This window comes from Flavobacterium sp. DSR3-2 (assembly GCF_049896525.1).
GTDB lineage: Bacteria > Bacteroidota > Bacteroidia > Flavobacteriales > Flavobacteriaceae > Flavobacterium.
Map to the genome: position 1 here is coordinate 230,686 of NZ_JAFCUM010000002.1, position 115,343 is coordinate 346,028.

General features: G+C 34.1%; 95 protein-coding genes, 3 tRNA genes and 3 pseudogenes (2 of these 101 only partly in view). 53 read left to right on the forward strand and 48 right to left on the reverse strand.

Going from position 1 to position 115,343, the window contains the following annotated elements; all coding sequences use genetic code 11:
- The 5 genes from purT to ACP7AV_RS04580 all read right to left on the reverse strand — a co-directional run.
- Positions 1-26 carry the start of a formate-dependent phosphoribosylglycinamide formyltransferase gene (gene purT, locus ACP7AV_RS04560; protein WP_426091108.1) on the reverse strand. The gene continues 1,165 nt to the left of window position 1, outside the view, so 26 of the gene's 1,191 nt are visible here — the first part of the coding sequence; the start codon lies at positions 24-26; the stop codon falls past the left edge of the window.
- A 31-nt stretch (positions 27-57) separates the two neighbouring features.
- Positions 58-414: a bleomycin resistance protein gene (locus ACP7AV_RS04565; protein WP_426090938.1), complete on the reverse strand. Its 357-nt coding sequence runs from the start codon at positions 412-414 to the stop codon at positions 58-60.
- Positions 415-663: 249 nt separating this feature from the next.
- Positions 664-2,187 (reverse strand): hypothetical protein, encoded by a 1,524-nt coding sequence (locus ACP7AV_RS04570; RefSeq protein WP_426090940.1) that lies wholly within the window; start codon positions 2,185-2,187, stop codon positions 664-666.
- Between the two features lie 417 nt (positions 2,188-2,604).
- Positions 2,605-3,792, reverse strand: a complete 1,188-nt coding sequence (locus tag ACP7AV_RS04575) for a pyridoxal phosphate-dependent aminotransferase (protein WP_426090941.1) — start codon at positions 3,790-3,792, stop codon at positions 2,605-2,607.
- A gap of 93 nt (positions 3,793-3,885) precedes the next feature.
- Positions 3,886-4,980: a fatty acid desaturase family protein gene (locus ACP7AV_RS04580; protein WP_426064226.1), complete on the reverse strand. Its 1,095-nt coding sequence runs from the start codon at positions 4,978-4,980 to the stop codon at positions 3,886-3,888.
- A 105-nt stretch (positions 4,981-5,085) separates the two neighbouring features.
- Here ACP7AV_RS04580 and rsmG point away from each other — a divergent pair, with 105 nt between their 5' ends.
- On the forward strand, positions 5,086-5,715 hold the full coding sequence (rsmG, locus tag ACP7AV_RS04585) for a 16S rRNA (guanine(527)-N(7))-methyltransferase RsmG (RefSeq protein WP_426090942.1): 630 nt from the start codon (positions 5,086-5,088) through the stop codon (positions 5,713-5,715).
- A 121-nt stretch (positions 5,716-5,836) separates the two neighbouring features.
- On the opposite strand, the gene pruA is transcribed toward rsmG, so the two are convergent.
- The 3 genes from pruA to ACP7AV_RS04600 form a co-directional block, all read right to left on the reverse strand.
- Positions 5,837-7,465 (reverse strand): L-glutamate gamma-semialdehyde dehydrogenase, encoded by a 1,629-nt coding sequence (pruA, locus tag ACP7AV_RS04590; RefSeq protein ID WP_426090943.1) that lies wholly within the window; start codon positions 7,463-7,465, stop codon positions 5,837-5,839.
- A 323-nt stretch (positions 7,466-7,788) separates the two neighbouring features.
- On the reverse strand, positions 7,789-8,175 hold the full coding sequence (gene apaG / locus ACP7AV_RS04595) for a Co2+/Mg2+ efflux protein ApaG (RefSeq protein ID WP_091202696.1): 387 nt from the start codon (positions 8,173-8,175) through the stop codon (positions 7,789-7,791).
- Between the two features lie 79 nt (positions 8,176-8,254).
- The gene (locus ACP7AV_RS04600) at positions 8,255-9,520 is read right to left on the reverse strand and encodes a DUF5103 domain-containing protein (RefSeq protein WP_426090944.1); all 1,266 of its coding nucleotides are present in this window, start codon (positions 9,518-9,520) and stop codon (positions 8,255-8,257) included.
- 233 nt (positions 9,521-9,753) lie between these two features.
- On the opposite strand from ACP7AV_RS04600, the pseudogene ACP7AV_RS04605 reads away from it, so the two are divergent.
- Both ACP7AV_RS04605 and ACP7AV_RS04610 read left to right on the forward strand, forming a co-directional pair.
- Positions 9,754-10,793, forward strand: a pseudogene (locus tag ACP7AV_RS04605) (M16 family metallopeptidase); the annotation flags it as partial.
- Positions 10,794-11,723: 930 nt separating this feature from the next.
- On the forward strand, positions 11,724-12,497 hold the full coding sequence (locus ACP7AV_RS04610) for a M16 family metallopeptidase (protein ID WP_426091109.1): 774 nt from the start codon (positions 11,724-11,726) through the stop codon (positions 12,495-12,497).
- 63 nt (positions 12,498-12,560) lie between these two features.
- On the opposite strand, the gene ACP7AV_RS04615 is transcribed toward ACP7AV_RS04610, so the two are convergent.
- From ACP7AV_RS04615 to ACP7AV_RS04665, 11 genes are all read right to left on the reverse strand, one after another.
- Positions 12,561-13,394, reverse strand: a complete 834-nt coding sequence (locus ACP7AV_RS04615) for a class I SAM-dependent methyltransferase (protein ID WP_426090945.1) — start codon at positions 13,392-13,394, stop codon at positions 12,561-12,563.
- Between the two features lie 91 nt (positions 13,395-13,485).
- Positions 13,486-13,860 carry a GxxExxY protein gene (locus tag ACP7AV_RS04620; protein WP_426090946.1) on the reverse strand — a complete coding sequence of 125 codons (375 nt, stop codon included), beginning with the start codon at positions 13,858-13,860 and terminating at the stop codon, positions 13,486-13,488.
- A 42-nt stretch (positions 13,861-13,902) separates the two neighbouring features.
- Positions 13,903-14,721: a type I methionyl aminopeptidase gene (gene map / locus ACP7AV_RS04625; RefSeq protein WP_426064219.1), complete on the reverse strand. Its 819-nt coding sequence runs from the start codon at positions 14,719-14,721 to the stop codon at positions 13,903-13,905.
- Positions 14,722-14,764: 43 nt separating this feature from the next.
- Positions 14,765-16,153, reverse strand: coding sequence for a TolC family protein (locus ACP7AV_RS04630; RefSeq protein ID WP_426090948.1), 1,389 nt, complete (start codon positions 16,151-16,153; stop codon positions 14,765-14,767).
- Positions 16,153-17,499, reverse strand: a complete 1,347-nt coding sequence (locus tag ACP7AV_RS04635) for an HlyD family secretion protein (RefSeq protein ID WP_426090949.1) — start codon at positions 17,497-17,499, stop codon at positions 16,153-16,155. The genes ACP7AV_RS04630 and ACP7AV_RS04635 overlap by 1 nt, the downstream gene beginning before the upstream one ends.
- A gap of 2 nt (positions 17,500-17,501) precedes the next feature.
- Positions 17,502-19,163, reverse strand: coding sequence for a peptidase domain-containing ABC transporter (locus ACP7AV_RS04640; protein WP_426064216.1), 1,662 nt, complete (start codon positions 19,161-19,163; stop codon positions 17,502-17,504).
- Positions 19,164-19,180: 17 nt separating this feature from the next.
- Positions 19,181-19,852: a TetR/AcrR family transcriptional regulator gene (locus ACP7AV_RS04645; protein WP_426090950.1), complete on the reverse strand. Its 672-nt coding sequence runs from the start codon at positions 19,850-19,852 to the stop codon at positions 19,181-19,183.
- 357 nt (positions 19,853-20,209) lie between these two features.
- Positions 20,210-20,848, reverse strand: coding sequence for a leucine-rich repeat domain-containing protein (locus ACP7AV_RS04650; RefSeq protein WP_426090951.1), 639 nt, complete (start codon positions 20,846-20,848; stop codon positions 20,210-20,212).
- A 226-nt stretch (positions 20,849-21,074) separates the two neighbouring features.
- Positions 21,075-22,592: a 2,3-bisphosphoglycerate-independent phosphoglycerate mutase gene (gene gpmI, locus ACP7AV_RS04655; protein ID WP_426090953.1), complete on the reverse strand. Its 1,518-nt coding sequence runs from the start codon at positions 22,590-22,592 to the stop codon at positions 21,075-21,077.
- A gap of 140 nt (positions 22,593-22,732) precedes the next feature.
- Complete coding sequence (locus ACP7AV_RS04660) at positions 22,733-25,150, reverse strand: DUF5916 domain-containing protein (protein WP_426090955.1); 2,418 nt, start codon at positions 25,148-25,150, stop codon at positions 22,733-22,735.
- A gap of 139 nt (positions 25,151-25,289) precedes the next feature.
- Complete coding sequence (locus ACP7AV_RS04665) at positions 25,290-27,683, reverse strand: DUF5916 domain-containing protein (RefSeq protein ID WP_426090956.1); 2,394 nt, start codon at positions 27,681-27,683, stop codon at positions 25,290-25,292.
- A 189-nt stretch (positions 27,684-27,872) separates the two neighbouring features.
- On the opposite strand from ACP7AV_RS04665, the gene ACP7AV_RS04670 reads away from it, so the two are divergent.
- A complete protein-coding gene (locus ACP7AV_RS04670; RefSeq protein ID WP_426090957.1) occupies positions 27,873-28,613 on the forward strand; it encodes a murein L,D-transpeptidase catalytic domain family protein in 741 nt (246 codons plus the stop codon).
- On the opposite strand, the gene ACP7AV_RS04675 is transcribed toward ACP7AV_RS04670, so the two are convergent.
- Positions 28,602-30,191 carry a L,D-transpeptidase family protein gene (locus ACP7AV_RS04675; RefSeq protein ID WP_426090958.1) on the reverse strand — a complete coding sequence of 530 codons (1,590 nt, stop codon included), beginning with the start codon at positions 30,189-30,191 and terminating at the stop codon, positions 28,602-28,604. The genes ACP7AV_RS04670 and ACP7AV_RS04675 overlap by 12 nt on opposite strands.
- A gap of 189 nt (positions 30,192-30,380) precedes the next feature.
- On the reverse strand, positions 30,381-30,626 hold the full coding sequence (locus tag ACP7AV_RS04680) for a hypothetical protein (RefSeq protein WP_426090959.1): 246 nt from the start codon (positions 30,624-30,626) through the stop codon (positions 30,381-30,383).
- 172 nt (positions 30,627-30,798) lie between these two features.
- Between ACP7AV_RS04680 and ACP7AV_RS04685 the strand changes: the two genes are divergently transcribed.
- Both ACP7AV_RS04685 and ACP7AV_RS04690 read left to right on the forward strand, forming a co-directional pair.
- Positions 30,799-30,871, forward strand: a tRNA-Gly gene (locus ACP7AV_RS04685).
- Positions 30,872-30,916: 45 nt separating this feature from the next.
- A tRNA-Gly gene (locus ACP7AV_RS04690) sits at positions 30,917-30,992 on the forward strand.
- Positions 30,993-31,150: 158 nt separating this feature from the next.
- Here ACP7AV_RS04690 and pepE read toward each other — a convergent pair.
- Positions 31,151-31,858 carry a dipeptidase PepE gene (gene pepE / locus ACP7AV_RS04695; RefSeq protein ID WP_426090960.1) on the reverse strand — a complete coding sequence of 236 codons (708 nt, stop codon included), beginning with the start codon at positions 31,856-31,858 and terminating at the stop codon, positions 31,151-31,153.
- 142 nt (positions 31,859-32,000) lie between these two features.
- Here pepE and ACP7AV_RS04700 point away from each other — a divergent pair, with 142 nt between their 5' ends.
- From ACP7AV_RS04700 to ACP7AV_RS04735, 8 genes are all read left to right on the forward strand, one after another.
- Positions 32,001-32,759 carry a hypothetical protein gene (locus tag ACP7AV_RS04700; protein ID WP_426090961.1) on the forward strand — a complete coding sequence of 253 codons (759 nt, stop codon included), beginning with the start codon at positions 32,001-32,003 and terminating at the stop codon, positions 32,757-32,759.
- A complete protein-coding gene (locus tag ACP7AV_RS04705) occupies positions 32,749-33,477 on the forward strand; it encodes a hypothetical protein (RefSeq protein ID WP_426090962.1) in 729 nt (242 codons plus the stop codon). The genes ACP7AV_RS04700 and ACP7AV_RS04705 overlap by 11 nt, the downstream gene beginning before the upstream one ends.
- On the forward strand, positions 33,464-34,225 hold the full coding sequence (locus ACP7AV_RS04710) for a hypothetical protein (protein ID WP_426090963.1): 762 nt from the start codon (positions 33,464-33,466) through the stop codon (positions 34,223-34,225). Before ACP7AV_RS04705 ends, ACP7AV_RS04710 begins: the two co-directional genes overlap by 14 nt.
- A 34-nt stretch (positions 34,226-34,259) precedes the next feature.
- Positions 34,260-35,015, forward strand: coding sequence for a hypothetical protein (locus ACP7AV_RS04715; RefSeq protein WP_426090964.1), 756 nt, complete (start codon positions 34,260-34,262; stop codon positions 35,013-35,015).
- Entirely contained in the window at positions 35,012-35,515 is a 504-nt protein-coding gene (locus tag ACP7AV_RS04720) for a DUF6702 family protein (protein WP_426090966.1), read from the forward strand. The genes ACP7AV_RS04715 and ACP7AV_RS04720 overlap by 4 nt, the downstream gene beginning before the upstream one ends.
- A gap of 64 nt (positions 35,516-35,579) precedes the next feature.
- Entirely contained in the window at positions 35,580-37,823 is a 2,244-nt protein-coding gene (locus ACP7AV_RS04725; protein ID WP_426090967.1) for a M1 family metallopeptidase, read from the forward strand.
- A 112-nt stretch (positions 37,824-37,935) separates the two neighbouring features.
- Complete coding sequence (locus ACP7AV_RS04730) at positions 37,936-38,337, forward strand: Sec-independent protein translocase subunit TatA/TatB (protein WP_426090968.1); 402 nt, start codon at positions 37,936-37,938, stop codon at positions 38,335-38,337.
- Positions 38,337-38,912 carry a phosphatase PAP2 family protein gene (locus tag ACP7AV_RS04735; protein ID WP_426090969.1) on the forward strand — a complete coding sequence of 192 codons (576 nt, stop codon included), beginning with the start codon at positions 38,337-38,339 and terminating at the stop codon, positions 38,910-38,912. Before ACP7AV_RS04730 ends, ACP7AV_RS04735 begins: the two co-directional genes overlap by 1 nt.
- A 115-nt stretch (positions 38,913-39,027) precedes the next feature.
- Here the strand turns inward: ACP7AV_RS04735 and ACP7AV_RS04740 are convergent, their stop codons facing one another.
- A complete protein-coding gene (locus ACP7AV_RS04740; protein ID WP_426090970.1) occupies positions 39,028-39,669 on the reverse strand; it encodes an O-methyltransferase in 642 nt (213 codons plus the stop codon).
- Between the two features lie 82 nt (positions 39,670-39,751).
- Here ACP7AV_RS04740 and rlmN point away from each other — a divergent pair, with 82 nt between their 5' ends.
- From rlmN to ACP7AV_RS04765, 5 genes are all read left to right on the forward strand, one after another.
- Positions 39,752-40,795 carry a 23S rRNA (adenine(2503)-C(2))-methyltransferase RlmN gene (gene rlmN / locus ACP7AV_RS04745; protein ID WP_426090971.1) on the forward strand — a complete coding sequence of 348 codons (1,044 nt, stop codon included), beginning with the start codon at positions 39,752-39,754 and terminating at the stop codon, positions 40,793-40,795.
- A 208-nt stretch (positions 40,796-41,003) separates the two neighbouring features.
- Positions 41,004-41,981 (forward strand): polyprenyl synthetase family protein, encoded by a 978-nt coding sequence (locus ACP7AV_RS04750; protein WP_426090972.1) that lies wholly within the window; start codon positions 41,004-41,006, stop codon positions 41,979-41,981.
- A gap of 214 nt (positions 41,982-42,195) precedes the next feature.
- Positions 42,196-42,756 carry an RNA polymerase sigma factor gene (locus tag ACP7AV_RS04755; protein WP_426090973.1) on the forward strand — a complete coding sequence of 187 codons (561 nt, stop codon included), beginning with the start codon at positions 42,196-42,198 and terminating at the stop codon, positions 42,754-42,756.
- Positions 42,737-43,462, forward strand: coding sequence for a hypothetical protein (locus ACP7AV_RS04760; RefSeq protein ID WP_426090974.1), 726 nt, complete (start codon positions 42,737-42,739; stop codon positions 43,460-43,462). The genes ACP7AV_RS04755 and ACP7AV_RS04760 overlap by 20 nt, the downstream gene beginning before the upstream one ends.
- A gap of 34 nt (positions 43,463-43,496) precedes the next feature.
- On the forward strand, positions 43,497-45,092 hold the full coding sequence (locus ACP7AV_RS04765) for a coiled-coil domain-containing protein (RefSeq protein WP_426090975.1): 1,596 nt from the start codon (positions 43,497-43,499) through the stop codon (positions 45,090-45,092).
- 904 nt (positions 45,093-45,996) lie between these two features.
- On the opposite strand, the gene ACP7AV_RS04770 is transcribed toward ACP7AV_RS04765, so the two are convergent.
- Together ACP7AV_RS04770 and ACP7AV_RS04775 are read right to left on the reverse strand one after the other, a co-directional pair.
- Positions 45,997-47,064 carry an ATP-binding response regulator gene (locus ACP7AV_RS04770; protein WP_426090976.1) on the reverse strand — a complete coding sequence of 356 codons (1,068 nt, stop codon included), beginning with the start codon at positions 47,062-47,064 and terminating at the stop codon, positions 45,997-45,999.
- A 7-nt stretch (positions 47,065-47,071) separates the two neighbouring features.
- The gene (locus tag ACP7AV_RS04775; protein ID WP_426090977.1) at positions 47,072-49,039 is read right to left on the reverse strand and encodes a PAS domain S-box protein; all 1,968 of its coding nucleotides are present in this window, start codon (positions 49,037-49,039) and stop codon (positions 47,072-47,074) included.
- Positions 49,040-49,711: 672 nt separating this feature from the next.
- Here ACP7AV_RS04775 and ACP7AV_RS04780 point away from each other — a divergent pair.
- The gene (locus tag ACP7AV_RS04780; protein ID WP_426064189.1) at positions 49,712-50,491 is read left to right on the forward strand and encodes a response regulator transcription factor; all 780 of its coding nucleotides are present in this window, start codon (positions 49,712-49,714) and stop codon (positions 50,489-50,491) included.
- Positions 50,492-52,118: 1,627 nt separating this feature from the next.
- Here the strand turns inward: ACP7AV_RS04780 and ACP7AV_RS04785 are convergent.
- Entirely contained in the window at positions 52,119-55,334 is a 3,216-nt protein-coding gene (locus tag ACP7AV_RS04785; RefSeq protein WP_426090978.1) for a PAS domain S-box protein, read from the reverse strand.
- Positions 55,335-55,979: 645 nt separating this feature from the next.
- Here ACP7AV_RS04785 and dnaG point away from each other — a divergent pair.
- Positions 55,980-57,962 (forward strand): DNA primase, encoded by a 1,983-nt coding sequence (dnaG, locus tag ACP7AV_RS04790; RefSeq protein ID WP_426090979.1) that lies wholly within the window; start codon positions 55,980-55,982, stop codon positions 57,960-57,962.
- 157 nt (positions 57,963-58,119) lie between these two features.
- On the opposite strand, the gene ACP7AV_RS04795 is transcribed toward dnaG, so the two are convergent.
- Together ACP7AV_RS04795 and nadE are read right to left on the reverse strand one after the other, a co-directional pair.
- Positions 58,120-58,749, reverse strand: coding sequence for a LuxR C-terminal-related transcriptional regulator (locus tag ACP7AV_RS04795; RefSeq protein WP_426064186.1), 630 nt, complete (start codon positions 58,747-58,749; stop codon positions 58,120-58,122).
- Between the two features lie 97 nt (positions 58,750-58,846).
- The gene (nadE, locus tag ACP7AV_RS04800; protein WP_426090980.1) at positions 58,847-59,644 is read right to left on the reverse strand and encodes an NAD(+) synthase; all 798 of its coding nucleotides are present in this window, start codon (positions 59,642-59,644) and stop codon (positions 58,847-58,849) included.
- Positions 59,645-59,744: 100 nt separating this feature from the next.
- On the opposite strand from nadE, the gene gldB reads away from it, so the two are divergent.
- Together gldB and gldC are read left to right on the forward strand one after the other, a co-directional pair.
- Entirely contained in the window at positions 59,745-60,701 is a 957-nt protein-coding gene (gene gldB / locus ACP7AV_RS04805) for a gliding motility lipoprotein GldB (protein ID WP_426090981.1), read from the forward strand.
- Positions 60,701-61,036 (forward strand): gliding motility protein GldC, encoded by a 336-nt coding sequence (gldC, locus tag ACP7AV_RS04810; protein ID WP_426064183.1) that lies wholly within the window; start codon positions 60,701-60,703, stop codon positions 61,034-61,036. The genes gldB and gldC overlap by 1 nt, the downstream gene beginning before the upstream one ends.
- 80 nt (positions 61,037-61,116) lie before the next feature.
- Here gldC and yihA read toward each other — a convergent pair whose 3' ends face one another.
- Positions 61,117-61,737, reverse strand: a complete 621-nt coding sequence (yihA, locus tag ACP7AV_RS04815) for a ribosome biogenesis GTP-binding protein YihA/YsxC (protein ID WP_426064182.1) — start codon at positions 61,735-61,737, stop codon at positions 61,117-61,119.
- A gap of 31 nt (positions 61,738-61,768) precedes the next feature.
- Positions 61,769-62,542 carry an alpha/beta fold hydrolase gene (locus tag ACP7AV_RS04820; RefSeq protein WP_426064181.1) on the reverse strand — a complete coding sequence of 258 codons (774 nt, stop codon included), beginning with the start codon at positions 62,540-62,542 and terminating at the stop codon, positions 61,769-61,771.
- A 382-nt stretch (positions 62,543-62,924) separates the two neighbouring features.
- On the opposite strand from ACP7AV_RS04820, the gene mraZ reads away from it, so the two are divergent.
- The 16 genes from mraZ to ACP7AV_RS04900 all read left to right on the forward strand — a co-directional run bounded on the left by mraZ (position 62,925) and on the right by ACP7AV_RS04900 (position 80,740).
- Positions 62,925-63,398, forward strand: a complete 474-nt coding sequence (gene mraZ, locus ACP7AV_RS04825) for a division/cell wall cluster transcriptional repressor MraZ (RefSeq protein ID WP_426090982.1) — start codon at positions 62,925-62,927, stop codon at positions 63,396-63,398.
- Complete coding sequence (gene rsmH / locus ACP7AV_RS04830) at positions 63,373-64,281, forward strand: 16S rRNA (cytosine(1402)-N(4))-methyltransferase RsmH (RefSeq protein WP_426090983.1); 909 nt, start codon at positions 63,373-63,375, stop codon at positions 64,279-64,281. Before mraZ ends, rsmH begins: the two co-directional genes overlap by 26 nt.
- Positions 64,282-64,389: 108 nt before the next feature.
- A complete protein-coding gene (locus ACP7AV_RS04835; RefSeq protein WP_426064178.1) occupies positions 64,390-64,737 on the forward strand; it encodes an FtsL-like putative cell division protein in 348 nt (115 codons plus the stop codon).
- A complete protein-coding gene (locus ACP7AV_RS04840; RefSeq protein WP_426090984.1) occupies positions 64,728-66,731 on the forward strand; it encodes a penicillin-binding protein in 2,004 nt (667 codons plus the stop codon). The genes ACP7AV_RS04835 and ACP7AV_RS04840 overlap by 10 nt, the downstream gene beginning before the upstream one ends.
- Positions 66,728-68,191 carry a UDP-N-acetylmuramoyl-L-alanyl-D-glutamate--2,6-diaminopimelate ligase gene (locus ACP7AV_RS04845; RefSeq protein WP_426090985.1) on the forward strand — a complete coding sequence of 488 codons (1,464 nt, stop codon included), beginning with the start codon at positions 66,728-66,730 and terminating at the stop codon, positions 68,189-68,191. Before ACP7AV_RS04840 ends, ACP7AV_RS04845 begins: the two co-directional genes overlap by 4 nt.
- Before the next feature lie 6 nt (positions 68,192-68,197).
- Complete coding sequence (mraY, locus tag ACP7AV_RS04850) at positions 68,198-69,427, forward strand: phospho-N-acetylmuramoyl-pentapeptide-transferase (protein WP_426090986.1); 1,230 nt, start codon at positions 68,198-68,200, stop codon at positions 69,425-69,427.
- A 1-nt stretch (position 69,428) separates the two neighbouring features.
- Positions 69,429-70,760 (forward strand): UDP-N-acetylmuramoyl-L-alanine--D-glutamate ligase, encoded by a 1,332-nt coding sequence (murD, locus tag ACP7AV_RS04855; protein WP_426090987.1) that lies wholly within the window; start codon positions 69,429-69,431, stop codon positions 70,758-70,760.
- A 73-nt stretch (positions 70,761-70,833) separates the two neighbouring features.
- Positions 70,834-72,120, forward strand: a complete 1,287-nt coding sequence (locus ACP7AV_RS04860) for an FtsW/RodA/SpoVE family cell cycle protein (protein ID WP_426090988.1) — start codon at positions 70,834-70,836, stop codon at positions 72,118-72,120.
- A gap of 50 nt (positions 72,121-72,170) precedes the next feature.
- The gene (gene murG / locus ACP7AV_RS04865) at positions 72,171-73,262 is read left to right on the forward strand and encodes an undecaprenyldiphospho-muramoylpentapeptide beta-N-acetylglucosaminyltransferase (protein ID WP_426090989.1); all 1,092 of its coding nucleotides are present in this window, start codon (positions 72,171-72,173) and stop codon (positions 73,260-73,262) included.
- Between the two features lie 209 nt (positions 73,263-73,471).
- Complete coding sequence (murC, locus tag ACP7AV_RS04870; RefSeq protein ID WP_426090990.1) at positions 73,472-74,821, forward strand: UDP-N-acetylmuramate--L-alanine ligase; 1,350 nt, start codon at positions 73,472-73,474, stop codon at positions 74,819-74,821.
- Positions 74,808-75,530 carry a cell division protein FtsQ/DivIB gene (locus ACP7AV_RS04875; protein ID WP_426090991.1) on the forward strand — a complete coding sequence of 241 codons (723 nt, stop codon included), beginning with the start codon at positions 74,808-74,810 and terminating at the stop codon, positions 75,528-75,530. Before murC ends, ACP7AV_RS04875 begins: the two co-directional genes overlap by 14 nt.
- 6 nt (positions 75,531-75,536) lie before the next feature.
- The gene (gene ftsA, locus ACP7AV_RS04880; protein ID WP_426090992.1) at positions 75,537-76,916 is read left to right on the forward strand and encodes a cell division protein FtsA; all 1,380 of its coding nucleotides are present in this window, start codon (positions 75,537-75,539) and stop codon (positions 76,914-76,916) included.
- A 56-nt stretch (positions 76,917-76,972) separates the two neighbouring features.
- On the forward strand, positions 76,973-78,910 hold the full coding sequence (ftsZ, locus tag ACP7AV_RS04885; protein ID WP_426090993.1) for a cell division protein FtsZ: 1,938 nt from the start codon (positions 76,973-76,975) through the stop codon (positions 78,908-78,910).
- Between the two features lie 355 nt (positions 78,911-79,265).
- Entirely contained in the window at positions 79,266-79,715 is a 450-nt protein-coding gene (locus tag ACP7AV_RS04890) for a GatB/YqeY domain-containing protein (protein ID WP_426090994.1), read from the forward strand.
- 67 nt (positions 79,716-79,782) lie between these two features.
- A tRNA-Arg gene (locus tag ACP7AV_RS04895) sits at positions 79,783-79,856 on the forward strand.
- A gap of 83 nt (positions 79,857-79,939) precedes the next feature.
- Positions 79,940-80,740, forward strand: a complete 801-nt coding sequence (locus ACP7AV_RS04900; protein ID WP_426090995.1) for a zinc-dependent peptidase — start codon at positions 79,940-79,942, stop codon at positions 80,738-80,740.
- A gap of 35 nt (positions 80,741-80,775) precedes the next feature.
- On the opposite strand, the gene rpe is transcribed toward ACP7AV_RS04900, so the two are convergent.
- From rpe to ACP7AV_RS04925, 5 genes are all read right to left on the reverse strand, one after another.
- Entirely contained in the window at positions 80,776-81,438 is a 663-nt protein-coding gene (gene rpe, locus ACP7AV_RS04905) for a ribulose-phosphate 3-epimerase (RefSeq protein WP_426090996.1), read from the reverse strand.
- Positions 81,439-81,970: 532 nt separating this feature from the next.
- On the reverse strand, positions 81,971-82,834 hold the full coding sequence (locus ACP7AV_RS04910) for a sigma-70 family RNA polymerase sigma factor (RefSeq protein ID WP_007137700.1): 864 nt from the start codon (positions 82,832-82,834) through the stop codon (positions 81,971-81,973).
- A gap of 164 nt (positions 82,835-82,998) precedes the next feature.
- Positions 82,999-85,134: a polyribonucleotide nucleotidyltransferase gene (locus tag ACP7AV_RS04915; protein ID WP_426064164.1), complete on the reverse strand. Its 2,136-nt coding sequence runs from the start codon at positions 85,132-85,134 to the stop codon at positions 82,999-83,001.
- A 235-nt stretch (positions 85,135-85,369) separates the two neighbouring features.
- Positions 85,370-85,636, reverse strand: a complete 267-nt coding sequence (gene rpsO, locus ACP7AV_RS04920) for a 30S ribosomal protein S15 (RefSeq protein WP_091202563.1) — start codon at positions 85,634-85,636, stop codon at positions 85,370-85,372.
- Between the two features lie 112 nt (positions 85,637-85,748).
- Positions 85,749-86,204, reverse strand: a complete 456-nt coding sequence (locus ACP7AV_RS04925; protein WP_426090997.1) for a GAF domain-containing protein — start codon at positions 86,202-86,204, stop codon at positions 85,749-85,751.
- Between the two features lie 75 nt (positions 86,205-86,279).
- On the opposite strand from ACP7AV_RS04925, the gene xrtF reads away from it, so the two are divergent.
- The 5 genes from xrtF (at position 86,280) to ACP7AV_RS04950 (ending at position 90,440) form a co-directional block, all read left to right on the forward strand.
- Positions 86,280-86,816 carry an exosortase family protein XrtF gene (gene xrtF, locus ACP7AV_RS04930; protein WP_426090998.1) on the forward strand — a complete coding sequence of 179 codons (537 nt, stop codon included), beginning with the start codon at positions 86,280-86,282 and terminating at the stop codon, positions 86,814-86,816.
- Complete coding sequence (locus ACP7AV_RS04935) at positions 86,806-87,249, forward strand: exosortase F system-associated membrane protein (protein ID WP_426064161.1); 444 nt, start codon at positions 86,806-86,808, stop codon at positions 87,247-87,249. Before xrtF ends, ACP7AV_RS04935 begins: the two co-directional genes overlap by 11 nt.
- Before the next feature lie 58 nt (positions 87,250-87,307).
- Positions 87,308-88,138, forward strand: coding sequence for a restriction endonuclease (locus tag ACP7AV_RS04940; protein WP_426090999.1), 831 nt, complete (start codon positions 87,308-87,310; stop codon positions 88,136-88,138).
- 43 nt (positions 88,139-88,181) lie between these two features.
- The gene (locus ACP7AV_RS04945; RefSeq protein WP_426091000.1) at positions 88,182-89,537 is read left to right on the forward strand and encodes an MBL fold metallo-hydrolase RNA specificity domain-containing protein; all 1,356 of its coding nucleotides are present in this window, start codon (positions 88,182-88,184) and stop codon (positions 89,535-89,537) included.
- Positions 89,538-89,759: 222 nt separating this feature from the next.
- Complete coding sequence (locus tag ACP7AV_RS04950) at positions 89,760-90,440, forward strand: DedA family protein (protein WP_426064158.1); 681 nt, start codon at positions 89,760-89,762, stop codon at positions 90,438-90,440.
- Positions 90,441-90,510: 70 nt separating this feature from the next.
- Here ACP7AV_RS04950 and groL read toward each other — a convergent pair whose 3' ends face one another.
- The 12 genes and pseudogenes from groL to ACP7AV_RS05010 form a co-directional block, all read right to left on the reverse strand.
- Positions 90,511-92,139: a chaperonin GroEL gene (gene groL, locus ACP7AV_RS04955; protein ID WP_091202549.1), complete on the reverse strand. Its 1,629-nt coding sequence runs from the start codon at positions 92,137-92,139 to the stop codon at positions 90,511-90,513.
- 136 nt (positions 92,140-92,275) lie between these two features.
- Positions 92,276-92,551, reverse strand: coding sequence for a co-chaperone GroES (locus tag ACP7AV_RS04960; protein WP_426064157.1), 276 nt, complete (start codon positions 92,549-92,551; stop codon positions 92,276-92,278).
- A 135-nt stretch (positions 92,552-92,686) separates the two neighbouring features.
- Positions 92,687-93,031 (reverse strand): preprotein translocase subunit SecG, encoded by a 345-nt coding sequence (gene secG, locus ACP7AV_RS04965; protein WP_426064156.1) that lies wholly within the window; start codon positions 93,029-93,031, stop codon positions 92,687-92,689.
- Positions 93,032-93,034: 3 nt separating this feature from the next.
- Complete coding sequence (locus tag ACP7AV_RS04970; protein WP_426091001.1) at positions 93,035-93,886, reverse strand: tetratricopeptide repeat protein; 852 nt, start codon at positions 93,884-93,886, stop codon at positions 93,035-93,037.
- Between the two features lie 28 nt (positions 93,887-93,914).
- On the reverse strand, positions 93,915-94,418 hold the full coding sequence (locus tag ACP7AV_RS04975) for an LptE family protein (RefSeq protein ID WP_091202539.1): 504 nt from the start codon (positions 94,416-94,418) through the stop codon (positions 93,915-93,917).
- A gap of 100 nt (positions 94,419-94,518) precedes the next feature.
- Positions 94,519-95,775, reverse strand: a complete 1,257-nt coding sequence (locus ACP7AV_RS04980) for a sigma-54 interaction domain-containing protein (RefSeq protein WP_426091002.1) — start codon at positions 95,773-95,775, stop codon at positions 94,519-94,521.
- 56 nt (positions 95,776-95,831) lie between these two features.
- Positions 95,832-96,206, reverse strand: a complete 375-nt coding sequence (locus ACP7AV_RS04985; protein WP_426091003.1) for a GxxExxY protein — start codon at positions 96,204-96,206, stop codon at positions 95,832-95,834.
- 86 nt (positions 96,207-96,292) lie between these two features.
- The gene (gene miaB / locus ACP7AV_RS04990; RefSeq protein WP_426091004.1) at positions 96,293-97,738 is read right to left on the reverse strand and encodes a tRNA (N6-isopentenyl adenosine(37)-C2)-methylthiotransferase MiaB; all 1,446 of its coding nucleotides are present in this window, start codon (positions 97,736-97,738) and stop codon (positions 96,293-96,295) included.
- 526 nt (positions 97,739-98,264) lie between these two features.
- Positions 98,265-98,675 (reverse strand): hypothetical protein, encoded by a 411-nt coding sequence (locus ACP7AV_RS04995; RefSeq protein ID WP_426091005.1) that lies wholly within the window; start codon positions 98,673-98,675, stop codon positions 98,265-98,267.
- Positions 98,676-98,698: 23 nt separating this feature from the next.
- Positions 98,699-99,430: an MIP/aquaporin family protein gene (locus ACP7AV_RS05000; RefSeq protein WP_426091006.1), complete on the reverse strand. Its 732-nt coding sequence runs from the start codon at positions 99,428-99,430 to the stop codon at positions 98,699-98,701.
- A gap of 18 nt (positions 99,431-99,448) precedes the next feature.
- A pseudogene (gene glpK / locus ACP7AV_RS05005) lies at positions 99,449-100,946 on the reverse strand (glycerol kinase GlpK).
- A 24-nt stretch (positions 100,947-100,970) separates the two neighbouring features.
- Positions 100,971-102,554 (reverse strand): annotated as a pseudogene (locus tag ACP7AV_RS05010) (FAD-dependent oxidoreductase).
- Positions 102,555-102,697: 143 nt separating this feature from the next.
- Here ACP7AV_RS05010 and ACP7AV_RS05015 point away from each other — a divergent pair.
- The 8 genes from ACP7AV_RS05015 to ACP7AV_RS05050 all read left to right on the forward strand — a co-directional run bounded on the left by ACP7AV_RS05015 (position 102,698) and on the right by ACP7AV_RS05050 (position 113,432).
- Positions 102,698-103,462, forward strand: coding sequence for a DeoR/GlpR family DNA-binding transcription regulator (locus tag ACP7AV_RS05015; RefSeq protein WP_426091007.1), 765 nt, complete (start codon positions 102,698-102,700; stop codon positions 103,460-103,462).
- 239 nt (positions 103,463-103,701) lie between these two features.
- Positions 103,702-106,230 (forward strand): type I DNA topoisomerase, encoded by a 2,529-nt coding sequence (gene topA, locus ACP7AV_RS05020; RefSeq protein WP_426091008.1) that lies wholly within the window; start codon positions 103,702-103,704, stop codon positions 106,228-106,230.
- Between the two features lie 3 nt (positions 106,231-106,233).
- The gene (locus ACP7AV_RS05025; RefSeq protein WP_426091009.1) at positions 106,234-107,385 is read left to right on the forward strand and encodes a formimidoylglutamase; all 1,152 of its coding nucleotides are present in this window, start codon (positions 106,234-106,236) and stop codon (positions 107,383-107,385) included.
- Between the two features lie 271 nt (positions 107,386-107,656).
- Entirely contained in the window at positions 107,657-109,060 is a 1,404-nt protein-coding gene (gene gldK, locus ACP7AV_RS05030; protein ID WP_426064145.1) for a gliding motility lipoprotein GldK, read from the forward strand.
- Positions 109,061-109,104: 44 nt separating this feature from the next.
- Positions 109,105-109,752, forward strand: a complete 648-nt coding sequence (gene gldL / locus ACP7AV_RS05035) for a gliding motility protein GldL (RefSeq protein ID WP_426064144.1) — start codon at positions 109,105-109,107, stop codon at positions 109,750-109,752.
- A 45-nt stretch (positions 109,753-109,797) separates the two neighbouring features.
- Positions 109,798-111,342 (forward strand): gliding motility protein GldM, encoded by a 1,545-nt coding sequence (gldM, locus tag ACP7AV_RS05040; RefSeq protein WP_426091010.1) that lies wholly within the window; start codon positions 109,798-109,800, stop codon positions 111,340-111,342.
- Positions 111,343-111,389: 47 nt separating this feature from the next.
- A complete protein-coding gene (gldN, locus tag ACP7AV_RS05045) occupies positions 111,390-112,280 on the forward strand; it encodes a gliding motility protein GldN (RefSeq protein WP_426064230.1) in 891 nt (296 codons plus the stop codon).
- Positions 112,281-112,379: 99 nt separating this feature from the next.
- Entirely contained in the window at positions 112,380-113,432 is a 1,053-nt protein-coding gene (locus ACP7AV_RS05050) for an NAD(P)/FAD-dependent oxidoreductase (RefSeq protein ID WP_426091011.1), read from the forward strand.
- Between the two features lie 2 nt (positions 113,433-113,434).
- On the opposite strand, the gene ACP7AV_RS05055 is transcribed toward ACP7AV_RS05050, so the two are convergent.
- Complete coding sequence (locus ACP7AV_RS05055) at positions 113,435-113,818, reverse strand: DUF983 domain-containing protein (RefSeq protein WP_426091012.1); 384 nt, start codon at positions 113,816-113,818, stop codon at positions 113,435-113,437.
- 86 nt (positions 113,819-113,904) lie between these two features.
- Here ACP7AV_RS05055 and ACP7AV_RS05060 point away from each other — a divergent pair, with 86 nt between their 5' ends.
- Positions 113,905-115,343: the 5' portion of an ATP-binding cassette domain-containing protein gene (locus ACP7AV_RS05060; protein WP_426091013.1), read on the forward strand. The gene runs 469 nt beyond the window's last position; the window shows 1,439 of its 1,908 coding nt (coding positions 1-1,439); the start codon lies at positions 113,905-113,907; the stop codon falls past the right edge of the window.

Below are 115,343 nucleotides of genomic sequence, written 5' to 3' on the forward strand. Positions count from 1 at the left end.
TGAAGTCTTAATTGGAATGTAAAAATACTAAATTGCTTTTTTATCACTGCAGATTTGCTATAAACTTTGCCCGAAAGTCAGCAGATTGTGATCCGGATCCAATATCGAAAATTCTTTTTGGCCCCACGGTTTGATTTCCAAAGGGCCATTGGGATGAATGGCAACGCCATTGTTCAAGAAGTTTTTATATACGGTTTCAATATCCTGCACCCGAATGTAAACTCCTGAGTAATTTTCAACAGAATCAAGGGTAGCAAACTCAAAAAAATGAATTTCAATATTGTCTTTTTGCACCATCAAATACCCGTCAAAGTCGGCGTTGCCCCATTCCTGAAATCCTAATTGGGTGATATAGAAATCCCGTGTAATCGCTTTGTTGCGCATGGGTAACTTTGGGTTGATGGCGGTGAGCATGATGGTTTGGGTTGCGTGTGAATGTAAGAAATTGTTTTTGGAATAATGTTAAGAGATTGTAGCAAGTTTATCTCAATTTTAAATATTTATTTTCTCTAATTGTCTTTTTTCATAAATATTTCAAGTAATATGACACGCTTTGCATGAATGGGATCGAATTACAAACACTTTTCTTTTCATTCAGCACAAATTTTTTTAAAAGCATCGACCTCCAATATACCACTTTTCTCATTGATATAGGCATACTTTTTATTCTTCACTTTCTATTGTATTAATTAATGATTCAGTGTCAGCGTTATCGTTTACATTCTTAATCGCCTCTTTTGCATTTTTCAGGGGGTAAATCGGAGATTCTCTGACCCCAATCCTTCTTCCTCCTTCATCAAAATTCCAAAACTCAATAATATCGATCCCTCTTTTTCTAGGCTCCATAAATAAAGAAAAATCTAATGTGTAAGCTTCATATCTTCCCGGTCTACCAGAGGCGGCAGATGTATCAGGTTCAATTACGTGAATTAATTTTCCATCCATTAATTGGAGAATAAATTCGTGAGCTTCTTGTTCTTGTTGAGCTTCTTCTTGAGAAATAAGAAAACTAGTTCTTTTCTTGTCTGATATGCAGAACAATAGTAGGTTTCTAAATACTCTTTCTATTGCTTGAGCATCGGAGCTTACATCTGTCCTCAGATTTTGTAATTTATTTCTGTATGAAAAGCTACTAGCTGCTTTCCATACATTTGTGGGTGTTAGATGTCTTAATTGACCAGATGAAACGGCTATATCAATTGCATTTATGAAAATTGTCAAGAAGTCCCTTGGGACACCACCAGAAGCAATTACTAATTTTTCAAATGCCTGTTGATTGAATAGCTCTGTAGTAGCATCTAATATCCCAACTTTTTGTCCCAAAGAGTTTAATAAATTAGCTAAAAACTCAGTTGGAGATGTTAAATCTTCCAAGGTTCTATCTAAATTGATTTGTTCGATATCTTGTTCAAGAACAACACCGATGGTTTGCCCATCATTTCTAACCAAATTTGTACGATGACGTACTGTACCAACTTTTAAGTAGAAGTCAGTACCTCTAACTAAGCGATGTAAATAATCTAATACATCTGGTTGTCTTTCTTTTTTTAGTAAATAAAAATCATCAAGAAGTATATAAGCGGCGTCTAATTTAATTCTCTTTATTTCATCAATGAGAGATTTTTTGAAGTCGCTTATATATCGTTCCAATGTATCAAGTTTGTTTTCTTCAAACTCACTTAATATTCCTTTTGAATTAGTTCTTCCATAATTAGCCTCTAGACCTTTTGAATTACCTTTTCCACTATAACTGGTCAATTGGGTTTCTTCTTGTTTTACTTTTCTATGTTCTGCCTGGTCTAATAATTTTCTTAGTAATTCGATGTTCTTTTGAATGCTTGTTTTCTTAAATATTAACTTTCTCCACCATTGTTTTGCTGAAGGAGTGTTTTCCATTATTGATAGAAGTAACCTAATTAAAACATCTGGATATCCTAATCTTTTTATTTCATCCGTTTCGATATAAATATTTAAGGAATTCTTTTCATTATTTACGCTGTTTTTAAAATGCACCAACAAACATGATTTCCCAGAGCCTCTTCGTCCAAAAATAATTTGGTGTTGTTTAGCTTTTAATCGATCTAGGTGGTCAGCAACATCAATATAAATAGGGTCTTGATTAGGTCTAACTCTGAATGAATCTTTAATTAGATTTTTTAAATTCGTTACTTTTTTGTCATTTAACATTGATGTCATTTTTAAAAGTTACCTACATGCATATACCACTCGTAAAGTTGTTCCAATTTCCCTACAATCGAGTGACTTTGTATAACATAATGGCGTTTGATTTATTTCCCTAAAAGTATAAAATTAATATTACAAATTTATAAATTTTTATTATTTAATAATTGATTTTAAAGATTTTAGAAAATTATGAGCTATTCGTACAGGATTAGGATTAATAGGATTTTAGCACGGTTTGCGTGAGGGAGTGCAGCGGAAATCCTTTATATTTTTTCTTTAAAAATATAAAGATTGTAGCGAAAAGCCCGACCCTTGTGGTCACGCCCAAATACTAAAAAGCCCCAAGAAAATCTTGAGGCTTTGTTTATATACTGGAAGTTGGATTTTTGACGTTCCAACTTTCGACTTTAAGACTTTTGACTATAGCGCCACCGCTTCTTTAATTCGGCGTAAGGCTTCAATTAGCAATTCTTCGCTGGTTGCGTAAGAAAAACGGATACAGTCTGGGTTACCAAATGCGTCACCGGTTACGGTTGCTACATTAGCTTCGCCCAAAAGATACATAGAAAAATCATTGGCATCCTTGATAAACGTTCCTCTTAATGTTTTTCTGAAGAAAGAAGAAACGTCTGGGAATACATAAAAAGCACCTTCTGGGACGTTAATTTTTACTCCTGGAATATCTTTTAGCAATCCAACGACTAAATCTCTACGGCTATGGAAAGCGTCTACCATGTGTTTTAGAACACTTGGATCAGCATCTACTGCGGTAATGGTAGCACGTTGTGCAATACTATTGGCACCACTTGTTACTTGACCTTGAATTTTTGTACACGCTTTAGCGATGAATTCTGGTGCGCCAATATATCCAATTCTCCAACCTGTCATAGCGAAAGCCTTGGCAACTCCATTTACGGTAATAGTTCTTTCTAACATTCCTGGGATAGATGCGATGCTGCAAAAAGTTCCAGAGAAATTAATGTGTTCGTAGATTTCGTCAGCAACAACATATACGTGTGGGTGTTTTTCCAACACTTTGGCAAGAGCCGTTAATTCTTCTCTGTTGTACACCGATCCGCTTGGGTTACAAGGTGAACTGAACCACATCATTTTTGTTTTTGGTGTGATCGCTGCTTCTAATTGTTCTGGTGTGATTTTGAAATCAGTTTCGACAGAAGTTGGAACTTCTACAGGAATCCCACCTGATAATTTTACAATTTCGAAATACGAAACCCAGTAAGGAGCCGGTAAAATTACTTCGTCACCATCGTTTAACATTACTTGAGCTATGTTGTATAACGATTGTTTTGCTCCTGTTGATACTACAATTTGAGAGGGTTTATACTCTAAATCATTGTCTCTTTTGAATTTTCTGCAAATGGCTTCTTTTAATTCTAAATATCCTTCTACCGGAGAATAAGTACTGTAATTTTCGTCAATCGCCTTTTTAGCTGCTTCTTTTATAAAATCAGGTGTATTAAAGTCCGGTTCTCCTAAACTCAAACTGATGATGTCTTTTCCTTGTGATTTTAATTCTCTGGCTAAAGCCGCCATTGCTAATGTTTGAGAGGTAGATAAATTATTTATTCTATCGGATAATGGATTCATTTTAATAGGTTGTAGTTAGTTTTTTATTTGAGTAGAGATGCCTGCAGAGATGCACCGCAGTGCATCTTTTCTAAACGTTGTGCTTTTTAATGATTATGTAAGTTCTGGTTTCATTCCCAACTCTTTCAAATGTTTGAAATGGGCAATAACAGCGCTTCGCATTGTTTTGTATTCGTAATACGGCAAGTTGCATTCTTGAGCGGTTTCTTTTACGATACTGGCAATTTTACCATAATGTACGTGGCTGATATTTGGGAAAATATGGTGTTCAATTTGGTGATTCAATCCGCCGGTGTACCAGTTTACGATTTTGTTTTTTGGAGCAAAATTCGTTGTTGTGAACAATTGGTGAATGGCCCAAGTATTGTCCATTTCGCCTAATTCATTTGGAGATGGATTCGTAGTTTCTTCAACAACGTGCGCTAACTGGAACACAACACTTAGAATTAGACCAGCTGTATAATGCATCACGAAGAAACCGATAAGAACTTTCCACCACGTAATTCCAATAACGATTGGTAACACGATCCAGATAGAAACGTAAATTATTTTAGTGATGATTAGAGTCGTCCAAAGTGTTTTTGGGCTTTTTGCTTCTCCGTAAGATAATTTTCTTTTCAAGTAGCTTCTCATCTGTTTAAAGTCAGTTGTGATAGCCCAATTGAACGTTAACAATCCGTATAAGAATACCGAATAATATTGCTGAAAACGGTGAAAGTTATACCATTTGGCATCTTTTGTAAAACGAATCACGCGTCCGGCATCTAAATCCTCATCATGACCCGGAATGTTTGTATAAGTATGATGTAAAACATTATGTTGCACTTGCCAGTTGTATACATTTCCTGCCAAAACATAAATAGTTCCACCCATGAATTTGTTGACCCAAGTTTTATTAGAATAGGAGCCATGATTTCCATCATGCATCACATTCATTCCTACTCCTGCCATTCCAATTCCCATAACTATTGTCAACAGAAGATGTGCCCAAAATGGCATGCCAAGTGTTAGAATTAAAAAGTAAGGCGCCAGGAAAACCGAAAAGAGAATCATAGTTTTTACATATAGTTTCCAGTTGCCTGTTTTTTGTATGTTGTTTTCTTTAAAGTAGTTGTTAACCCGTGAGTTAAGTGTTCTAAAGAACTTTAAGCTATCTTGCTTAGCAAATGTTGGAGCATTATTATTCATATGTATTTAATAAAGTTCAAAGGTAATTATTATAAATTTTTGGATATACAAATTTGACATAAATATTTTAACTCTAAAGTATTACTTTTGTTAAAAAATTAATAGATGGACGAGATTCTTAAGTATTTTCCTAATTTAACTGATATTCAGAAAGAACAGTTCGAAAAACTGAATTTTTTATACCACGATTGGAATGAAAAAATCAATGTTATTTCGAGAAAAGATATTGATGCCTTGTACATCAAACATATTTTGCATTCATTGGGAATAGCCAAAATAATAAACTTTGAACCCGGAACGTATGTTCTGGATGTAGGCACTGGTGGAGGATTTCCTGGAATTCCATTGGCGATTCTTTTTCCGGAAACCCGTTTTTATTTGATTGATGTTATTGCCAAAAAGATAAAAGTGGTCCAGGCTGTTGCCGAAGGATTGGAATTGAAAAATGTAAAAGCGGAGCAAATGCGTGCTGAAAATGTAAAAGGAGATTTCGATTTTATCGTGAGTCGTGCCGTAACGAATATGCCGGATTTTGTTTCTTGGGTGAAAACCAAAATCAAAAAAAACAACAAACACGAATTGAAAAACGGAATTCTTTATTTAAAAGGAGGCGATTTAACCGAAGAATTAAAGGATTTTCCGAAAGCTACTGAATACAATCTTGCTGACTTTTTTGAAGATGAATTCTTTGAAACTAAGAAAGTGGTACATGTGCCATTGAAGTTTACGAGTTAGGTTATTACTTCGTTCCTCACAATGACAGTAATAAAACAAAACCGAGAGAAATTCAAATCAATTGAATTTCTCTCGGTTTTTTACATAATTAAATGAGGTTGCTTAGTTCCTCACAATGACTTTATTCTCCCAAAAACGCGTATCTGTAATCTACTGGAGTGATAAAAGTTTCTTTGATCGTTCTTGGCGAAGCCCAACGCAATAAATTCAATGCTGAACCTGCTTTATCATTCGTTCCAGATGCTCTTGCACCACCAAAAGGTTGCATTCCTACAACGGCTCCTGTTGGTTTGTCATTGATATAGAAATTCCCGGCTGCATTTTGCAATTTGGTAGTTGCCTGCTCAATTGCATAACGGTCTTGACTAAAAACAGCACCTGTCAAAGCATATTCTGAAGTCGTGTCAACTAGTTCCAAAGTTTCTTCCCATTTATCGTCTTCATAAACGAAAATCGTCATTACAGGTCCAAATAATTCCGTTTCCATTGTGGTGTAATGTGGGTTTGTCGTAACAATTATTGTTGGTTCAATAAAATAACCAACCGATTTGTCGTAATTACCTCCAACGATTATTTCAGCATCAGTATCTTTTTTGGCTTGGTCAATAAAACTAGCCAATTTGTCAAAAGATCCTTCATGAATCACTGCAGTAATAAAGTTACCAAAATCTTCCGGAGAACCCATTTTCATGGATTTGGTGTCGGTGATAAGTTGTTCTTTTACAGCTGGCCACAAAGTTCTAGGAACGTAAGACCTAGAAGCTGCTGAACATTTTTGACCTTGAAATTCAAATGCACCGCGAACAATTCCTGTTGCCACTTGTTTTGGATTTGAACTTGAGTGCGCAATGATAAAGTCTTTTCCTCCAGTTTCTCCTACAATTCTTGGGTAGGTTTTGTAATGATGAATATTAGTCCCAATTTTTGCCCAAATATCTTTGAATACATGAGTTGAACCTGTAAAGTGAATTCCTGCGAAATCACGGCTTGCCAAAACAGTGTCGGTAATCATCAAAGCATCTCCAAAAACTACGTTGATAACGCCATCAGGAACACCAGCTTCTTTAAATACTTCAATAATGATTTGTGCAGAGAAAACTTGGCTGTCGCTTGGTTTCCAGATCACAACATTACCCATCATTGCAGCACTTGCGGGAAGATTTCCGGCAATGGCAGTAAAGTTAAATGGAGTAATCGCGTATACAAAACCTTCAAGAGGTCTGTATTCTAAGCGGTTCCACATATCTGAATTTGAACTAGGCTGATCACCGTAAATTTGCGTCATGAATTCTACATTGAAACGTAAGAAATCAATAAATTCACAAGAAGCATCAATTTCTGCCTGATGTATGTTTTTAGATTGTGCAATCATAGTTGCAGCATTTATTCTCGCTCTGTAAGGACCAGCAATAAGTTCAGCTGCTTTCAGGAAAATAGCTGCTCTTTGTTCCCAAGCCATATTTGCCCACGCTGTTTTAGCTTCTAATGCGTTTGCAATTGCTTGCTCAACATGTACTTTTTCGGCTAAATGATAGGTTCCTACGACGTGTTTGTGATCGTGAGGAGCAGTCATATTTTTTGTGTTTCCAGTTCTAATTTCTTCGCTTCCAATATATAATGGCACGTCGATTTTAGAATTCCACATTTTTGTGTAAGCTGCTTGTACAGCTGCTTTTTCTGGTGAATTTGGTGCATAACCTTTTACTGGTTCGTTTACCGCTTTTGGTACATGAAAAAATCCTTTTAACATATTTGTAAAATTATAAAATTAGAAATCCTTGTAATGTCTGTTTTAATAAGTCACAAAAGTACGAAGGATTGTTTGAAAAAAGACATTTTTTGCTGTAAACTAAAAGTAACAACTTTTGATTATTGTGTATTAAGTCAGATAGAAATGGTAAAATTGATGCGGTCTCTTTGTATTTTTTCTTGTGAAATAAGAGCGATTTTAGGAGCTTTTGTTTTACTTATAAAAAAATAAAAGGATGACGAAGACTTTAAATTAATTGCTTCGGCTATTGGTACTTTCAATTACGGGTGCTGGATGAGCTACTGAAAAAAATGATGGGATTTTTAATTCAGAGCAAAAGGAGCGCATAATCTGAAAGTAGGAACTATCACTTTGAAATTTTTTGTGGAGGTAAAATTGATCATGTTGAAATACCCTTTCATTGCGCCATACGGTGAAGAAAGTAAACAGCCAGAACTGTATGTATGCAATTCACCAGGTTTTAAAACTGGTTTTTTTCCAATTACACCTTCGCCATCAACAATTTCGATTTCATTTAAAGAATCAAAAATTTCCCAATGGCGGGAAATCAACTGAACAGAATCCTTACTGTGATTTTCGATTGTGATTACGTAACTAAAGGCAAAATGGATCTTGTAGTTTTTGAAGTAAGTACCCTCAAAACTAGTCAATACTGAAATTTTTATACCTCTTGTTATTTGAGAAACCATGTAAAATGGATGAAATGTGATTATTATTGACAAATTTACAAAAAAATGGTATCTTTTTGTTAAAAGTCAAAAAAGTTTTTTAGTTAATTATATTTACGGAACTCGCCATTCCTTTGCCCACAACTCTGTCGTATCGGTCAATGCTTTCTCTATAATAAACTAGAATGGTATACTCATTTTCTGTTTGGTAGAAATTGCCGTCTATTGCATTTTCCTGATCAATGACTCCTTGGTCATCCGCTATGGTGTATTGAAAATTTGTAAATCCTTGTTTAATTAAAATGGCTTTCTCATAAATTCCCTTTTTAGAATTGTAATCCATTTTAAATTCAGGACTTAAGTTGTAATTATTAAACATTCCAGTGACATAAATGTTTTTGTTCAATCGGAAACTGGGTGCCGAAAGGCTGAAATATACCCAGGCATAATCCGCTTCGATCTCGCTCTTCGTTACATTTAAATTATTGATAACAAAACCGCCATTTACATCTTGAGTGAATGAGTAAGGCTGGTTTGCTCTTGCATCACTGGTAAACAGAAATGACCCATAAATGGGCGTATTAGAATCGATTCGGGCTACATTGTTGCTTGCGGATCGTATGTCTTTGTTTTCAAAAAATAGAAATTCGTTTCCCGCCCAAAACTGAGTTTCGCTATCGTATTTGTAAATTAAATCATTGCCAATGGTGTATTGAGGCGCAATGTTTTTTAGAGCTGTTTTCCATTGCCCGTTTTGAAGCGCAAGCACTTTGACGTTTCGCAGCGGATTTTGGAACGTAATTGTATTTGATTTGATACTGAAATCCAAATTTTGTTTTGCTTCAATATTGCTTACTGTTCGCGCTCTTTTCACCTGAATGGGAACCGTAACCAAATCTTCATAGATAATAAATTTTCTGGAAAACACTACTTCTTTGTTTTCGTCCAATACTTTAATCATGTAATTTCCGCTGATCTTTAATTGTTGCGTAAACTGATTTGGAATCGCTAATTTGTAATGAGAGTAGATTTGCAAAGTGTTGAATGAATTGGTGTAATCCTGAATTCTTTGATTGTCAAAACCTTCCAGGTATTCATTTTTAGGGATTGCTGTTGGGTTCCAGTTGTAATCGCAATGAATTATTTCGTAATAATAATTGGCTTCATTGCCAAAAAGATCATCAAATTCTAATTGAAATCCTTCTCCTAATTTTAAAAATGGAATTATATTTTGGTTATTCTGAATAAAAGAAATAGTCTTAATGTGGTACGGAGGGGCGATTTCTTTTTCTGCTTGCGCAAAAGAAAAACAGGAAAAAAATACACTGAGAATAAGAAAAGCTATTTTGAGAAAAGGTTTCGTCATTGTCTAGAACTTATGATTGGGTAAATATAACAATTACCTTTTGTTTTTGGTAAATGATGTGTTTTTAGGTCACTATTTTTTTTGTGCGTAATATCTGTTAATTTTATCTTAATCCAAGTTATTTTTAATTGCTAACTAGCTAGTTTTACTTTAAATAAACAAACCTTATGAAAAAAATCAACAAATTAGTATTTGGCGTTTTGCTTTTTCCATTAGCGGCTTTTGCCCAACAAATGGATTATTCAAAAGCCATTCCTTTTGATCCGAGCGTGAAGACTGGAAAATTGGAAAATGGATTAACCTATTACATCAAGAAAAATGCCAAACCGGAAAACAAAGTAGATTTGCGCTTAGTCGTCAATGCGGGATCTATTTTAGAAACTGATGACCAACAAGGATTAGCGCATTTTATGGAGCACATATGTTTTAATGGAACCAAGCGCTTTCAAAAAACCAATTGGTTGATTATTTACAGAGTATCGGTGTAAAGTTTGGACAACATTTAAATGCCTACACCAGTTTTGATGAAACAGTTTATTTTTTACCAATTCCATCAGACAATCCTGAAAAATTGGAAAAAGGATTTCAAATTATTGAAGATTGGGCTTTTAATACGGTTTTGACTCCGGAAGAAATCGACAAAGAAAGAGGAGTTGTTCTGGAAGAATATAGGTTAGGTTTAGGAGCCGGAAAAAGAATGCAGGCACGTTATATTTCTAAAATGATGCATGAATCTCATTATGCGGAGCGTTTGCCAATTGGTCAAAGAGAAATTTTAGAAAAATTCAAACACCAGTCGTTAATTAATTTTTACAAGGATTGGTACCGTCCAAATTTGATGAGCGTAATTGTCGTAGGTGATATTGATGTTGATGCCATGGAGCAGAAGATTATTTCTCATTTTTCAGGGTATAAAAATCCAGCTAATGAAAAACCTAGAAAATTTTATGACGTTCCTAATCATAAGGAAACTTTTGTAGCTGTTGAAAGTGATAAAGAAGCATCAAGCGCTCAAGTACAATTGATGTACAAAGATTACGGCGCTCCAAAACCAGTAGTGAATGTTGGTGATTTTAAGAATTATATTGTTGAGGGATTATTCTCAACGTTGTTAAATACGCGATTGGGTGAATTGACTAACTCAGCGACACCGCCATTTACTTATGGATATTCGTATTACGGAGGAACTTTTGCCCGAAATAAAAAAGCATATCAATCTTTGGCGATGTCTCAGGAAGATAAACAATTAAGCGCTTTAAAAGTGTTGGTGACTGAAAATGAAAGAGCTAAGAAATTTGGATTTACTCAAGGAGAATTAGATCGTTCTAAATCAGAATTTCTTGCTGCTATTGAAAAAGCGTACAATGACAGAGATAAAACCAACTCCGTGAATTTTGTTGGAGAATACCAATCTAATTTCTTGGAAAAAGAGCCCGTTCCCGGAATCGAATGGACGTATCAAACGATGAAACAATTGATGCCTTTGATTGATTTGAAGGATGTAAACAATTTGATTAAGGATTATGTTAAAGAGGATAACCGTGTTGTTATTCTTACTGGTCCTGAAAAAGAAGGTTTGAAAAAAGTTACGGAACAACAGGTTCTTGATGCTTTGAAAATTAATACAGATGATCTTAAGCCCTATGAAGATGCAGTCGTCGCTACAAGTTTAATACGAAATGAGATTAAACCGGGTACAATTGTTACGCGTGAAAGTAATGCTAAAATTGGAACGAAAACGTTAGTATTGTCCAATGGTGTAAAGGTAACGTATAAAAATACAGATTTCAAAAATGATGAGATTCTTTTTGAAGCAGTGAGTCTTGGTGGAACTAATTTATATACTAACGAGGATATGAAAAAAGTTCAATTTGCTAATGGAGCCTTGGCAGAAGCCGGATTCTCAGGATTAAAATTGAATGATATCAATAAATTTATGACGGGTAAAATTGCACGAGTAAGTCCATATATTGGTAGTGCTACCGAAGGTTTAAGAGGGAATGCCACTCCCAAGGATTTAGAGTATTTGTTCCAAATGACGTATGCGTACTTCACGGATTTAAACTATGATCCTGAAGCTTTTGAAGGCTTTAAACAAAAGCAGTCTAGTTTCTTTAAGAATATGGCTTCGCAACCACAAAACTATTTTCAACAAGAGTTTTATACTTATCTGAATAAAGAAAATCCAAGATTCAACGGAATTATGCCGACGGATCAGTCGTGGGCTGCAACAGATTACAAGTTAGCCTACACTAAATACAAAGAGCGTTTTGCCAACGCTGCTGATTTTGAGTTTTATTTCGTTGGAAACATTGACGATAAAATTATGGAAGCATATGCCGTAAAATATTTAGCATCTTTGGCTACTACTAATAAAAAAGAGAAAGCAGTAGATTTAGGATATAGAATGCTAAAAGGAGATTTGAAAAAAGTGGTTAATAAAGGAACAGATCCTAAAAGTAATGTAACTATTATGTATTATGGAGATGCAAAATATTCTGCTAAAGATGCCATGACAATGCAGGCACTTGGCGAAGTATTGACCATAAAATTGATTGAACAATTGCGTGAAAACGAAAGTGGAGTATATGGCGTGTCCGCAAGAGGAAGTTGGAATAAAATTCCAAATGGTTCATATAGTTTCAATATTGGTTTTCCATGTGGACCGGATAATGCTGAAAAATTAACAGCCTCCGCTTTAAAAGAACTTCAAAACATCATCGATAATGGACCGGATGAAAAAGATGTGGCTAAATTCAAAGAAGGGGAACTGGCTGATTTCAGAAAAGACAGCAAAGAAAACAGATACTGGTTGTCTAACTTTACAAGATCTTACATCAATGGAAACAGTCCTGAAGAGGTTTTGAAATTTGAGGAAGCTGTAAATGCAGTTAATGCAAAAGATATTCAGAACATTGCCAAAAAATATCTTACCAAAGATAAAGTAATTGGAATGTTGATGCCAGAAAAAAAATAAACCAATTTAGTTATAAACTAAAAACCTGCTAAAATTAACTTTAGCAGGTTTTTTTATGGTGAATTACTTAAAACAAATCGGGATAATTTCCCCTTTGGCCAAGCAATATTTTTTTACTAATTCGGGTGCAATTTTATCAGTGTAATCTTCTTCAATTACTTTGAAACCGATACTTCGTAATTTATCAAAATAATCACGGCCATAAATCCGAACGTGATCGTATTGACCAAAGATTTTAGCACGTTCTTTTTGATCCGTAATGGTGTCATCAGCAAAAGTTGTTGCTCTGGACAAATCCTGTGGAATTTGTAAAATTGCCATTCCACCGGGCTTCAAAACGCGATACAATTCCTGCATGGCTTTTGTGTCATCCGGAATGTGTTCTAAAACATGGTTACAAAGAATAACATCATATTGATTATCCTCAAAAGGCAAATTACAAATGTCCGCTTTCACATCTGCTAACGGTGAAAATAAATCGGTTGTCGTGTAATCGAGATTTTTTTGGTTTCGAAACAATTTATAAAACGCTTGTTCCGGTGCAAAATGCAAAACTTTTAATGCTGAATTTGTTTCAGCATCTCTTAACTTTATTCTTTTAATATTTGCAACCGAAGAACCTGAAACGAGTTCAGGTTGAAAAAAATCAGTTTCTTTATTTAGATACAACCACAGTAAGCGGTGTCTTTCCAGAGAGAGTGTACTTGGCGAAAGCACATTATTTCGCTGTGTTCCGTAACCGTATGGCAAAAACATTTTGAAACTTTTACCGTCAATAGGATCAGTGAATGTTGTTCCTTTTAAGGCAAATGCAAGAACTGGTCGCGCTACATAACTTAAACGAATAAGTATTGGCCGCGGAATGGTATTGAGTATAAGTTTAAAGAGTTTTTTCACAGTCAATTGATATATTTAAACACGAATTTCACTAATTTTCACAAATAAATCAGTTGTGAAAAATATGAATTTTATTAATTTTAGATTGTTATTAAAGAATTATTCTTTGATATTTGAGGCTGTCTTCACCAAAATTAACTAATAATCCTAGTTTGTTTTGGGAAGCTGCCAGATAATTTAAAGTTTGTTTTATTTCACCACTCGTTAAACTTTGAATTGCTTTTATTTCTAAAATAATTTCATTAAAAGCGACAAAATCTGCAAAATAATAACTTGGTAAAATGGTGTCTTTGTACGATATTTTATATTTGGATTCTCTGTTGTAAGGAATTTCATTTTTCTTTAATTCATATTCTAAAGCATCTCCATATACATTCTCGTTATGACCTTTGCCAAGAATTTTGTGAACTTCCATACACAATCCTATAATTTTGTATGTTTCTTCTTTTAAATAAAATTCCGCCATTTTTTTGAAAATTTAATCTGTGTAAATCTGTGGAATCTGTGTTTAAATTATAAAAGGTTTTTGTCTAAACTCATCTTCTTCAGTACTCACAATTCCCAACGCTTTATAAACATAAGCAAACGTGGATAAAATTTCCGGTTTTCCATCGATAATAGCAACGTCATGTTCAAAATGGGCACTTGGTTTTCCGTCAGCAGTCGTGATTGTCCAGCCGTCCTTGTGTTGCTTGATGTTTCGGGTACCCATATTAATCATTGGTTCAATCGCGACAACCATTCCTTCTACAAAAAGTTTTCCTCTGCCTTTTTTGCCATAATTAGGCATTTCAGGATCTTCATGCATTTTTTGGCCCAAGCCGTGACCCACTAATTCACGAACCACACCATAACCATGCGATTCGGTATATTTTTGAATTGCGTTTCCAACATCTTCTACGCGGTTTCCTAATTTGAATTCGCGGATGCCAACGTACAAGCTATCTTTGGTTACCTGCAATAATTTTTTAGTTTCAGGAGAGACTTCACCTATCTCGAAAGAATACGCGTGATCGCCGTGATATCCATTTTTGTATGCGCCACAATCTACTGAAATTACATCACCACTTTTTAAAGGTGTGTTGTTCGGAATCCCATGAACTACTTGCGCATTTGGACTCATGCATAGTGAATTTGGGAAACCATATAATCCAAGAAAACTTGGTTCAGCTCCATGATCACGAATGAATGTTTCGGCTAATTTGTCCAGATATAACGTTGTGACTCCTTCTTTGATCTCAGAAGCAATCATTCCTAATGTTTTGGATACGATCAATGCACTTTCGCGCATTAATTCTATTTCTTCTCGTGATTTTACAATAATCATAATTTCGAATTTTCAGTTTGCAAAAGTACAATTTTATAATTATTTAATCCGGATTGGCCATTATTTTAAAAAGCTCTGAATTTGAAATGTAAAAGCGGTTTTCCAAAGCAATCTTCGAAAGTTGCGCAATTACTAAATTATTCTCACGGGTATTTATTAAAAACAGTGAACTTTCACCAAAAGAAAATAATCTTTCTTCTGAATTTAACATCGTGCGATTATCCTGAACCAAACTTTTTATGAGCTCTTTTTGTCTTAACAAGGATTCAATTTCCATTTTTTGGGCATTGATTTTATTGGTCAACTGTACTTTTTCTAAGTCCAATGTAAATTCGGTTTCCTGTACTTTGTATTTCGCCAATTTCAAACTTCCGCGTTCTTTTCGAAGAAATAAAGGAAAATAAAAATCCAATCCGATTTTATAATCCTCAAATTGATAATTATCAAGATAGCTAGGTTCTGAAATATAGGAGTAACCCACATCAATTTTAGGTAAAAGCATGTTAGCCTTGAGTTTTCTCTCTACATTTAGCATGTCAATCTTGCTTTGCAACGCATTTATTTTTGGATGATTGGTGATGGAGAAATCCGTATTCAGTAAATCATTGGTTTTTAAACTTTCCTGAATCGTGAATTCCAATTGAATTTCGGGAATTAATTCATCGGATAATTCAAGCGGAATGTTGTTTTCCAACCAAAGAAAATTAGCGAGTTCTAATTTGGCTTTAGCCAATTTAAGCTTTGAATCTTCTAAATTTAATATGCGGTTTTTTACAATAATTCCCGCTTCAACACTGTCTATCGCAGGTTTGTCTCCTTGTTTAATTAACGATTGAATTCCTTTCAATCTTACTTGCGCATTTTTGTTATATTCCTCATATAATTGCACTTCATTGAAGTTTTTCTTCCAATTAAAATATGCTAACGAAGCATCATACAACACTACAATAGCCTGCAATTTTCGTTCTGCCTGACTCAACTGAATTTGCATTTTTGCTTTTCGTACATCCGCCATCCTCTGATTGATAAATAAACCTTGTCCAAGCGGAACAGTTACACCCAGCGAAGTTAAGCCTTGATTGGGAAGCGTATTTTGGGGATTCAAATACACACCTTCACTATTATCAAAGCCCGCTTTAATCTCGATTCCATACCAAGTTGGAATTTTGAAACTGCTGTTCAAAATAGAATAATATTCGGTGTCTTTAAATTGTTTTTTGCTGAAATCGACTTCAATTTTTGGATCAAATCCACCGCGAGCCATCATCAAATTAGCTTGTGCTTTATTGATTTCTAAGTTGGCATTCTTCACCAGTGGATGGTATTTTTTTACATAACCCAAAAACTCGGTGTAAGTGAATTCTTTTGAGTTAATATCTTGAGCTGACGCAACGAACCCAAAAAATAAAAACGCTAAAAATAGGTGTTTCATTATTTCTTTTCTTTTGTGGTTTTGGTCGTTGGTTTGTAATAATTTGGAGGGAATCCGTTCAATGTTCTCCAAATTTCAAACCAAACAGGTACATTATGCAGCAAGGCAATAGTTTGCGCTCCTGCTCCTATACTTAATTGTTTCGGCCATTTATCTTCGTTTTTATCGGGAGCAATTAATACCCGGTATTTGCCATTTTCACTAATGAAGTTTTCAATAGCAACAATTTCACCGCCAAAGGTTCCATAAGACATGTTGGGCCATCCTGAAAATACAATGGTGGGCCATCCATCAAACCAAACCCGTACTTTTTCGCCCTTGCTTAGCAGTGGCAAATCTATTGGGTTTACAAAAGTTTCAACGGCTATGTCATATTGTGAAGGCATTATGGTTGCAATTGGCGTTCCTTCTTTGATAGTTTCTCCTAAACCAGATTGTATAGCCCTATTAATATAGCCATTTTGCGATGCTTTGATGTAATACATGCCGTTTCGAATGCTGTAATTGGCATATTGATTTTCGAGTTTATTTACCTGCGCATCAGTATCGTACTGACTGCTGAGTGCTGTAAATTTGTCACTATTGGCCTTAGAGACTTTCTCAGCATATTCCGCGCTTAGTCTGTTTATTTCAACTTTTGCGTTTATAAGCTCGTTTTTACTGGTTAAATATTTATTTTCCTGCGTGATAATTTTAGCTTCCACTTCTTGTAATTTCAGCCTTTTTTCTTCAATATCAGTCAAAGGTTTTAACCCTTCTTTATTCAGCTGGACGGAGCGATTGTATTGTGTATTGGCTATTTTTAATTGGGTTTTCACGGCTACCAAATCCATGCTGTCACTTTCAATTTTTAAGCGAGATTGCTTGATTTTATTTTGTGCTTGTTCCTGTTTCAAGACTTTTTCTCTTTCAATGGCTTCTATTTGACCTGAAAGTGTAGTTACTTTTGAGCTATATGATTGTAATGATTGTTTCTTGGCATCTATTTGATTTTTTGTATTTTGAATTAAATTTGGATCCATGTAATCTTCTTTTATCTCTGAAAGGAATACAATTGTATCGCCTTTCTTGACAAAATCACCTTCTTGAACATACCATTTTTCTAAGCGTCCAGAAATCACACTTTGAATAGATTGCGGTCTTTGGTCTGGTTTTAATGTAGTGACGCTTCCGGATCCTGAAATGTTTTGTGTCCAAGGCAGAAACAATGCTGTTACAGCTATAATTGATACAACTGCGATAATTTTATTTAAAATTTTATAATGGGGCCTGTTTGTCAAGTTTTTTACCGTAGCAAAACGATCTAATGGCTGCAGTTTTGTTCTATTATCAGATATGTTTAGCATGACTAATTATTTTTTAAATCCAGTTGAATAGCTCCATTTTGCATGGTGATAATGCGATTGCATTTGGTTTTCCAATATGGATTTTTTGAGGAAACGATTATCGTCCAGTTGTTTTTATCGGAAGTAAGGAAATCAATAATTTCATTAGCAACTTTAATGTCCATCATGTCCGTTGGGTCTTCATAAAAAAGCACTTTTGGTTTGTGTAATATACTTCTGGCCAGAAGTACTTTTTCAGCGTCAGAAGAAGTTAATTGTTTACCTTCTGGAAAAATGTGAGTATCGAGACCCTTTGAGAGTGTTTTAACAAAGCTGGAAAGTTGGACGCCCTCAATAGCCCATTTTAGATTTTCATTGCTTACGGAGTTGCTATTAAAGGTAATGTTTTCTAATAGTGTTCCTTCAAATGGTGTTTCACCGTGTATAACACCGCCAATTTGTGAACGATATTGTTTCAAGTTAATTTTTCTAAAGGTATCGTCATTTATGTAAAAAGTACCGGACGTAGGTTGTAATAAACCAGATAATATTCGGATTAGCGTTGTTTTTCCAGAGCCATTTGGTCCCTCAATTGCTATCTTTTCTCCTTGTTCAATTTTTAATGACAAATTACTCAATATTTCTTTGTTTGAATGGGGAAATTTAAAAGTAAGATTTTCTATTTCTAATGAAATATTAGCGTAACAAATATCGCTGTCGAATGCTGTTTCTTCATCTAATTCGAGATCAGTTACTTGTCCTATTTTTTCGATAGAAGTTAGGACGTCATAAAATGTTTCCAGTCCAACAATTATTTTTTCGACTGAATTGATGACCAATAAAATAATAATTTCTGCTGCTACAAATTGTCCTATGTTCATTTGCTGTGATAGGACCAAAAAACCACCGATAGATAATAAACTCCCGGTAATCAATATTTTAAAAATAATTAACTGGCTAAATTGCCTTTTGATTACGTTAAAATGTTTTTCTCGATAATTTAAGTAATCACTTACTATATCATTGTTTTTTTGCAAGCCAAAATTGTAATGAAGGTCATTTTTAAAACTGTAATTATTTCGAGCTAATTCTTGTAGCCAACCCGCAACTTTATATTTGAATTTTGATTCTTTTAAGCTGGTTTCCAGTCCTGATCTATAGGAAAATTTGAATATAAAATACAAAAGGAAAAACAGTAAAACACCAAATACAATAAAGTAAGGGTGGTACAAGGATAGTAAAATTACTCCAAAAACAATTTGTAACAACGCCGCTGAAAAATCAGTTAATAGTTTAGAAGTTCCTTTTTGAATGGTCATCGTGTCAAAAAAGCGGTTGGCTAATTCTGGCGGATACGAATTGTACAATTGATCCATTTTTATTTTTGGCAATCGGGCCGCAAATTCAAATGAGGAACGGACGAATATTTTTTGTTGCAAATTTTCGGTAATTCTTAGTTGCATTAAAGATAAAATCCCAACTAATGCCACACCAAAAATTACTAAAATAATTAAAACTATCCAGGAAGCACTTACTCTTCCGGATTGAATAAAGTTGGTGATTGCCTGAATTCCCAGCGGCAAAGACAAGCTTATTAATCCTGCAAAAATTGCGTAAAAAAATATTTGATAGACATCTTTTCTATCTAATGCAAGTAGTTTATAAAAACGATTTAAAGGAGTCATAATAGCTGTGATTTGTTTTATCGTAAGACATTTTTAATAAGATTCAGGTAAAAGTGGGTGGTGGTAACGGATTCATTACAATCGGTTATGGTTTTTAAATGCTCCTTGAGGAAATGTTGGTGTAAGCTACCCTCAACTATTGTTGAAACTAGTGATTTTGCGAAGGGATAACTTGGATTGACCTCGTTTACAATTGCCACAATGCGATTGATTACCCTTTTGTAAATTAAAAAAAAACCCTCCTTGTTTTCCTGATCTATCTCTTTTGTCTGAAATGTTTTCGTGAATTCCGCAATAATAATATTATTTAAAATGGCTTCATTGATATGCTCCGTATCGGTGTCATCTGTAACTTTTTCAGTTACGATGGTTATTGCTTTGTTCAGTTTTTCAACTGGATCTGTTATATTTGTTGTAGCAAAAAGAAGTTTGTATTCCATCCAACTCCAATACCACGAGGATAAATAAATTAACAATTTATGTTTATTTTCAAAATATCGATAGATGGAGCTTTCATTGGAACCAATTTTTTCACCCAATTTTTTGAATGTGAAATTATCAAATCCAATTTCGTCAATTAAAATAATTCCTTGTTCGATGATTTTTTTGCCCAAAGGAGATGTTTCTGGATTCTTAACGTATATTTTTTCGTTGACTTGTATCTTTACGTTAGCTAGTATGGTATTCATAATCGATGATGTTTGTATAATTGTTTCAGCAATGCGGTGTTTAAAAAAGCCTTTCGTTAAATAAAATATAATTATGAAGTCTCATACTGTAAAGATTAAAATTAGTGGATTGAAGACTAATAAATTTCTTGTAAAAAGCACCGCAGAAGAAACAAAACGGTTAAAGATACTACTGCAAAATCAGAATAAAAGTGATCCTTTGAACGTACCTCTTTTGTATCTCTTTAGTTTGCGACTGATAAACAACAACATTAAAATTAAAATGAACGTGATTGGGTTTTATTTTAAAACAAATCAGATACGATAAATAATTAAGTTTTGCTACTACCAAAAAATTTACTTTTCTTATTTTGTTTTTTACAGTTTGATTCTAAATCCAAAATTCAAATTTTCTTCAGAACGATTTGGAACTATGATTTTGTTATAACGCATATCTAAGAACTGTAAATGCTCTAATTGTTTGATTTCTTTTGGAATCTCATTGAATTGATTGTTATTTAAATATAAAAATTCTAGATTTTTCAAACTACCAATAGTATTTGGTACACTATTTAAATTGTCATTTTCTAAATGCAATATTCGCAAAGAAGGCATTTTGCTCATTATTTTGATGTTTGCCTCTAAATTTAAATTCTTTTCATCATTTAAAAACAGTTCTTCTAAGCTTCTTAACTTCCAAAAATCTTCTGGTAATACTGAAAAATCATTTCCACTTAATTCTAATATTTTAAGTTTTGATAAAAGGATTATCTCCTTTGGAAGTTCCTTTAAGTGATCGTTTTTCAAACTTAGGTATTCAAGATTAATAAATTTTGACCAACTAATACCGTCTAGTTTTAATGTTTGATTACTCAAGTTCAGTCGAAATACTTTATCCGGATCCTTTAATGCTAGTTCAATATTTGTAAACTCCTTTTTGATATCATTTGAATTAGATATTTGCCCAAAGCTCAAATGGGCAATAAGAATAACGGCGATAGTGTATATAATTTTCATTTTATTATATTTAGTCGGTTTTTTGTTACTATTAAGGCAGTGTTAACAACGATTATTTAAGATTCACTCGATCGCTAGTGTCACGAATCCAGCCTGTTGTTACAAAACCTACATATTAATTGCGAATATAATAGTAATACTATTGACAATAATGGTATTTAACTTTTATTTATAAAAAAAGCTACTCGTGTTAAGAGTAGCTCTTTGTTAAATATATATAAATAGGTTATAGTAAAGAATGACAAGTCATTGCTTCGGGTTTTTCTATTCCCATTAATTCCAAGATAGTTGGAGCAATATCACCAAGAACTCCATCATGAATGATCCTTAAATCTTTATCCACTAAAATAATTGGGACAGGATTTGTAGTATGCGCGGTATTTGGACTTCCGTCAGGATTAATCATCGTCTCACAGTTTCCGTGATCGGCAATTACGATGGTTGTATAATTGTGGGCTAATGCTGTCGTGATTACACTTTCTACGCATTTATCAACGGCTTCACATGCTTTTATCGCTGCACTCATAATCCCGGTATGTCCTACCATATCGCCGTTAGCAAAATTCAGGCAAACAAAATCCACTTCTTCTTTTTCCAATTCAGGAATCAAAGCAACAGTCAATTCAGAAGCGCTCATTTCAGGCTGCAAATCATAAGTGGCAACCTTTGGAGAGTTTTTCAAAATACGGCTTTCGCCAATAAAAGGCCGTTCTCTTCCACCGGAAAAGAAGAAAGTCACGTGAGGATATTTCTCCGTTTCGGCAATACGAATTTGCTTTTTGTGAGCTTTCTCCAAAACCTCACCAAGCGTTTCCGTGATATTATCTTTATTATAAACGACTTTTACGTTTTTGTACGTTTCGTCATAATTGGTTAGTGTAACATAATACAAATTGAGTTTGTGCATGTTTTGTTCATGACAATCCATTTGAGTCAATACTTCCGTTAATTCTCTTCCTCTGTCCGTTCTGAAATTAAAGAAAATAACCACGTCATCTTCTTCAATTGTGGCTAATGGTTGGTCATATTCATCGACCATAACCATTGGGTGAATGAATTCATCGGTTACATTTACTTCATAACTTTCTTCGATGTTAGCGACTGCATTTCTTGAATGTGTTCCAATTCCGTTTACCAATAAATCGTAGGCGAGTTTTACTCTTTCCCAGCGTCTGTCACGATCCATTGCATAATAACGTCCCACAACCGAAGCTAGTTTTACGGTTGTATTAACGATATAATCCTGTAAATCCTGAATGTAATGTTTGCCGGATTTTGGGTCTACGTCACGACCATCAGTAAACGCGTGAACGAAAACTTTTTGTAATCCGTGTTGTTGCGTCGCGTCAATCAAGCCACGTAAGTGAGAAGTATGAGAGTGTACGCCACCATCTGAAACCAGACCTAAAAAGTGTACTTTTTTATTGTTTATTCGGGCATACGTAAAGGCATCAACTAAAACTTGCTCCTTGGCTAAAGTATCGTGTGCAACAGCAAGATTAATTTTGGCTAAATCCTGATATACAATTCTTCCGGCACCTAGATTCATATGACCTACTTCACTGTTTCCCATTTGGCCGTCAGGAAGTCCAACATTTAAACCATCTGTTCGAAGTTGAGCACTTGGATAATTTCTATAGAGACTATTGATAAATGGGACGTTGGCATTGTCAATTGCTGATACCTTAGGGTCAGGAGATTTTCCCCAACCGTCCAAAATCATAAGAATTACTTTTTTGTTCATTGTACTTTATTTTAAACAAAGGTAAAGTATTTCTAAAAATGTTCGAATGAATGGAAATCACTATTATACATTCAGCGGTGATCCACAACAAAAAATGATTATTTTGTTGCGGATAGTTATCTTTTTTATAGTTAATGCATTTAGAATTTATTCTTAACCTGATTGTAATCTATAAAATATCGCACACTTATCGAGAAAACATGACTCAAGGCATCGTTATTCAGTAAATTGGTGATATTTTCAGTAAATTTTTTATTGATGTTTCGGTCAAAACCGCCTGAATTATTTCGATATAAAACTGAAACTTGACTTCCCGGCGCGAACCACCAAGAGTAAGACAAATCAGCATTCCAGGAATAAAAACTCGAGTTTTTGTTGTCTGTGTATCCCGCAAAATCAGCCAGTCTTCCGTTTTGTAATAATGATAAAGCGTTTTTATTTTCGGCATACGACCAGTATTGACGTAAAGCAATATTAAATGTCATTTGACTGTTCAGTGAATACTTCCCGGAAAGCGCATTGGAATACGTAATTACATTTCTATTCGCAAAAATTATAGTATTTGGCGTAGCTGAATTGAGGTCATCATTAATGCTGTCAATGTAGCCTTTATTATTGTTTTGTCTAAAAAAGTTGAAGTTATAGTTCAATGATAATTTATCATTAAAACGATATCTTGGACCCACAGAAAAACCATAGGAATTTCTTCCAGCCTCATCAAAAACAGCGTAAGATGGATTAAAATCAAAAGCGAAACTATTGTTGTAATTGGTTGAAATGTATATAAATCCGCCAATCTTTGTAGGTTTTATAACGTATCTGTCAGTGGTTCTCGGTTCATAATAATCATAAGTTTCGATAGGGTTAACATCAAAGCCTATTCCTAAATAATGATTTTTTTTAGTATTCGAATTAATCTGGAAGTTTATATTGCCGGACTGTAACTTACCGGTTTCTTTTTGAAATTGCGAATACGTGTTTATTCGGGCATTAAAGGAGTTAAAATACTTCGTTGGATTAAGGATTCGATAACTGCCGTTACCATATAGACTGTAATAGTTAGTCTCAAAGTTGATTCCTAAATCATTGTTGTCAAAATCTTTGGTTGTGATGTCAGCTCCCACACCATAACGGAATTTGCCACTGGTTTCGGAGAAATTCAATTGGGAATTAATTCCTTTTTTATCTTCTGCACGATTGATGTAACTGTATTTGAAATCACCCGCAAGGTTGTAAGTGTTTTTCTTGGTATTCAAATCCCAGACTAATGCCGTCACATTTCCATCTCTAAAACTCCCGTTTCTGGTAACATTTGTGTTTACAAATGCAACGGAGGAATTTTTGCGAAAGCGCTGGTCTAGTACCAAAACATTGTAGTTTGCCAGTGGTTCCACTACTTCTTTTCGTATTTCTTGTGTATTAATATTTTGAAATGATGCGAAAGTTTTTTCGGTAACAGCATTCAGAATTCCTATTCCCAACCCATTTTTAGTTCTGCCAGAAACTTTAAAAGCATTGATAAGGTTGACACTTGCTGGATTGTCAATAATTTTTTCATTGGCACCAGCGGTTGGATAATTGGTTGGGTTTCCCCCAATTCGTCTCGAGTATACTAAATTACCTTTACTAAACAAATCAGTTCCTTCCGTGAAAAAAGGTCTGTTTTCATTAAATTGTTGTTCAAATGGACCTAAATTTAGGATTTGATCATCGTATTTTGTTTGTCCAAAATCAGGAATTAAAATCATATCCAGAGTAAAAGCGTCATTTATTCCATACTTTAAATCCAGTCCGCCTTTAAGCGTTCCGTATGTTTTTTGTCTCGCGTCAGCATTTACATAAAAAGAAGAATATGGTAAAAGAAAAAGTCGGGTAGGTGGTTTTATGTTTTCAATTCCTTCCAAAACTCCGGTTTGTTGGGTGAAAGTTCCTAGTTTAGAATCAATGAAATTCCAAGTGTATTTATGACGGTCTCGTCTTATTTCTCTGAAAAAATTAAGTCCCCAAGTTTGTTTGTTTTCTCCAGAAAAACGCAGTGCAGCATACGGAATCCGCATTTCTACCACCCAACCTTTATCCGTAATAACAGCTTTGCTTTTCCAAACTGCGTCCCATGAATAATCCTCGCCATTAGTATCAGTAGTGATACAATCGGCCTGACCGTCAGCAGCATTTACAAAAAACTGAAAATCTTGCTGTCCGTCATTGAACCCATTAATAAAAACACCAAAAACGTCTGAAGTACCAAAATTATCCCGTTGCGTAATTTCTCTTAAGATTTTTTTAGGATTGTCATCGAGCATCAGCGCTCCGATGTAGATCGCGTCATTATCGTATAATACCCTAATTTCAGTTTTTTTATTTTCAGGAATTGTTTTGCCGTTATCAGGTTCAAACATAATGAAATCTGAAGCTACTGCCGCAGATTGCCAAATCGTTTCATCTAAGTTTCCATCAACTTCAATTTTTTCTGAAATGAATTTGGTTTGTAATGTTTTTTTTTGGCTGTAACCGATAAAAGACAGTAATAAACAACAAAAGAGGAAGTGATTTTTCATGAAACGATTGATTGATTGGTGATTGATGCTAAATTATAAAAACCAAAATAGTTTCACAGGCAGCAATCACCAGTCCACTGAATAGTTTGAATGAATAGACTCCATTTTCAATGATATGTTACAGTTTGATTTAAAAAAATTAAAATTTATTTTTTACTGAATTGTAATCAATAAAATAGCGAATGCTTACAGAAAGCACGTTAGTAAGGTCACTACTGAAGATGTTTTTAAGATTTTTGGACAAATCTTTTTCTACTACGCTGGCTCTTTCTAAACCATAATTACGGTACAAAATAGATATTTCGCTTCCGGGAGCAAACCACCATGAATACGATAAATCGAAGTTCCAGGAATTAAAATTCCTATCTTTATTTTGTGCGTAAGTGCTGTTTGGGGTCAGATAACCGCTGTCTTGTAAAGTGAAAAACTCATGGTTTTTAGAATACGACCAATAATACCGTATGGTTAGATTGATGGTCATTTTGTTGTTGAGAGCATATTTCCCAGTAAAATCATGCTGAGCAGTTTCTCTGGTACGTTCGGCAAAAAAGATTTCGGTTTTGTCAGTATCAACCCAGCCACGATCGTTAGTTTTGTTAAAATATTCCAATACATAAGTAAGAGAAAATCTGTCATTAAATCTGTATTTTGGACTTATGTACAACCCATAAACGTTTCTGTCTTTCTCATTAGATATTGTTACTGACGGTTGCAGAACGATGGTGAAAGGATTATTGTCATTGGAAGTGAAATTTACAACTGCAAAAACTTTTTGTGGCAAAAACACATATTTACCATATTCACGGGGTTCGTAAAAATCATATGTTTTGAATGGTGAAAATTCAACAACAAACTCTAAAGCGTCGTTACTTAAAGTTCTTGCTTTAATTTCTGTGCCAAAAGCTCCGGTTTGTAATTTTCCAGAGGTGTTGTCCATTTCAAAATTAATATATTGATTGATCCTGAAAGTATTAAAAAGTTTCGTTGGATTTACAATTCTGTAGCTTCCATTGGCATAAGCATTATGATAATTGGAATAAAAATTGATTCCCAAATCATTAATATCATAATTTTCTGAAACATATTTTCCGGAAAACCCATAACGATATTTCCCACTCGTTTTTGCAAAACCTATTTCGGTTTTAAAACCATCGTAATCTTCAATTGCGTTGATAACGCTGTATTTGAAATCTCCATACAAATTATAGGTATTTTGTTTTGTGTTTAAATCAAATAACAAAGCAGAGGAATTTGCATCTCTGAAATCGCTATTTCGGGTGGTATTTGCATTTACAAAAGAAACAGATGAGTTTTGGTTGAAACGCTGATCCAAAACAAACATATTATAATTAGTCAATGGTTCAATTACTTCTTTTCTAATTTCTCCTGTGTCATTATTTTTTATAGTAGCCTTTGTTTTTTCAGTAACGGCATTCAGGAATCCAATTCCTAATCCTTTCTCAGTACGACCTGATATTTTTATGGCATTCAGTAAATCTACGGTACTTGGATAATTAATGGTTTCTTCTTCATTGGCAAGGAGTAATTCAGTAGTGGAACCGCCACCAATTCTTCGAGAATAAAACAATCCTCCTTTGCTAAATAAATCAGTTCCTTCAGTAAAAAAAGGTCTGTTTTCTTCTAATTGTTGCTCGAAAGGTTCTAAATATAATATTGCATTATCAAATTTTGTCTGTCCAAAATCAGGAACCAAAATTGCATCTAATGTAAAGGAATCGTTGATGCCGTATTTTATATCCAACCCAGCTTTTAAAGTAATACCTGAACCAATATCACTTTGTTGGTAGTAAGCAGAGGAATACGGAATCAAGAAAAGTCGAGTTGGAGTTTGTATATTTTCAATTCCTTGAAGAATTCCTGCTTGTGGAATTACCGCCCCAATTTTAGTATCAATCCTATTCCACGTATATTTTTGCACATCCCGCTTAATTTCGCGCATAAAGTTTAATCCCCAATTTTGTTTGTCAGCTTTTGAAAAACGTAAAGCAGCGTAAGGAATTTTCATTTCCACAACCCAACCCAATTCGGTGATCGCAACTTCACTATCCCAAATGGCATCCCAAGTAAAATCTTCATAATCCTCGGTCGCTAAACAATCCATTTGTACACCTGCGGCACTCACGAAAAATCTAAAATCCTGTTGGCCATCATTAAAACCATTGATGTAAACGGAGAAATGATCCGAAACCCCAAAAACATCTCTGTTAGTTATTTCTTTCTGAATTTTGCCGGGTTCGTTATCATACAGCATTGCCGATATGTAAATAGCATCATTGTCATAGAGCACTTTTACTTCTGTTTTTTTATCATTGTTTATGGGTTTTCCATTATCAGGTTCAAACATGATAAAATCTGAAGCAATTGAAGCCGATTCCCAGATTTTCTCATTGATCTTTCCGTCGATTGTAATGTTTTCTATGATGGATTTTGCTTGAAGTGTCTTTTTTTGACCAAAGGTGTTAATACTGCAAATAATTAAAAAAAGTAATGATAAATAAATACGTTTTGACATGAATTATTGTTGTATGTGGGCAAAAATAACAAAAATAGTAGATAATGTATTTTTATTTTCTTGCGTTTAAACAATTTTTTTCACTATATTTTGTTATATTAAGATTAAAGTTTTTATAATTTTTGTTTTTACGGTGCTATTATGTGTAGGTTTGCCACCGAGAAATAAAGTTTAACTTAAAAAGAATCAATGATATATAAAATATTTCCTGCTGTTTTGTTTTTGCTGTTTTCATTTTCTACTAGCAAACCAAATTCTTCTGAACCAAAAAACAGTAAATCTGCAACACACGCAGAAGTAATTACTTCTGGAAAATTAATGGCCTCAAGTATAGATGCAAAGGTTGAAATGGTTTACAGCAGCTTACATTCCGACAAATTTGCGTTACCAAAACTAGAAAGTTTTGCTGTTGCCTTGAAAGGATATTATTCTTTGAAAGAAAAAGGATTGATTAAGAAAGACATTTTAACTTTGGTCGATTTTAGTTTATCATCTAATACCAAAAGACTTTGGGTAATTGATTTAACTACGGGAAATGTATTGTTTCACTCTCTTGTTGCTCATGGAAGAAATACAGGCGAAGAATTCGCTAATAATTTTTCAAATGCAGCTGAATCTTTTAAAAGCAGTTTAGGATTTTATGCTACAGGTGAAATTTACAATGGCAAACACGGCACGTCACTTCGTTTAGATGGTTTAGAAAAAGGAGTAAATGACAATGCAAGAGCAAGAGGTGTAGTAATGCACGCGGCTGATTATGTTTCTAATTCGTTTATCAAAAATAACCACAGATTAGGAAGAAGCCAAGGCTGTCCTGCTGTTCCTACTGAATTATCCAAAGAGATTATCAGCGTTATAAAAGACAAATCATGTTTCTTTGTTTATCATCCTTCAAGAGTTTCTAATTTTGGAGCAAAATCAATTTCGTAATTTATCGTACAAAGCAGCATCAAGATTGTAAATGTCATCTCTGAAAATCAATTTATTGTTTTCGCTCCAAGCGGTCCAATACAATAAGTATAATGCGATTTCTTTTCGGATGTTAACAAATTTTGTTCTCTCGTTTTGTAACGTCTCTGTAATTTTTGCCAAATTCCAATTGACTTTGTCATCTAATATATATTCTGTTAATTCTAATGGATTGTCTACTCTTACGCAGCCAGAACTTAATGAACGGTCTATTTTGTCAAAATAATCCCTGTGATTCGTATCGTGTAAATAAACCGAAAAACGATTTGGAAAAATAATTTTTACCATGCCCAACGAATTGAAAGTACCCGGGCTTTGCACGTAGCGATACGTTATAGCTTGAGACGATTGCCATTCATCAGGACTTACAATTCTTCCATTACTATCGTAAACTTTAATATTTGATTGAGTCAAGTAGTTTCGGCTTTTTAGAATAGCAGGAATTACATCTTCTCTCAGGATGGTTGGCGGAACCGTCCAAGTTGGGTTAAAAACGACTTGTGTCAATTTAGAACTCAATACCGGTGTTTTTCTTTTTGCTCTTCCCACGATGACTCTGTGCGTTCTCAACGTATCGTTGTTGTTAACCAGTGTCAACTTGTAATCAGGAATATTAATGATTAAGTATTCCTTTCCCATTTGTTTTGGATACCATTTCCAGCGTTCCAGATTTACGAGAATTTGTTGTTTTCGTTGGTTTTTAGAAAAATTGAGAGATGCAATTGTTCCTGCTCCAATTTTTGCATCTGCGGCTAAACCGTGCCGACTTTGAAATTTTTTTAAGGCATTTACCGTTTCTTCATCGTAAATCGGGGAAAGGCTGTCTTTAGGTTGCAATTCTTTCCAATAAATTAATCTCTTCTTGATGGCAATTAGGGAAGGATTGGTGTCATTAGTCGTTATTATTTTTGTAAATTTTATCGGCTTGAAATCATCTTTTGGAAAAGTATTAATTTGTCGAAGTGCTTTTTTTAATCTTTTGTAAACAATATGATTGGGTTTCAGTTGTTCTATTGTGTAAGCCAAAGAATCGGTTTGAAGTAATAGGGCAACAGTTGCATTTAAGTCAATATAGTTTTCTTTCAAATCCCAGTTTTTGTATAATTTTCGGGGATTTAGTCTTCCATTAGTAAGATGTGAGATGTATTTTTGCAAACAGGAGGTCAATAAAATATCATATTTTACAATGTCTAAAGAGTCTAAAGTTGTTGCTCTTTTTTCAAAATCATATAATGTTTTTAGGTTGTAATCCTCCGGATTGAGTCCCTCTTCACTTGATTTGAGAAGCTCGGCTAAAACTATTTTCCTCTTTTTTTCTGATTGCCAAACCGTTCTGTAATTTGTGGAGCTATAAAAATCCTTTAGCACTTTGTTGTGCGACGAAATTACAACAGCAGAATCAATGTTAGTTGGTTTTCCTTCCGGTTGCACACGAGGTTTTACAATCTCTTTTTTCAAGATTACCTCACTTTTTAGTCCTTCTTTCTTGCAGCTTATAAAGATGCACAGTAACACAATCAGAAATAAATTATTCATCATTTATAGCTTTAAACATGACAATATGTTTCTCGACTCCTTGTATTTCAAAAGGCAGTCCTTTTGTTTGGTATTCCATTTTTGCACAAAAACAAATGGATTCCTTTGTGATATTGAGCCAGATTAAATCTGGTTTTTGTTTACTGTATTATTTTTCAGCATAAATAATCAGTTTTTCGCCGAAATTTTTTTTTAATGCTGTTTCAAAACGGATATTCCATGAATTTGTAATTGTTTTTCAATGGTAAACGAATCATTTTTTGATTCAAATAAGGAAATCACTTCCAAGAGATTGTCGGAGCCATAAAGTCCAGAATGAACGGTAGTTTTTAAAGTATTGCTATCAAAACGATAACTTTCTATGAGTTTTTCAGCCCAAAGAACAACATGTAGTGCCGGAAATGTCTTCAAAGCAATTATTTGTTTGATGTTTTTCATTGTTTTGTAAAAATATTTTTTGGGTATTATAAAGGTATAATATTTTCATATTAAATTCTTTATGATTTGTATCTCCTTAAATAAAAGAAACTCTGGGAGTGTGTTTGCGACTTTTTAAGAAAAAAACTTGCATTGAAGTAAACTTATTAATTATATTTGCACCGTTGTTAATGCGAAAGTAGCTCAGTTGGTAGAGCTCCAGCCTTCCAAGCTGGTTGTCGCGAGTTCGAGCCTCGTCTTTCGCTCTAAGTTTCAAGTTTTATTTTGAGATTTTATTTTATTGTTATAATGCGAAAGTAGCTCAGTTGGTAGAGCTCCAGCCTTCCAAGCTGGTTGTCGCGAGTTCGAGCCTCGTCTTTCGCTCCAAAAACCTCAAACTTTTGTTTGAGGTTTTTTATTTTAAGGTTGTGCGAGTCCCGAAGATTTGAAATATCCGCTTAAGAGATTGATATGGGAAGTCTCGGCTTTAACTCTTCAAAGCCGAAACTTAATTGTTTCGGCTTTTTTTATTTAATTTTTCAACATTACTTTATAAAGTTCAAATCAGTTCCCGTTTCTAATTCTTCAATTTCTTGATTTTGTCTAAAGAGTCTGGCGGTAAGATTGCCTTTCAAAATGATTTTATCTCCTTTTACGTCAAGCCAACTGCCTTCTCTCAAACCTAAAACCGGAACAGTATTAAAAGCATGATATTCCATAATTCGGGTTTCTCTGGTTTCGCCCATGTGTTTGGAACTGGTGTCGGGGTCTAAATAATGAGGATTTAAATTGAAAGGAATTAATCCCAGAGTTTTAAAACTTGGCGGATAAACAATGGGCATGTCGTTAGTAGTTTGCATTGTAAGTCCACAAATATTGCTTCCTGCGCTTGTTCCTAAATAAGGAGTGCCGTTTTTCACAACTTCCGAAAGGATTTCCATAACATTGTTCTTATGTAATTGCAATACGAGTACAAATGTGTTTCCGCCGCCCGTGAAAATTCCTTCTGCATTTTTTATTGCTTGTACGGCATCCTCAAATTCATGAATTCCGATTACTTTTTTATTTATTTTGGCGAAAGCTAAGCTTACCATTGTGGTATATTCCTCATGCGAAATACCGCCAGGTCTAGCGTAAGGAATAAAAAGAATCGTATTGCAGTTTTGAAAATGCAATTGCAATTCTGGTAATAAATACTCCAGATAATTCTCGTTTGCAAGTGTAGAGGTACTTGCGATTAGTATATTTTTCATTTTTGGTGGATAATTTGTGCAAAGGTATTAAATCGGTCTTTTTTATTTCAAATTTTTAATTAACATTTTTTTACCAACCCATTAATAATTAATTTGGAATGCATTAAGATACTTTTACGAGGTGTCAATAATGACTGTTTGAATGATGATTAGAATTGTGTATTTATTTTTGGCTTTTGCTGCGACGAACGTTCTGTCGCAAGAGGCCCCCCGAACGCAATTATACGGAAAAGTGACTGCTGATGTTTCGGTTTTGGAAGGTATTTATGTCATAAATAAAAAAACACAGAAGGCTTCTGTTACAAATCAAGAAGGTAATTTCTCAATTCAGGCAGCAGTGGGTGATACGTTGCTGTTTTCGGCATCGCAATTCAAGGAAACTAAGTTACTTTTGACTCAAGATCATTTTGCTCAAGGAATTCTGTATGTAAAAGTGACACCTTTAATGAATCAATTGCGTGAGGTGATTGTTCGAAATGGGATTAACGGCGTTTCATTAGGAATTGTTCCCAAAGGACAAAAAATATATACTCCAGCAGAACGAAAGTTGTATACTGCCACTCACCTCAATGCTAGTGCTAATGTGGGTAGCATGATGGGAGGATCTATTTCCGCAGATCCATTATTGAATTGGTTTTCGGGAAGAACGAAAATGTTGAAAAAAGAACTTGAAGTCGAGAAGAAAGAATCCTATTTGAGACAATTAGAGAATCTGTTTGCCACGGATTATTTTGTGAGTACATTAAAAATACCGGCGGAGTATGTCAAAGGATTTCAATACTATAGCATCGAAAATGAACGCTTTGTCACTGTTTTAAAATCTAAAAACGTTACAATGACTACTTTTTTGATAGTAGAATTAGCAACAAAGTATAAAGAAATAATTGCCAGTGAAAATTAAATATACGCTACAGTTTATAATCCTTTTATTGGTTCAAGTTACTTTTGGGCAGACCAATATCATAAAGGAAATTCGAGGAAAAATCACCGCAGATTCTGTTGCAGTGGATCGCATTACTATTGTAAATGTGTCAACAGAAAAAACAACGGTTTCAGATGTTAATGGCTTTTTTACAATTCCCGTAAAAGAAGGCGATGTTCTGGTTTTCACAGCCGTTAATTTAGAAGGTCTTCGCAGGAAAATTAACAAACAGGATATGCTGCAGGAAGTTATTTCGGTTTTGATGATTTCTAAAAGCATTGTTTTGAAAGAGGTTGTGGTCAATGAATCTGCTATTTCGGCCGAGAGTTTAGGCATTATTCCGTACGGTCAAAAAAAATACAGCGCTGCTGAAAGAAAATTATACACCGCAACTTCCGGTGGAGGAATCGATGGATTGCTGAACACTATTTCAGGACGAAAAGCCATGCTGAAAAAAGAAATTATAATTGAGAAGAAAGAACAGTTATTGGCGAGAATTGATGTGCTTTTTGAAGATAAATATTATACGGAAACATTAAGAATACCGGAGGATTATATCAAAGGATTCCAGTATTATTGTGTGGATGATGCTGCTTTTGCAAACGCACTACGAGATAAAAACAAGACACTGGTTATGTATTTAATTGTCAAACTTGCAGAAAATTATAACGAAATAATAGTCCTTGAAAATAATTAGCATTTTAACGGGAATGTTGTTATTACTGTGCCAGATTTCTTTGGGACAAACTCTCGATGAAAAGCTGCTGCAAGGAAAAATCAGCGTAGATTCTGTTGGCGTAAATGGAATTAATATCTTAAATTTAACAAACGGAAAAGCAACGCAAACAAATAGTTCTGGAGAATTTTTTATTTTGGCGAAAGCCAATGACATATTGGTCTTTACTGCTGTAAATCTTAAAAAGTATAGGAAAACAATTAGCTTTAGTGATTTTGAACTTGGGAAGATGTCAATTATTCTGGAGCCTAAAATTACAGAATTGAAGGAGGTAATTGTAAATAAAAATGAAATTAACGCGCTTTCATTGGGTGTTGTAACTAGAGATCCGGTGAAATATAGTCCTGCAGAACGAAGGTTGAGAACCGCTGGAGATTTCAAACCGATAGAATTATTGCAGCTTTTAGGTGGTTCGATGCCACTAGATCCGTTAATAAACAAGATCAATGGAAGAACGAAACGGCTTAAGAAATTAGTTATTTTGGAGAAAAAAGAAAACTTTATTAAATTGATTTCTGAATTGTTCAGTCAAGAATACTTTACGGTTCAACTTGGAATTGCAAATGATTACGTAAATGGGTTTAAATATTTCATCGTGGAAAATGAAAATTTTTTGAAAGTTTTAGAATCCAAAAATGAAGAAAGAACCTCGTTTTTTATGGTAGCTTTGGCGCAAGAATACAAAGACATACTAAACAATGAAAATTGACTGGAATAAAAAACACAAAACTTAAAACATCGAGATGACAACGACAATAAAAATTCTTTGTTTGCTTTTCTTTTGCCAACATTCTTTTGGGCAAAACGAAAACAGAAAGTCACTGCACGGTCAGTTTGTAAATGAATTAGCTTTGGTGGACAACGGTTATGTTTTTAATCTAAATTCGAAAACGAGAACTTTTATCAGCAATCAGGGTTTTTTTGACATTTTGGCTAAGGCCAAAGATACTTTGCTGGTTTCGAGCCCTTCTTTTAAATCCAAAAAAATAGTACTGCAGGGGAAAGATTTTTCTAAACCGTTGTTTGTGGTTGCTTTAGAAATGCAAACTACAGTTTTGAAAGAAGTAATTGTAAAAGGTAAAACGGATATAAAGCCAGCCATTGGCAATTCTCAAGAAATTGTAGAAATGCAATTTACTGACGATGCGAAATCTTCCCCGGTAAACAGAACCATGCCTTCGGACGGAACTATAGAAAATGGAATGGATTTTGTTAAAATATTTAAGATGGTTTCCAAAGTATTTAAAAAAGATTCGGCTGAACAAGCAGGATTGAATGCGCGAGTAGATTTTTCTGACGCAGTTTCCAAAGGTTTGGACCGCTATTTTTTTACCAATACTTTGAAGTTGAAAACTGAAGAAATTGGTCTTTTTCTGGATTATTGCGAAAACGATCCAAAATCAAAAAATCTTTTGAAAGAAGAAGATGAGTTTTTACTAATTGATTTTTTAATCACCAAGAACGAAGAATTTAAAAGAATTACTACTACACAAAAATGAAAAAAACAATCTTAATTACTTTTTTTGGGTTACTGTCTTTAACGTTAGCATCTTTTAATGTACATAAGTTTTATGTGGCATTGTATCAAGTGAATTACGCTCCGGAAAAGAAAATGCTTCAAATAACAGCTCGTATATTCGTTGATGATTTAAATAATGCCATTGGAAAAAAGTATGGTAAGAGAATTAATTTGGGTTCAGAAAATGAAACTATTGAAGATGTAACTCTTTTGAAAAAATACTTCAATGAAAAATTCTACATCAAGGTAAACGGTCAGGCAAAGCCCGTCAATTTTTTAAGTAAAGAGATGGAAGGCGATGTTCTCATCTGTTATTTCAGCATGAAAGAAATCCAAAAAATAAATGCGCTGCAAATCTATAATGCAGTAATTACCGAAGGTAATTCAGAGCAACAGAACATTATGCATTTTAATGTTTTGGGAGTCAAAAACACGTTACTTTTTACAGAGTCTTCGTCCAAGGAAGTGTTAAAATATTAATTAATTTAGATACATCTACTTAAAATTATTATTTTCACACATTGAAATAACCAGATTTCCAACTATGAAAAAATTATCTTTATTATTATTTTTCCCTGCATTATTGTTTGCACAGGAAAAAACGGCACCAGTCGCGCCAAAACCAGCCGGAAAGTACGACACCAATAAGTTTAGCCAAATGTATGATTTGTTAGCAACCCCTAATATGTTTCGTACCGCTTCAGGGGCACCAGGTCCAGCTTATTATCAACAACAAGCGGATTATAAAATCAACATTGAGCTTGACGACAAAAATTCTAGATTAAGCGGTTCCGAAACCGTTACCTATTACAATAATTCCCCGGACACTTTAGAATATTTATGGGTACAATTAGACCAAAATCAAGCTGCGAAAAACTCACAGACTCCATTGGCAGAAAGCCAAAGAATGGAACAGGTTTTTCCGGCAGGAAACTTTGCTAATAAATTTTTGAAACAAGAATTAGAGCGTGGATTCAACATCGAGTTTGTGAAAGATGCTAAAGGAAACTCATTGTCGTATACCATCAATCAAACGATGATGCGTATCAATTTGGCAGCGCCATTGAAACCTGGTGAAAAATTTTCTTTTGCAATCAAATGGTCTTACAACATCAATAATTACAGACAAGATGGTGGTCGTTCAGGATATGAACTATTCGAAAAAGACGGAAATAAGTTATATGTAATTGCTCAGTTCTATCCTAGAATGGCGGTTTATAATGATGTTGAAGGATGGCAGAATATGCAGTTCTGGGGAACGGGAGAATTTACATTGCCTTTTGGAAATTTTGATGTAAATATTACAGTGCCTGCGGACCACGTTATGGAAGCAACAGGAGAGCTGATGAATAGAAGTGAAGTGTTTACTCCGGAACAAGTGAAAAGATATGAATTAGCTATGAAATCTTACGATAATCCAGTTGTTATCGTAACACAAGCAGAAGCAGAAGCAACCGAAAAAGGATTTTCTGATAAGAAGAAAACATGGAGATTTAGCGCTAAAAACGTAAGGGACTTTGGAATTGCCACTTCCAGAAAATTTATTTATGATGCTATGGCAGTTAAATTAAGTGAGAAAACGGTAATGGCAATTTCAGTTTATCCTAAAGAGAGTAATCCTTTATGGGGAGAAACTTCAACGAGAACTGTAGCACATACGCTGAAAAGTTATTCTGCACATACATTTGATTATCCTTATCCAAAAGCGGTTTCAGTATCTGCGGAAGATCAAGGTATGGAATACCCAATGATTTGTTGGAATTACGGTCGTCCTGACGAAAAAGGAGTGACCAGCGAACGTATTAAAAACGGTATGATTGGAGTGGTGGTGCATGAAGTAGGACACAATTTTTTCCCTATGATTGTCAATTCTGATGAGCGTCAGTGGTCTTGGATGGATGAAGGATTGAATACCTTTATGCAATACATGGCCGAACAGGAAATGGGAACGAATTTCCCTTCCAGTCGTGGTCCTGCAAGCAAAATTGTTCCTTATATGAGTGGTGATCAAAATTTTTTAGAGCCTATTATGTCTAACTCTGAAACAATAGTTCAATTTGGTGCAAACGCTTATGGTAAGCCGGCAACAGGATTGAATATTCTTAGAGAAACAATCATGGGAAGAGAATTATTTGACCATGCTTTTAAAGTATACGCAAACCGATGGAAATTTAAGCATCCTACTCCGGAAGACTTTTTTAGGACCATGGAAGATGCATCAGCAATAGATTTAGACTGGTTTTTCAGAGGATGGTTTTACTCCACTGATTTTGTAGATATCGGAGTGAAAGAAGTAAAACAATATTACGTATCTGAGGCTGCAACTAAAGAATTAAAAGACGCTGTCGTAAGAAGAGGACGTTTTGGTCAGGAAAAAGGACCTTTCATATATTTAGTTCCTGGATCAAGCGAAGAATTATCCGCTAAAGATAAGAAAGCATTAGCGATTTCAGATGTAAATTTATTATCGGAGTATGTAAATAAAAACTTTACAGCTGATGAAAAAACAAAATTAAAATCGCCTAAATATTTCTATGAAGTAGAGTTCAACAAACCGGGAGGAATGTTGATGCCAATTATCGTTGAGTTAACTTATGATGATAATTCAAAAGAAACGTTCAAATATCCAGCTCAAATTTGGAGAAAAAACAATGATACCGCTAAGAAAGTTTACGCGACTGAAAAAGCTATCAAAAAAATCCAAGTAGATCCAAAGTTAGAAACGGCGGATATCGATGTGACTAATAATACGTGGCCAAAAGAAGAAGTAAAGTCCAAATTCGACTAGACAAACAAATATTGCAAAAAAAGACTCTGAAAAGAGTCTTTTTTTTTATGAAAAAATTAAAAGTCAAAGATTCAAAATTTAATATCTTTGTAGTAATCAAAAATAAAAAAATATGTTTGGCATAGGTGGAGGCGAATTAATTTTTATCATGTTTATAGTACTCATGCTTTTTGGGTCAGATAAAGTACCGGAAATTGCCCGAACTATGGGTAAAGCAATGGCACAACTGAAAAATGCTACAAATGATATCAAAAGTGAAATTCAAAAAGGAGCAGAGGCCAATGGATTTGATACAAAATCATTGAGCGATTTCAGAGGCAATATTACTTCAGAAATTAATAAAGCTAAGGACAATCTATTGGGTGATACGACGCAATTTAACGATATCACCGGAAATATTACCTCCGAAATTAATAAAGCTAAAGACAGTTTATTGGCAGATACTACCGCTCCGATTGAAACTGCGAAAGAAGAGACAGAAGACATTACAGGACCTATAAAACGTCAGGTGTAATGTTGAAAAATTTTCTTTCCTTGGATACGGAATTATTTGTGTTTTTAAATGGTTTAGGATCAAAGACCTATGACGGGCTTTGGTTACTTATTACCAAACAAAGCAATTGGATTCCACTATTTCTACTTTTGTTGTATGTTATTTTTAAAAAACTGGGAGCAAAACAAACGCTTTATTTACTATTGTTTGTAGCGGTATTAGTTACGTTTACAGATCAAACGACAAATTTGTTCAAAAACGGATTCCAACGTTTACGTCCTTGTAATAATCCAGAAATCAATTCGTATATACGCATCGTTCAAATCCGAAACTCATTTAGTTTTTTCTCGGGACATGCAGCAAACTCGATGGCAGTCGCGACATTTTTATATTTTAATTTTAAAGATAAAATCAAATTTTTCGGTTTTCTGTTTTTATGGCCGTTGATTTTTGCTTACAGCAGAATTTATCTGGGATTGCATTATCCATTAGACATTTTATCCGGCTATTTGTTTGGATTCATTTCTGGATTTTTGATTTTTATTGTATACAAAATAGCACAAGAAAGATATTTTCCGCAACCTATTAATTGGTAGGAGCAATTTCCTGCTGTCCGCTGTATCTTTTCTAGTCCTGAAAAAAGCTCAGGACTAGAAAAGGATGCCGCTTCCGTCAGGGCTAGCACATTTGTTATTAATAGAACTTTTTATATTAAAGAACTCTGCTTACCGTTAATCCATCGCGAATAGGTAGTAAAACGGTTTCTACGCGGGGATCCGTTGCTAATAATTGATTGTATTCCAGCAATATTTTTGTGCTCAAATCTTTAGGATTCAGTGGTTCCAAAACTTTTCCGCTCCACAGTACATTGTCCGATAAAATTATGCCGCCTTTATTCATTTTTGGAAGAATCAATTCAAAATAGTTGAGGTAATTTTCCTTATCGGCGTCAATAAAAACCAAATCAAATTTCAAGTCAAGCGCTGGAATGATGCCAACTGCTTCCCCTAAATGCTGAATGATTTGTTTCCCCCAAGGTGATTTGTCAAAATGTTTTCTTTGAAAATCAAGTAATTCTTCTTTGATGTCAATTGTATGCAACTGTCCGTTTTCCTGCATGCCTTCGCACAAACACAAAGCGGAATAACCAGTATATGTTCCAATTTCCAGAATATTAATCGGTCGAATCAATTTAGACAACATACTCAAAACCCGACCTTGAAAATGCCCACTCAACATTCGCGGCAGCAGAATTTTTTGGTAAGTTTCTTTGTTTAAAGCCGCCAGTAAAGCCGGTTCTTTTTCAGAATGTTGTTCGATATAATCTTCTAATTCTTGGGAAATGAAATGCATTATTTTAAACTTTTTTCAATTGAGAGCAAAGTTATCAAATTATCAAATCAACAAATCAACAAATTGTCATTAAATTTGCAGCATGGAAATTGAGAAAAAAGACATACGATCTTTATCAAAAGAACAACTACGCGATTTTTTTGTCGCTAATAATGATAAAGCCTTTCGGGGTAACCAAGTCTATGAATGGTTGTGGAGCAAGGGTGCACATAGTTTTAAGGACATGACAAATGTTTCTAAAGGAACACGTACCATGCTGGAAACACATTTTGTTATCAATCACATTAAAGTAGATACGATGCAGCGCAGTGAAGACGGAACCGTGAAAAATGCGGTACGTTTGCATGATGGTTTGGTAGTTGAGTCGGTTTTGATACCTACAAATACAAGAACTACAGCTTGTGTTTCCAGTCAAGTAGGTTGTAGTTTGGATTGTAATTTTTGCGCCACAGCGCGCTTAAAAAGAATGCGAAATCTGGAGCCGGCTGAAATTTACGACCAGGTAATTGCCATTGATAAAGAAAGCCGTTTGTATTACAATCATCCGTTGTCGAATATTGTTTTTATGGGAATGGGTGAGCCGCTTATGAATTACAACAATGTATTGAAGGCAATCGAAATGATTACGTCTCCGGAAGGTTTAGGGATGTCTCCCAAGAGAATTATGCTTTCAACGTCTGGAGTTCCCAAAATGATAAAAAAACTCGCAGATGATGACGTGAAATTTAAATTAGCAGTTTCATTACACTCAGCAATCGATGAAATACGTTCCCGAATAATGCCGTTTAGTGCTAATTTTCCTTTGGCAGATTTACGCGAATCACTAGAATATTGGTACCGAAAAACCAAAAGTAAAATTTCTTACGAATATGTCGTTTGGAAAGATATTAATGATAATAAGGCTTCAATCGATGCTTTGGTAAAGTTTTGTAAATACGTTCCTTGTAAAGTGAATCTGATCGAATACAATCCAATTGACGATGGAGAATTTCAGCAAGCTTCAGAAGAATCAATTAATGCATACATAAAAGCACTGGAAGCAAGCGGAATTGTGGTAAAAGTGCGAAGAAGCCGCGGAAAAGACATCGATGCAGCCTGTGGGCAACTTGCCAACAAAGAAGCATAAAAAGGTGTCCGCTAATTATGCAAATTCACAGCGATAATTATTGATTTGAATGGCGTATTTTTTTTAGCAATACAATTTCGTGGAATTCAACTTAAATAATCAATAGAATTTGGGTCAATTTAAGTAATTTGTAACTAAAAATTTTAAAAGCGAATGCTGTCAAATAGTTGCTGTTTTTTTATTTGGAAAGCAGTATATTTGAACTCAAATGAATATTACTTCACAAATAAAACAGCCCATCTTTGACGAAATGGAACTTTTTGAAAAAAAGTTCTACGAATCGATGACTTCACAAGTGGCTTTGTTAAATAGAATTACATATTATATCGTCAACAGAAAAGGAAAACAAATGCGTCCGATGTTCGTTTTTCTGACTGCTAAAATGGTTTCGGCTGGAATAGTAAATGAAAGGACCTATCGTGGAGCTTGCGTTATCGAGCTGATTCATACCGCCACATTAGTTCACGATGATGTTGTAGATGACAGTAATCGCAGAAGAGGTTTTTTCTCCCTTAATGCACTTTGGAAAAATAAAATTGCTGTTTTGGTTGGTGATTATTTATTGTCCAAGGGATTATTACTTTCTATCGATAATGGAGATTTCGATTTGCTTCGAATTATTTCTGTCGCGGTTCGTGAAATGAGCGAAGGCGAATTACTTCAAATTGAAAAAGCAAGAAGACTTGACATCACAGAGGATATTTATTATGAAATTATTCGACAAAAGACAGCGACACTTATTGCTGCTTGTTGTGCTCTAGGGGCAAGATCCGTTATCGAGGATGAAATTCAGGTAGAAAACATGCGGAAATTTGGAGAACTCATTGGCATGGCTTTCCAGATAAAAGATGATTTATTCGATTACACCGATGAAGCTATTGGTAAACCAACAGGAATTGATATCAAAGAACAAAAGATGACTTTACCGCTCATTTATGTTTTGAATACATGTACTTCAAAAGAGAAAACATGGCTTATCAATTCCATTAAAAACCATAATAAAGATAAAAAACGCGTCAAAGAAGTTATTGCTTTTGTAAAAAACAATAAGGGTTTGCTTTATGCGGAACAAAAAATGGTTGAATTTCAGCAAGAAGCACTTTTATTGCTGGATAATTATCCAAATTCAGAGTTTAAAGACGCATTAATTTTGATGGTTAATTACGTCATTGAAAGAAAAAAGTAATTTTTTTTTAGAATATTTTCTCTCGTTACCGATGGCTTTCATTGACTTTTTTTATATTCCAACTTTAAAATCAAAAAAATTTATAGATCAGATGCAACCTTTTTGCATTGTCAATCGTCTATGTTAATAGAGATGAGGTTCAATTTCAAGAATCTATTGCAATAGCAATGAGAGATATTGAAATTGAAATTGATTTTTGCCATTGAAATTATTTATGAAAGTAATCAACTTACATCACGGGGAAAATGAATTAATCCAGTTGGCTGTCGAAAACAATCGACAGGCGCAACAGCAGATTTATACCCAATTTTCTCCAAAAATGTTAAGCGTTTGCCGCCAATACATAAAAGACATTCATCAGGCCGAAGATATCATGATTACAGCTTTTATGAAAGCGTTTACGAATTTGAAGAATTTTCAGTTTAAAGGAAGTTTCGAAGGTTGGATTAGGAGAATCATGGTAAATGAATGTATTTCTTTTATCCGAGTTGAAAAAAAACTGAAATATAGTGAAGATGAAACCGATTTTGAAGAAAGCTGCAACAACATCGAAAGCCAATTTTCAATAGACGATATTCAATTTATGATTGATAGTTTGCCGGATGGCTATAAAATGGTTTTTAATTTATATGCTATTGAGGGATACAAACATCACGAAATTGCAACTATGTTGGGGATTAAGGAAGGAACATCCAAATCGCAATTATCACATGCAAGGAAAATGCTGCAAGGGCAGATTAGTAAAATGAAAAATTATGAGTATGGAACTGAATAATTTAGAAACACAGTTCAAGGAGCAATTAAATTCTAGGGAAATCAAACCATCAGAAATGGCTTGGAGTAAACTGGATGAGCTGCTTACGGTGGCTGAAAAACCAAAAGCGAAATTTCATTGGTTGTTTATGGCGGCAAGTTTTGTTGGATTTTTATTGATAGGAGCAGTTTTTTTTAATAATTCTGAAACTGTAAAAATAAGTACGGATACTCGGGTAGTTTTGGAACAAAAAAAAGAGGTCAGGAATTTAAATGAGCCAGAAATAATCAATGAAGCAGTTTTGCCTGGCCAAATTAAAAAAACAACAGTGCAGGAACATGAAGTTGTTGCCAACAATACTATTTTAAAAAAGTCTCCAAAACAACTTAATACTAAAGAGGAGGAGGTTTCAATCATCAATCCAACAAAAGAGAATAACGACATAGTTAATACTTCTGAAAACAAGAATTTTCCATCAACAAGAGGCAATAGATACGTTTCAGCAGAAAAATTATTGGCAGAAGTTAGCAATACTAAATTTGAACCAAAAGTTGCCGATAGATCAATTGAAAAAACTAGAAAAGCTATTTCAATAAATCCAAACAGTTTATTGTCAAATGCTGAAACAGAATTAAATCAATCTTTTAGGGAATCAGCATTGGACAAATTCAACAAAAATTTTAATGCCATAAAAACAGTTTTAGTCAATAGAAATTACGAAGAATAAATATAAATCAATCATCAATCAAAAAACGAAAATTATGCGGAAAATTATTTTAATCACAGTACTACTTTTATCTGCCTTTTTAACAAAAGTAAATGCGCAAGAAAAAGGCAATTATAAAAATATTCTAGACTGGACTTATTGGGAACCTGCGTCACCAAATTATGAAAGGAGTTTTGAAAAGAACCCCGAATTCAAAGAAGAAAATATTTTAACCATTAAATCGATTAAAAACAAAATCAATGGTTTTGGTACAATCATGAAAACAATAAAACCAGACTTATACTTAGGGAAAACGGTAAAAATGTCAGGATATTTAAAATGTGAAAATATTAAATCTTGGGCTGGTTTATGGATGCGTGTGGATTACTATGATGTGGCTGTTTTGGCTTTTGATAACATGCGCAAAAATCCCATAAAAGGCACAAAAGATTGGGCTAAATATGAAATTGTATTGCACGTACCAGCAGATGCAACTTCTGTTTCATACGGAGTTTTATTAGATGAAACAGGTCAGGTTTGGTTTAAAGATATTGTTTTAGAACTAGTTGATGAAACTACACCTGAAACGGGATTTACTAAAGGAAGAGATCATAAATCAATTCCATTTGAGACCCAAGCAAAAGCAATTGCCAATCAAATTAAAACAATAACGGACACTCAGAAAAATGCTTTAAAAACTGAAATAGATGCTTTAGATAAAGAAGTTGCAAAAGGAATAATTTCTAAAGAAAAAGTAGAAGAACTCAAATTGAAAAAAGCGGAAGAACGCGCCGCTAATATTGAAACAAAAGTCGCTATTGAAGAGGGAAAATTAAATCAATTAATTCAAGATAAAGTTGATGGAAAGTTTGATGAAGAAAATGGAAATAGTAGTGGTAGTACAAGTTTCATTATAGGAAGTAGTACTGATTCCATTGGGAAGAATAAAAGAGAAATCAATATTACATCCATGAAAGTTTACAACGGCCAAAGAGACAAAGAAGACCGACAATCAAAACGAACTACAAGTCAGGTAGTTTTTGCTACAGGATTGAATAATGTGGTGACTAATAAAAGTGTCGAAAAATCAGATTTCAGGTATTTAGGTTCTGATTTTTCTGAAATAGGCGTTTCTTATAATAGCAGAATCGCAAAAAACAACAATTTACTTCATGCTAAATATGGCTTGTCCCTAATGTACAATAATCTTCGTCCTACTGATAATCGTAGTTTTGTAATCAATGGGAAAGAGACTAATCTGGTTATTAATTCTATTGATATTACAGATTCTCGTTTCAGAAATGTATATTTAGTGGCGCCAATTCATTTAGAGTTTGATTTTTCGGGTAAAAAAATGAAAGACAATATACCATTTTTCAGAACGCATCAAAGTGTTCGTTTTGGTATCGGTGGTTATGCAGGAATCAATTTGAAGTCAAAGCAAATTATAAAGTATGATGACAATGATTTGAAAGCTACTGAAAGAACTAAAGGGGATTTTAATGCCAGTAATTTTATTTATGGTTTGAGTTCTTATATTGGATATAGATCGACCAGTTTGTACTTGAAATATGATTTGAATCCTTTGTTTAAAGAGAATTTGGTAAAGCAAAACAACGTTTCGTTAGGACTGCGTTTTGATTTCAATTAGAAATTGTTTTAGTTCGTTTTATACTTATAAAGCACTTTGAAAGAAGTGCTTTTTTTTGTTTTAGGTACTCAAGCATTAGCCATTTTGCAAATAATCTGCCAGCGAATTGTGTATCGGAGAAATTAAAGTGATTGTAGTGCCTTGGTTTTTCTTATTTTAATTTCAAATTTCACTTCAAATTTTGGTACAGTTTTTTACTAGGAAATATACCTTGTTCCAGACTCGTTTTATTTCTTTTGTTTACATCGGGGCCTTTTTTATTCATTATAGGAAAAACTTTTTTAGTGGTAGATCCATCTCGAAAATTTCGGATTGTAATTACATATTGAAGATCCCATTTTTTTCCTGAAATACGTACTTTAAAATAATCTTCGAAAAATTCCAGACCACTTTTAATAAATTGATATAAAATTTAAAAATATTATTGTTCATTGATTTTTAAATTATAAATAAAAACGTTGGATGTTATTATAATATTCGCATTGACTTTAGTTTTTAAAATTTCTAGTGCAACTATAAGGGAAATATTAAGAGAATTTGCTTAATAATTTAGGTAGTACAATGACTTCATATTTTAAGTTGTGATACAATTTTACTTTAGGTATTTTCGGTAAATATTTTCGCTATATATATTGTTTTTTATTTAAAGTAGAAGCTTTTTATCTCATTATTTCATCATTTTTGGGTGATAATAAAACAAATAAGTTTTGAGTTATATTACAAAGGGCCATTTGAAAGAATGATTATCCGAATCTATTGTGCCGTCAACTAATTTAATTCTAAAAAAAGTGTTTCAATTTACACTGTAAGCTTTATTTTGTATCAATGTAAAAAACAAAATAACGATTAATATCCTATATTTTTTAAAGATTTCAGACTTGTTAGTTTTAAACATTTCCTGAAATTAATTAGAGTTTTTTTGATGTAAAGGAAGTAATATTTTTATTCTAGTACCTTCATTTACTTTTGAGACGATAGAAAAGATACCATCTGATTTCTTAACAATAATTCTACTTAAAAAAAGTCCCAGACCTAATCCTTGATGCTCATTTTCTTCACGATTAAATTGCTGCGCTGCGCCTATTCGGCTTAATTCCTGCTTACTTAAACCAATCCCAAAGTCTCTAATCACTAATTCATAATATTCATCATTATGTTGTTCTCCAGAAACAATTATGATTTTATTATCAGATGAGAATTTTAATGCGTTGTCAATTAATTCATAAAATATAAATTGTAAATGTTTTTGACTAACTTTTATTGTTGCTTTATCAATTTCGAACGTGATTCTTTTCTCCTGACCTTCATGAATTTTAAATATTTTTTCTTTTGTATGTAGAAATGTATTGAAGATTTCACAAGTAGAATTATCATTAAATTCAATTAAGTTATTTTTAATATTTTGATAAAGAAGTACATTTGTTAATGTTCGATACAGCCGTTCTCCTGAAACTTTTATGGCATTGTTTAGTTCCATAACCTCTTTTTTGTTCAGATGTTCTTTATATCCAGTTAGTAGTTCAATAGAACCTAAAATTCCATTAAGCGGAGTGTTTATTTCATGTAGAAATGAATTTCTTTTTCCAGGATATAGATTATTGCTCGTGTTTTTTATTTTCTCAAATCTGTTGATTTTTGATTCAATCACGGTTGTTAGTTCTTTTATTTTAAATGGTTTATGCAAGAAGTCATCTGCCCCTTGTATTAAGCATTTGCGCATGAGATTGGTTTCTTTTTTGGCTGTCAAAAAAATAAAGGGAATAGTGTTTAAAGAAGGAATATCTTTAATAATTTCATGTAAGGCATTGCCATCCATAACTGGCATCATGATATCACATAAAATTAAGTCGGGGTCCCAGTACTCTAATATATCGAGAGCTTCTTGACCATTTTTGGCCGTTTTTACATCGTAGTCTTGATAGAGAAGAAGTTCACTAATGGTCTCTCTTAGGTTTAATTCGTCATCAACCAAGAGAATTTTATTTTTGTGCATAAGGGAATAGTAATATAATTTGTGTTCCAAGGTTTTCTTGGCTTTGCAGTTCGATTTTGCCTTCGAGAAATTCTGTGAATTGTTTTACAATCACTAATCCTAGACCAGAGCCTATAATTGTAGTGGTGTTTGAAGCTCTGAAAAAGGATGTAAAAAGATTTTGCATTTCTTTTTTGGGAATTCCGATACCATAGTCTGTAACTTGAATTTCAATTTCTTTTTCTAAATAGTTAATTTTCAGTTGTGGATTTGCTTTGCCTGCAGAATATTTAAATGCATTGCTTATTAAGTTTGTTAGTATATGAGTTAACAAAGTCTCGTCTGAGTAAAATATTTTCGCACTACCAGTTATTTCCATATTAATTTTGCGACCGCATCTTTCATTATCAAAATAAGTTAAAATTAGTGTACTTAAGAATTGTTCAAAGTTTAGAGGTTGAATTTCTTTTTCGATATTTCTTGATTCATATTGTCCAAAAATCAAAATATTATTCATAAGTAGTGTCATTCTATCTACTTCACTTTTTATTCTTTTTGTTATTGCACCAAAATCGTCAATAATAGTAGTACTTAAGTGTTTAAGTTTTATATCGAGAAGTTCTGAATTAGAATAAATAACCGCTAATGGTGTTCTAAATTGATGTGAAGCCATGGATACAAATTGAGACTTCAATTCGTTAAGTTTTTTTTCCTTAATGAATGCTACTTTCATGATTCGTTCATTTTTTACTCTTTCACTTATATCTCTAGAAGAGGTTTGAAATCCAACAACTTCATTGCTTGCTGTTATAATGACTTTAGTTGACAATTCTAGCCAAATGTAGCAATCTTTTTTATTTTTGAATCGAATCGATATTTCGCCAATTAGTTCGTTCTGAATGATCTTTTCGTAATATTTTTGAATAGATTTTAAATCTTTCTTCATTATAAAATTGCAAGGAGATTTGCTCAATAATTCTTGTGGTTTATACCCAAGGATTTCACAAGAAGAAGGCGATAGATAAGTAAAATTGCCGGCTAAGTCATGTTGACAAATTAAATCATTAGAATTTTCAGCTATAAATCTAAATTTTTCTTCAGATAATTTTAGTTGGTATTCTTTATCTGTCAGTTCACTGATATCAATATACGTTCCTATAATTTTTACAGGTATTTGATCTTTATCTTTTTTAATCATGCCAAAATATTTTACTGTAACATAATGACCTTTTTTGTGTAATATTCTTCTAACACCACCATAATTTTTAGATTTACCAATGATGTAATTATTTATTTCACTTGAAATTTTATCGATCTCATCAGGATGGGAATTTTCGAAGAATAAATCATAAGCATCTAAAATCTCGTCATTTGTATACCCTAATATACTCGGCCAATTATTAGATATAGAACCAATATTGGTAGCAAGGTCTAATTCCCACATAGCTTGATTAGAATTTGACATGTAAAAATCAAATTTTTCAATGTTTGTTTTTAACTTCGAAGCGGTTGCATCTTGATTCAGGCGAAGACCTATGTTTTTGGCAATAGTATGAAGAGCATAAACTTCTTCTTCAGTCCATTGTCTTTTGTTTTTGCAGTCATCATATCCTATCCAGCCCCAGAAATCATTGTTAGAAAATATGGGAGTGAAAAGGTAAGATTGGATACCTTGCATTTCCATTGTAGCTTTGAATAAAGTATTATCACTATCTCTGACTACTCCAAAAATTGGCTCATCGAGAGATAATGAATCGTAAAGTCCTGGAAATTCGTCATACGATAATCCGCTTAAAGCGGGATTCCCGAGATAAGGTTCAATATTAGTATTACACCATTCATATTGATAATAAAGTTTCAGGTTACCGTTGATAATTTTATTAATAAAAATATAACACCTGTCAATATCTTGTTCAGCTCCAATACCACTGATACAAAAGTTAAGTGCATCATTTATATTTGTCTCTTTTAACAAATGATTGTTGGCTTTTGAAATACACCGCAATAGACTCTTCACTTGCTGTTTTCAGTATATAAATTGGGTATTATTTTTGGTTTTATCATTATAATGGTTGTTTATTTTACGCTATGTAGATTAATTTAGTGAATTATAAGTGTTATTAATATTATTGTTAAAAATGGAATATTGCATATTTAATAATAGTTCTTTAGGATAAAATTTAATTCATTATTAAATTGTTGTCGGCAGCGTTTCTGTTGTCTTAGATTATATTTTTTCTTTTAATTCAAAACCATTCTGTTACGCTTTCTATCAATTAGTATTCAATGATCCGTTATAAAATGAATTACCTTTTGATTTTGCTCTGAAAAGGGCTTCAAAGCAAAAAAAGAGCTCGATGCCAAACTCGCAGTATCACTTTTCAATGATTTTTTTTGTTAGCAGTTTACATCGGAATGGTCTTTTAAAAAGAGCTAAAATGACTTTATTAAAAATATTAAATAGATGCTTTTGTCCGGTGGCAGTGAGGTCAGTACAATTTATATTAAAGAATTTGTTTGACGCTACAAAAATATCATTATCAATGAGCAACGAAAATATAGAAAAGGTAACGGAGAAATGATTTAACTACTTATAAGTTAAAGTAAAAAACGAATAACTTAAAATTTAATTAACTAATTTTACTTAGTGATAAATTTAAAAACAAAGATTGCGTTAATTGAGGATGACCTCGCTTTGGGGGAAGCAATGTTAGAACTTCTGGTTTTGAGTGATTTTGAAGTAAATTGGCTTAAAGATGGAGCTAATGCTTTACTTTATTTTAAAAATAACATCCCTGATGTTATCATAAGTGATTTAATGATGCCAATTATAGATGGTGAGGAACTGTTTTTAAAAATCAGAAAAAACCGTAAGTTTAAAACTATACCGTTTATTGTTATCACCGCAAATATAGATGATAATATTAAGTTTAAGCAATTGGAAAATGGAGTCAATGATTTTATCACTAAACCCTTTAAAGTTCAGGAGCTGATCTATAAAATTAGAAATGTTGTTGAACTAAAAAAAAATATAGAGAAAAAATATTCTCCTGATCCGTTTTCAAAAGTAACTGTTAAACTGTCTACAAAGGATTTTTTAACAACTCTTAATGAGATAATTACAAAAAACGTAAAATCAAAAATTAATATCAACGAGCTATCTAATCAACTGTTTATTAGTAAGTCAACATTAGATAAAAGAGTAAGAAAATTGACTAATAAAAATATCAGTCAGTATATTCGGGAGTTTAAACTTGATTATGCTGTATATCTGATTGACTTAGGAGAGAGAAATATACAGTATTTAGTTGAGGAAACAGGATTTAACTCTTTTTCTTATTTCACCACTAGTTTCAGAGCTTACCTAAAAGTAACGCCCAGAGACTATATTAAAACAATCATAATTGAAAAACAGCATCTAGTATAAGATTGAACCGGAGTACTGGATATACATCAATACTAATACAATCTACAAAAGCATATATATTTAACACTTTTTTTCAAAGTGTTTTTTATGCTTTTAAATTATTGATAAATTATTGTAACGTAAAAGGAATATCTACATGTTATCGCGGATGGTAAATTAGTTTTACCTGCTCAGTGAAAATAGGATTGTTTAAACTGAAATTATTAAAAAATGAAAATCAGTCCAATCCGAAGATTTGTGGAATTATTTAGACCTTGGGTCATTTTACGACAATGGAATGAAAGCTGAAACAAAAAAATGTTAAGTAAGAATTCTCGCGCTTGATATCGCGTTGTTTTTGGTAATATTAGAATTACTGTTGTCAAATTATAATATAGTAAGTGATTGAAAAGCGCAAGAAAGTTTCCAATTGTTTTTTTAGGGATCTATTTTACCGTCGGTAATAATTTGGACTTCTGTAAGTTTCAGTGATTGAAGGCGAATAAATTGACGGTACATACTACATAGCTAAATTTTTATTAGCAACAGTTGCTCTCTGGTTTGAGACAAAAATTATGAAACGGTAATTAACGATGTTTTTAAAAAAAGTTAAGATGATGAACGATAATACAAATCTAAAGAGAAGTCAAAATGTGGTACAAGAGAATCCGCTATACCTTGTTTCAGAATCAAAACTTATTTTTCGAAACAAGTATACCATAATAAACTTAAGTCAAATATCAAATATAAGGCTGATCAAATACAGAAGCTTTCGTTTAAATATTACCCTTTTAGTATTATTTTATGCATTGTACATAATTGTGTCATCGTATCTCAATTTTGATTGTATTTTGCTAGATATAACTATTGGACTTATCCCAATATTAGTCTCATTTACCATTAAAAGATATCCCTGTAAATTGCTTATAAATGTGAACAATTGTAATTATAATGAAATAGCTGTTGGGAAAACTAATCTTAGCTTTGCGAAAATGTTAGTCGATAGTTTTTCGCCTGTGATTAGTTTGCCAAACGATTCCAGTCAACACTCTAAGACGACTTTTCTGAAAGCGTTATAGTACTTTCCTTAACTATCAGTGTGTCTTTGCAATAATAAGTTTTTATACCTCAATGAACTTAGATTCTAGTTAATTAAAGGTAAAATATAAAACAATTTATTCTTTTTGCCTGAAATAATTTGAGTCTTAATTTAGATAGTATTGTAAGCACAATAAAAAAATATAGGATAAAGACAACGATAAAAGCTTAAAAATTTATCATGCGCGTTGTCGTTTTTTTGTTGTGAAAAACACGATTAATTTTTGCATTATTTTTTTATACTTGGCGATAAACATTTTTACAGTAACAGTAACGTAAAATTTTAAATTTTACTTCTTTCTTTTTAACAGATCTGTCAAAAAAAGGGAAAACACATATTGCTTAATATATTTGTGCACAACAATGCATTTCTTACCTGACAGCTTGCTTAAAATTTGTTGTAAGTGATAAATTTTATAATTAAGATTTGGTTGATTATTGTAAGCTGTCGTGGTAGGAATTACAAGGTTTGTAAACACAGTAATTAAGTTTATATAAACTAAGAAGATTATTTTTTTGTCTTATGAATTATTTAGACCATTCAAAACCGTTAATTTATGGTTTTTTTACTTTTGTTTTTGTGTAACGGAAATTGTAACGTTACCTTTGTTCCCTCATCAACTGAACTTTCTACTTTTATAGTTCCTGAATTTTTTTCTGTAAACGTTTTAACAATAGAGAGTCCCAAGCCTGTTCCTTGAATTCCAGTGGTGTTGGACGCCCTAAAAAAGCTGTTGAAAAGTTTATGTTGATCGGCTTTTGGAATTCCGATACCATCATCGATAATTTCTAATTTAATAGTGTCTTCTGAAGTGAAAATATTAAGTACAACATCACCACATCCGACAGAATATTTGAACGCGTTATCAAGTATATTAAACAGCGAGTATTCCATTAGGTTTTTATCAGCAAGAATAGTAAAAGATTCTCCTTGATTTAAAATTTTTACTTTTCGTCCGTCTTTTTGGTCCGAATAATTGACGTTAATTATGTTTTGACAAACTTGCTTTAAATCAAAATGGATTGGGTTCAACTCCGTTTTTCCTGCATCCTCTTTAGAAATTATTAATACGGTATTCATTAAGTCAACTATTCGATCGATTTCTTCTGTGATTATTGTAACTCGTTTTTTTAGACGATTATCATTAGAGGGATTATTGTTTTCTAAATACATTGTGATTAATTCGGCGCTAGTTCTTATAGTGGTCATTGGCGTTCGAAACTCATGTGATATTGTGGCTACTAAATTAGTTCGTAATTCATTTAGTTCTCGTTCTCTTGTCAAAGTATTTACGATTATTTCTTCTGCTTCTTTTTGTTGAGTAATATCGCGACTACTAGATTGAAATCCTATAGTCAAGCCATTGTCAGTGAGCATGCTAGCTTTGGTTTCGAGCCATTTATAATCACCTTTTTTGGTTAAAAATCTACATTGTACAGATTCATCATCTTTCTTTTCAATGAAGTTATAAAATTTTTCTAACAGTTCTTTTAAATTATCGGGATGAACATAATCTAAAGCAGATTTGCCTAAAAGCTCTTCAGGGGTATAGCCTAAGAGTTTTTTTATGGAGGGTGAAATGTATTCAAAAATGGTGTTTAAGTTATGTAAACAGACCAAATCGACTGTATTGTCAGCTAATAAGCGATACATACTTTTAGCTTCGTTAAGCTGAATAGTTTTGTTTTTATTGTTTTCATCGGTTAATAATTTGTTTTCCTCTTCAATTTTTTTTCTTTCGGTAATATTAACAATTTGTGGAATATAATGCTGAATTTCTCCAATATTATTTCTTACCAAAGAAACGGAAAAATGCACCCAAACTAATGATTTGTTTTTATGAATGTACCTTTTTTCTATATTGAAATTAGAAGCTTTTCCTAAAACTAATTTTTCCTTATTTGCTAAATCTTGGGCTATATCTTCAAAATAAGTAATTTCTTGACAAGTAAATGTTTTAAACTCTTCTTTAGAATATCCCAACATTTCACACAAGCGATCATTCACCTCAATCCAATAGCCATCAATATCTACAATAGCCATTCCTACGGCCGAATGCTGAAATGCTCCTTTAAATTGTTCTTCGCTTTGTTGTAATTCATTTTTTAGCTTTTTTTCTTCTGTGATATCTTTCATGGCACCAATAATGCGAATGGCTATCCCTTCTTCATTTCGAACGATTACTACTTTGTCACTTATAGAGGCATACGTACAATCGGATTTTAAATAGCGGTATTCAAACGAGCATTTGTGCGTATTACTATTTAAGGCTTCAGTAAGCGATTCGAGATAGGATACTTTGTCTTCTGAATGAATAAAATTTTCGTATTCTTGTCTTTTTATAATATTGTTCTCAAATTGATGTCCAAAAAGATCGCAATAGCTCCCCCCAACATAAATTTCATCAGTAATTATGTTCCAATCCCAAAGCGCATCCGAAGTAGCTTTACTAGAATAAGCAAAACGTTCATTGCTGATGATTAATGCTTCCTCAGCATTTTTAAGTGCTGTAATATCATTGAAGGAGCTTATTACATAAAGTAATTCATTTGAGTCTCCAAAGACGGGAATAGCGTTAACTAATAACCAAATTAGGTCGTTATGGAGGGGGCGATGAACACCCATAACAATATTATTTATTGGTTTTAAATGTTGTATCGCCTGTGCTACAGGATGATTATCAGCTAGGAAAGTTGATCCATCTAGATGAATTACTTTCCGCGGAGCATCAAAACAGGTTTTGCCAAGCAATTGATCTTCGTTAAGACCGAGCATTTCGCATGCAGCTTTGTTGTTTTTCAGTATTTCAGATTGGGGTCCCTGAACTAAAATACCAACAGCTACGTTCTGAAGAATACTTTGAGTAAGTTGTCTGCTTTGCAGGATTTCTTCTTGAATCTTCTTGTTCTCAGTAATGTCAACGCCAAAACCTACCATCATTTCAAGGGATCCATCGTCGCGAAAAACAGGAGTTAATTTTCGTGTATAAATTGCTTGTTTACCATTCAAACTCTCAATGGTGTCCTCCCATTCAATTAAACGCTTAGATTCTACGGCTTGTAAAAACTTGATACGTCTCATTTTTGCAAAAGTATCATCCCTGCCAGTATGTTTTGCGTATTCAAAATCATTTTTCCCTAAAATGAATTTTCTTAATTCATTATTTTTAATGGCTGCTGGATTTAAATATGTGTATCTATAATCACTATCAAAAACAGCAACATCCGTAGGAAGTCTGTCTAATATTTTTTCATAAAAGTCCTTTTGTAATACAATTTTTTGTAATGCTTCACTATATTCTGTTATATCTCTACAATTTCCTCTATAAATTTTCTCTCCTTCCTTTATAGATGCTTTTATGCTAAATACATGCCACACATAGTATCCATTTTTATGTAAAATTCGATAGGTGATTTCGTTTAATATTTCTCCGAAATCACTTGTAATGAAAAAAGTAGTAACCATTTCTAAGTCATCTGGGTGCAAGAATAAAAGGTTTTTTTTACCAATTACCTCGTGAGTTTGATGTCCTAAAAGAGTTGTCCAGTTTGTAGAAACATAAGTGATTATTCCGTCAGAATTCAGTTCGAAAAAAATCTCTTTTGAATTGTCGATAAAGGATTGAAATTGAGTTTTTTCCGCATTAATTTCCGTTTCCAGAATATAAATTTTTTGCCATAATTTGAAAGTAGCTTGAATTTGTGAAACGGAATAATCTAATGTCTTTAATTCTGTCTCGGATAGTTTTTTAGGAGTCGAATCCATGATGTAAAGTATTCCTATACAATTGTTATTAATTGATATGGGAAATCCGGCCAAGAAAGACAAGTCATTAAAAATAGTATTTTTAATTGATTTATGAAGGGGATTTTTATTTATATCGGGAAAAATACAGATCGTGTTTTTTTTGATTATTTGATCATTATAAATCGACAACCCTTCAGGGATATTAAATGAATAATCTAACCCTTTTTTAGCAATAAAAAATGGTGTATCAGTTTTAGTCAGTATGATAGCTATATATGGAACTTTACAAAGTTCCGCGGTATGGGATAGGATAGTACTGAATTCTTGATGCAAATTTTTATTGTTAAACAAAATGGATGGGTTTTTATTTAAAATTAAAGGACGTGATTTTTATACATTAACAGCTTATAATAGAATAAATGGAACGCTTAATTAGACTTAGAAGTGCAAAATAACTCTTATTTTATTGTAAACAAAAATGTATCAAATATTAATTAAAAATTTAAGAAAAACGAGGATAATTTGCAGTTATTTTTTGGGATATTAGACTTGTAATTTTAAAATCTTTAGTTTGAATTATTGTCTTTTTTATTGTGTTTTAATTATTTAATGAATAATAAGTTTGATTAAACTTTGTAACTTTGGATTTTAAAAATAAATAATTTGATTTCAAAAGCTACTATTGATATTGTTTTCGAAACTGCTCGAGTAGAGGAGGTTATTGGTGATTTTGTAAACTTAAAACGTGCAGGAAGTAACTGGAAGGGTTTGAGCCCTTTTTCTGAAGAGCGTTCTCCCTCGTTTATGGTTTCGCCGGCTAAAGGGATTTGGAAAGATTTTAGTTCTGGAAAAGGTGGAAATTCCGTGGCTTTCCTAATGGAGCATTCTCATTTTACGTACCCGGAAGCCATTCGGTACTTAGCTAAAAAATACAATATTGAAATTGAAGAAACGGAGCAAACCGATCAAGAAAAAGCGCTTACGGATGTTCGGGAAAGTATGTATTTGGTATCGGAATTTGCAAAAACCTATTTTAATAACACCCTTTTAAATTCGGAAGAAGGGAAAGCAATTGGGTATTCTTATTTTAAAGAAAGAGGATTTACGAATGAGACTATCAAGAAATTTAGTTTAGGATATTCGCCTGAAAGTTGGGATGCTTTTACCAAAGAAGCTTTAGGCAAAGGATATAAATTAGAGTTTCTGGAAAGTACGGGACTTACAATTCCTAGAGATGACAGGCCATTTGATAGGTTTAAAGGCCGTGTGATGTTTCCTATAGAAAGCATGTCAGGACGAGTTCTTGGTTTTGGAGGTCGTATTCTTACAAATGATAAAAAAGCGGCAAAATACCTGAATTCCCCTGAAAGTGAAATTTACCACAAAAGCAAAGTGTTGTATGGTATTTTTCAAGCCAAACAATCCATTGCGAAATTAAATAATTGTTATCTTGTTGAAGGATATACGGATGTAATTCAATTCAATCAATCTGGGATTGAGAACGTTGTAGCTTCATCTGGAACTGCATTGACGCCTGACCAAATCCGATTAATTAATAGATTGACTAAAAATATAACGGTGCTTTTTGACGGGGATGCAGCCGGTTTACGAGCATCAGTTCGAGGAATTGATTTGATTCTTGAAGAAGGTATGAATGTAAAAGTCTGTACTTTTCCTGATGGTGAAGATCCGGACAGCTTTGCCAAAAAAACATCCTATGATGATTTAGTTTTATATCTCGAAAATAATGCTAAGGATTTTATTCAGTTCAAAGCATCGCTTTTGATGAATGAAGCCAAGAATGATCCTATCAAAAAAGCCGACTTAATTAGGGATATGGTCGTAAGTATTTCAAAAATTCCAGACAGGATTCAACGTGAAATTTATATTCAGGAATGTTCCCGAATTATGGATATTTCGGAGCAGGTTTTACAAAGTACCTTGGCGCAATTAGTTCAAAAAGATGTTGCTGAAGTTGGAAAAAAACAAAAGCAAAAAGAGTTGCAGAATGCTTTTGACTATGTTAAAAATGAAGACGGAGTTGAGACCGATAAAGTCGATTCTTTATATGGATTTGAACGTAAAATAATTGAAATTCTTTTGCTTTACGGTAATAAAACTGAAAATTTTGAAGAAGTTCTATTAAAGTCAAATGATGAAGGAGAAATAGTAGATGTTACTGAAATTAGAGAATTGAAAGTTTTTCAGAAAATTTATTTGAGTTTGCAAGATGATGAAGTCGAATTTGCCAGTCCTATATTTAGGGAGATTTATAAAAATTTGATAGATTATTATTTGCAGAATGAGGATTCTGGACTTGAGAAATATATAAATCATTTTCAGTCAGGTATCCCAGTTGAAGTGACTAACATAATAATGGAGGATGAGAAAAATATATTGCATAATTGGGTAGGTCAAAATATTTTTCCTAAAACTAAAGAAGAAATGCTAAATCAGGATGTCTCTGATACATTACTTACTTTAAGATGGTTTTTACTCAGTGAAATTATCGAAGGGCTAAAAAATTCTGTCTCAAATGATCCAGATTCGAATAATACGGAGTCACTTTCTTTAGTGATGAATTATATTGAATTAAGAGGGAAATTTTCAAAAAAATTAGGGAGAGTTGTGGTGCGTTATCATTGAAGGAATATGATTTTTTCTTCCAAATTGATAAATTAAAAAGCTCTGTATCATCTGAACCTGATACAGATAATACAGAGCTTCTGTGTTTGAATATGTGTTACAACACATTAAATCATTCTTTTTCAAAAAAAATAGGAAGAGTAATTTCTAGATATTACTAAACAATCTCTAATTTTTTAGCTTTGTCTACTAAATCGACAAGATTAGTAACGTTCAGTTTGGTTAACAATCGCAGTTTGTAAGTAGAAATCGTTTTTTCGTTGAGGTTTAAAATTTCAGCAATTTCATGATTCTTTTTTCCTCCACTTAAATAACGTAAAACTTCTACCTCACGGTTAGAAAGTTTGCGGTACAAACGTTCGCTTTTACTTTGTTTAGCAATCAAGGCTAAGTTTTTCTTTACGGTTTCATTCATGATTATCTTACCTTGGGAAACTTTTACAATCGAAATTCCTAAAGTTTCTAACTTTTCTGATTTATGCACAAAGCCAGATACTCCGGCTTTTATGGCATTTGGCGCATAAATTTGTTCTGAAAGCCCACTGAAAATAATAATTTTTGTTTTTGGAAAGTTTTTTAAGACCGCTTTAATCTCAAAAATACTGGAAAGACCTTCCAGCTCCAAATCTAATACTAATACATCAATGTCTTTTGTTTGAAGGATATCCCGTACCATCAAGAAATTGCCGACATTGGCAACTATTGAGATGTCTGCATTATCTTTAAAGTAAGATTTTACTCCAAAATGCACAACAGGGTAGTTATCGGCTATACATACTTTAATCATAATTTTAAATTTTTAGAATTGTTTGTAATTGGAAATGTAAAATTAATAAATAAATTCTGTAATTAATTGTAAATCAATATAAAATATCATTTCTTTATCATTTTGTGATAAAACAAACGGGAATTGGCATTATTTTGTGTTGATTAATGAGATTTAATCGTTTGTAAATTTCAAAAACAATTTTTTCTCTTCCTGAAAAATCTTTCGCTGTTTTACCGGCCTCATTTGCTAACATTGCCAATTCTAATTCATCATAACTGGCTCCTAACTGATCTTCATCGCTTCGGTCGTCACCAAATAATCCATCAGTTGGTGATGCCTTTAAGATCGATTCTGGAACTTTTAAATAATTTCCCAAAAGAAAGACTTCAGACTTCATTAAATCAGCAATTGGACTTAAATCTACTCCGCCGTCGCCATATTTCGTATAAAAACCCACTCCAAAATCTTCTACTTTGTTTCCGGTGCCGGCAACTAATAATCCATGTATTCCTGCGAAATAATATAAAGTGGTCATCCTTAATCTCGCACGTGTATTTGCGAGTGCGAGATGAACTTTTTCGGTATTTGAATAATCAGGAACTGCATTTTTGAACGTTTCAAAAAGATTCGTCAAGTCGGCTTCGGTACTTATTACGTTAGGAAATCGTTGTTTTAATTGTCCTATGTGTTCACGCGCTCGTGTTACATGGCATGCTGCCTGATGAATGGGCATTTCCACACATAAAACTTTTAATCCTGTTTGAGCGCATAGTGTTGAGGTAACTGCTGAATCAACACCACCTGAAATGCCAATTACAAATCCATTTACTTTTGCATTTTCAGCGTACGTTTTTAACCAGTTTACAATTTGATTATTTACTTTTTCAACTTCGATTTTACTTTTTTTAGTCATAATAATTAACGTTTTAAAAAGCAGGAATGTATATTTGCAAAATCAATTCGTTATGCATTCGTTTCCCAGAATTCTTTGGAAACAAATTTAATTAATATATATGAAAAAATATGTGTTTCTTGTAGTCTTTTGTCTCGTTATTTTATCCTGTGACAAGAAAACTAAAGTTGAAAGTGCTGTGACAGCAATTCCTTTGAATATAAAGGTGGAGCGTTTTGATAAGATATTTTTTGAAACCGAACCAAAAGATTTAGAGAAAGTAAAAAAAGAATTTCCATTTTTTTTCCCGGCCGGAAATGACAACAGTGTTTGGTTGAATAAAATGCGGGATCCGTTATGGAGAGAATTGTACACGGAAGTTCAAAAAAAATATGCTGATTTTGAACCTGTAAAACAAGAGCTAAATACACTTTTTAAACATATTAAATATTATTTTCCAGAAACAAAATCACCAAAAGTAATTACCATAATCTCCGAAATGGATTATAATAATAAAGCTATTTATGCGGATAGTCTGGTAATTGTTTCACTGGAATTGTATTTAGGAAAAGGACATAAGTTTTATCAGTTTCCAAATTATTTAAAACAAAATTTTGAGGAAAGACAAATCGCTCCGGATATAGTTTCAAGTTTTTCGGCACGCAAAATCCCACCTGAAACGGAAAAAGATTTGTTGAGTCAAATGATTTATTACGGAAAGCAATTGTATTTAAAGGATTTACTTTTGCCTGAATATACTGATGCCGAAAAAATGGGGTATACTCCTGAGCAAATAACGTGGTGTCAAGAAAATGAAAGTTACATGTGGCGTTATTTTATTGAAAAAGAAATACTTTATAGTAATGATCAAAAGTTAATTCCCCGATTTATAAATCCAGCTCCATTTTCTAAATTTTATTTAGAAATTGATAATGAATCGCCGGGACAAGTTGGAGCCTGGATTGGTTGGCAAATGGTTCGCTCTTACATGAAAAATAATGAAGTGCCTATTGCTGATTTGCTAAAAACAAGCGCAAAAGAAATATTTGTGAAATCAAAATACAAACCCAAAAAATAATGTCAAATAAAAATACATCAGAAATTAAATTTCTAATTGAATTAGATGAAAATCGTGTTCCGGAAAAATTAATGTGGTCTGCAAAAGACGGTGGAGTAGAACTAGAAGAGGCAAAAGCAATTATGCTGTCGGTTTGGGACAGCAAGGCAAAAGAAAGTATGCGAATCGATTTATGGACCAAAGATATGCCAGTGGATGAGATGAAAATTTTCTTTCACCAGACTTTAGTGGCAATGTCAGAAACATTTAAGCGCGCTACTGATGATGAGAAAATGGCGGATACGATGAAAGATTTCTGTGATTATTTTGCAGAGAAACTGGATTTGACAAAATAGAGTAAGTTCAATTCTAAAAATAAAATCCCAAAACTTTAAAACTTAAGTTTTGGGATTTTTTATACTTTCTTTATTGGTTTCTAAAATTGACTGTTATTCTTGAAAACCTCTTGATTTACTTCGTCAATATAGCTTAGTAATTCTTCTTTACCTGTTGATTCAGTTGCTGAAGTCACAAAGTAGTGTGGCATTTCGGCCCAATTGTTAGCAAACATTTTCTTTTTGTAAGCCGCAACATGCGAATCTATTTTTACCTTACTGATTTTATCTGCTTTGGTGAAAACAATGCAAAAAGGAATTTCGCTTTCGCCCATATAGGACATAAATTCGATATCGATGGTTTGCGCTTCATGACGAATGTCAATCAGAACAAATGCACAAACCAGTTGCTCTCTGGTTTCAAAATAATCAGTGATGAATTCCTGAAATATAGATTTCGTTTTTTTAGAAACTTTGGCATATCCATAACCGGGTAAATCGACTAAGAACCAATTGTTGTTAATCAAAAAATGATTTATCAGTTGAGTTTTTCCTGGTCTTCCAGATGTTTTTGCTAATTTTTTCTGGTTCGTTATCATGTTGATCAACGAAGATTTCCCCACATTTGATCGGCCAATAAAAGCATATTCAGGTAAAAAATCTTTTGGGCATTTAGTTACATCAGAGTTGCTGATAACAAATTCGGCGGTATTAATTTTCATTTTTTCTAGGTGTAAAATTCTCCTATTGAGTTTAATGTACTGCTAAATGGGTGTTGGTCAACCATTCTTCTAACAAACGATTAAACTCATCTGGATGTTCCATCATCGCAGCATGGCCGCATTTGTCAATCCAGTATAAAGTAGAATTAGGTAATAATTTATGAAACTCTTCTGCAACATCTGGAGGAGTAACTTTGTCATTTTTTCCCCAAATGATACAAGTTTGAACATGCATTTTTGGCAAATCTTTTGCCATATTATGACGGATGGCACTTTTGGCAATTGTCAGTGTTTTGATCAGTTTTATTCGGTCATTTACAGACGCGTAAACTTCATCAATTAGTTCTTTTGTAGCTACTTTCGGGTCATAAAACACATCTTCGGCTTTTTTCTTAATGTATTCGTAATCTCCTCTTTTTGGATAACTGTCACCCATGGCACTTTCATAAAGTCCTGAACTACCCGTTATAACTAGACCTGCAACTTTTTCGGGATACATTTTAGTGTGGTACAAAGCGATATGACCACCTAATGAATTTCCTAAAAGTATGACGCGTTCTAAACCTTTGAATGTGATAAAGTCTTTAACATATTTTGCAAAACTTTTTACATTCGTTTTCAGAATATTTTGAGTGTAAATGGGTAAGTCTGGAATGATTATTTTATATCCTCTTGTAGAGAAGTAACTGGCAACCGCGTCAAAGTTACTGAGTCCTCCCATCAATCCATGCAAGATGACAATTGGAGTTCCTTCACCAGCTTCATAATAGCTGTATCTACCTTCTTTTTTATAGTGTTTTTCCATTTTTTTTGAATCCCGATTTTCAATTTTGACAAATATAGGTTTTAATAAATAAAAATGAATTTTTACAACAATTTTTAATTGTAAAATTATCCTTATTGATATAAAAACAGCGTAGTTTTTTTCCAAAATGAAGGTGCTTTTTCGCTTTTTTTTACTTTTGTTAATACTACATAAAATTGAAAATTCTTTGTGTTTTATCCTCTTTTTTTTATAACATTATGTTTCTTACAAATAAAATAAAACAGAGCTAATGTATTGATTGTGCATAAATTATACGTTTTTGTCCAAAAGCGGTTAAACTTATTAACAAAGTGGTATATAGTGGTAGATTGTGGTAATATTTTTTATATTTTTGCTCTATACCATTTAACACTTTTTTTGTTTGGATACAATTGTCGGGACATATGAATGTAAAGTCGATGCCAAAGGAAGGCTGCTCATGCCAGCACCCTTAAAAAAGCAGTTGGCTACTTCACTTCAAAACGGATTTGTTTTGAAGCGTTCTGTTTTTCAGCCGTGTCTGGAATTATATCCTATGCAGGAATGGAATTTGATGATGCAAAAAATCAATAAACTAAACCGATTTGTAAAGAAAAACAATGACTTTATCCGCCGGTTTACTGCTGGTGTCAAAGTGGTTGAAATCGATGCTTTGGGACGATTGTTGGTACCGAAGGATTTAGTGACTTTTGCCAGTATTGCAAAAGAAGTGGTATTCTCATCAGCAGTGAATATTGTTGAGATTTGGGATAAAGATTTATACGAAAAATCAATAAGTGGCGAAGATGTTGATTTTGCAGATTTGGCCGAGGAAGTAATGGGAAATATAAATGACGACGACAATGGAATATCATAATCCAGTTTTGCTTCAAGCATCTGTAGATGGTTTAAATATTAAGCCTGACGGCATTTATGTGGATGTAACTTTTGGCGGAGGCGGTCATTCAAAAGAGATTTTGAAACGGCTTGGGCCTAACGGAAAGTTATTTGCTTTTGATCAGGACGAAGACGCGCTGGCAAATACCCTGAAAGACGAAAGATTTACGCTGATTAATGAAAATTTTCGTTTTATAAAACGGTTTTTGCGTTTTCATGGAGTGAAAAGTGTGGATGGAATTTTAGCTGATTTAGGAGTTTCCTCCCATCAGTTTGATGTTCCTGAAAGAGGTTTTTCTACTCGTTTTGATGCTGGATTGGATATGCGAATGAGTCAGAAAAATGATTTGAATGCTTTCCGCGTGGTAAATGAATATGATGAGGCAAATTTAAAGAGAGTTTTTTTGGATTATGGAGAATTAAAAAATGCTCCCGTTTTGGCAAGAACAATTATAGAAGCCAGAGAGCTAAAGCCCATCAAAACAACAGATGAATTGAAAGAGGTTTTGGCGCGCTATCTACCTGAAAGAGTCAAAAATAAAATTTTGGCGCAAATCTATCAGGCCATTCGAATTGAAGTGAATCAGGAGATGGATGTTTTGAAAGAGTTTTTGGAACAATCGCTAGAAATATTGAATCCGGGCGGAAGATTGAGTGTAATATCTTACCATTCATTAGAGGACAGATTAGTAAAAAGGTTTGTAAAAAACGGAATGTTTGAGGGAGAACCTGAACGCGATTTTTTTGGAAATTTTTCTGTTCCTTTCAAAACCATTGGAAAACTAATTGTTCCGGATGTTGCTGAAATAAAAGAAAATAATAGAGCCAGAAGTGCAAAATTAAGAATTGCTGAAAAGCGATAAGTACAACTCAGTTTCCCGAAAATGGAATTTTCCTAATTGAGACAAGACAAATACTAATTTTTAACATCCCGGTGCCCTTTCCTTGGGAGAGAATCGGGGAGAAGACTTATGAAAAACGGAGTTTACAGCCTATTAAAAGCAAGGTTTCTTATCAATGATGATGCGGTTAAAAATTGGCGTTTCATCGTTTTTATAATTCTTTTGGCTATCGTTATGATTGCAAATACCCAGCGATTTGAGCAAAAAGTTTTTAAGATTGCGGAGTTGACCAATAAAGTTAAAGAATTGCGTTCTGAATTTGTTGACAGACGTTCCGAGTTAATGAAATTAAAAATGGAATCGACTGTTTCTGAAAAAATGATAGAAAAAAAAATTTTTCCATCAACAGTTCCACCTTTCAAAATAAAAGTTAAAAAAGAAAAAGAGAAAAATCTTTTAGAAAAAATATGGCAGTAGAAGATAAATACATATCCTACAGAATTTATCTGGTAGCTTTTGTCATTTTTTTGATGGCCATAGCAATTGCTGTAAAATTAACAAATATTCAGTGGGTTGAAGGCGACTATTACAGAAAGTTAGCTAAAGAAAGAACCGTTAGAAATTTTGTGATTCCTGCTAATAAAGGAAATATTTATTCTGCGGATGGAAGCCTTTTGGCTACTTCAATCCCGAACTATGAAATCCGTTTTGATGCTATGGCTCCAAAAGCCGAATCTTTTGAAAAAAATGTTAAATCACTTTCGGATTCATTGGCTACTATTTTAGGAAAGTCATCTGGTTTTTTCGAAAACGAATTGCGAAAAGCCAGAGCAAATAAAAATAGATATTACTTGATAGCTCGTAATTTGAGTTACACGCAATATTTTAAAATAAAAGGATTTCCATTGTTCAATTTGGGTGCTTACAAGGGAGGAATTATAATTGAACAAGAAACCGTAAGAGAACATCCGATTGGGAAAATCGCGGAACGTACCGTAGGTTACGAACGAACTTCTCACGGCGAATCACTCGATGGAAAAGGAATCGAATGGGCTTTTAGAAAATATCTGAATGGAAAAGACGGTAAGATTTTAAAGCAAAAAATAGCAAAAGGGCAGTGGAAACCCATTCGCGATATCAATGAAATAGATCCTCAAGATGGGTATGATGTCATATCGACCATTGATGTTTATGTCCAGGATATAGCACATCATGCTTTGCTAAAACAATTGGAATTATATCAGGCTGATCATGGTTGTGTAGTTGTTATGGAAACAAAAACAGGTCATGTAAAAGCAATTTCTAATCTGGGAAGAGCGAAAGACGGAACTTATTATGAAACTACAAATTATGCAGTAGCCGAATCGCACGAGCCGGGTTCTACCTATAAATTAGCAGATTTAATGGCTCTGCTTGAAGATAAAAAGGCGGATACCAGTTCAGTTTATGACAGTAAAGGCGGAGTTATCATGTATTCCGGAAAAAAAGTGCGCGATTCACATGAAGGCGGTTACGGAAAAATTTCTTTAGCGCGAGGCTTTGAACTTTCATCTAATACGGTTTTGGTTCAAGCGGTGTACAATGCGTATAAAGAAGAGCCTTCAAAATTTGTAAATCATCTTAATAATTTTGGATTAAATAAACCATTAGGACTTTCGATAAAAGGGGAAGGAAGACCTTATATACCACAGCCAAGTGATAAGAATTGGTCAAATATTTCGCTTCCTTGGATGGCTTTTGGATATGGTGTTTCTATTACTCCCATGCAAACACTGGCTTTTTATAATGCAGTAGCCAATGATGGGGAAATGGTAAAGCCTCAATTTGTTTCTGAAATCAAAGAATGGAACAGAACCATCAAGAAATATGAGAAAGAAGTTTTAAATCCGAGGATTTGCTCGCCAGAAACTATTTCAAAATTAAAGGCAGTTCTGGCCAATGTTGTAAAAAAGGGAACGGGTTCAAAACTGTATTCTAAAGATTTTTCTATGGCAGGTAAAACAGGGACAGCACAAGTAAATTACGGAAACGCTGGAGGAGTTGGAAAATATTATGCTTCGTCTTTTGTAGGGTATTTTCCTGCAGATAAACCGATGTATTCTTGTATAGTTGTAGTGCATAAACCAAGTACAGCGCTGAATAATTATTACGGTGCGGATGTGGCTGGGCCCGTTTTTAAAAGGATTGCACAAAAGATTTTTACTGATGCGCCTTCGACAAATGAAATTAAAAATTTAGACAGAAAAATTCCAAAACAAGAAAGTAATTACGATTCCTATTTTGTAAAGTCCCAAAAGAAACAACATTTAATTCCAAATTTAAAAGGAATGTCCGGAATGGATGCTGTTGCTTTATTGGGGAATTTAGGATTGAGAGTAAAAGTAATTGGAGTTGGAAAGGTCAAAAAACAATCGTTACAAGCGGGACAGAATTTAGTAAAAAATACAACGATACTATTGGAATTATCATGAGTATACTAAAAGATATATTGTACAAAGTAGCTACCGAAGCTGTAAAAGGTTCGACGGATATTGCTATCAATAAAATGGATTTTGATTCTAGAAAAATTGAGGCTAATGATATTTTTGTGGCTATTCGTGGTTCTATTTCAAATGGTCATGATTTTATTGAAAAAGCAATTCAGCGAGGAGCTGTCGCCATTGTATGCGATACATTTCCAGAAAACATTGCTAAAGGAATTACTTATGTTCAGGTTAAAGATACGAATTCAGCGCTGGCATTTATGGCTGCAAATTATTTCGGGGATCCATCTCAAAACTTGAAATTGGTTGGAATAACAGGAACAAACGGTAAAACTACCATTGCTTCTTTATTGTACCAATTGTTTAAAAAAGCAGGTTTTAAGGTAGGATTACTTTCGACAGTCAAAATATTGGTTGATGAAATAGAATATAAAGCGACACACACTACTCCAGATTCAATTACGATAAATCATTATCTGAAAGAAATGGTCAAAAACGGGATTGAGTACTGTTTTATGGAAGTAAGTTCTCATGGAATTCATCAAAAAAGAACGGAAGCATTGCATTTTGTAGGTGGAATTTTCACCAATTTGTCTCACGACCATTTGGATTATCATCCAACTTTTGCAGAATACAGAGATGTGAAAAAATCATTCTTCGATAATTTGCCTAAGACAGCCTTTGTATTGTCCAATATTGATGATAGAAATGGGCAAGTGATGTTGCAGAATACTGCGGCAAAAAAATTGACTTATGCTTTAAAATCGTATGCCGATTATAAGGCTCAAATTCTCGAAAATCAGTTGTCAGGTTTGTTGTTGAAAATAAACGGAAATGAAGTTTGGGTAAAACTGATTGGAACATTTAATGCCTATAATTTATTGGCTATTTATGGAACTGCGATTGAATTGGGAATGGAAAGTTTAGAAGTACTTCGCTTGTTGTCTGATTTAGAAAGTGTTTCAGGACGTTTTCAATTTATTGTTTCGGCTTCAAATATTACGGCGATTGTGGATTATGCGCATACACCGGATGCATTAGAAAATGTGCTAAAAACAATTAATGACATTCGTACCAAAAACGAACAACTAATCACGGTTGTAGGTTGCGGAGGAAATAGAGATAAAACCAAGCGACCAATTATGGCTGCCATTGGATCGGATTTAAGTGACAAAGCAATTTTCACTTCGGATAATCCAAGAAATGAAGATCCTGAAGTAATTATTACTGAAATGGAACAAGGTGTTGCTCCTCAGAATTATAAAAAAGTGTTGACCATAACCGACAGAAAACAAGCTATAAAAACGGCATGTCAATTAGCGCAGCCCAATGATATTATTTTAATTGCCGGGAAAGGGCATGAGACATATCAGGAAATAAATGGTGTTCGTCATGATTTTGACGACATGAAAATAGTAAAAGAGATATTAGACCAACTCCAAAAATAAAGAAATATGCTGTATTATTTATTTGAATATTTAGACAAAACATTGGATGTACCGGGCACCGGTGTATTTCAGTATATCACTTTTAGATCAGCATTAGCATTTTTGCTGTCTTTGCTTTTGTCAACCATTTATGGGAAAAGAATCATCCGTTTTTTGCAAAGACAACAAGTGGGAGAAACTGTTCGTGAACTTGGTTTAGCAGGTCAAAACGAAAAAGCGGGAACACCAACGATGGGTGGATTAATCATCATATTTGCCACTTTGGTTCCAGTTGTTCTTTTTGCAAAATTGCATAACATATATATTGTTTTGTTGATTGTTACCACACTTTGGATGGGGACAATTGGATTTATTGATGATTATATTAAAATTTTCAAAAAAGATAAAGAAGGCTTAAAAGGAGTTTTTAAAGTTGTTGGGCAAGTTGGTTTGGGTTTAATTGTAGGGATTGTTCTTTATTTTCACGCAGGTGTGACGGTTCGTACGGATACTTCTACGTCAGATATTTTTAGAATGCCAACAGAAACTGTGATTTTGCCGGCGCCAGTAGAAGAAAAATCTACGGCAACGACAATTCCTTTCTTCAAAAACAATGAATTTGATTATGCGGAATTACTGGCTTGGACAGGTGAAGGATATGAAAAATGGGCTTGGTTGATTTTTATCCCGGTGGTGATTTTTATCATTACCGCAGTTTCTAACGGAGCTAATCTCACCGATGGTATTGACGGCTTGGCTGCGGGAACATCAGCTATTTCAGTGCTGGCCCTAGGAATATTTACATTCGTTTCGGGGAATATTATTTTCTCGAATTATCTGAATATTATGTACATCCCTAATTCAGGTGAGATGACGGTTTTTATAGCTGCCTTTGTGGGATCATTGATAGGATTTCTTTGGTATAACTCGTATCCGGCATCGGTATTTATGGGCGATACAGGGAGTTTAACTATAGGCGGAATTATTGCGGTTCTTGCAATAGCGGTTCGTAAAGAAATGCTGATTCCATTATTGTGCGGAATTTTTCTGGTCGAAAATTTCTCAGTAGTGCTTCAGGTAAGTTATTTTAAGTATACAAAGAAACGCTTTGGCGAAGGCCGAAGAATATTTCTAATGTCGCCTTTACATCATCATTATCAGAAAAAAGGATATCACGAAAGTAAAATTGTCACCCGTTTTTGGATTGTTGCTATCATGCTGGCCATATTGTCAATTGTCACTTTAAAATTGAGATAACATGAGACTAGTAATTTTAGGAGGAGGAGAAAGCGGTGTTGGAACTGCGATTTTGGGTAAGAAAAAAGGATATGAAGTTTTTGTGTCTGATTTTGGAAAAATAAAAGAAAATTACAAAGAGGTTCTTATTATAAATGGAATAGCTTGGGAAGAGGAGAAGCATACGGAAGATTTGATTCTGAATGCAGATGTAGTTATGAAAAGTCCCGGAATTCCGGATAAATCTCCAATAGTGAAAATGCTTTTGAAAAAAGGAATTTCAGTAATTTCAGAAATTGAATTTGCTGCACCTTTTACTGATGCAACAATTATAGGAATTACCGGCAGTAATGGAAAAACAACTACGACCATGCTCACGCATCATTTGCTGAAATCAGCAGGATTAAATGTTGGACTGGGAGGAAATATAGGTAAGAGTTTTGCCTGGCAAATTGCTGATAATAAATACGATTCCTATGTACTGGAGTTGAGTAGTTTTCAACTGGACGGAGTAGTAAATTTTAAACCGCACATCGCCATTATTACAAACATCAGTCCAGATCATTTAGATCGATACGATTATAAATATGAAAATTATATTGATTCAAAATTTAGAATTACGATGAATCAAACTGAGGACGATTACCTCATATATGACGGGGATGATGAAGCCATAGACAATTGGTTCAAAACGCACACAACAAAAGCAAAATTAATTCCTTTTTCACTGACTAAAACTTTCAGCGAAGGGGCTTATTTAAAAAATAATAAAATGGAAATAAAGATCAATCAAGAAGAGTTTACAATGGACACAGAACACATTGCTTTAGAAGGAAAACATAATATGAAAAACGCAATGGCAGCAACCTCTGTGGCAAAATTAATGCAAATACGAAAGGCTACAATTCGAGAGAGTCTTTCTAATTTTCAAGGAGTAGAACACCGTCTTGAGAAAGTTTTGAAAATACAGAACGTTCAATACATTAACGATTCAAAAGCAACGAATGTAAATGCTACTTTTTTTGCTTTAGACAGTATGAATACGCCTACAGTTTGGATTGTTGGTGGTGTTGATAAAGGAAATGATTACAATGAATTAATGTCATTAGTTCGTGAGAAGGTAAAAGCTATTATTTGCCTTGGAGTAGATAACAAGAAAATTATCGATGTTTTTGGGAATGTGGTCGATATGATGATTGAAGTAGATAATATGAATGATGCAGTGCGAATGGCACAACGATTATCAGAAAAAGGCGATACCGTTTTATTATCACCAGCTTGCGCCAGTTTCGATTTATTTGAAAACTACGAAGACAGAGGACAGCAGTTCAAACAGGCCGTTAAGAATTTATAGAAATGTTTAAGGTTTAAATCGCAAGGTTGAAAAACTTTAAATTTTAAACATAAAAACTTTAAACAAATAAAAAATGAAACAACTAATAAACAATTTAAAAGGAGATAAAGGGATTTGGTCATTTGTGGCCTTATTGGCCTTGTTTTCGTTTATGCCTGTTTTTAGTGCGAGCAGTAATTTGGCCTACATTGGTCAGGGAAATGGGAATACATTAGGTTATTTGGTTAAGCATATCATGCATATTGGTATTGGTTTTACTATAATTTTTATGGTGCACAAAATACCGTATCATTATTTTAAGGCTGTTTCTAAAGGAGCACTGTATGTCGTTTGGGTATTATTGGCATACACATTAGTAAAGGGAACAGTAATTGCCGGTGCTAACGCGAGTCGATGGATTCAGGTGCCATTTATTGGGGTTACGTTTCAAACTTCAACATTGGCGGCAATGGTTTTGTTTATATTTGTTGCCCGCTATCTGTCTAAAACACGAGAAGTTCCTATTGATTTTAAGTCTTCAGTTTGGGAGCTTTGGGTTCCGGTTTTCATTACGTTACTATTTATTTTACCGGCTAACTTTTCTACAACGGCATTGATTTTTTCGATGGTATTAATGCTGGTTTTTATTGGTAAATATCCATTGCGTTACATAGGAATTGTAATCGGATCAGGAATAATATTTCTTGCTTTTTTTATCCTTACCGCTAAGGCTTTTCCCGATGCTTTTCCTAACCGTGTGGATACTTGGATCAGTCGTATTGATAATTTTACCAGTGATAAACCTGATGAGGATGATTATCAAATAGAGAAAGCGAAAATTGCCATAGCTTCAGGTAAAATATATGGATTAGGACCTGGAAAAAGTGTTCAAAAGAACTTTCTGCCACAATCATCTTCCGATTTTATTTTTGCGATAATTGTTGAAGAATATGGCCTCATAGGAGGTTTAGGAGTTCTAGCACTGTATTTATTGCTGCTGTTTCGATTTGTGATTGCTTCGCATAAAGCCAAATCTCTTTTTGGAAAATTAGTAGTGGTCGGGTTGGGTTTTCCCATGATATTCCAAGCAATGGTAAACATGGCTGTTGCGGTAGAGTTATTGCCAGTAACTGGGCAAACGTTACCATTGATAAGTAGCGGAGGAAGTTCTATCTGGATGACCTGTTTTGCACTTGGGATTATTATCAGTGTGACCAAAAAGGAAGAAGAAATTGCGCAGGAATTAAAAGATGCTGCAAAAAGGGAAGAAGCCCTTCAAAAATTAATTGACAGGGAATTAGATGAGGAAGGTGCTATAGCCGGAGGATATTCTATTGAAGATAAAGCTACAAATCCAATGCAGGCAGTATTAAATAAATAATTTATTTGTAAAATAGTTTAAAAAAATACAACTCAGTAACTTAAAAAGAAATGAAACAGTATCGATTCATATTAAGCGGTGGCGGAACGGGAGGACATATCTATCCTGCAATTGCTATTGCAAATGAATTAAAATCTCGATTTCCAGATGCAGAATTTCTTTTTGTTGGTGCCAAAGATAAAATGGAAATGCAAAAAGTTCCTCAGGCTGGTTACAAAATCATTGGACTTTGGATTGCAGGATTGCAAAGAAGAGTAACCCTTGATAATGCGCTTTTCCCTGTTAAACTTCTTTCGAGTTTATTGCAATCCAGAACAATAATTAAGAATTTCAAACCAGATGTGGTTATTGGTACGGGAGGATTTGCAAGTGGTCCTTTATTGCAGGTAGCCGAGATTGCAGGAATTCCTACCGTTATTCAAGAACAAAATTCATATCCTGGAATTACAAATAAATTGTTGAGCAAGAATGCAAATAAAATTTGTGTTGCTTATGAAAATTTAGAACGTTTTTTTCCAAAGCAGAAAATGATTTTGACCGGAAATCCAGTACGTCAGGATTTAATTGCTATTGACGGTAAAAGAGAAGAGGCGCTACGTTATTTTAATTTAGATCCTAATAAAAAAACACTTTTGGTTTTAGGAGGAAGTTTGGGTTCGAGAAGAGTAAATCAATTAATTGCGAAAGAGATTTTAACTTTTGCTGCTCATAATGTACAAGTAATTTGGCAATGCGGTAAACTGTATTTTGAAGATTACAAGCGTTTTGAAGAGAATGAAAATATTCAAATTCACTTTTTCATTGACAAGATGGATTTAGCGTACGCCGCTTCGGATGTTATTATTTCTCGTGCTGGAGCGTCTTCAGTTTCGGAATTATGTATTGTGGGTAAACCGGTAATTTTCATTCCATCTCCCAATGTGGCTGAAGATCATCAAACTAAAAATGCTCAGGCTGTTGTTGATAAAAAAGGAGCTATTTTACTTAAAGAATCGGAGCTTGATTCGCAATTTGGTTCGGTATTTGAATCCCTGCTGAACGATCAGGAAAAGCAAAATCAATTGGGAGCACATATAAAACTGTTGGCTTTGCCCGAAGCAACAAAACAAATTGTTGATGAAATAGTAAAGTTGATTAAATGAATATGAAAGATGTTTTTGTTGGTTTAATCAGTTTGCTAATTGGCGTTTTAATTATTAGTTATGAATATAAAAAGAGAAGAAAAAAAAAGATTATAGAGTAAAAAGTTATCATAGTCCGAGAGGTTATATCGCTGGCTGTATGTCAATATTATTTGGACTATACTTAATCTTTCAATCATTAAATTTATAAATCTTTCAATAATAGAGAAATGAACCTGAATCAAATACATAACGTCTATTTTATAGGAATCGGAGGCATCGGAATGAGTAATCTTGCGCGTTATTTCAAGAATTTGGGTAAGCAAGTTTCGGGATATGATAAAACGCCTTCCGTTCTTACTAATGAATTGATGAAAAGCGGGATTAAAATTCATTTTGAAGATAATATTGATTTGATTCCAAAGGATTTTTACATTGAAAATACTTTGGTTATTATCACGCCTGCAGTTCCAATCACGCATTCAGAATGGAATTATTTTTTGGAAAGAGATTATGAAGTAAAAAAGAGATCCGAAGTTTTAGGGTTAATTACCAAAGACACTTTTTGTTTCGCGGTAGCCGGAACACATGGTAAAACAACAACATCTGGAATTTTAGGGCATATTTTGCACGAAAGTGGCGCTGATGTCACAGCCTTTATTGGTGGAATAGTCGAAAATTATAATTCTAATTTGATAGGAAGCGGAACGACAGTAACTGTTGTTGAAGCAGATGAATTTGATCGTTCATTCCTGCATTTGCATCCTAATATTGCCTGTATTACCTCAATGGATGCAGATCATTTAGATATTTATGGAACTAGCGAGGCTATAGAAGAATCTTTTATAGAATTTGCTTCAAAAATTGAAGATAAAAGCAAGCTTTTTATAACTAAAGAATTACCGTTAGAAGGTGTTATTTGCGCGGTAAATGAAGAGGCAGTTTATAAAGCATTTAATGTCAGAATAGGAAACGGCAGTTATGTTTTTGATGTGCAGACTCCGTCTGAAACAATCAAGGATTTGCATTTTGGATTGCCAGGAAAACATAATTTAATGAATGCGCTAATGGCTATTGCAATGGCAAATTTATTCGGCACGCCAACCGATGCAATTGCAAAAGCCATAGCATCATTTAAAGGAATAAAAAGAAGATTTTCGTACCAGATTAAAACGGATGCTAAAGTTTATATAGATGATTATGCACACCATCCTACGGAGATAAATGCAGTGTATCAAGCGGTGAGGGAATTGTATCCAAACCAAAAAGTTTTGGCAGTTTTTCAACCACATTTATTCAGTAGAACAAGAGATTTTGCCGATGATTTCGCTAAAAGTTTATCTGCTTTTGATGAGGTTGTTTTATTAGATATTTATCCGGCTCGCGAACAACCTATGGAAGGAATTACCTCACAATGGTTGATGGATAAAATGACAAATAATAACAAGAAAATTGTTGCTAAAAATAATGTGATTTCTGCAATTTTAGAAAGTACAGCAACCATTATTGTGACTATTGGAGCGGGAGATATTGGAGAATTGGTTCCGTCAATTAAAAAAGCGATAAATGAAACTCTTTAATTGGACAAATATTCGATTATTACTAATGATCGTGTTGGTTATTTTCCTATTTTCATTTACGTCAAAACGAAATGGAAGTAGGAAATTGAAAAAATCCGTCATTGTTTTTGTAGGAGATAGCGCTCCTTTTGTGAAACAAGAAACGGTTAATAAATTGTTAATAGAAAATAACAAAGAAGTATCCAGCATTCAAAAAGATAATTTAGATTTGAATAAACTGGAAGGAGCTATCGATGCGCAGGAAATGATTGAAAAATCAGATGTATTTGTGAGTATTGATGGCATACTGAAGGCGGTGATAAAACAAAAAACTCCTGTTGCTAGAGTTTTTGCCGATGGCGGTTCTTTTTATATTGATTATAAGGGAAATAGAATGCCGTTGTCAGCTAATTTTACAGCGAGAGTTCCACTTGTCTCAGGAGGAATAAATAATAAAAATAACGAAGATTTAGCCGACTTATTTCGCGTAATTTATGATGATTCATTTTTGAAAAAAAACATCATCGGAATTGAAATTATGCCTAACGGAAGCTTAAAAATGCATAACAGGAATTTTGATTATCAAATAGATTTTGGTAAATTGATAAATGTGGAGCGTAAATTTAAAAATTACAAAGCTTTTTTTCAAAAAGCAGTTTTAGATAGTTCGTTATATAAATATAAAAAAATTGACCTCCGATTTACGGATCAAGTAGTTTGCACTAAATAATAGATAATGGAAAAAGAGAATATTGCAGTAGGTCTAGATATTGGGACGACTAAAATTGTTGCCATGATAGGCAAGAAGAATGAATATGGCAAACTAGAAATTTTGGGTGTTGGAAAATCTAAAAGTTTAGGTGTGGCTAGAGGTGTCGTAAATAACATCACACAAACCATACAGTCAATACAGCAAGCAATTCAAGAGGCAGAGAATAATTCAGGCTTTAAAATAAAAGATGTTGTAGTGGGAATCGCGGGGCAACACATCCGCAGTATTCAACATACTGATTACATCAGTAGACACAATCCCGAAGAAGTTATTGGCGGGAATGATATTCAGCTTTTGATTGATCAAGTCAATAAATTGGCAATGTTACCTGGTGAAGAAATAATACACGTATTGCCTCAGGAATTTAAAATTGACGGACAATCTGAAATAAAAGAGCCTATAGGAATGTATGGCGGGAGATTAGAGTCCAGTTTTCATGTTGTTGTCGGACAGGCTTCTTCGATTCGAAATGTAGGCAGATGTATTCAAAGTTCTGGAATTGAATTGTCAGGTTTGACATTAGAGCCTTTAGCTTCTGCTGATGCCGTTTTAAGTCAGGAAGAAAAAGAAGCAGGAGTTGCATTAATTGATATCGGTGGTGGAACAACTGATTTGGCTATTTTCAAAGATGGTATTATTCGTCATACAGCAGTAATTCCTTTTGGAGGAAATGTGATTACGGATGATATCAAAGAAGGTTGTTCAATAATTGAAAAGCAAGCTGAATTGCTGAAAGTTAAATTTGGCTCAGCTTGGCCGGGAGAAAATAAAGACAACGAAATTGTTTCTATTCCGGGATTGAGAGGCAGAGAGCCAAAAGAGATTTCATTAAAAAATCTTTCTAAAATAATTCATGCCCGTGTTGTGGAGATTGTCGATCAAGTTTTTACCGAAGTAAAAGCATACGGTCACGAGGATCCACGTAAAAAACTAATTGCAGGAATTGTACTTACTGGCGGTGGCGCACAATTGAAACACATCAAACAGTTAGTGGAATATATCACAGGAATGGATACTAGAATTGGATATCCAAACGAACATCTGGCCGGAAATTCAGATGAAGAAATTTCAAGTCCTTTGTATGCAACTGCAGTAGGATTAGTGATGAAAAGCATTGAGAATAAAACACAAAGCGCCGTGAGATTGGATATCGTGGAACAGCCTAAAATCCCTGTTTACAGACAGGCAGTTGTTCAGGTTCCCGTGTATGACGCTCCGCAAACGGTAAAGGAAGAAGATCAAAATGCGAGTGAAAAACAAAATTCTACCGTAAACAGAATACAGCGAAATTTCTTTGATCGTTATGTCGACAAGATAAAAGACTTTTTAGATAATGCAGAATGAGGGAGCAGCCCCGAAAAATATAAGGATTAATATAACAATTTCAAAAACCAAATAAAATGATGAGCGACTCAGAATTTGGAAGTATTTCATTTGATTTACCAAAGAACCAATCAAATGTGATAAAAGTTATAGGAGTAGGTGGAGGTGGAAGTAATGCCATAAATCACATGTTCAAGCAGGGAATTAAAGGGGTGGATTTTATCGTATGTAATACGGATTCTCAAGCTTTGCAGAGCAGTTCTGTGCCTAATAAAATTCAGTTGGGAGTACATTTGACGGAAGGACTTGGTGCAGGAGCAAACCCTGATGTAGGACAGCAATCTGCTATTGAAAGTATTTCCGAGATTGAAAAAATGTTGGACCGCAATACTAAAATGGTTTTCATTACTGCCGGTATGGGTGGTGGAACTGGAACTGGTGCAGCACCTGTAATTGCACAATTGGCTAAAGAAAGAGATATTCTTACGGTTGGAATTGTGACATTGCCTTTCCTTTTTGAAGGGAAAGTCCGTCAGGAACAAGCCTTGATTGGTATCGAAAAATTACGCAAGCAAGTTGATTCATTAATCGTTATCAACAACAATAAATTAAGAGAAGTATACGGAAATCTTGGTTTCAAAGCCGGGTTTTCAAAAGCAGATGAAGTTTTGGCGACAGCCTCAAGAGGAATTGCTGAAGTAATTACGCATCACTATACTCAAAATATCGATTTACGAGATGCTAAAACAGTATTGTATAATAGTGGGACGGCTATCATGGGGTCTTCTATTTCATCAGGTGAAAATAGAGCCAAAGAAGCTATTGTTGCAGCCTTGGATTCTCCGTTGTTGAATGATAATAAAATTACAGGTGCCAAAAACGTATTGTTGCTTATCGTTTCTGGAACTAATGAAATCACGATTGACGAAATTGGAGAAATCAATGATCATATTCAAATTGAAGCAGGTCATAATGCTAATATTATCATGGGAGTTGGTGAAGATGAATCTCTAGGAGACTCAATTGCAGTAACTATCATTGCTACAGGTTTTGATATTGAACAACAAAATGGAATCGTCAATACGGAACCAAAAAAAATAATTCACACACTTGAGGATGAACAAAGAAGTGTACACAATTTAAGTAACAAAACGGTTGCTGGATTTGATTTCAATATGGAATCTTCACCGGTTTCTAACGCAAATGACAGAATTGTCTTTGATTTAGTCGAAGATACAGTTGTTGTGCCGGAACCTGTTGTTACTGCGCCAACAATCAATAATGATGAATTAATCGTTATGTCTGAATTTATTAAAAATTTAGATATTACTTTCGAAATCGTTTCTCCAATTACAGATATTGATTTTACTTTTTCATCTCCTGTAGCGGAAGTAAAAGCGGTACAGCCAAAAATAGTTGAAAGACAAGAGCAAACGACGTTCTCGTTTGATTTGCCGCTTTTTAAAACAGAGCCGGTAGCGCAAGTTGAGGAAAACAAAGTGATGTTTGAACTAACAAATGAAACGTGTGAAATTAAAGTAAATGAAGCAGTTCAGTTTGTTCCCGTAACCGAATTGTCAGAAAACGGAATTATAAAATATTCTTTGGAAGAATACATGGAAGCGGAGCCTGATTTCATAACTAAGCCAGTTGCAAAAGCACCAGAATTTGTTGTTCCGGCTGAGTTAAATATTACAATGAAACATGTAGAGCGATTTGACAATACGACGGTTGATTTTGAAGATATTTCTGCTACTGAAATGACAATCGAAGAATCGTTGCGAATGAGAGCTGATGAAAGAAGAAAAAAGTTAAAAGAATTCAATTATAAGTTTCATAATAATGTTTCTAAAATTGATGAGTATGAAAAAGAACCTGCGTACAAAAGATTAGGAATTGACATCTCAAACAATCAATTGAATACTACAAATTCAAGAATATCTGTTGGAACAGACAGCAATAACGATTTGCAGTTGCGTTCAAACAACTCATATTTACACGATAACGTAGATTAATTAACTCAAATCAAAATGAGGTAGCCCGAAAATTAAATTCAATTTTCGGGTTATTTTTTGTAGTTGCGGGCAGTTTCCAATAACTATTGGTATGAGCAAGCAAACAGTTGTTGTAAATGCGAGTAAAATTCTTTAAATTTGTCGGGCCTTAATCCAGCTGTCCTTACAAGCTTTTTCTCGAAAATGCTTTTTTCAAAGTCCTTAAAAGAGCTTCCTTTGGTCGCTTTTTAAGTCCAAGAAAAAATACATTTTCTCCTAAAAAGGCTTTTCACTAGCATCTGGGGCATTCAAAAAAATAATCAGTTTGCAGTATTCAATTTTAGATTGAATACCAAATTTAAAATTAAATAGTAGTATGAGTTTATCAGAACAAATTATGGACGAAATTAAAACCGCCATGAGAGCCAAAGATACAGTTGCACTTGAAGCTTTGAGAGCTATCAAATCTGAAATATTATTAGCACAAACAGCAACAGGATCAAAAGAAGAAATTACAGAAGATGATGAGGTTAAATTGCTTCAAAGATTAGTAAAAACCCGTAAGGAAAGCGCTAGAATTTTTACAGAGCAAAACCGAATGGATTTAGTTGAACCAGAATTGGCTCAAATTGCAGTAATTGAGAAATTCTTGCCAACACAATTAACTGAGGCTGAAGTAGAAGCTGTGATTGCAAAAATCATCGGCGAAACAGGTGCGTCAGGAATTGCATCAATGGGAAAAGTAATGGGTTTAGCAGCAGCACAATTAGGAGGAACTGCAGAAGGAAAAACTATTTCTACTATTGTAAAAAAATTGCTAACATAAATTAAATTTTTAGATTATTTGATATTTAAATTTTTCCAATATTCTAAAAATCTAAAAATTTTAAAATGGCTGCGTAGTTCAACTGGATAGAATATCAGATTTCGACTCTGAGGGTTGCAGGTTCGAACCCTGTCGCGGTCACAAAGGCAGAAACAAATGCTTCAAAAAAATTCAAGTAAACTTGGTTGTTTTGAAGCATTTTCTTTTTATAAAGGTTACGAAATATGACAATTCAACTTTTTATTTCCCTTTTATTTGGGGTGTTATTCCTTTTGGTAATTATTTTCGGAATTTTGGAGCCTATTTATTTGTTGCTGTTCAATAAACCGTTTTATATTCATTGGTATCCTTTTTCCCAGAAATTGAAATCAAACCAACGCCAAATTTTAGTAAATTATTTTCCGTTTTATTCTAGGCTTTCCCCAAAAAGAAAAATTTATTTTGAACATCGGGTAAATGTTTTTATTGCGAACTATCAATTTATTGGTAAAGAGATTTTCATTACTGAAGACATGCAAATTTTGATTGCCGGAACGTATGTGATGTTAACTTTTGGAATGAGAAATTATCTAATCCGTTTGTTCGACAAAATAATTATTTATCCTTCCAGTTATTTGTCTACTGTGAATCAAGTGTATCATAAAGGAGAGTTCAATCCTAAAATGAAAGCAATCGTTTTTTCATGGGAAGATTTTTTACTGGGACATGCGACTTCAAATGATAATATTAATCTGGGTTTACATGAGTTTTCGCATGTGTTGCATTTCCATTGTTTAAAAAGTAATGATCCAAGCGCCATTGTATTTTTTGATGAATTTAATGAAGTTATAAAATATTACAACGATCCAGTTTTAAATAACGAGTTGACTAAAAAAAAGTATTTTAGGTTGTATGCTTATGAAAATCAATTTGAATTTTTATCGGTAATTTTGGAACATTTCTTTGAGACGCCCCACGTTTTTAAAAGTTCCCATCCTGAATTGTATGCACATGTTGCTAAAATGATTAATTTCAAAGAGGAGTAGTTGAAATAAAAAATGGCGCTTCAAGCGCCATTTTTTTAGAAGTTTGTGAGCTTCTTTAAATCGTGTATCGTTTGAGTTGGATTTTCTGCTTTAAAAATAAAACTTCCTGCTACCAGAACATCTGCACCGGCTTCTACCAATTGTTTTGCATTTTTGTTGGTTACGCCACCATCAACTTCAATAAGTGTTCTGGCCCCTTTTGTGGTGATTAAAGCTTTTAGCTTTTCAATTTTAAAATAGGTGTTTTCTATAAAAGATTGTCCTCCAAAACCGGGATTCACACTCATGATGCATACTAAATCGATGTCATTGATTACATCTTCCAGTAAGTCAATATTAGTGTGTGGATTGATGGCAACACCAGCTTTCATTCCTTCGGCTTTGATGGCTTGTAGCGTTCTATGAAGGTGCGTGCAAGCTTCATAATGTACGCTTAGAATATTAGCGCCTAACGCGGCAAAAGTTTTAATGTATCGGTCTGGATCTACAATCATCAAGTGAACGTCAATTGTTTTTTTTGCATGGCGATTAATGGCTTCCAGAACTGGCATTCCATAAGAAATGTTTGGAACAAAAACACCATCCATGATATCAATATGAAACCAATCGGCTTCGCTGTTATTAATCATTTCGATGTCGCGTTGCAGATTACCAAAGTCGGCAGCAAGCACTGATGGTGCAATAAGTGTATTCTTCATTGTGTTTTTGTTATGAAAAGATGCACTGCAGTGAATCTTTTCAGTTTGTGTTGTTAGTGCAAAAGTAGTTTTTTTGCAGCAATTGGAGTAAATTTTTTATAGATTCAATTAGCGAATTATCCTGCGATTTGCGTAAAGGATAGAGGCGGTATCCTCGAAGTGTAACGGAGAGATAAAGCCGAAAGCCTGACCCGAAGTTTTTACGGAGGGGTACGCCATATTAGTGAAAAGTGAAAAGTGAAAAGTGAAAAGTGAAAAGTGAAAAGTGAAAAGAGAATTCCGATTATAAAATTAAAATTCAGGACTCGAGACTGAAAGTCGAACAGTGAGTGGCTAAACCCGAGAGAGAAGCTCATACTAACCGGAGTTATGCTGAAAAAAATAAAACTCCGGTAATCAGCCGGAGTTTCAATCATCAATCAAAAAACGAACAGTTAATCAGACCGTCGTTACTTATTAATCAAAAGCCGAAAGTCAACTATCATACAGTTGTTGGACGATATGATTTTTGACTTTATGGCACTTGACTGTATTATCCTAAATACGTTTTTAGTATTTTGCTTCTAGAAGTGTGTTTCAATCTACGGATTGCTTTTTCTTTGATTTGACGAACACGCTCACGAGTTAAGTCAAAAGTTTCTCCAATTTCTTCCAATGTCATTGGGTGTTGGTCGCCAAGACCAAAGTACAAACGAACTACATCAGCTTCTCTTGGTGTCAATGTTTCCAAAGAACGCTCGATTTCGGTGCGTAATGATTCGTGAATTAATTCTCTGTCTGGATTTGGAGATTCACCTGAACGTAAAACGTCATAAAGATTAGAATCTTCGCCTTCTACAAGAGGCGCATCCATTGATAAGTGACGACCAGAGTTTTTCATGCTCTCTTTTACGTCATTTACGGTCATGTCCAATTCTTTTGCAATTTCCTCAGCAGATGGTGGACGCTCGTTAGATTGTTCTAATAAAGCGTACATTTTGTTGATTTTATTGATAGAACCAATTTTGTTCAAAGGCAAACGAACGATACGGGATTGTTCAGCTAATGCTTGTAATATAGATTGACGAATCCACCAAACTGCATACGAGATGAACTTGAAACCACGTGTTTCATCAAAACGTTGGGCTGCTTTTATCAATCCTAAATTTCCTTCGTTAATCAAATCGGGAAGTGTTAATCCTTGATTTTGATATTGTTTTGCTACCGAAACCACGAAACGTAAATTGGCTTTTGTCAATTTCTCTAATGCTTTCTGGTCACCGGCTTTAATCTTCTGTGCTAATTCTACCTCTTCGTCAGCGGTAATAAGGTCAACTTTACCAATTTCTTGTAAATACTTGTCTAATGAAGCAGTTTCACGATTGGTTACCTGCTTGGTGATTTTTAGTTGTCTCATGTTTTTTTGTCTCCTAAATTTTAAGTGTACAAATGATTATACGTAGGGAGTTGCAAAAAAGTTACAATAGTTTCTAAAATAAATTAAATAAAAACAAAAATCCCGTTTCAAATTCATGAAACGGGATTTCCTATAAATAAACCTTTAGTAAACTTAAGATCTGATTACTCTTTTCTTTCCTCACGTGGAGGTCTTGGCATAAGTGCTTTTCTTGACACTTTTTCTTTTCTAGTTTTTGGATCCAATCCTAAGTATTTCACTTCGAATACATCACCCATTTTTACCACATCAGAAACATTTTCAGTGCGTTCCCAAGCAAGTTCTGATACGTGTAATAAAACTTCATTTCCTGGAGCGGCAGCATATTCTACAACTGCACCAAAATCTAGCATTTTGATTACTTTCACTTCGTAAGCTTCTCCCATTTGTGGTTTGAAAGTGATTGACTTAATTTTAGCCAATACTGCTTCAATTCCGGCAGGATCCGTTCCTAAAATTTCAATAACTCCTTGCTCATCTACTTCGTTGATAACAATTGTAGTTCCAGTAGCTTTTTGTAATTCTTGAATTACTTTTCCACCAGGTCCAATCAAAGCACCAATAAAGTTACCAGGAATAGTTCTTGTAATAATTTTTGGAGCATACGTTTTAACATCTGCTTTTGGCTCAGCTAATGTTTCGATCAATTTTCCAAGGATATGCAAACGACCGTCACGAGCTTGCGCTAAAGCAGCTTCCATAATCTCATATTTCAATCCGTCAATTTTGATGTCCATTTGACAAGCTGTAATTCCTACAGAAGTACCAGTTACCTTAAAATCCATATCTCCTAAGTGATCTTCATCACCAAGAATATCAGACAATACAGCAAAACGTTCTCCATCAGTAATTAATCCCATTGCAATTCCAGAAACTGGACGAATCATTTGGATACCTGCATCCATAAGTGCTAATGTTCCAGCGCAAACGGTAGCCATAGAAGAAGAACCATTTGATTCTAAAACTTCAGATACAACACGAATGGTATACGGACAATCAGCAGGAATCATGTTTTTTAATGCTCGTTGAGCCAAGTTTCCGTGACCTACTTCTCTTCTTGAAGTTCCTCTCAAAGGACGTGCTTCCCCAGTTGAGAATGGAGGGAAGTTATAATGTAAGTAGAATTTTTCTTCACCTTGTTGTGATGGAGAGTCAATTTGGTTTGCTTCTCTAGAGGTTCCTAAAGTTGCTGTTGCCAATGCTTGTGTTTCTCCACGTGTAAACAATGCTGATCCGTGTACAGATGGTAAATAATCTACTTCACACCAGATTGGTCTGATTTCGGTAGTTTTTCTTCCATCTAAACGTGTTCCTAAATCTAGGGTTACGTTACGAACCGCTTCTTTATTAGTTTTGTAAAAATATTTAGAAACTAAATCACCATTTACGGCTAATTCTTCTTCAGTAAATAATGCTTTTACTTCTTCTTTTACTTCTGCAAATGAAGCAGTACGTTCTTGTTTTGAAGAACCTTTGCTTGCAATAGCATAAATTTTATCGTAAGATGCATCTTTTACTTTTGCATAAATAGTCTCATCTTCTCTTTCTTGTTCATAAGTACGAACTTCTTTTTTACCAAAAGCAGCTTGCAAACGTAGTTGAGCAGCAATTTGGTTTTTAATGTGTTCGTGTGCAAATTTAATTGCTTCTAACATTTCTGCTTCTGAAATTTCTTTCATTTCACCTTCTACCATTGCGATAGAATCCATGGAAGCTCCAATCATCATATCAATGTCAGATAATGCTAATTGTGCGCGACTTGGATTGATGATGAATTCACCATCAATTCTTCCAACTCTGGCTTCAGAGATTAATGTTTCAAAAGGAATGTCAGACAAAGCTAAAGCTGCAGAAGCGGCTAAACCTGCTAATGCATCTGGCATTACATCTTCGTCATGAGACATTAATTGAATCATCACTTGAACTTCGGCATGATAGTCATCCGGGAAAAGTGGACGCAATACACGGTCTACTAAACGCATTGTTAACACTTCGTTATCGCTTGGACGCGCTTCTCTTTTGAAGAAACCACCAGGGAAACGTCCTGCTGCAGCAAATTTTTCACGATAATCTACCGTAAGTGGTAAAAAGTCGATACCAGGACTTGCTTTTCGTGAAGATACAACTGTTCCTAAAATAACAGTTTTACCTATTCTTACTACTACAGATCCATCCGCTTGTTTGGCTAAACGACCTGTCTCGATTGTGATGTTTCTGCCATCACCTAAATCGATACTTTCTACAAATAATTGTGGAATCATAAATTTAATTTATTAGTTAAACATGGGTTCTAGTTGTGTTGTAGTTGTTGTTTTGCGTAGTTAATGCCTAAAACCCAATGAAAAACAAACTTTTTTTATTGATCTATACTAATTAATAAAGACTTTATGGTGAAGTCTTGATTCTAATCCCTTTTGTGTCAGGACTAAAATAGAATCATTAGACTTTAAATTGTAAAATAAAAAAAGAGGCACTTTCGCACCTCTTTTATATTGATTATTTTCTGATATTCAATACTTTGATAATTTCACGATATCTGTTGATTTCTGTCTTCTTTAAGTAATCCAATAAAGATCTTCTTTTACCTACTAGCAATACTAATGAACGCTCTGTATTATAATCATGACGATTTTTTTTCAAGTGCTCTGTTAAGTGGCTAATTCTGAAAGTGAACAAAGCAATTTGAGCTTCTGATTTTCCAGTATTTGTTTTTTCTCCGTGTTGAGCGAAGATTTCTTCTTTAATCTCTTTAGTTAAATACATTCCAATATTTGTTTAATGATTTTTATGTATGTCTTACAGCTATTGTAGGACGGGTGCAAAAGTAAAAAATAATTATGAATTATGAATTATGAATTATGAATTATTTTAAATCTTAATACAATTTCGCAATTTCCTCATTCACAAACTCTAAGAACTTTTCATCCTCTACAGTAAAAGGATCCAAGACATGGCTGTCAATATCAATTTGTCCTATGTTTTCTCCGTTTACAAAAAGAGGCACCACAATTTCTGATTTCACAGTAAAACTGCATGCTATATAATTGTCCTGTGCTGCTACGTCAGGGACTACAAAATTTTCGTTGGAGACGGCAACTTGTCCGCAAATTCCTTTTCCGAAAGGGATTACAGTGTGATCTGTTTCAGCCCCAACGTAAGGCCCTAAGTGCAATGTTTTAGACTCGTGATTTGCAAAATAAAATCCAACCCAATTATAATACTCTATGGAGTCACTTAACAATTGACAAATTGACAAAAGTTTTTTGTCTCTGGATTGCGTTGTATTTAATGTGATTTCGGTTACTTTTGGTTGTAATTCTTGAAATGTCATGTTTTTTATTTTTATTTATGCAAAAGTATTTAAAGTCAGTTTCAAAAATTACATAAATTTGTTAAAAGATAGATTTTGAAAAAATATTTTATTCTCTACAGACCGTTTTTGCTTTTTCTGGGCACGTTTTTTTTGACATATATAGCACTGACTTTTTTGTATCAGCAATATCTTAATAGTTTTGAGGAAAATAAAATAGATTCTATCACAAGAATGGTGAGTGAAAATACGGGACAAGTGCTGCAGCTTTTTACTGATGAATATTCAATAGAAGAAAGTGTGGAACAACCTTATATGAAGTTGTTTTATGAACAGAAATATGTTGCCCGAATTGTGGAAGGCTGTAATGCAATCAGCGTAATTATTTTATTCATTTCATTTGTGGTTGCTTTTTCAGGTAAACTACAAGCGACTTTACTTTTTATCTTTGGCGGAAGCCTGCTTATTTACGCACTGAATATTTTGAGAATTGCAGCTTTAAGTGCGCTTATTTTTTATTTTCCAAAACAAGAGCCATTTCTGCACGGAGTCTTTTTTCCTTTATATATTTATGGTGTAGTTTTTATTTTATGGTTAATTTGGGTTCGTAAATTTTCAAGATATGCTTCTTAAGATATTAAATAACAAACTAAGACTAATACAATTCCTTTTTTTGGTTGTACTGTTAGTGCTTATTCGTGCTTTTGAAAATCAGTTGTTTTATGATCCTTTTTTAGATTTCTTTAAAAAAGATTTTGCTAAATTAAGGTTGCCAAGTGTCAATTCAACCCAATTGTTCCTAGCATTATTATTTCGCTATACGTTAAATACTGCTATTTCATTGGGTGTTATTTATGTCATTTTCAAAGAAATAATGATGGTGAAATTTGCCTTTATTCTGTATTATTTCCTTTTTATGATTTTAATTGTTGCTTTTTTTTACATTATTTTCTTCACTCGTGAAAACCATACTTGGATTCTGTTTTATATCCGTCGGTTTTTGATTCAGCCTATTTTTTTATTATTGTTTGTCCCCGGATTTTATTATCAAAAACAAAATAGATAATCTTTTTTATCAGTTTTTAATATTGGTGTAAGTAATTGTTTATCATTACATTGTAAACATGAAAATAGTAAAACATTCTGGAGATATTGTCGAATTTAATTCGGATAAACTTAAAAAATCACTTTTAAAGTCTGGTGCCAATGCTCTGGAAGTAGACTCGATTTTGCATGCCATAAAAAAACAAATTTATGAGGGAATTGCTACTAAACAAATTTATAAAATGGCTTTTTCATTATTGAAGAAAACGGCCAATTCCCATGCGGCACGTTATAATTTGAGAGAAGCAATTCGGCTTTTAGGACCTGCCGGTTTCTTTTTCGAAAAATATATAGGACGGATTTTTTCTTCGGAAAATTATAAAACGATAACCAATTTGACTTTACAGGGAAAATGTCTTTCACATGAAATAAATGTTTTGGTCAAAAAAAATGAAACTATCGCCATGGTTGAATGTAAGTATCATGCAGGCAGAGAAGCTGCTTCAGATGTGAAAGTTCCGATGTATGTTTTATCCCGTTTTAATGACATTAAGGACAGAAATCATCCCATTTTTGATAGAAAAGACAATGTGTCCAAATGTTGGATTGTGACCAATAACCGGTTTACAGCAGATGCAATTACTTTTGCTAAATGTTCCGGATTGAGTTTGTTGAGTTGGAATTATCCTGAAGATAACAATTTGAAAACAAAGAATGACAATAATTCTCTTTATCCCGTAACCTGTTTGACGACCTTGTCCATTGCTGAAAAAGATAAATTATTGATCTTGGATGTTATTTTAGTAAAAGAAATTATAAATAATTCGGATTGTTTAAACAGAATAGGATTAAGTCCTAATCGGATAAAAAACGTGTTAAAAGAAGCGTCAGAATTGTGTAAGTATATTTAAAAGGAGTGATTACTGAGATTGTTAAATTTTAAATTTAAATCAAATGAAAGTTAAATTTATTGGTGGAGCGGGCACTGTGACCGGTTCTAAAACATTAATCGAAAGCAATGGAATTCGGATTTTGATTGATTGTGGATTATTCCAAGGATTAAAACCTTTGCGGGATCTCAATTGGGATCCGCTACCAGTTTTGCCTTCCACAATAGATTTTGTATTGCTGACACATGGGCATTTAGATCATTGCGGCTGGTTGCCCAGATTAGTCAAGCAAGGATTTTCTGGGAAAATATATTGTACCAGTCCCACAAAAGATATTACTAAACTAATTCTTTTAGATAGCGCTAAAATTCAGGAAGAAGAAGCTAAAAATGCGAATGAAGGAAACTATTCTAAGCATGAAATTGCTGAGGCACTGTATACGGTAGAACAAGCCGAAAAAGTTTTCCCGCTATTTAGAGTAATCAAAACCAATGAGCCAATACCTTTGGATGCGCAAATTGAAGCAGTGTATACTAATGCGGGACATATTCTGGGTGCTTGCAGTATCGCATTAACGCTTGAAAATAAAACATTAGTTTTTTCCGGAGATATTGGTAGGGACGATGATGTGTTGATGTATCCGCCAACGAAACCTAAAAAAGCTGATTATGTTTTTCTCGAAAGTACCTATGGTGATCGAATTCATCCTAAAACGGATACTAAATTAGAATTGGAAATGTACATCAATAACGCGGTTGACAAAGGCGGAACGATTATTATTCCGAGTTTTGCTGTAGAGCGTGCCCAAACGATCATGTACTTGTTGTGGCAACTCAGGGAAGAAGATAGAATTCCTAATATTCCGTATATCATTGATACTCCAATGGGAATTAATGCGCTAAATATTTTTTCTAATAACCAAAAATGGCATAAATTGTCGTCAGAAGAATGTGCCGAAATGAGTAAAATGTTCTCATTAGTTTCGGACTATCAGGAAACCATGGAGGTTATCTATGATGAACAACCTAAAGTAGTAATTGCTGCCAGCGGAATGCTCACGGGAGGAAGAGTATTGAGTTATTTAGAGCAGTATATCATTTTGCCACAAACTAGTGTAATTATTGTAGGGTATCAAGCCGAAGGAACACGCGGAAGAAAATTGCTGGAAGGGGCGAAAAAAATTAAAATTCATGGACAATATTATCCGGTAAAGGCAAAAATTTTAGAAATACAGGGCTTGTCAGCACATGGTGATCAAAATGATTTACTCAACTGGTTATCAGAATTAGAAAATAAACCAACCAAAATATTCTTAGTTCATGGTGAAAATGAGCCGCTGGATGAACTCCGTATAAAAGTTCATGAAAAATATGGTTTTGATTGTAAAGTTCCTTTAATAGGCCAAGAGTTTGAGTTGTGATTAGTTTTGCGTAAGTGATTTCCGTTTCTAGCGCCAAGTAGCTTAGTGGAGAAAAATACAATTTTTTGGAGGATTTTTATAAAAGAGCCTAAACTATGTATTTCTAAATAGAAGTGTGGTATTCAACCGTTAATAAAACTTTAAAATAAAGCAATAAATTGTTCTTAAGATATATTATCCGTACTTTCACGCACAAATAATTTTAGCATAAAACACCGTAGAATGAACGATTTTGATTGGAAGAATTTAATTGACCCACTTTTTTATATTCATTTTGATGTTAATGGGATTAAACTGGGAATCTATATAGTTTTATTTATCGTATTTGCTGAAACAGGTCTCTTTGCGGGTTTCTTTTTACCTGGAGATAGTCTTTTGTTTTTGGCAGGAATTTACAGCCGAGAATTAATAGAAAACATTCTATTTATTGATAATGATTTTATAAATGTTGTGCTTTTATCAACGCTTGTGGCGTTATCGGGAATTTTAGGAAATATTGTAGGTTACTGGTTTGGATCAAAAAGCGGATACTATTTGTACAATAAGGAAGATAGTTTTTGGTTTAAGAAAAAATATTTGGTTCAATCAAAAGACTTTTTTGAAAAATACGGAGGGAAAGCAATCATTTTTGCCCGTTTTCTTCCAATATTAAGAACCTTTGCACCTATCGTAGCTGGAATTGTATCCATGGACAAACAAAAATTCATGTTTTATAATGTCTTAAGTTCATTTATTTGGTCTTTTACCTTAATTTTTGCCGGACATTATTTATATGGTTTTTTACTTGAAAATTATCAGATTGATTTGAAAAAGCATATTGAATTAATTGTATTGATTTTAGTTGGAATTACTGTTTTACCTGTAATTTATAAGTTCAGCAGAAAACCAAAAAATCAAGAATAAACAAATTACAAGTCATAAAAAAACCGTCCCAATTTTATCGGGACGGTTTTTTATTTAGAGGAAAATGCTACTACATCATTCCTGGCATACCACCACCCATTGGGTTTCCGCCACCATTATCTTCTTTGATATCAATCAAAGCACATTCAGTAGTCAATATCATTCCGGCAACCGAAGCTGCGTTTTCTAATGCTACACGCGTTACTTTTTTAGGATCAATAATTCCTGCTTTAAGCATGTCAACATATTCATCCGTTTTGGCGTTGTATCCAAAATCACCCGAACCTTCAGCAACTTTTGCAACAACAACTGAACCTTCAAGTCCTGCATTTTCAACAATAGTTCTTAATGGAGATTCTACTGCACGAGATACAATTTGAATTCCGGTTGCTTCATCAGCATTGTCAGCTTTAATAGCGCTAAGTGCGTTTTTAGCTCTCAATAAAGCAACACCACCACCAGCAACAATTCCTTCTTCAACAGCAGCACGAGTTGCGTGAAGTGCATCGTCAACTCTGTCTTTTTTCTCTTTCATTTCTACTTCAGAAGCAGCACCAACATAAAGTACAGCAACTCCGCCAGCTAATTTAGCCAAACGTTCTTGCAACTTTTCTTTGTCATAATCAGAAGTTGTAGCTTCCATTTGACCTTTAATCTGGTTTACACGATTTTTGATCATATCAGCTTCACCAGCTCCGCTTACAATCGTTGTATTGTCTTTGTCGATAGTCACTTTTTTAGCAGTTCCTAACATCTCGATAGTTGTATTCTCTAAAGTGTATCCTCTTTCTTCTGAAATTACAGTTCCTCCAGTTAAGATAGCGATATCTTCCAACATTGCTTTTCTTCTGTCTCCAAAACCAGGCGCTTTTACAGCAGCGATTTTCAGAGCTCCACGTAATTTATTTACCACCAATGTAGATAATGCTTCACCATCAACATCTTCAGCAATAATCAATAATGGTTTTCCAGATTGAGCAACTGGCTCCAAAACTGGTAATAATTCTTTTAAAGAAGATACTTTTTTGTCATACAAAAGGATGTAAGGATTTTCCAATTCTACCTCCATTTTTTCTGAATTAGTCACAAAATAAGGAGAAAGATATCCTCTGTCAAATTGCATCCCTTCCACAACATCAACATACGTATCTGTTCCTTTGGCTTCTTCGACCGTGATTACACCTTCTTTTCCAACTTTTGCGAAAGCAGTAGCGATTAATTCACCAATTACTTCGTCGTTATTGGCTGAAATTGAAGCAATTTGTTTTATTTTTTCAGAATCACTTCCTACTACTTTTGCTTGTTTTGCTAAGTCAGCTACAATAGCTTCAACCGCTTTATCAATACCACGTTTCAAATCCATAGGATTTGCTCCCGCAGCAACGTTTTTCAAACCTTCTTTTACAATTGCTTGTGCCAAAACTGTTGCAGTTGTAGTTCCGTCTCCAGCTAAATCATTAGTTTTAGACGCTACTTCTTTCACCATTTGAGCGCCCATGTTTTCCAATGGATCTTTCAATTCAATTTCTTTTGCAACAGTAACACCATCTTTAGTAACAGTTGGTCCACCAAAAGCTTTTCCAATAATTACGTTACGACCTTTTGGTCCCAGCGTTACTTTTACTGCATTTGCTAATGCATCAACACCACGTTTTAATCCGTCACGTGCTTCAATATCAAATTTTATATCTTTTGCCATTTTTGTTGTCATTGCGAGGTACGAAGCTATCGCATCCTCATTATTAATTTAATTTGTTTTAAGTTTGCTTCACTAGCTCCAGCAAAGCTATCGAGTTAAATTGTCTCGACACTGAATTTTTCAGATTGAATACTATTTAGATAATTGCTAAAATATCGTCTTCACGCATAATCAAATAATCTTTTCCTTCCAGTTTTAATTCAGTACCAGCGTATTTTCCGTAAAGGACAGAATCACCAACTATTACAGTCATGGTGTGGTCTTTTGTTCCGTTTCCAACAGCAACAACAGTTCCTTTTTGTGGTTTTTCTTTGGCTGTATCTGGAATAAAAATCCCTGAAGCAGTTTTGGTTTCAGCAGCAACGGGCTCGATAAGAACTCTGTCTGAAAGTGGTTTGATGTTTAAAGCCATAATTTTATATTTTATATTATTTATTTTAACTGCTGTAAAGATTTCAGAAATTATGCCATCCTAGTAACACTGACATAATTTCTTATAAAAAATGCCAGCTTTGACAGGCTGGCATTTAGAATACGTTGTAATGATTTATTTCGCTGGATTTGTTGCAGCAGGTGTATTTTGTGCAGGAGCAACTGGCGTGTTTGTTGTTGGTACGGAACTTCCTGTGTTTTCAATGATTTTCGAATCTGTATCACTTAATGTTCCTGTAAAGCTCAAGCTTGAAAGTAATATAAGTGCAATAAGTATAGTTGCTAATGTCCAAGTGCTTTTGTCTAAAAAATCGGTGGTTTTTTGTACTCCACCTAACATTTGAGCACCACCTATTGTAGAGGATAATCCGCCACCTTTAGGGTTTTGAACCATGATAACTACGATTAATAGAAAACAAACGATAGTTATTAAAACTAAAAAAATTGAAAATGTGCTCATTGTTTAATTATTATTATGTTGTAAAATCTTAATATCCGATATGCGGTCTGCAAAGAAACTACTTTTTTCTGGATATTTCAAAATTAATATTTCATAAGCTTGAATCGCTTTTTGATATTTTTTTTGTTCCAAATAAACACGGGCTAAAGTCTCTGTCATCAACGAAGAATTGTCCACTGCATTTAGGTCGAAATTGACGGTGGAAGGCACACCATGTTTTACTGGAGAAATCTTCGGACTCTTTTCAATAAATTTGTCGATAAGTTCTGTTTTTTTCCTTTTGTCGGCATCTGTAAGTGGAGCAGGTTTATTAGTTGGTTGCTCACTTTCTCTTTTGATAGGTTCCGTGCGCGAAAGCTGAAGCCATTCTTGGAAGGAATGTTGTTCTTTTTTGGAGAAATCCAACGGCGTACCAATGGCTAACTTTTCTTCAACTGTTGTTAAATGATCCTTCTTCGCGATTGGAGAAGCTTCCTTTATTGAAGTCAGGATAGATTGTTCTAACGTGGTTATTTTAAGTTCTGGTTTTTCTTCAGCAATAAGAATCTCGCTATCTATTACTTCGAGGTCTAGAATTTCGAGTGCTTTTCTATCATACAGACTTTTATGAATTGACGTAAACGTATCCGATGTGATGAAATCAAATAAAACCAATCTGTCCGTTGAATAGGCTGCCGTTATTTTTAAAGCAGCATTATATTTAAAACTATTTTGATTGTAAAGTCCTTTTAATTGAATCGCTCTGGCACTTTGAAAATAAGGAAACTGTTCCAATACTTTTTCTAAAGCTTCCGTTTGCTTTTCATTGACAGCATCGGGTTTGTTAATCAAATAAGTATAATCGGTTACGTTCATTTTTAATGTTAAATAATTAAACTTTAATTTACCATTTAGCTAATGACTCATTAAAGATATCTTGTGTTATTCTTTCAAAAATATCTTTCAAAGCTGAGTTTAATGTAGCTCCTGTTAATTGTTGTTCTGCGGGATAATCATAGAAAAATGTGAATGGTTTTTCAAAATCATCTGCTTCTTTTTTCTTATTGGTAAAACGAACATTCACTCGAATCGTCAGACGGTTTTGAGCAGCTCGCTGATCCGCGGTTGCTGTCATTGGACTGATTCTATAATCTACAATTTCTCCTTCATACGTCAAATCAGCACCGTTTTTGACCAAGTTCAAATTGGTTTGGTTCAAAATCAAATCTTGAAGTTCTAATGTAAAGGTGCGGTCAATTCCGGGTTCAATTAGTTCCGCATTATTCTGAAAAAAGCCCACTTGAAATGTTTCGGCATCAATTTTACCGGTTCCTGTAAAGTTATAAACCGAGCAACTGTTGATACTCACTATTATTATCGAAAGAAGAATAAGTTTTATTTGTTTCATTTTCTATTTTAAAAATTGCTTCGCCAATGTGCTAAAACTCGTGTCAAATATATTCATTTTCAATCAAAGCATATACGTCCTTGTGTCTTTGTTAAAAAAACTACAAATCAAATTGCTTAATTTTTCTGTATAATGTTCTTTCAGAAATGCCCAATTCATCCGCGGCAGCTTTTCGTTTTCCTTTGTTTTTTTCTAATGATTTTATAATCATTTCGATTTCTTTTTGTTCTAAACGCAAGGTTTCTTCTTCCTCGACAGTTTCTGCAAAAAGATAATTGTCGTCCTGTTCCTGATATAAATCCTCATTGTTTTGAGCCGCTATTAATGATGCTCTCGGTTCTTCTTCAAAATCTATTTCACTATCGCTTTCTTTTGAACCGTATATTTTTTTAATTAAATTTTGATTCGTCTCTTGTACTTTTGAACCTCCATTTTGAATCAGTTCCAGCGTTAATTTTTTCAAATCATTCAAATCACTTTTCATATCAAAAAGCACTTTGTACAAAATTTCCCTTTCGGTACTAAAATCACTTTCGCTTTTTTTGTCTTTAATTACAGAAGGTAAATTGCTTCCCTGCGCGGGCAAATAAGATTGTAATGTCACGGCAGATATATCTCTGTTGGTTTCCAAAACGGAGATTTGTTCCGCTACATTCCGCAATTGTCGGATGTTTCCGCTCCAACGAAATTTTTGCAGTAACTGAATCGCATTTTCGTCAAGTTTTAAAGGAGGCATTTTATATTTATGCGCAAAATCCGCAACGAATTTCCTAAACAATAAATGAATGTCATCTTTTCGGTCTCTCAAAGGCGGCAAAGTAATGTCCACCGTACTCAAACGATAATATAAATCTTCACGGAATTTACCTTTTTCGATAGCATCAAATAAATTAACATTTGTTGCAGCAACGATACGCACATCAGTTTTCTGCACTTGTGAAGAACCTACTTTTATAAATTCTCCATTTTCAAGAACACGCAACAAACGCACTTGAGTGGTTAACGGTAATTCACCAACTTCATCCAGAAAAATAGTTCCACCGTCAGCGACTTCAAAATAGCCTTCACGGGTTCCGGTTGCGCCGGTAAAAGCACCTTTTTCATGACCGAAGAGTTCACTGTCAATCGTTCCTTCTGGAATCGCACCACAGTTTACGGCAATATATTTTCCGTGCTTCCTATGCGAAAGCGAATGAATAATTCTGGGAATATTCTCTTTTCCAACTCCGCTTTCTCCCGCTACTAATACCGTAATGTCAGTAGGAGCTACCTGAATGGCTTTTTCTATCGCACGATTAAGTTTCGGATCATTTCCGATAATCTCAAATCGTTGTTTTATCGCTTGAACTGATTCCATATTTTATTTTTTTTGCCACAGATTAAAAAGATTCTCACAGATTTACTTAATTTTATTTACAAAACATATCTTTTATATTGTAAAGATTTATTTTGAAAATTAACTAATAATCCAACTTCTGAATCTGCTAATTTCAAATAATTTAAAATTTGTGCAATATGTTCATTGCAAAATTCTTTCACAGCTTTTATTTCTAATACAATATCTTCACATACAATAAAATCGGCGTTAAATTTACTACGCAAAATCTCACCTTTATAATTAATCGAAAATTCTTTTTCTCTTTCATAAGAAATATCGTTTAGCTTGAATTCTATTTCTAAAGCATCTTTGTAAACAATTTCTAATAATCCTGGGCCAAGAATTCTATGTACTTCCATACAAATTCCTATAATTTTATACGTTTCTTGCTCTCTGTATCCTTCTATCACAACGTTTTAATTTTTTGTAGCAGATTATAAAGAGTAAAGAATTAAAAAGAAATCTGTGAAAATCTTTTTAATCTGTGGCTAATTTTTTAATTCATCTCACTCAAACCAACTGCTTCTCCTTTCAAAGTTCCGCTGGTGCAAGAAGTAATTCTCACATTTACAAAATTTCCAATTTTATAATCTTCTTTTGGAAAAACTACGGTAATACTTTGTGAATTCCTTCCAGAAAACTCTTCTGTTGATTTTTTTGAAACTTTTTCTACCAAAACCTCTACAGTTTGACCAATGAATTCTTCACTGCGGAGCCAGGCGTGTTTTTGTTGTAAATCGACAATTTCCTGTAATCTTCTGGCTTTAGTTTCGTCGGTAACATCATCTTCCATTTTTCTTCCTGCCAAAGTTCCCGGACGTTCTGAATACGAATACATATAACCAAAATTATATTTCACATACTCCATCAAACTCAAAGTGTCTTGATGATCGTCTTCGGTTTCTGTTGGGAAACCTGAAATCATATCCTGTGAAATTGAACCATTCGGAATAATAGTTCTGATTTTGTCAATCAAAGTCATGTATTCTTCACGCGTGTGCAATCGGTTCATTTCTTTTAGGATTCTATTACTTCCTGACTGAACCGGTAAATGAATGTGTTTGCAAATATTTTGGTGTTTTGCAATCACGTGCAAAATACTTTCGTGCATATCTTGTGGATTTGAAGTCGAAAATCGGATTCTCATTTTTGGGAAACCAACCGCTACCATTTCTAGTAATTGATCAAAATCAACTGCAGTAACTCTTTGCATTTCGGTTGCATTTTCAAAATCTTTTTTCAATCCGCCGCCGTACCATAAATAACTATCTACATTTTGTCCCAAAAGTGTAATTTCCTTAAAACCCTTGTCCCACAAATCTTGAATTTCCTTCATAATGCTCTGCGGTTCACGGCTGCGTTCGCGTCCGCGAGTGAAAGGTACCACGCAAAACGTACACATATTATCGCAACCACGGGTGATAGAAACTAAAGCCGTAATTCCGTTACTCATCAATCGAACAGGAGAAATATCACCATAAGTTTCGTCTTTCGACAAAATCACGTTAATCGCATCGCGTCCTTCTTCCACTTCTTGCAAAAGGTTCGGTAAATCTTTATAGGCATCAGGACCCACAACTAGGTCTACAATTTTTTCTTCTTCAAGGAATTGACTTTTTAAACGCTCGGCCATGCAGCCTAAAACGCCTACTTTCATTTTTGGATTGATGCGTTTCACCGCATTGTATTTTTCCAAGCGTTTGCGAATAGTTTGTTCCGCTTTGTCCCGAATCGAACAAGTATTTACCAAAACTAAATCGGCCTCTTCCAGAATTTGCGTTGTATTGTATCCGTTTCCGGATAATATAGAAGCTACAATTTCGCTGTCTGAAAAATTCATTGCGCAACCGTAACTCTCAATAAAAAGTTTCTTTGTGTTCTCGGGTTTATTTTCTAAAACAAGACTTTCTCCTTGTTTGCTTTCTTCAATAATCTTTTCCATCCTATATTTTCAAAGTGCAAAGATAAGGGAATTCAAATAAATATGACAAGATGTCAGATTAAGAATTAACAATGTTTTGTGTTTTTTATTTGGGGTTAAAAAAAAGTTCTTTTATTTTTAAAAGAACTTTTTCGTTAACAAACAATATGCTTTTGTATTTGTTATCAAAACAACACTACACCCAATTGAATTCGGGCAATTTTAAGCGTTGGATTCCACATTGCTATTGCAGAAACGGGAACATTAGAATGTAGAATCTGAATGTTTTTGTAAATCCGGATTCCAGTATTTACGATATCAAAATTACTGTTTGGGTCATTTGTTTACAAATGGGAGGTACCATTTAAGGCAAATCTGGCTCCTAAATAAGCCTCTTAAATGATTTTTTGATTTTTCAACAGTGGATAGCCTAATTCTACATAGGTTGAATACCTATTTTTATAATCGAGGTTGTCCAGCAATTCAAGGTCATTGCCATAAATCAGAAAATCAGCTTCTATACGCAAAGGAAATTGGTAGGATGTTCTTAAATCAAGAATGTGCGTGGTTGACTTTCGATCATAATTAAAAACAGCTGAATTTTCAATATTTGTAGCATTGAATAGGTCCCACAAAGCAATTGAAAAACCATTATTTTGGTATTGAATGTAGTAATTAATTTCTTTGTACCCCTGTCAAACTCCTTTCCGCCCCAAACATCAACGGTAAGATTTTGTTTTTTATCTAAAGCATAATGAATGTTAACCATGGCAGTCGTGCTTGCATTGATGACTAGTCCCCTCCATAGGTGGCTCGTTTTTAATACTACATCAAAATTTATTAGGTTTGGTTTTTTGCTTTTTGTAGCTGTTGGAATACTGTCAGAAATACTTATTTCTCGGGCGTATCTAGCCAGCGCTATAATAGAAATTATAGTGGGGAAAAATAATTTTCGCATGATTATACTTGTAAATAAAAAGGTTAGAGCAGCACCACATAAAGGGCTGCGGCCAAACAGGATCCTATTATTGGACCAATAAGAGGGACCCAGGAATAGCTCCAATCGCTACTTCCTTTTATTGGTAAAATAGCGTGCATGATTCGAGGGCCCAAATCTCTTGCAGGATTTATAGCGAATCCTGTTGTACCTCCCAATGACAATCCAATAGCCCAAACTAAAATAGCTACTGGTAGAGCACCAACAGTCCCAAGTCCAATTGTAGCACTAGTATCAGAACTCATTACAAGCTCTGGACCTGCGATATAAAATATTACAAAAATCAAGACAAAAGTAGCGATGATTTCACTCATCAAATTGGAAGAGTAATTCCGAATCGCGGGTACTGTGCAAAAGCAGGAAAGTTTATCGCTTTCGCCCTCTGTAGCAGAAAAATGATCTCTATGAGAAAGCCATACCAAAAGCGCACCTAACATAGCTCCAATCATTTGAGCCAGTATGTAAGAAGCAACTTGAGACCATGCAAATTTCCCTATGAGCGCCAGACCTAAAGTGATAATTGGATTTAAATGTGCGCCACTAATCGGGCCTGCGACGGCAACGCCTACAAAAACGGCAAAGCCCCATCCTGTACTAATGACAATCCAACCGGAATTATTTCCTTTGGTTCCTTTAAGAACGACATTCGCAACGACACCGTTACCTAATAAAATCATAAGCATTGTCCCTAAAATTTCTGCTGTAAATGGAGTCATAATTTTTGGTTTTAGTGATTAATCTTCTATCCAGTTTCCAGCTCGGCCTATCGCTTTATCCCAGTTTTTAAGCAATTCAGTGACAGTCTCGCTGGGCATTTCGGGTAAAAATTCACGGTCTGTTGTCCATTGTTTTTGTAATTCATCTACGCTGTCCCAATATCCAATAGCTAAACCGGCTAAATAAGCGGCTCCCAAGGCTGTTGTTTCTAATGTCTTCGGACGTATCACTTTAAAATCAAAAATATCCGATTGAAATTGCATCAATAAATTATTGGCAACCGCTCCGCCATCTACTCTTAATTTTGTTCCCTTTTTTTCGAAATCAGCTTCCATGGCTTTTACTAAATCGTAAACTTGATTGGCTATTCCTTCGAGAGTTGCTTTCGCAATGTGTGCGTTTGTGGTTCCTCGAGTTATCCCAATTATGGCTCCTCGAGCATATTGGTCTTAGTAAGGAGCTCCCAAACCTGTTAGTGCGGGAACAAAATAGACACCCCCCGTTGTCCGGAACACTGGCTGCTAATTCTTCAATTTCATGGGCAGCGTCAGTCATTATAGCACCATCTCTCAGCCATTGTACGGCCGCACCACCAACAAAAACAATACCTTCTAAGGCATAGGTTGTTTTTCCGTTAATTTTCCAGGCTATCGTTGTTAATAAATTGTTTTTAGAATAAACGGGCTTTTCGCCAGTATTCATCAACATAAAACAACCGGTTCCATGCGTGTTTTTTACCATTCCAGGTTCGATCCATAGTTGACCAAAAAGGGCTGCTTGCTGCTCTCCGGCAACTCCGGCTATAGGAATTTTTGTAGAAAATAGCGTGGTTGAGGTCACTCCATACACCTCGCTACTTTGTTTTATTTCGGGCAATATCGATTGCGGGATATCGAATAAATTTAATAGTTCCTGGTCCCATTCAAGAGTATGAATGTTTAACATCATGGTACGACTTGCATTAGAAACATCAGTCATAAACATTTTACCTCGGGTCAGTTTCCAAATAAGCCAAGTGTCGACCGTTCCAAAACATAATTTTCCTTGTTCTGCTTTTTCACGTGCTCCTTCCACATTGTCCAAAATCCATTTTAATTTTGTGGCAGAAAAATAGGCGTCTAAAACCAATCCTGTTTTTTCTTTAATTATATCTCCGTGGCCTTGAGCTTTCAATGTGTCGCAATATTTTGCAGTTCTTCTATCTTGCCAAGCGATGGCATTATAAATTGGTTTACTAGTTTCTCTATCCCAAACAATTGTGGTTTCTCTTTGATTGGTGATGAAAATGGCGGCGATTTCTTTTCCTGAGATTCCCACTTTAGCAATAACTTCGGCGGTTACGCTCATTTGTGAGGACCAAATTTCGTTTGGATCGTGTTCTACCCATCCTGGTTTAGGGGAAATTTGTTCAAAGGATTTTTGCAAAACGTTGACAATTTCTCCATCGTCGTTAAAGACAATTGCCCTTGATGAAGTAGTCCCTTGGTCAAGGGCAAGAATTAATTTATTTTTCATTTTTGGCGTTTTTAGGTTAATAGATTATTTTACATAAAATTCGGTCAAAAGAAAACCGTTGGCTAGAGCTCTAAATTCATCCGTTTGAGTTTCAGCCCAAGTGTTATCATATTCTAATTCTGTCGCTAATAATTGGGCAACTTTTTTAGAAGAATCAATGGCTGCTCGGGCGTCTAAAACCAAAAGACGTACGCGTCTGGCTAATACGTCCTCTATGGTTCTGGCCATTTCGAAACGAATAGCCCATGCTACTTCAGCCATTGTGTACTCATAATTGGGATGTAGCTTTTCTTTTAAAAAAGGCTCGTATTCCTGTAATTTCAATATTTTTGGAATGTCAGTTCCATAAATGTATAAATGATTTTCGCGGTCAGTTTCTGAGGTTGCTATATTTCCATGAATGGCAATATGTTCCGTTTTACATCCGTTTTTAGGTAGATTATGGACTTTGATCGCTTTGACAACAACGTCCTCAGCAATTTTTCGGTTCGTTGTCCATTTTCCTCCAGTGATTGTGATTAATCCAGTATCCGAAACAATTATTTTATGGCTTCTGGAAACTTCTTTGGTCCGTTGTCCTTTTTTTTCTGGCACTGCCAATGGTCTTAATCCTGCAAAGACAGATAAAACATCCGCTCTGGTTGGTTTCTTCTCTAAAAATCTTTGGGCAGTTTCTAAAACGAAATCAATTTCTTGTTCCAAGGCAATTGGTTCCAGACTTGATTTTTTCACCAAAGTATCGGTGGTTCCTACCACAATTTTATTATGCCACGGTACCGCAAATAAAACGCGCCCTTCACTTGTTTTTGGAATCATTAAAGTGTTTTGACTTGGTAAGAAAGATTTGTCAAAAACCAGGTGAATTCCTTGGCTTTAAACAAAATATTTTTTGTATTCCAAATCGTTCATCTTCATGATTGAATTCGTAAAAACCCCAGTAGCGGTAATAACCGCAGTTCCGGTCAGTTTATATTTAATACCGGTTTCTTTATCTTCAAATGCTACTTTTGTAACTTGATTTATATCATCTTTTAATAAATTAATCACTTTCGAATAGTTCAAAAGCGTGGCTCCTTTTTCAAAGGCTGTTTGTGCAATGTTGATCGCCAAACGCGAATCATCAAACTGGCCGTCTTGATATACAACGCCGCTAACCAATCCTTTTTGTGTAATGGTTGGAAGCAATTCCATTGTTTTTTTTCTTGAAATAGATCTAGAGGCGACTAAACTTAATCTTCCGGCTAACATATCGTAGATGGTTAATCCTACGGCGTAGAAATATTCACCCCACCAATTGTACTTTGGAATCACAAAGGATTGGTTTTTTACCAAGTGACTGGCGTTTTGAGCAATTACACCTCTTTCTTTTAGGGCTTCACGTACCAAAGCAATATCTCCTTGTTCTAAATACCGAACCCCGCCATGAACTAACTTTGTGCTTCGACTGGAGGTTCCTTTTGCAAAATCAATTGATTCTAACAACATGGTTTTAAAACCTCTGCTAGCTGCGTCTAACGCTATTCCTAATCCGTTAGCGCCGCCGCCAATTATGATTGCATCCCAATTTTTGGTGTTCGTAAGTTGGGCTATTTGTTCCGATCTTTTCATTTTATTGTTTTTATTTCGCAACACAATATTTCGTTTTACAAAAATAACGAAATAATTCGAAACAAAGTGAAGCTGTTCAAAGTAAATAGTTTTTTTTTATTTCTAAAAGAATACCTATCTTTATTTGAATTTTAAACAGTAATATGGCTATAATTAATATCAGACAGGGACTAATAATTCAAGAATTAAATCAAAAGGGGTATGTCAATGTAGTGGAACTTTGTGAAACTCACAAGGTTTCATCCGTAACCATACGAAAGGACTTGAGTTTTTTAGAAAACAAAAATCTGTTGCATCGTACTCATGGAGGTGCAAGTAAACAACCCATTTATGCGTTCGAAAGAAATGTAAGTGATAAAGAATTGCTTCAGGTAGAACAAAAAATGCTTATTGCAAAAGCGGCTTTAAATTATATTAGCAACAATGATTATATTATTATGGGCTCCGGGACTACTATACATAATTTATCCAAAATGATGGGAGAGTTTCAAAAATTGACCGTGCTAACTCCTTCGCTAAAAGTTTCTTTAGAACTTTGCAAACATTCAGAAATTGACACCATTCAATTGGGTGGAGATATTAGAAAAGCATCAACTTCAGTTGTGGGTGCTATTGCAGAAGGAATTTTAAGTCAATTTTCCTGTAATAAATTATTTATAGGCACGGATGGGCTTCATTTAGAGTTTGGGTTGAGTACTTCAAATGCGATGGAGGCCCATTTAAATCAAGCGATGATTGATGTTGCCGAAAAAGTTATCGTGTTGGCAGATTCGACTAAAATGAATGTCAGAGGATTTGGGAAGATTTGCAATTTAGAAAAAATTGATGTTTTGATTACGGACTCTGGTATCGACATCGAAACTAAAACGAAACTGGAAGATCTGGGTTTAAATGTTGTCGTGGTATAAGAAGAACGAATTTGAAGGAGGATTTATTTAATTTAAGTATTTAATTAGAAGGATGCTTTAATAAATATTGCGTCAAAACCTTTTTATTTTGGATCAAATAAAATTGTTTAATTTGTTTTTAAATCAAAGAATTCAAATCATTCAGAACCTGTAATTCATCGAGAAAATTTACTTTTCAAATTTAAAAAACTCAAAATTTAAAAAAATCATATACTTTTGCCGACATAAACAATCGGAATATGGCAAAGAATTTAGTTATAGTGGAATCACCTGCAAAGGCAAAAACAATCGAGAAATTTCTAGGAAGTGATTTCCAAGTGGAGTCAAGTTACGGGCATATTGCCGACTTGCCATCTAAAGAAATTGGTGTAGATGTAGAAAATGGTTTCAAACCTAAATATGAAGTTTCAGCCGATAAAAAAGCATTGGTCACCAAATTAAAAGGGTTGGCAAAAAAAGCTGAAATGGTTTGGTTAGCGAGTGATGAGGATCGTGAGGGTGAGGCTATTTCTTGGCATTTAGCCGAAGAATTAAAATTAGACAAAACCAAAACTAAGCGAATTGTTTTTCACGAAATTACTAAAACAGCGATTTTAAAAGCGATTGATAATCCAAGAGAAATCGATTATAATTTAGTCAATGCACAACAAGCACGTCGTGTTTTGGACCGATTAGTTGGTTATGAATTGTCACCAGTACTTTGGAGAAAAATAAAAGGAGGACTTTCTGCGGGTCGTGTACAATCAGTATCCGTTCGTTTGGTTGTAGAGCGTGAAAGAGAAATTCAAAACTTTAATGCAACTGCATCGTATTCTGTTGTAGCTGAATTCACTAACGAATCCGGAAAAACATTTAAAGCCAAACTTCCTAAAAATTTTAGTACTAAAAAAGAAGCCGAAGATTTTTTAAATAAAAATATAGGTTCTACATATAAGGTAGCCGATTTAGAAACGAAGCCTACCAAAAAATCACCGACTGGTCCATTTACAACGTCAACTTTGCAACAAGAAGCCGCACGTAAATTGTATTTGCCTGTTGGAATTACCATGCAACTCGCACAACGGTTGTACGAAGCCGGACTTATTACGTACATGAGAACGGATAGTGTGAACTTATCCAAAGATGCGATGGAAGCTGCTCAGGCTGAAATTATCAAATCCTATGGGAAAGAGTTTTCTAAACCTCGAACTTTTGTCAATAAAAGCAAAGGAGCACAGGAAGCGCATGAGGCGATTCGTCCTACGGACATGTCGCGTCATACGGTAGATATCGACAGAGATCAAGCGCGTTTGTATGATTTGATTTGGAAGAGAACGTTGGCTTCTCAAATGAGTGATGCACAATTAGAACGTACTAACGTGAAAATTGAAGCGAACAATCACGGTGAAATTTTTACTGCATCAGGTGAAGTATTGCTTTTTGAAGGTTTCTTAAAAGTATACTTGGAAGGTCATGATGACGATGAAGAAGAGCAGGAAGGCATGTTGCCGGCGATGAAAGTCAATGAAAAATTAGGAAACAATTACATTACAGCGACAGAAAGATATTCTCGTGCAGCTGCAAGATATACGGAGGCTTCTTTGGTAAAAAAATTAGAAGAACTTGGGATTGGTCGTCCTTCTACTTACGCACCGACGATTTCTACGATTATCAACAGAAATTATGTGGAGAAAGGAAATCTTGACGGACAGGAACGTAATTATACGCAGCTGACATTGCAATCCGGGAAACTAGGAGAGAAGTTGCTAAAAGAAAATACAGGTTCTGATAAAGGAAAATTAGTGCCTACAGATATTGGAACGATTGTTACTGATTTCTTGGTAAAGAATTTCGGAAACATTTTAGATTATAATTTCACTGCAAAAGTGGAACAGGATTTCGATGAAATTGCCGAAGGAAATATTGAATGGACAAAAATGATGCAGGAGTTTTACGATACATTTCACCCAACAGTGAAAGATGTAGAGGCGAATGCTGAAAGAGAAAGCGGTGAACGAATTCTGGGAACAGATCCAAAAACCGGTAAGCCAGTTTCGGTGCGTTTAGGGAAATTTGGACCAATGGCTCAAATTGGAGCTGCAGATGATGAAGAGAAAAAATTCGCCAGTTTAATGACGGATCAAAATATTGGAAATATCACTTTAGAGGAAACGTTGAATTTGTTTTTGTTGCCAAAAAATTTGGGTGAATATAAAGGAGAAGAAGTTGAGGTAAGTAATGGACGTTATGGTCCTTATATTCGTCATGGTGCGGCTTTCGTTTCTTTGCCAAAAGGCGAAAATCCATTAGACGTAGACTTTGAAAGAGCCCAAGAATTAATTGATGAAAAAGCTCTGGCTGATGCGCCAATAGCAGTTTACAAAGGCGAAGGCGTTCAAAAAGGAACGGGTCGTTTTGGTCCTTTTATCAAATGGGACGGCTTATTTATCAATGTGAGTAAGAAATACAATTTTGATAATCTGTCTCAATCGGATATTGAAGCATTGATTGAGGATAAATTGCAAAAGAATATTGATAAAGTTTTGCACAACTGGGAGGACGAAGGGATTCTAGTCGAAAAAGCCCGTTGGGGACGCTCGGTTATTACCAAAGGGAAAATCAAAATCGAATTAAGCAAAGATGTTGATGCTACTAAATTGACATTGGCAGAAGTTCAGGAAATGATTGCCAAGAAAACGCCGGCCAAAAAAGTAGCCGCTAAAAAAGCACCTGCAAAAAAAGCAGTAGCAAAGAAACCAGCAGTTAAGAAACCCGTAGCAAAAAAGTAAAGAATGGAATTTGATTTTCTGAAACCCGTAGACGATGAAATCCTAGAGTTTATAAACGGATTGACTTCGCAGCAACTGGGAAGTAAAATAGTTTTGCATACCAATGAACAATTCCCTGATTTAAACAAAATTAAAATTGCTGTAATAGGCGTTTTAGAAAATCGAGGAGATAAAAAAGCGGTGTCGGATGTTGATTTAATGCCGCTCAGAAAAGAGTTGTATGGTTTGTTTCTCGGTAATTGGGATGCTTCTATCGCAGATTTGGGCGATATTCTCGCTGGAAATTCAGCTGCGGACACTTATTTTGCAGTGAAAAAAGTTGTCGCAGGATTAATCAAGAAAAAAATAATACCAATTGTAATCGGTGGTTCTCAAGATATAACTTATGCGCTTTATAGAGCCTATGATGATTTGGAGCAAATGGTAAATTTAGTTTCTATCGACAGCAAATTTGATTTTGGTAAAGATGAAGAGGAACTTTCTGCTGCTTCTTATTTGACAAAAATAATTGTGGACGAACCCAATAATCTTTTTAACTATTGTAACATAGGCTATCAGACTTATTTTAATTCGCAGGAAGAAATAGATTTGATAGAAAAATTATTTTTTGACAGCTATAGGTTGGGAGAAGTTTTTAATAACATTGCTATTTCAGAGCCAGTTTTCAGAGATGCTGATATAGTTAGTATCGATCTGACTTCTGTTAAATCGTCTGATTCCGGAAATTTTATTTCGTTTCAACCAAATGGTTTTAATGGAAAAGAGATTTGTTCTTTGTCTAGATACGCTGGAATAAGTGATAAAGTATCGTCATTTGGGATATTCAATCACAATAATTCGAAACAAGAATCGGTACTGATTGCACAGGTAATTTGGTATTTTATTGAAGGTTTTCATTATCGTTCCAATGAGTATCCTTTCGGAAGTAAAGAAAACTATTTAAAATACATTGTTCCATTGGAGGAAGAGGAACTTGTTTTCTATAAAAGTGACAAAACGGATCGTTGGTGGATAGAAATTCCATTTATTTCAAATGTTAATAATAAATTAAAAAGAAACACGTTATTACCATGTTCTTATGACGAATATTTAATGGCATGCAATCAAGAATTACCTGAAAGGTGGTGGAAAGCACAGCGTAAAAATATTGTATAAACATTTGAAGTAGGTTTACAATTCAATGTTTAAAAAAGGTTTGAAAATTAATGTGTTTTATAATAGGTTTATCTTTATGAAATACACAAAAAATTCGATTTAGATGTATTTAATCGGTTATTTTGGTATTTTGTCGATAAAATATTTTTTTTGTATTTTATTTAACATTATTTTTGAGCTTGAATTAATTTTACAATAAAAATATTGTTTTATAAATAAATAATAAATAGGTTTACACACTTTAAAATAATGAATAGATAACAAAATTTATATGAAGAAGTTCATTGCATATACGTCAATTTTGGCCCTTTTGATCGGCTGTGGTAAATCAAGCGATAAAGGAGAATTAGTTGGTATTAATGGAGGCAAATGGCATCCTGAAAAACCGTATGGAATGGCATTAATTCCTGGTGGTTCTTTTATCATGGGTAAATCAGATGCTGATTTAGCTAATGTGGAAGATGCTCCTACAAAAACAGTAACCGTTCGTTCCTTTTATATGGATGAAACAGAAATTACAAATAGTGAATACCGTCAGTTTGTAGAGTGGGTAAAAGATTCTACTATGAGAGTTCGGTTAGCAATTATGGCAGACATGAGCGGACAAACAGCTGATCCAACAGCTGCTAAAGGTAAAAATAGCGGAAGTATTGGTGATTTTGCTTTTAATGATTCTGATCCGGATAAAATGACGGCGTATGACAAATACATGTATGATAATTATTATAGTGTAGGAACTGCTGATGATCCATACGCGGGAAGAAAACTGAACAAAAAAGTAAAATTAATCAAAGATACTAAGTTGTATCCGGATGCGGAATATGCTGAAGTGATGGACTCAATGTACTTGCCAATAGAGGAGTCCTACAATGGGTTAAGAACTATTGATGTTAATAAATTGAAATTCCGTTATTCTTGGATGGATATTCAGGCTGCTGCCAAAGCAAAAGTAGGAAGAAGAAAAGATTTCATCAAAACGGAAGAAGTTAACGTTTATCCAGACACGACTGTATGGATAAAAGATTTTGCTTATTCGTACAACGAACCAATGCATAATGACTATTTCTGGCATAAGGCCTACGGAGATTATCCTGTAGTAGGTGTAAAATGGACTCAAGCGAAAGCATTTTGTGCTTGGAGAACATTGAATAAAAATAGCTACGTAAAATCTAAAAAGAAAGGACAAGATTTGATTAATTCTTTCCGATTACCAACTGAAGCGGAATGGGAATACTCTGCCAGAGGTGGTCTTGAGTCAGCAACATATCCTTGGGGTGGACCATATACCAAAAATGACCGAGGTTGTTTTTTAGCTAATTTTAAGCCAAACAGGGGAGACTATGCCGCTGATGAAGCTTTGTATACAGTGGAGGCAAAATCGTATGAGCCTAATGGCTACAACCTTTATAATATGGCAGGAAATGTATCTGAATGGACTGATTCTTCGTATGATCCTAATGCCTATGAATACGTTTCCTCAATGAATCCAAATGTTCAGGATGGCTCAAATAAACGAAAAGTGCTTCGCGGCGGTTCATGGAAAGATGTTGCTTATTTCCTACAGGTAAGCACAAGAGACTATGAATATGCAGATTCCGCAAGAAGTTACGTTGGTTTTAGAACTGTTCAGGATTACATGGGAGTTCAAACCACCGGAATCGGGAAAAAGAAATAATTAAAAAAAGAAACCAAATCTATTAAATTTTTAAAAACACTATTATGGCATTATTAAGCAAAAAAGCAATGAATTTCGCATACGGTATGGGAGCGGCGGTTGTAATCATTGGAGCATTATTCAAAATTACCCATATTGAATTTGGATTCTTAACGGGTAACTTAATGCTTACCATAGGTCTTGTGGTTGAAGCACTAATTTTTGCGCTTTCAGCATTCGAACCAGTTGATAATGATTTGGATTGGACTTTGGTTTATCCAGAATTAGCTAATGGTCAAGCTAAACCAGCCACCAAAAAAGTGGAGGCAACTTCTGATGCACAAGGATTATTGTCTCAAAAATTAGATGTTATGTTAAAAGATGCTAAAATCGATGGGGAGTTAATGGCAAGCTTAGGAAATAGTATTAAAAATTTCGAATCAGCTGCAAAAGGAATTGCACCTACTGTAGATTCTATTGCGTCTACAAAAAAATACAGTGAAGAATTAAGTTTAGCTGCCGCACAAATGGAATCATTGAACAGTTTGTATAAAATACAATTGCAAAGTGCTTCCAGAAATGCTCAAATAAATGAGGAAGTTGCTGAAAATAACTTAAAATTAAAAGATCAAATGCTGTCATTGACTTCTAACCTATCGTCTTTAAACAACGTATATGGTGGAATGCTTTCTGCAATGAATAATAAAGGATAATTAGTTTCGAACTATAAAAAAACAATAAACTAATTATTAGAAAATATGGCAGGAGGAAAACTAACCCCTAGGCAGAAGATGATTAACCTAATGTACTTGGTTTTTATCGCAATGTTAGCATTAAATATGTCCAAAGAAGTATTGTCAGCTTTTGGATTGATGAATGAAAAATTTGAAGGTTCAAACACTTCAGCTGAGCAGTCAAACGCTCAGATGTTAGCCGGTTTAGATGCAAAAGCTGCCGAAGCTGGTGGAGAATTTGCGATGGCGGCTACAACAGCTCACAAAGTAGAAGTTATTACAAAAAACTTTTACGATTATATTGCAAAAATAAAGTCGGAAGTTTTAGTAGGGACAGAAGTTGATCCTGAAACCGGTAAATTACCTTACGAGGCAATGGATAAAGGGGATAACATCGACAATTTATGGTTTAGCCCTGCGGGTTATTCGGCTAAAGGAAAAGAAGTGGTTGCTACGATTGAAAAGTACAAATCAGACATGAAGTTGGCTTTAGGTGATAATAAAAAATTAGCGACGATCTTATATGAAGTGCAAACTAAGTTTAGTTTAGCAGATGTTAAGAATAAAGACGGGATAGCGATTCCTTATTTAGATTATCATTTTAAAGGCTTTCCAGCTGTTGCTTCTTTAGCAAAATTATCTGCATGGCAAAATGATGTTAAAAAAGCAGAATCAGATGTTTATAGTACTGCATTAGGTAAGGCAGCTGTTGCTGCTGCTTCATACAGTAACTACCAAGCTATTGTGGTTTTAGATAAAAATGCATATTTTCAAGGAGAACAAGTTACTGGTAAAGTAGTCTTGGGTCGTTATGATGAGAATACAAAACCTACAAATGTTACTGGTGCTAGATTAGATCCATCTACCGGTCAAGCTAAGATTGCTTTGACTGCGGGCGGTGTAGGAGAGCAAAACATCAACGGTCAATTTACTTTTGTTGAAGACGGTAAAACTATTCCTTTGAAATTCTCAGGAAAATATGTTGTTGTACCAAGACCTAATTCTGCTACAATTTCTGCAGATAAGATGAATGTAGTTTATAGAGGTGTATCTAATCCTATGACAATATCATTTGCAGGTATCCCTGATAATGCTGTTAATGCTTCGGCTTCAGGTTTATCAAAGGTGGGTAATGGTAAATACGTGATGAATCCTGGTGGTGGTAATGAAGTTGTTGTAAGCGTTTCAGGAAAAATGTCTGATGGAAAAGTTGCTAATGATAAAAAAGTTTTTAGAATCAAAGGTATTCCTGGTCCTACTGGAACTATTAGAGGAGAAATGGGCGTGGTAAAAGGGCCTAAATCAAATCTAGAAATAGCAACAATCGGAGCCAAATTAGTTGATTTTGATTTTGAAGTAGGTTTGAATGTTGTCGGATTTAATTTAAAAGTTACTGGTCAACCTACTGTGGTTGTTTCTGGAAACAGATTGAACGCGCAATGTAAAGCAGTTCTTTCAAAAGCAGGACGAGGTGATCAGGTTACTATCTCTGAAATAAAAACAAAACTTGTAGGTGCAGGAAGCTATTTATTGCCAAGAACTGCTCCAGTAATTTTTGAAATACAATAATAAGTAGATTTTTATAAATCGACTTCAATTCTTATTAGGATAACATGATGAATGTAAGAAATTTTTTAATCGCTATTATCTCTATTACGGGAAGTTTTGCGTCATTTGCGCAATCTAATTTGCTTAATGCAAAAACTCCGGACCAAATAGGACTTAAAACCACTGCGCAACTTGACTCAGATAATGATAAACCATTAGCTTACGGTTATGTGCATGATAGAGATGTCTTAATGGGCAAGACTACTTGGGAGATTATTGATTTGAGCGAAAAAATTAATTTTGCTTTGTATTTTCCAATTGACACTGCAAATATTGGTTCTGGAAGAAGGTCATTATATGATGTCTTGACCAAGGCAATGAAAAATGGTGAAATCACTGAAGTGTATACAGATAGTTATTTTAATACTAAAAAATCGTTGCAAGACATACAGGGGTCATTAACGCGAATAGATACTACTGATGCAGGAAGAGAGCAAATTAACGCTGGAAATCAAATCTCTGATGAGTACATTTTAAGACAAGATTTATCTGCTCAAGATGTTTCTCAGTATAAAATAAAAGGGTACTGGTATTTTGATAAACGTCAGAGTGAACTTAAATACCGTTTATTGGGAATTTGTCCTGTAACTCCTGATGTTTATTCAATGAACAGCGAGGAGAAAGATTATATAGAGTTATTTTGGATATTTTTCCCTGCTGCAAGAGAAGTTTTGCATGATGCGAAAGCTTTTAACGACAAAAATTCAGCGATGCCTGTTTCTTTTGATCAAATCTTAAATTCAAGACGTTTCAATAGTGTTATCTATAAAGAAGAAAATGTTTATGGAGATAGAAATATCGATGAATACATGAAAGATAATGCGCAAAACCAATTGTTGGAATCAGAAAGAGTAAAAGACAAGATTCGAAATTTCGAATCAGATATGTGGAATTATTAAAATCTTTTTCGTAAATATATTAATCAACTCTTACCGTAATGGTAAGAGTTTTTTGTTTTAAAATGCTTTCTTTGTATTTAGTTTTAAATGAATTTTTAGATGATTGATTATTTAATTATTGGTTCTGGTTTAGCAGGTATTTCATTTGCAGAGGTTGCTTTGCGCAATGACAAATCTATTTTTGTTTTGGATAATAATTCGCAAAATTCATCGAAAATCGCTGGTGGATTGTATAATCCAGTAATTCTTAAACGTTTTAGTGAAGTGTGGAATGCGCAAGAGCAATTAATAATGATGAATGATTTCTATTCTTTATTGGAAGAGAAACTTAAATGTAAAATAGATTTTAAAAAGCCCATTTTAAGAAAATTTTTTTCAATTGAAGAACAGAATAATTGGTTTGCTGCTTCGGATAAAGTTGGACTTGCTCCATTTTTATCAACTAAACTGATTTCTAAAAAATATGTAGGCATTGATTCTCCGAATGGTTACGGCGAAGTATTGCAAACAGGTTATGTGGACACAGCTTTATTGTTATATAAATATAGAGAATATTTAAATCGAAATAATCTGTTTTTAGAAGAAGCATTTGATTACAACGAGCTCAAAAGAGAGTCAGATGGTATTCGCTATAAAAATATTCAAGCGAAACATATCATTTTTGCTGAAGGTTTTGGAATGCATGCAAATCCTTATTTTAATCATTTGCCTTTAGATGGTACTAAAGGAGAACTTTTTATTATAAAAGCACCTAATCTTGATTTAGATGTAATTGTAAATACTAGTGTCTTTATTTTGCCTCTTGGTAATGATTTATTTAAAGTTGGCGCTACTTATCATTGGAAAGACAAAACTGACTTGCCTACGGAAGAAGGAAAAACGGAATTAGTAGAAAGAATAAAAGAAATTATTACGTGTGATTTTGAGATCGTGGAGCATTTTGCAGGTGTTCGTCCAACGGTAAAAGACAGAAGACCATTAGTGGGAACGCATAAAGATCATAATTCGATTCATATACTGAATGGTTTGGGAACTAGAGGGGTAATGCTCGGTCCGTCAATGGCGAAAGCATTATTTGACCACTTAGAAAACCAAACTCTTTTAGACCCAGTAATTGATGTTAAACGATTTAAAACAAAAGAAAAGAAATAAGATTACTTAAGTTTTGCGTTTGGGTCATACGAAACAAACATATTGATGTAAATGTTTCTGGACAAACGTAAAACAAAAGGGAAAGATAGTATCAAGGATGCTATGATTACGATAAAAGCCACTTTAAGATTGGTATCAAAAAGTACAAACGAGATTATAAAAGCGGCAATACCTATGGCCACATTTAATCCGTAACTAACGTACATGGCACCATAAAAAAAAGAGGGTTCGATTTGATAACGTAAACCACAATGACCGCAATTTTCATGCATTTTTAATATTTTATTGAAATGTAGAGGATTTTTGTCTAAATACATACCCTCATTCTGACATTTAGGACAAGTTCCTGTTAAAATGCTATATAATTTGGATCCTTTTTTTAACATTTGCAAAAAATTTAATTTTTCCTTTTTTGATGCCGAAAATTCGGTACACAAATTTACACATTTGTAAAGGAATAAAATCACAATACATGCTTAATATACACAATTTATCCGTTTCATTTGGTGGTTCTTATTTATTTGAAGAAGTCACTTTTAGATTGGGTGCCGGGGACAGAGTGGGTCTTGTAGGGAAAAATGGAGCCGGAAAATCGACTATGCTTAAAATGTTGGCGAGAGATTTTGCCCCTGATTCTGGTGTTATTTCTCAGGAGAAAGATATTCGAATGGGATTCTTACGTCAGGATATTGATTTTGAACAAGGAAGAACAGTTTTGGAGGAAGCTTACGAAGCTTTTACGGAGATAAAAATTGTTGAAAAAAAGCTTGATGAAATCAATCATCTTTTAGTAACGCGTACGGATTACGAAAGTGACGAATATAGCCAAATAATAGAAGATTTATCCGAGTTTACACATCGTTTTGAATTATTAGGCGGTTATAATTATGTGGGTGACACGGAAAAAATCCTTCTTGGATTGGGTTTCAAAAGAGAAGTTTTCGATAATCAAACGGAGACTTTCTCCGGAGGTTGGAGAATGCGTATTGAATTAGCCAAATTATTATTGCAGGCCAATGACGTTTTGCTGCTGGATGAGCCAACGAATCACTTGGATATTGAAAGTATTATCTGGTTAGAAAGTTTTCTTCGTAATTATCCGGGAGTTGTGGTAATTGTTTCACATGATAAAATGTTTTTGGATAATGTGACTAATAGAACTATCGAAATTTCACTTGGTAAAGCCTATGATTTCAACAAGCCATATTCCCAATATTTAGAATTACGTCATGAAATTCGCGAAAAGCAATTGGCAACGCAAAAAAATCAAGCAAAAAAAATTGAAGAAACGGAGAAATTAATTGAAAAATTCCGTGCCAAAGCTTCCAAAGCTTCGATGGCACAGTCGTTAATAAAAAAATTAGATAAAGTTGAACGTATCGAAGTTGACGAAGATGATAACTCAGTGATGAATATTTCTTTTCCAGTTTCGAAAGAACCGGGTAGAGTGGTGATTGAAGCTGAGAATGTAACTAAAAGCTACGGTGATACTACGATTTTGAAAGATATCAATCTGTTAGTGGAGCGTGGAAGTAAGATTGCTTTCGTTGGACAAAACGGACAAGGAAAATCAACTTTTATTAAAGCTATTGTTGACGAATTTGAATACCAAGGAAATATTAAATTGGGTCACAATGTACAACTGGGTTATTTTGCGCAAAATCAGGCAGAATATCTGGATGGTGAAATTACATTGTTGCAAACCATGGAGGATGCCGCAGCGGACACAAACCGAATGAAAGTTCGTGATATGCTGGGTTCTTTCTTGTTTAGAGGCGATGATGTGGAGAAAAAGGTAAAAGTCCTTAGTGGAGGCGAAAGAAACCGTTTAGCGTTGTGTAAATTATTGTTGCAACCGATTAATGTTCTGTTGATGGATGAACCTACGAATCACCTGGATATTAAATCTAA

Excerpts from the sequence above, each read along its gene's own strand:
- ACP7AV_RS04565 (WP_426090938.1), bottom strand. The coding sequence starts at position 414 with ATGCTCACCGCCATCAACCCAAAGTTACCCATGCGCAACAAAGCGATT.
- ACP7AV_RS04570 (WP_426090940.1), bottom strand. The coding sequence starts at position 2,187 with ATGTTAAATGACAAAAAAGTAACGAATTTAAAAAATCTAATTAAAGAT.
- ACP7AV_RS04575 (WP_426090941.1), bottom strand. The coding sequence starts at position 3,792 with ATGAATCCATTATCCGATAGAATAAATAATTTATCTACCTCTCAAACA.
- ACP7AV_RS04580 (WP_426064226.1), bottom strand. The coding sequence starts at position 4,980 with ATGAATAATAATGCTCCAACATTTGCTAAGCAAGATAGCTTAAAGTTC.
- rsmG (WP_426090942.1), top strand. The coding sequence starts at position 5,086 with ATGGACGAGATTCTTAAGTATTTTCCTAATTTAACTGATATTCAGAAA.
- pruA (WP_426090943.1), bottom strand. The coding sequence starts at position 7,465 with ATGTTAAAAGGATTTTTTCATGTACCAAAAGCGGTAAACGAACCAGTA.
- apaG (WP_091202696.1), bottom strand. The coding sequence starts at position 8,175 with ATGGTTTCTCAAATAACAAGAGGTATAAAAATTTCAGTATTGACTAGT.
- ACP7AV_RS04600 (WP_426090944.1), bottom strand. The coding sequence starts at position 9,520 with ATGACGAAACCTTTTCTCAAAATAGCTTTTCTTATTCTCAGTGTATTT.
- ACP7AV_RS04610 (WP_426091109.1), top strand. The coding sequence starts at position 11,724 with ATGCCGACGGATCAGTCGTGGGCTGCAACAGATTACAAGTTAGCCTAC.
- ACP7AV_RS04620 (WP_426090946.1), bottom strand. The coding sequence starts at position 13,860 with ATGGCGGAATTTTATTTAAAAGAAGAAACATACAAAATTATAGGATTG.
- map (WP_426064219.1), bottom strand. The coding sequence starts at position 14,721 with ATGATTATTGTAAAATCACGAGAAGAAATAGAATTAATGCGCGAAAGT.
- ACP7AV_RS04630 (WP_426090948.1), bottom strand. The coding sequence starts at position 16,153 with ATGAAACACCTATTTTTAGCGTTTTTATTTTTTGGGTTCGTTGCGTCA.
- ACP7AV_RS04635 (WP_426090949.1), bottom strand. The coding sequence starts at position 17,499 with ATGCTAAACATATCTGATAATAGAACAAAACTGCAGCCATTAGATCGT.
- ACP7AV_RS04640 (WP_426064216.1), bottom strand. The coding sequence starts at position 19,163 with ATGACTCCTTTAAATCGTTTTTATAAACTACTTGCATTAGATAGAAAA.
- ACP7AV_RS04645 (WP_426090950.1), bottom strand. The coding sequence starts at position 19,852 with ATGAATACCATACTAGCTAACGTAAAGATACAAGTCAACGAAAAAATA.
- ACP7AV_RS04650 (WP_426090951.1), bottom strand. The coding sequence starts at position 20,848 with ATGAAAATTATATACACTATCGCCGTTATTCTTATTGCCCATTTGAGC.
- gpmI (WP_426090953.1), bottom strand. The coding sequence starts at position 22,592 with ATGAACAAAAAAGTAATTCTTATGATTTTGGACGGTTGGGGAAAATCT.
- ACP7AV_RS04660 (WP_426090955.1), bottom strand. The coding sequence starts at position 25,150 with ATGAAAAATCACTTCCTCTTTTGTTGTTTATTACTGTCTTTTATCGGT.
- ACP7AV_RS04665 (WP_426090956.1), bottom strand. The coding sequence starts at position 27,683 with ATGTCAAAACGTATTTATTTATCATTACTTTTTTTAATTATTTGCAGT.
- ACP7AV_RS04670 (WP_426090957.1), top strand. The coding sequence starts at position 27,873 with ATGATATATAAAATATTTCCTGCTGTTTTGTTTTTGCTGTTTTCATTT.
- ACP7AV_RS04675 (WP_426090958.1), bottom strand. The coding sequence starts at position 30,191 with ATGATGAATAATTTATTTCTGATTGTGTTACTGTGCATCTTTATAAGC.
- ACP7AV_RS04680 (WP_426090959.1), bottom strand. The coding sequence starts at position 30,626 with ATGAAAAACATCAAACAAATAATTGCTTTGAAGACATTTCCGGCACTA.
- pepE (WP_426090960.1), bottom strand. The coding sequence starts at position 31,858 with ATGAAAAATATACTAATCGCAAGTACCTCTACACTTGCAAACGAGAAT.
- ACP7AV_RS04700 (WP_426090961.1), top strand. The coding sequence starts at position 32,001 with ATGATGATTAGAATTGTGTATTTATTTTTGGCTTTTGCTGCGACGAAC.
- ACP7AV_RS04715 (WP_426090964.1), top strand. The coding sequence starts at position 34,260 with ATGACAACGACAATAAAAATTCTTTGTTTGCTTTTCTTTTGCCAACAT.
- ACP7AV_RS04720 (WP_426090966.1), top strand. The coding sequence starts at position 35,012 with ATGAAAAAAACAATCTTAATTACTTTTTTTGGGTTACTGTCTTTAACG.
- ACP7AV_RS04725 (WP_426090967.1), top strand. The coding sequence starts at position 35,580 with ATGAAAAAATTATCTTTATTATTATTTTTCCCTGCATTATTGTTTGCA.
- ACP7AV_RS04730 (WP_426090968.1), top strand. The coding sequence starts at position 37,936 with ATGTTTGGCATAGGTGGAGGCGAATTAATTTTTATCATGTTTATAGTA.
- ACP7AV_RS04735 (WP_426090969.1), top strand. The coding sequence starts at position 38,337 with ATGTTGAAAAATTTTCTTTCCTTGGATACGGAATTATTTGTGTTTTTA.
- ACP7AV_RS04740 (WP_426090970.1), bottom strand. The coding sequence starts at position 39,669 with ATGCATTTCATTTCCCAAGAATTAGAAGATTATATCGAACAACATTCT.
- rlmN (WP_426090971.1), top strand. The coding sequence starts at position 39,752 with ATGGAAATTGAGAAAAAAGACATACGATCTTTATCAAAAGAACAACTA.
- ACP7AV_RS04750 (WP_426090972.1), top strand. The coding sequence starts at position 41,004 with ATGAATATTACTTCACAAATAAAACAGCCCATCTTTGACGAAATGGAA.
- ACP7AV_RS04755 (WP_426090973.1), top strand. The coding sequence starts at position 42,196 with ATGAAAGTAATCAACTTACATCACGGGGAAAATGAATTAATCCAGTTG.
- ACP7AV_RS04760 (WP_426090974.1), top strand. The coding sequence starts at position 42,737 with ATGAGTATGGAACTGAATAATTTAGAAACACAGTTCAAGGAGCAATTA.
- ACP7AV_RS04765 (WP_426090975.1), top strand. The coding sequence starts at position 43,497 with ATGCGGAAAATTATTTTAATCACAGTACTACTTTTATCTGCCTTTTTA.
- ACP7AV_RS04785 (WP_426090978.1), bottom strand. The coding sequence starts at position 55,334 with ATGGATTCGACTCCTAAAAAACTATCCGAGACAGAATTAAAGACATTA.
- ACP7AV_RS04795 (WP_426064186.1), bottom strand. The coding sequence starts at position 58,749 with ATGATTAAAGTATGTATAGCCGATAACTACCCTGTTGTGCATTTTGGA.
- nadE (WP_426090980.1), bottom strand. The coding sequence starts at position 59,644 with ATGACTAAAAAAAGTAAAATCGAAGTTGAAAAAGTAAATAATCAAATT.
- gldB (WP_426090981.1), top strand. The coding sequence starts at position 59,745 with ATGAAAAAATATGTGTTTCTTGTAGTCTTTTGTCTCGTTATTTTATCC.
- gldC (WP_426064183.1), top strand. The coding sequence starts at position 60,701 with ATGTCAAATAAAAATACATCAGAAATTAAATTTCTAATTGAATTAGAT.
- yihA (WP_426064182.1), bottom strand. The coding sequence starts at position 61,737 with ATGAAAATTAATACCGCCGAATTTGTTATCAGCAACTCTGATGTAACT.
- ACP7AV_RS04820 (WP_426064181.1), bottom strand. The coding sequence starts at position 62,542 with ATGGAAAAACACTATAAAAAAGAAGGTAGATACAGCTATTATGAAGCT.
- rsmH (WP_426090983.1), top strand. The coding sequence starts at position 63,373 with ATGACGACGACAATGGAATATCATAATCCAGTTTTGCTTCAAGCATCT.
- ACP7AV_RS04835 (WP_426064178.1), top strand. The coding sequence starts at position 64,390 with ATGAAAAACGGAGTTTACAGCCTATTAAAAGCAAGGTTTCTTATCAAT.
- ACP7AV_RS04840 (WP_426090984.1), top strand. The coding sequence starts at position 64,728 with ATGGCAGTAGAAGATAAATACATATCCTACAGAATTTATCTGGTAGCT.
- ACP7AV_RS04845 (WP_426090985.1), top strand. The coding sequence starts at position 66,728 with ATGAGTATACTAAAAGATATATTGTACAAAGTAGCTACCGAAGCTGTA.
- mraY (WP_426090986.1), top strand. The coding sequence starts at position 68,198 with ATGCTGTATTATTTATTTGAATATTTAGACAAAACATTGGATGTACCG.
- murD (WP_426090987.1), top strand. The coding sequence starts at position 69,429 with ATGAGACTAGTAATTTTAGGAGGAGGAGAAAGCGGTGTTGGAACTGCG.
- ACP7AV_RS04860 (WP_426090988.1), top strand. The coding sequence starts at position 70,834 with ATGAAACAACTAATAAACAATTTAAAAGGAGATAAAGGGATTTGGTCA.
- murG (WP_426090989.1), top strand. The coding sequence starts at position 72,171 with ATGAAACAGTATCGATTCATATTAAGCGGTGGCGGAACGGGAGGACAT.
- murC (WP_426090990.1), top strand. The coding sequence starts at position 73,472 with ATGAACCTGAATCAAATACATAACGTCTATTTTATAGGAATCGGAGGC.
- ACP7AV_RS04875 (WP_426090991.1), top strand. The coding sequence starts at position 74,808 with ATGAAACTCTTTAATTGGACAAATATTCGATTATTACTAATGATCGTG.
- ftsA (WP_426090992.1), top strand. The coding sequence starts at position 75,537 with ATGGAAAAAGAGAATATTGCAGTAGGTCTAGATATTGGGACGACTAAA.
- ftsZ (WP_426090993.1), top strand. The coding sequence starts at position 76,973 with ATGATGAGCGACTCAGAATTTGGAAGTATTTCATTTGATTTACCAAAG.
- ACP7AV_RS04890 (WP_426090994.1), top strand. The coding sequence starts at position 79,266 with ATGAGTTTATCAGAACAAATTATGGACGAAATTAAAACCGCCATGAGA.
- ACP7AV_RS04900 (WP_426090995.1), top strand. The coding sequence starts at position 79,940 with ATGACAATTCAACTTTTTATTTCCCTTTTATTTGGGGTGTTATTCCTT.
- rpe (WP_426090996.1), bottom strand. The coding sequence starts at position 81,438 with ATGAAGAATACACTTATTGCACCATCAGTGCTTGCTGCCGACTTTGGT.
- ACP7AV_RS04910 (WP_007137700.1), bottom strand. The coding sequence starts at position 82,834 with ATGAGACAACTAAAAATCACCAAGCAGGTAACCAATCGTGAAACTGCT.
- ACP7AV_RS04915 (WP_426064164.1), bottom strand. The coding sequence starts at position 85,134 with ATGATTCCACAATTATTTGTAGAAAGTATCGATTTAGGTGATGGCAGA.
- rpsO (WP_091202563.1), bottom strand. The coding sequence starts at position 85,636 with ATGTATTTAACTAAAGAGATTAAAGAAGAAATCTTCGCTCAACACGGA.
- ACP7AV_RS04925 (WP_426090997.1), bottom strand. The coding sequence starts at position 86,204 with ATGACATTTCAAGAATTACAACCAAAAGTAACCGAAATCACATTAAAT.
- ACP7AV_RS04935 (WP_426064161.1), top strand. The coding sequence starts at position 86,806 with ATGCTTCTTAAGATATTAAATAACAAACTAAGACTAATACAATTCCTT.
- ACP7AV_RS04940 (WP_426090999.1), top strand. The coding sequence starts at position 87,308 with ATGAAAATAGTAAAACATTCTGGAGATATTGTCGAATTTAATTCGGAT.
- ACP7AV_RS04945 (WP_426091000.1), top strand. The coding sequence starts at position 88,182 with ATGAAAGTTAAATTTATTGGTGGAGCGGGCACTGTGACCGGTTCTAAA.
- ACP7AV_RS04950 (WP_426064158.1), top strand. The coding sequence starts at position 89,760 with ATGAACGATTTTGATTGGAAGAATTTAATTGACCCACTTTTTTATATT.
- groL (WP_091202549.1), bottom strand. The coding sequence starts at position 92,139 with ATGGCAAAAGATATAAAATTTGATATTGAAGCACGTGACGGATTAAAA.
- ACP7AV_RS04960 (WP_426064157.1), bottom strand. The coding sequence starts at position 92,551 with ATGGCTTTAAACATCAAACCACTTTCAGACAGAGTTCTTATCGAGCCC.
- secG (WP_426064156.1), bottom strand. The coding sequence starts at position 93,031 with ATGAGCACATTTTCAATTTTTTTAGTTTTAATAACTATCGTTTGTTTT.
- ACP7AV_RS04970 (WP_426091001.1), bottom strand. The coding sequence starts at position 93,886 with ATGAACGTAACCGATTATACTTATTTGATTAACAAACCCGATGCTGTC.
- ACP7AV_RS04975 (WP_091202539.1), bottom strand. The coding sequence starts at position 94,418 with ATGAAACAAATAAAACTTATTCTTCTTTCGATAATAATAGTGAGTATC.
- ACP7AV_RS04980 (WP_426091002.1), bottom strand. The coding sequence starts at position 95,775 with ATGGAATCAGTTCAAGCGATAAAACAACGATTTGAGATTATCGGAAAT.
- miaB (WP_426091004.1), bottom strand. The coding sequence starts at position 97,738 with ATGGAAAAGATTATTGAAGAAAGCAAACAAGGAGAAAGTCTTGTTTTA.
- ACP7AV_RS04995 (WP_426091005.1), bottom strand. The coding sequence starts at position 98,675 with ATGCGAAAATTATTTTTCCCCACTATAATTTCTATTATAGCGCTGGCT.
- ACP7AV_RS05000 (WP_426091006.1), bottom strand. The coding sequence starts at position 99,430 with ATGACTCCATTTACAGCAGAAATTTTAGGGACAATGCTTATGATTTTA.
- ACP7AV_RS05015 (WP_426091007.1), top strand. The coding sequence starts at position 102,698 with ATGGCTATAATTAATATCAGACAGGGACTAATAATTCAAGAATTAAAT.
- topA (WP_426091008.1), top strand. The coding sequence starts at position 103,702 with ATGGCAAAGAATTTAGTTATAGTGGAATCACCTGCAAAGGCAAAAACA.
- ACP7AV_RS05025 (WP_426091009.1), top strand. The coding sequence starts at position 106,234 with ATGGAATTTGATTTTCTGAAACCCGTAGACGATGAAATCCTAGAGTTT.
- gldK (WP_426064145.1), top strand. The coding sequence starts at position 107,657 with ATGAAGAAGTTCATTGCATATACGTCAATTTTGGCCCTTTTGATCGGC.
- gldL (WP_426064144.1), top strand. The coding sequence starts at position 109,105 with ATGGCATTATTAAGCAAAAAAGCAATGAATTTCGCATACGGTATGGGA.
- gldM (WP_426091010.1), top strand. The coding sequence starts at position 109,798 with ATGGCAGGAGGAAAACTAACCCCTAGGCAGAAGATGATTAACCTAATG.
- gldN (WP_426064230.1), top strand. The coding sequence starts at position 111,390 with ATGAATGTAAGAAATTTTTTAATCGCTATTATCTCTATTACGGGAAGT.
- ACP7AV_RS05050 (WP_426091011.1), top strand. The coding sequence starts at position 112,380 with ATGATTGATTATTTAATTATTGGTTCTGGTTTAGCAGGTATTTCATTT.
- ACP7AV_RS05055 (WP_426091012.1), bottom strand. The coding sequence starts at position 113,818 with ATGTTAAAAAAAGGATCCAAATTATATAGCATTTTAACAGGAACTTGT.